Consider the following 99,003-nt stretch of genomic DNA (forward strand, 5'->3'; position numbering starts at 1 on the left):
CGCCTTTGACAATATACCGTTCACTGAACCCCCACAGATTGATAAAGCAACTGAAGATGCCGTAAGGCACCATAAAATATCCATAAACAAAAAGGACTTCACTCTCACTCCAGCCGCCCAAATTATCCGTGTGACGGAAAACTACAAAGATAAAGATTAGATTGGTTGCCTGGAACAGCAAATCCGAAAGAATCTCGACCCAAAAGTCGGCGCGGTACGTGAGACGTGTTTTCATGTAATTTTTTAAATATTCCCAGATCAGACCCATATAGTACACTTGGTTACCCTCCTTGCACGAACAGACGCTTGCGCGCCTGACGCCAGATCAGCATCATCGGAATGAGCAGTATGACAAACCAGAACACCTGAATGCCGAGTACGCTCCAGATGCCTGTGCCTTCCACTCTTCCGGTGAAAACCGAGCCGGGCAGATACGTAATGGCCTGAAAAGGCAATACTTTCATCACCGCGGACATCCAGCCCGGATAGAGGCTAATTGGAATGATCAGACCGGAGAACAGGTCAACCACAACGCGTTTCATGCGCATCATGCCTTCATTGTTTTCCACAAAGAATGCAGCCAGTCCCGTAATGACATTAATCTGGGAGTTAATGAGGAAACTGAAGAACAGCATAACAAGAAAGCCAATCCACGCGGACGGCGCCGTAGGCAGTTCAACCGGGAATAACAGAATGGCAATGAGCATTCCAGGAATCATGAGCAGCAGGAAACGGAAAATACCTTCGCCCAGACCCTGCATCATTTTGACCATGACATAGTTGATCGGTCTTATGAATTGAATGGCAATGGATCCATCCCGAATATCCGCGGCTATTTCCCGGTCCAGATTGTTAAAATAAAACGCACGCGCCATCCACGATACCGCCACATAGGTCGTCATCTGAGCTGCCGTAAAACCGCCCAGTTCACCACTGCTTCCGTAAATGGCTTGCCAGGTAAAGTAATACACGCCGATATTCAGCGTATATATCAAAATGCCGGAATAATAATTCACCCGGTATGCAAGCATCGTCAGGAACCGGATGCGCATAAAATCAAAAAATGCACTATTCATCTTAGGATACACCCACCGCTTCGTTCTTTGCTCCCACAATCTCGGGACGCTCGGCGGAACCGGATTGGTAAATACTGCGTACGATCTCATCCGTGTTAATCTCAATAATCTGAATATCGGTAATATCTGCCTGTCCAACGACGCGTCCCAGCACATCCGACACATTGAGTTCAAGTGGAATCCAGACCGATGCGGACAGTTCATTCTCCACCGTCCAGCGAACAGGGAGCTCAGCAGTCCATTCCAGCATTTGTTCCATGGGGTGAGCCGTGCCAAACTTGAACCGGATTTCCCGTTCCTTGCCCCACTGAGACTTCAGATGATCCAACCCGCCATCATAGATGATATTGCCCGCATCGAGCATAATAACTCTTGAGCATAAAGCTTCGATGTCCTGCAGATCGTGGGTGGTCAGCAAAATGGTTGTTCCGTGTTCCTTATTCATATCTTTCAGGAAATCACGAATTTCCGACTTCACGACAATATCCAGACCAATGGTTGGCTCATCCAGAAAAACGATATCCGGGTTGTGCAGCAGCGCAGCGACCAGTTCACAGCGCATACGCTGTCCAAGACTGAGCTTACGAACCGGACGGTTCAGCAGATCCTGAAGCTGTAGCCGCTCAACCAGTTCATCCAGTCGTTTGCGAAAATCGACCTCACCTACTCGATACACCTTGCGCAGCAGATGGAAAGACTCAATGACACCGATATCCCACCATAGTTGACTGCGTTGACCAAATACGACACCAATATTCTGTACAAACTTCTCACGTTCCTGATACGGAACATATCCACCAACCGATATCTGCCCTGAAGTAGGCACCAAAATGCCGGTCAACATCTTAATCGTTGTTGATTTACCGGCACCGTTCTCCCCAATATATCCGCATATTTCGCCCTGCGGAATCTGAAATGAAATATCATTTACAGCCAATACCTCCTGGTATTGACGTGCAAACAGGTCTTGGAATGCGCCCTTGAGCCCTCCTCGGCTTTTCTGGACGCTAAACGACTTGCGCAAATCTTTGACATCAATCGCCAGCATGATTATACCTCACTTGGATTTTGTTGAAATTGCTTGTAGCCCAAAAAGAAATTATAATAGTATCAGTCAAAATTCAGCAAGCTTTAAAAAATAGTCTGAGGCGGCGTCCTCTGTTGCATCTCACAGATATGTCGTGTGCGGAAAGCCCGGGCTAGATCAAATTGGACTCATCTTCATTTATTTTGAATACAAAGGAGAGCTAGCATGACCAGAAAGACGAAGAGAACCATTTGGATTTCTCTTGCCGCCTTCGTGCTGATTATTGGAGGCGCTGCGGCATTTTATTTCGGTTCTATTCTCAATCAGTTGAATGGCTTGCAAAAGGAAGGCGACGAATCGCCGTTTGCCGGTATCGAAAATGTTGAAAAAGTAAGTACACCGGATCCTCCGAAATGGGAGGGCACCGAAACGGTAAATATTCTCGTTATGGGTGTTGATGCCCGCGGGCTGGAGAAGGGGGAAGTTCCTCGTTCTGACAGCATGATGGTCGTTTCCCTTGACCCACTCACCAAAAAAATCAACCTATTCTCCATTCTGCGCGACACATACGTCGATATTGAAGGTTATGGCAAAGAACGAATCAATACGGCCATCACCCATGGCCCCAACGTGGCAATGAAAGCTGCAGGAGACCTGCTGGGTATCCCTGTCCAGTATTATGTGTATACCGATTTCCAGGGATTCATCAAATTGGTGGATGCTGTTGGCGGTGTGGATTTTGACGTAGAGAAGGACATGCATTATACAAGTAAAGCGGACAAGAATGAATACGATATTGATCTAAAAAAAGGCTACCAGCATTTGGATGGCGATACGGCTCTCATGTACGTTCGTTTCCGTCATGATGCCATGTCGGATTATGCCCGCTCCGAGCGGCAGCGCGAATTCCTCAAAGCTGTTGCAGCAAAAATGCAGTCAACGACAACGATTGCCAAACTTCCTTCCATTTTGGAAGAAGTGAATCCTTATGTAGATACCAATCTAACCCTCTCCGACATGTGGAAGCTGGGCGGACTCGGATATCAGAGCAGCATGAACGGCAGCGAGCAAATCCCGCCAATGAAAATGCTCAAGGAAGAACGTACACCAGGCGGAGCTGAGGTGCTGTCGGTAACCAATGAGGACAAACTCAAGCAATATATTCAAGATATCATTCATCCTCCTGCTCAAGAAGAAGGCAGTACTCCCGGAGCCGAAGACAAAACGGCAAGTGGTGACGAACAAGACTCCAAGCAACCTGCACAGTAATGAAGTGCATACGAAGAGGGCAGCCCATATGCTGCCCTCTCGCTGTGTTTTGTTTATCTAATACGAAAGGAAGTTATTATATGAATCCATCACGTTCCCGTTCAGAGCTTTTATACGAAGAAGCACTTCAACATATTGTAGGAGGTGTGAACAGCCCCTCCCGCTCATTCAAAGCAGTGGGTGGCGGTGCACCTGTATTTATGAAAAAAGCGCAAGGTGCGCACTTCTGGGATGTCGACGACAACCGTTATATCGATTATCTCGCGGCTTACGGACCGATTGTTACCGGACATGCTCATCCCCATATAACCAAGGCCATTACAGAAGCAGCAGCAAATGGTGTCCTGTACGGTACACCAACGGAGCTTGAGATCAAGCTTGCCAAAATGCTGAAAGAGGCCATTCCTTCCATGGACAAGGTTCGTTTTGTAAACTCCGGTACAGAAGCGGTCATGACCACCATCCGGGTTGCCCGCGCCTACACCAAACGTAACAAAATCGTGAAATTCGCCGGATGTTACCATGGTCACTCCGACTTGGTCCTTGTGGCCGCAGGTTCCGGGCCTTCCACGCTTGGTATTCCCGATAGTGCAGGCATTCCAACAAGCATTGCGCACGAAGTCATCACGGTACCTTTCAACGATCTGGACAGCCTGAAAGCGGCTCTGGAGCGTTGGGGCGATGATGTCGCTGCAGTCATGGTAGAACCGATTGTCGGCAACTTCGGTATGGTTATGCCGGAACCTGGCTTCCTGGAAGGACTCTGTGCCATGACTCGAGACAACGGCTCGCTCGTGATTTACGACGAGGTAATTACAGCCTTCCGTTTCCACTATGGCTCCACACAGACGTACGCGGGACTGGACAACCATACGGAGATCGAACCGGATCTGACTGCACTTGGCAAAATCATTGGTGGCGGTCTGCCAATAGGTGCTTACGGCGGTCGTAAACAGGTTATGGAGCAGGTTGCTCCACTCGGCCCTGCCTATCAAGCCGGAACGATGGCTGGTAACCCTGCGTCTATCTCTGCGGGTATCGCTTGTCTGGAAGTTCTGCAAGGCGAAGGTGTATATGCGGAGATGGAACGTCTTGCCATCGACCTGACAGCAGGCCTTCAGGTTTCTGCGGATCGTCATGGCATTGCGTTAACCATTAACCGAATTCGCGGTGCCTTTTCCACCCACTTCTGTGACCATCCGATTACGAACTATGATCAAGCCCAGGATACCGATGGGGAACTGTTCGCTTCTTTCTTCCGTCATATGCTGAATCGTGGCATTAATCTGGCTCCTTCCAAATATGAAGCCTGGTTCCTGACCACTGCACATACGGACAAGGATGTTCAAGAAACATTGGAAGCCGCAGAAGCTTCCTTCAAAGCTATGGCTCAGGCGTAAACCGTTCGCCGAGTCCACATCGCATCTTAACAGAAATCATTAAAATTTAATTTCCTAAAAAAGGCGTCCCGCAAGCAATCATTCAGCTTGCGCGGGCGCCTTTTTTTCGAATTGATCCGCCTATAGGTATTGATTATGGTTACGAATCATTGCTGCCTAGTTTGCAGTCTCATAATCTCCTCACGGATGATCCGCAGACCTTCCTTGATACGCTGCTTCGGTACATTGGAAATATTCAGCCGCAGCATTTTATCCTGATGTATCTTTTGTGCCCCTTCCGGATAATATCGTTCTGTTGTATCGGCAATGACTCCCCGTTGATCCAAACGGGACAGCAAGACCCTGAGCGGCATATCCTTAGGCAGTGGAAGAACCGTATGCTCCCCTCCTGTACGCGGCGCATATGCAAATGGAGTGAAGTCTGGAAAAGCATTAAGCTGTTGATACAATTTGTTCATCCGGGCAGCATAGCGGCTGCGAATGACTTTACCATGGTGAGCAAACATCCCATTACGGATGTAGACCTCAAGTGCAGCCTGGGACAGTACCGCAGTGTCAATGTCGAGCATTTTTTTGTATGCACTAAACGATGAGGTAAGACTTGCAGGCAGAATAGCCACGCCAATTCGCAGTCCGGGAAACAGGATTTTGGAGTAACTTTTCAGATAAATGACTCGCCCTTCCGTATCATACGACCATAACGGGTCCTGTTTCGTGTTCTCTTCCAGATCAGCCAAGAAATCATCCTCTACCAGATAAACATCGTAACGCTGCGCTAGCCGGATCAATCTCTTCTTCTCTGCTGCCGTTAAAGAAGTGCCAATCGGGTTATGAAAACGCGGCATGACATAAAAAAATTTGATATCTCCTTCGCGGAACTGTTGTTCAAGCGCGTCCCAATCCAGGCCATCCAAAGAGCGTCTGACACCTACAATCGGTATACTCAGTCCTTTCAGAAGAGAAGGCATATTATGATAACCCGGCAGTTCCAGCATTACCTGCTTTTTCCCATTCGGAAAAGGCATTAGCGCCAGAACAGCAAGGGCCTGCTGCACCCCTGACGTAATAAAGAATTGCTCCTTCCGGGCAAATACCTGGTAATCCGCGAATTGCTTCTGCAATAAATCAATCAATGAAGGCAAGCCTCTCTCGGTTCCGTACAAAAACAAGTCCGCCTGTTTCTTCTCCATCGCCTGGTCCACACAATGGCGAAAATCCGAATAAGGAAATACCCGCGGATCAGGGGCTGCGGAAGCAAAATCTAACGGCCCCTGCCACTCTCCATCCTCCACTTCGGCTCCATTCTGCACCGCATAATACCCGGACTGAGGCACCGCGTAGACCAGATGTCGCTCTTCCAGCCACTCATATGCGCGTATGGCCGTACTCACACTACATTGATATTGCTCAGCCAGAACACGTACAGCTGGCAGTTTGATTCCTTTGTTCTGCCATTGTCTACTGTTTTGCTGCCGCAATTGATCCTGAATCCATTGCTTTAGTGATTCAGCGATAATTTCGTATTTTCTCATTGGGATTCTGCCTCTCCTCCGACCTCAGCCTTACCTTAAGTGTACCGGTACAGTAAACGTTTTTGTCTATTGTACCACTATTGGTCTGGAAGTATATTGAATAAGGCCAGACAGTGCACACAGCAACATATGCACCGCTGTAATAAAAAAGAAATTCGTATTATTGGAGGAAACCCTATGAACAACAATACCCAGACTAGAACATACGCATATGTAGCAGCTGTTTTATATGCAGCCATCATCGGCTTATCCTTTTTGTTTGTCAAAATGACAGTGAGTGTTGCACATCCGATCGATGTACTGGCACATCGCTTTGCTTTGTCATTACTCGTAGTCAGCATCCCTGTCATTTTCGGATGGATCAAGATCAAGCTAACTCTTCGTGATCTGTGGCGTATCATTCCGCTTGGGCTACTTTCTCCAGTTTTATTTTTTGCCTTTCAGGCATTCGGACTCGTCTCGTCCAACTCATCGGAAGCAGGCATCATTCAGGCCATGGCCCCTGTATTTACACTTGTGCTGGCCTCTATCTTTCTCAAGGAACGTACATCTATCATGCAAAAACTGTTCCTGCTGCTATCCGTGGCTGGTGTAGTCTTTATTTTCCTGATGAAAGGAAGCGGGATGTCGGCAGGCAATTTTAAAGGTATCGCCTTACTGCTGCTCTCCACGGTGTGTTTTGCAGGTTATGGAGTATTGGCAAGGCCCTTGGCTCAGAAATATAAACCGATGGAATTGACCTGGGTCACCCTGATGGTTGGATTTGTAGTCTTCAACGCAGCTTCTCTGATTCGTCATGTGTCGAACGGAACCATGATGGATTATGTGAAGCCACTTGGAGATGCATCTTACTTGGGAGCACTAGCTTATCTGGCCATCCTCTCCACCATGTTCTCCACACTGCTCGCGAGCTATGCCCTGACTCACCTCGAAGCTTCTAAAATGAGTGTATTCAGTAATCTGTCCACACTTATTTCGATTGCTGGCGGAGCCTGGATACTACATGAACCAGTTCATGGATACCACTTCATCGGAGCCCTGCTGATCATTGCCGGTGTACTTGGTACCAATATGAGCGGAAGAAAACGCGGGCTGGTCATTCCAGATAAAGCGTGATACAATGTGAAAAATTGTACACGGACATTATCAACAATGATGAAGAGAAGTACACAGGACAGGATACTTCAGAGAACCGGCGGTTGGTGTGAGCAGGTGTATCGGTCATGTGGAAATGGGCTTCGGAGTTCCAAGTTGAACTCGTTCTGCCACCTGTACTCAGGAGGGCGGATTGACAGTAGGCAAGGCGGCATGTTCAGCCGTTATCCATGAACAGGATATCGATAAGGCATATGTGGGCTTCCCGCATATATTTCATCCGTATCCCTCAAGTGGGCCGCAGCTAGCGGCCAATTAAGGTGGCACCGCGAAGCATAAGCTTCGTCCTTCTATTCTGTTCCCGTCTGGGAAACAGGATGAAGGACGAGGCTTTTTTTGATTTATGTACCCAAAACTGTTGCAGGCTGAAAGGGGGTGATGGTCGTGGAAGACGGCTGGTGGCGTCAGCAATTAAGGATGGAAAAATCACAAAATCAAAGGAGAATGAACTATGAACAAGGACATTATTTTAACCGGAGATCGGACAACCGGACAGCTTCATCTCGGCCATTACGTGGGCAGCCTGCGCAGTCGGGTACAATTGCAGGATGAGTACAAAACGTATATTTTACTAGCTGATGTACAGGCGCTCACGACCCACTATGATCAACCGGGGATGATTGCAGACAGCGTGCATCAAGTGACACTTGATTATCTTGCCGTAGGTATCGATCCCAATAAAGCCACTCTGTTCATCCAGTCGATGATTCCGGAAATTGCCGAGCTGACTGTCATTTTCTCCATGTTTATCACTGTGAATAGTCTTCGACATAATCCCACGATTAAAAACGAAGCGCGTGACCGTGGCTATAAGGATCTCTATTACGGATTTCTCGGTTATCCCGTCAGTCAGGCTGCGGATATTGCGTTCTGCAAAGCAACCCTTGTTCCGGCAGGCGAAGACCAGATCCCACACATCGAAACTGCGCGGAAACTGGTACGGCGGTTCAATGAATTATATGCGCCAGTTCTGCCTGAACCACGTATTCTGACTGGTGAACGGCTCGGCGGATTGGATGGCTTGGGCAAAATGAGCAAAAGTATGGGCAATGCCATCTCGTTGAATGCTCTTCCTGATGATGTACATGCCAAGCTGGCCAGGGCGAAAACCGATCCTGCTCGCATTCATCGTTCTGACCCGGGACATCCGGATATTTGTCCGGTATTTGCCTATCATCAGTTGTTTCGAAAGGAGGAGGCCGCTGAGATTCATGCAAGCTGTAGTAACGGTACCATTGGTTGCAAGGATTGCAAGAAGATTGCGGGCACTGCAATTAACGAGCTGCTCTCCCCTTTTCGAGAACGACGAAATTACTATGAACAACGTGGTTATGAAGTGAAAGAAATCCTCGTGGAAGGCACACGTCAGGCCCAACGGGCAGCCCGTGAGACGATGCTTGAGGTTCGTGAAGCAATGGGGATACGTTATTTCGACTGACAGTATGAGAAGGCTTGATCACGTTAACACTGCTGAGAACAGTCCATTGGGAAAAGAGGTCCCCTCATCATGAAACCAACACAGCCTTCTTTTTTGCAAGCCATGATGTTAATAATGTTATCTGTCGGCCTGATCAGCCACGTCCTGATCATCCCTGCCCTTTTGTCTTCAGCCAAAAGAGATGCATGGATATCCGTTCTGTTGTCTGTCGGGCCTTATCTTTTATTCACTCTAATGCTTGCGTATGTCTCTCGTTTTCTCCAGCACCAAACCCTGCATGAATGGCTGGCTTCCCATCTTGGCAAGCCTATTGGTCTGCTGTTTCGGGTGGGAAACAGCCTCTTTTTTCTGTCCATGATCTACTTCACTCTGCATGATACCACCACTTGGGCCAAAACCAATTATCTGACGGAGACGCCAATATTGGTTACAAGCATTGCCCTTATGTCTCTCTGTGCCTATGCAGCGTATAAAGGAATACGCTCTCTGGCATTTACAGCAGGATTGATCCTGCCCCTGGTTGTGCTACTTGGCTTCTATGTCGCTATCGTTAATACACAATACAAGGATTACAGTCGTCTGTTGCCTGTGCTTGAACATGGCTGGCATCCCGTACTTCATGGCACAGTCTACAGCCTTTCAGGCATGTTTGAGTTGCTGTTCATCTGGTACTTGCAGCCCCACCTCTCCAAGCGGATACGTGTATGGCAGTATCTAATGCTCGCATCAATTATTCTTGGTCTGACACTTGGCCCACTCATTGGGGCAATCGTGGAATTCGACCCTTTCGAAGCTGCCAAAATGCGATATCCCGCCTTTGAAGAATGGCGAATTGCCTCCTTGGGCAAATATATTGCCCAGACTGATTTCTTTTCCATTTACCAATGGCTCGCCGGTTCTTTCACCCGGATTAGTCTGGCCATGTATATTGTAGTAGAAATTTGGAATATTAAGAGCGCCTCCAGAAGGATCATATGTTGTGCCACTCTTGGCGTCTTTTTTATTCTTTGCATGCTGTATCCTCTGGATGATATGACATTCGAAAAGCTGCTTGTCCAATACATATTCCCGTTCAATCTCATGTATCTGAGCGGACTAGCGGTGGTTGCAACAGCCGTTGCATACATCAGTTCACGCCATCAGAGGAGGAAACATCATGGAGCACCAAACGATTGACACCACGTCCCATGAAACACTGCTTGCCTCTTTCGAAGAGCAGTTCAATCCCTGCGCAGATGTTGTTATTCAGACCTTTCCAGCCAAAGATGAAACCGATATGTCGGTGATTATGCTCTATTGCGACGGTTTGGTCGACGGCAAACAAATCAACCAGTTTATTATCCCACGGCTGGAACAGCATTCTCTACTTATAGAAGAAGCACATCCCAAAGAATTGGGATTAACATTGAATCCGGTGGAAGATCTCACAGATGTAGAGAATTTAAACCTGTTGATTTTTAGTGGACAATTACTGCTCATTTTCGGAAATGGTGATCAGTCCTGCAGTCTAGATATCGCGAGTATACCGGGAAGAAACCCTGAGGAATCGGCGATCGAGTCATCGATTAAAGGGCCTCGGGATGGGTTCACTGAAGAGCTGTCCGTGAACATCGCCCTCGTTCGCAAAAGAATGAAAACCTCTTCCATGTGTTATGAGAAATATGTTAAAGGCGGTCGCACCCAGACCGCTATCGGTCTGTTATACGTCAAAGACATTATTAACCCGGATATTCTGGAAGAAGCACGCCAAAATCTCGACAAAATTGAAATCGATGGCATTCTCGGTACCTCCATTATGGAACGTGCTATTATGGGGGGAATTCGCAGCATCTTCCCGCTCACGGATAATACGGAGCGACCCGATTATGTCGTGGACTCCCTCTTAAATGGGCGATTTGTTGTTCTAATTGAAGGGTCACCGGTAGCCATTATCGCTCCTACCACTCTATTCAATCAGCTGAAATCACCGGAAGACGAGAGTACCCCTTTTTTCATAGTTACTTTTGAACGCATTTTGCGCATTTCCGGATTGCTGATCGCCTGTTTCTTCCCCGCATTTTATATCGGCCTGACCAGTTTCAATGTGGAACAGATTCCATTACCCTTTCTGGCAACGATTTCTGGTACACGGATGGGTCTGCCTATGCCAGTGACGCTGGAGGCATTTTTGATGATTTTTATGTTTGAGTTGTTTAATGAAGCAGGCCGGAGACTGCCTCGGGCATTGGGACAGACCGTCAGCGTAGTAGGTGGGCTTATTATCGGAGATGCAGCTATTCGAGCAGGAATTACTTCCCCTACGATCATTGTCACGGTGGCTATCTCGGTGATCTCCAGCTATATTCTGGTGAATACCGTGCTCAGTGGGGCTACTGCTCAAGTTAGACTTGGGATGCTTGTCCTTTCTTCCACCCTTGGATTATTCGGTTTCATGCTTGGACTATTTGGTCTACTGGTACACCTCGTATCCTTGGAGTGTTATGGTGTCTCATATCTATCACCCGTCTCACCATATATACCCGGTGACTTCACCCAAGCCGTATCTATGCCTCCTTCCATGAAACGGACCAAGCGCCCAGCCGTACTCCATACCCAGGATTCCACACGACAGAGGAAACGCTCGTGACAAGATGGATGGCTAAGGTTAGCTTAATTATAAGCTGCTTCATCCTGCTGACCGGGTGCTGGGATTCCAAAGAGGTTCAGAGCATTAACTTTATCACGGCTGTAGGGATAGACTATGCGGACAACCAATACATTGTTTACGCTCAACTCATTGATTTCTCCAGTATTGCCAAGCAGGAAGGACCAACTTCAAGGGAAGCAAGTGATATCTGGATTGGACGGGGTGAAGGTTCTACACTGAGTATGGCTATAGATGACCTATATCAAACTTCCCAGCAACAAACGCTGTGGACCCATGTAAAAGCGATTGTTTTATCCAAAAATGTGTTAAATGGACGGCTGGAGGATGTGTTCAATACATTGTTGCATTCAGGCCAGTTGAGATATACTCCTTGGCTCTACGGTACAGAGCATAATATTACAGAGGTGCTCTCTCCCTCTACCCTGCTGAACCAATCCGCCCAGTCCATCGAGCTGTTCGAACCGATGAAACTGTATAAGCAACATTCCGGTTATGAACCTATCCGACTACACCAGCTCCTTGACGGGTTTCGGGAGCCTGCTTCAGTTATTCTTTTGCCTTCCATCACCAATAAGAACAAGACCTGGTATAACGGGGATAAAACACCCCCGCTTATTAGAATGGATGGATTTTATGTCATTTCAAACGGTAAAAGTCAAGGCAGGGTTACGGGCAAGGACGCTGATGGCACACGATTCGTGAATTATGACCGCGTCTTTCAATTTCCTTTGTACGTATACAGCAACGGGAGCACAACTCCGGGTCTGACGCTTAGACTTAATAACCCAAAGACCACGATTAAGGCGAGGAAAGAAGGAAATGGTGTTACATTTGACCTGGTGACTTCGGTTAAAAGCGCCATCATTGAGGATCATGACTCTCACCGGTCTCCCCATGTCATGGAAAAGGACGCGGAGAAACAGATTGAGTCCGAAATCCGCAATACGTTTGAGAAAACCAAATCACGCAAGATTGATTCCTACGGCTTTGTGGAACATCTCTATCGCCATGACCTCCCCCTATGGAGACAGGAGGTATATAAACGTGCTAATCCACTTGAGCGGTTTAAACTCGGAAAGGTGGAGGTTCATGTGAAAATCCTCAATGCCAGTACGTATAAATACAATGAGTAGCGCAAAAAGACGATCAGCAGCCTGCAGTTCATGCAAGGTTACTGGTCGTCTTTGCTTTTCATGAATTCACATGTTATCCCAATGGAAACGCCATAACACTCATGAGTGCCAGTTCAGGCTGAGTTGTATCCAGACGACTGTACTGTACGATAACAGGAACATCGCTGGAGACGGTAATTGCATAGGGTACTCCCGGAGTGATAAGTTGTTCACCCGATTTCAGCGACGCTGTCCGGATATGCTTTGTTCTCCGCGCAGGTACCTCGGCCACGATGTCTTCGAGTGGTTCCCTGTCTTCGAAGTAAATCGTTATTTGCAACTGTGCATCCACTGTGCCTGTATTTAATACACAGATGCTCTCATGACTCTCCAGTGAGCCGGAGCTGTCCGGTGGAATGTAACCATCGGGAATTACCCAGTAGGTATGACCTTTTGCAGTGGAAGATGTTTTATGTGCTGAAGTGTTCGTCTGATCCTGTGCCATTAAATGTCCTCCTTTGCTAATGCAATAATTAGTTAAACACGCGGAAGGCTCGCGGTGCGGACGCTTCGGCGGGCGGATCGGGCTGTGGACCGCTGTTGGCTCGGGATTTCTTTTCATCCCCCCTCAGCAGGGGAAATCCCGCTCCAAAGGCGGACGCTTCGCTCCCTCTGCTCCGATTCCGCCCTCCTTCGCTGCAACGCTCGCCATGCTTTTTAAAGGCTTATTGCCTTCGCTATGCTCGCTGGGCAACTTTTCGGGATGCTCGTTACTTCGTTAACTCGCTGAACAAACAGGGTTCCTCGCGGTGCGGACGCTTCCGTGGGCAGATCGGGCTGTGGGCCGCTATTGGCTCGCTTACCTCAAATACATTTGCAGCGGCTGCAATCTCAGCTCGCGGATGGCTTCCGCCACCTCCATGGCGAGGCGATGCGCACCGCGCTCCTGAAAATGCGTGTTATCCTCCACGCCTGCTGGGAAGTTCAAATACTCACCCGGAAGCACCCACATGAAATCCTCCTTGCTGCCTTCAATACCGGCTCGCTCGAACAGGATGCGGCTTCGCTCAGCCAGATCAATCAGCGGTACCCCTTCCTCTTCCGCCAGCTCACGCACAGCGACGATATAATCGCCATGGGTGTCGGTCAATGTGCCGTCATCGGCGAAGTAGCGCCGATGCACTGGTGTCACCAGCACCGGGCGAGCCTTGGCTCCGTGGGCTGCATCAATATACTTTTTCAAATATTTCTTATATGTTGTGAAAGGTTCCGTCCCCCGGTCAGGGCCCGGCTTCTCATCGTTATGTCCAAATTGAATAAACAGAAAATCCTCCGGCTTCATCTTCTCCAGAATGGCATCCAGTCTGCCTTCATTGATGAAGCTGCGGGAGCTACGGCCAGACTGGGCGTGATTATCTACAGCAACATCATGTTTGAACTGAGCAGGTAACAGCTGGCCCCAGCCACAGTATGGATATCCACTTTCCGGTTGATCCGTCACGGTAGAATCACCAGCGAGAAATACAGTCATCGTCTGATTCGCAAGCGTGATTTCCAATGCATTGATCCGTGGCGCGGGACCCGAGAAGGATAGTCGGAGCTTCCCGCCACGGACCACAACGGAGAATCGAACCTCTGCACATTGTCCAGGAAGAGTACGAATCGTTGGCAGCATCAGTCTGCCCTCTCCGGCTTTGACACGGGTGATTGTCTCCGCCAATTCATCCCCTGCAATTAACAAGACTTGATAGGTTCCATCGGGTACATCAACGATGAAAGATGCCTTGAGTGGAATACAAAAGCTTGAACGCAATCGGGCAGACACATTGGCCTGCCCTTGATTGTTATTGTTTGCCCTACTGATATCCGATACTTCGTCTTCACTTATCCGTTGTTTCTCATACACAAGGGAGCCGGATTCAAAACCGTATTCTCCCTGTTCTACATATGCGGTGCTGGCAGACACTTTCAAATAACCTTCAATCTCACCTGCACTGCCAGAGTCCGGTCCGAAATTGAACTTCCAGTGGGTTACAGCCTCTTTGCCGCCCTCTGCCGCTGCCTCCATGGCAATGGCCCGACTCCCCTGGTCCTTATTCAATAAGAACAACCTCCTTGTTCAACATGCTGATTCAGATTTTGATCCAGTGAATATCATTTATCCTTTCAATCCGCTAGTGCTCATGCCTTGTACAATTTGTTTCTGGAAAATAAAGAACACCGCTACAACTGGAATCAGACTGACGATGGACATAGCGAACATCGCTCCCCAGTTCGAAGCAGATTCGCTATCCAGGAACATTTTCAGTGCCATGGAGACCGTATATTTATCCGGCGAGTTCAGATACAGTACTGGACCGAGCAGATCCTCCCATCTCCAGTAGAAGGAGAAGATGGCTGCGGTCGCCAGTGAAGATTTGATGAGCGGCATAATAATCTGCACATACAGCCTGAACTTGTTACACCCGTCAATGGTAGCAGCCTCATCCAGCTCTTTCGGAATCGTACGAATGAACTGAACCATCAGGAAGATGAAAAACGGCATCCCGAAAAACGTCGGTACAACAATCGGCAGAATGGTATTCAACCAGCCAAGCTTCGTGAAGATAATATATTGGGGTACAAGTACAACATCATGCGGTAACATCAGGGTCAACATCATCAGAGAGAACCAAAAGTTACGTCCTTTAAAGTTGAGTCTGGCAAAACCAAAGGCGATCAGCGACGAGGATAACACGGCGCCAATTGTGGAGATGACCACAATAACAAGTGAATTGGAAATGTAGTCCATAAACGGTCTCCCGCCCGCACTTTTCCAACCATCCGCGTAGTTACTCCAGATCCATTCCGTAGGAAACAGGGACTCGGCAGTCACGAAGATGGTACGGCTTTCCTTGAAGGAGCTGAACAGCATCCATAGCACGGGATAGAGCATCAGGAGGGCCAAAGCTGCAACGAACAGGTGATAAATGGGCCATTTCACATTTCTCCAAACCATCGTTACTTCCCTCCTTCGGATTCATAAAACACCCAGAACTTGGATGTCAGGAACACTGCGATTGTGAGTATACCGATCATAATAAGCATGATCCAGGCCATGGCCGAAGCATAACCCATGTTGTTAAACATAAAGGCCTGACGGAACAGATACAGCGAGTAAAGCATGGTACCGTCCATTGGACCGCCTTCGCCTTTAGAGATGATATATGCAGGTACAAAGGTCATAAATGCACCGATGGTTTGCATAATCAGGTTAAACAGAATGATTGGACTGAGCAGCGGTAAGGTAATACCAAAAAATTTACGTACCGGGTTGGCACCATCCACACCTGCTGCTTCGTACATCTCGGGAGAGATATTTTTCAAACCAGCGAGGAAAATCAGCATGGAAGATCCAAACTGCCAAACAGATAGCGATATCAGCATGACCAGGGACGCATTCGGATCACCAAACCAGCTTATAGGTCCAATTCCGATTGCTGTTAATGCACTGTTGATGACACCTTCGTTACTAAAAAGGTTACGCCACATGATGGACACGGCCACACTACCACCGATAATGGATGGCAGGTAGTATACGGTGCGGTACGTTCCCACCATACGGGAGCCCGTATTCAGGATCATGGCCACGAAAAGTGCAAAAACCAGCCTGAGTGGGACACCAATGAATACGTACAGGAACGTTACCTTAACTGAGTTCCAGTACTTCGGATCATCAAAGAACATCTTGGTGTAGTTGTCCATCCCAATCCACCTTGGGGAAGTGAACAGGTTATAACTCGTAAACGACATGTATAGGGATACAAACATCGGAATGAGCGTAAAGCCCAGAAAGCCGATGATAAAAGGACTAATAAATGCATACCCGGTTAGGTTTCTGCGCAACGACGAATATTGCCTCAACGGAACGAACCTCCTTTATTGATCTGCTTGCTTCCCACAGCCTTTACTTCGAACTACTGGACGGGGAAAGGCCCTCGCGGTATGCGAGTAGCCCTATTCCCGTCCATCCCGGTAGTGGGATGAGCAAGCAATCATTCAACTGTTATTTATTGTTGGCAAGAACAGCTTCGGCGTTTTTGCGGAATGTTGCTGCCGCTTGTTCCGGTGTAATCTTTCCAAAATTCAATTCCTCTACAACATCCGCCAGAGAAGCGATGACTTCCGGCGAACCTACCGGCGGCGGCGGGCTCATTGGCGAGGCTTTAGGCTCCATGGCCGCTACGAAGTCAAATACCTGTTTCGTTGCATCACTCAGCTCAGGAGCGATAGCTTCCTTGATTTTGCCTGAGATCGGCACACCCCGTTCGCCCTTGATCAGTTTGTTTGCTTCCACGTCGTTCACCCAGAAATCGATGAATTTGGCCGCTTCTTCCTTCACTTTTGAGTTCGATGTTACAGCCCAGTACATACTTGGCTGCATATAGAGGCCTTTTTCCATATCCGGTCCTGGCATTGGAGCAAATTCTAATGGACGGTTAGCCACTTGTTGTACAGCTACGAACTGGTTGGACCATTGCCAAATACCGATTCCCTTTTCCTTAACGAGATCTGATTCCTCGATAATACCTTTGGTTTGGTTCGCCAGATCTGGCGAAGGAGCTGCTCCCTGCTCGATCATTCGGCGCATAAGTCCGAAGAATTCAACGAACAGTTTGTCGTCATCATAGCCAAGACCCGTTCCTTCTGCATTGTAGAGGGACAACCCTTTGGTCCGGAGGAAATAGTGGAAGAAGATATCCGGCGCTACGCCCCCGTCCAGAAAGAGTCCTTTGGCAGCTGCTTGCTTGCCAAGCTCTTCGTACGATTCCCAGGTCATATTTTCAGGTATGGCATCCACGCCCGCTTTTTTGAGCAGAGCCGGATCATACTGGAAGCCAAGCACGTTAACACCAGCAGGTACGCCATATTGTTTTTCATTGATAATGCCTGTACTGATTACGTTCTCGGATACATCGTCCACTTTGATCTGATTTCCGAGATACGGGGACAGATCTTCGAGCTGTCCGTTCTGTGCATATTGGCTGATGTAGGAAATATCCATCTGAACAATGTCCGGCAGTTGATTCGCTGCAGCTTGTGGAGCTAGCTTTTTCCAGTAGTCATCGAACGAAGCATATTCCACGTCAATTTTGACATTCGGGTTTTTCTCTTTGTACAAGTCAATGACCTTCTGTGTATACTCGTGACGTGCATCCGATCCCCACCACGCGATACGAAGTGTTACCGAACCATCCGCAGATGTTTCACCCGATCCTCCGCTGCTGCTGCATGCCGTTGTTAGTACCAGCAATGCCGCCATCATCAGGAATATCGCCTTTTTCACCATGCCAATCTCCCCTTTTATGTTGAAATGGTTGTGTGAACGAGTTACCTTTCATTTTCTGATAACGCTTTCACGAACTTTATATTGTCATTTTCGCAAATGTGGGACCATAGTTGAATACACAAAACCGTCTTGTTGGTTCAAAAAACAGAGGAGGACAACTGCACCCTCCCGGTACGGTTCGTCCCCCTCATACATTGATAACATGATCGTTAGTCAATTGTTATAAGCCAATTCTGCGGAACTCGGTAGGTGTCATGCCGGTCCACTTTTTGAATACTTGACTGAAATATTGCGAGTTCCCTCCGAAGCCAAACAGTTCGGCGAGCTCAAATACCTTCACATCCCCACCTCTGCGAATATGGTCGCAGGCACGCTCAATGCGCAAACGATTCACATAATTGGAGAAATTCTCGCCCGTCACTTTTTTGAAAATTTTGCCGAGATAATCGGGATTCATATATAACATCTGATGGGCGACCCCGTTAAGCGATAGATCAGCTTCCCCATAATGACGGTCCACAATATCCATCATCTTCTCCACGGCAGAAGACTGACGGCTAATATGGTTTTTGTAATAACCCGAGGTTAACCGGGCTGCGCTACTAGCGACAAAGGATTTTAAGCCAGACAAGGTATCGATATGGGGCAGCTCTGCCATGCGCTGAGTGAATTCCGTTGCCTCCTCAGGTGGACAGACATGAATCATTGCGGAGTACAACTGCACCACATACGAACGGGTAATCCCAATTTCAAGCTGCTGACCGGACAAAAGATCGAAGAGGCGATCCACTTCAGTTGCAGCTTCTTCGATCTTACCTGACTTAATTAACTGGCATAGCTGCTCGGCATCTTGTTCAACATGTACTCCATCACATTCCCCAGCCAGGGCCAGATCATTCTTGGTAATCAGCTTGCCTTCGCCGATAAAAAAGCGGTGGTTCAGGCATTGCAGCGCTTCACGGAATAAACGTCTGGACTGAATCATTCGATCTGCCTCACTGAGGGCAGCCGTAACTTCGAGTTTATACAGTCTGGTAAACGCAGTCCGCACTTCCTCGATGCTCTCCTTCAGACCGGCAGGATCGGAAGAGCCCCCCAGCAGAATTAACAGTTTGCCTTCAATGGTCGTGCTTAACAGAACATGGGGCAGAAGATCGCTGGCAATATTTTTGATCGCAAATAAATGACTATAATCATGTTCATCTGCAATACGGAACAGCAGTAGCCGAACTTCGTTATCTTCCAGCTCCAGATCAAACAGCTCCTGATAGTACTCCAAATCGACCGGGCCATAGGTTTGGTTCGTCATAAACTCCAGCAGGAACTGCTCCTTCACATGTGGAAGCACCCGTTGCAGCCGCTGTTTCATCTCTCCGGCCACATGTTCCTTCACCTGTGCATCCTGGTGTTCCTGAAGCAACTCGGACAAGGCATCGTGAATCTGGTTTTCGTTACACGGCTTAAGCAGATAATGCTTCACTCCATATTGCATGGCCCGGCGAGCATATTCGAACTCTTTGTAGCCAGACAACATGATAAAGCGGAGTCCAGGGTATGCTTCGGATGCTTTTTCAATTAGCCCAAGACCATCCAGGCCCGGCATGGAGATATCCGTAATGATAATATCTGGTCTGGAATGACCGATTTTATCCAGCGCTTCAATCCCGTTTCTCGCCGTATCCACCAGTTCCGTTCCCGCTGCAGCCCAATCCACGACTTGCGAAATCCCCTCCAAAATGACACGTTCATCATCTACGAGCATCACTTTGTACATCGTCATCGTCCTCTCTGATCCAAGGTATTCTGATCGATACTACGGTCCCAGATCCGGGATTGCTGCTCATGATCATTTCGCCTTCGTCGCCAAAGGTCAGCCTGATCCGTTCCTTGATGTTCGACAGTCCGATTCCCTGTCCCCTCGTCTGAATGCGTCCCTCCTGCAATTGCTCCAGAAATTCGGGAGTCATGCCCGGGCCATCGTCTTCCACCTCAATCACAACGTTGTCTCCATCCGCTCTCGCCCTAATCCGAATACGGCAAGGTTCTATGCTTGGCTCCAAAGCATAATGAATGGCGTTCTCCACCAATGGCTGCAAGGTTAGCTTCGGAATGCGTGCAGTTCCCACTTCGGGCGCAATGTCCATGTCAAAATCAAGTCTTTCCTCGAATCGCGTGTGCTGGATTGTCACATAACTGCGGACAATGTCCAGTTCTCTTTCCAAAGTAATCCACTTCTCGGACATGTTCACTGAGCTTCGCAGCAGAAATCCGAGGGCCTCAACCATTTCGGAGATTTGATGCTGCTTCTGCACTTTGGCAAGCCAGTTGATTGATTCCAGTGTGTTATAGAGAAAATGTGGATTAATCTGCGCCTGAAGCGCTTTCAATTCGGTCTCTCGTATCACGAGTTGCTTCGCATAATTCTCATCAATGAGTTCGCGTATACGCTGTACCATCATCTTGAACGTGCGATGCAGCAACCCAACCTCATTTTGTGAAGATACTGGGACGTTGCCTAGCGCTGCTTCCTCCAGCTTATCCAGATCCCCTTTTTCGATATTGCGCATTTTCTTGATCAACTGGGCGATCGGCTGTGTAATGCTGCGGGAAAACTTGGCTCCGAATACAAGCGCCGCCAGAAATATCATGATAAAGATGACGGTCACCAGCTGTTTAACAAACTGGATCTGCTTAAACATTTGGTCAAAGGGCGTCATATACAGATACACCCAATCCGTATAGGAAGAATGTGCACGGGCGACAAAATTTCTACCCTGCTCAAACATCGCGATCCCATAAGGCTGAGTGCGCTTCAGTTCAGACTCAATTTCAGATTTGCTGACAGTCGACTCAGTCGGATAGATCACTTCCCGGCCGTCTGTAATTAATAGCTGTGAATCCTCTGCCGGATGCTGCATCTGGTCCTGAACAATCCGATCCAGCCGTACACGAATAACGAGAGTGCCCAGCTTCTCCAGCGTGAATGCTCCACCGGTAAAAGACTTTACCTGTCTAACCGACAGTAATCTGGCTTGTTGGTCCCCTCCCGTGTACCAGGCATTGGAGCCCGAATATTGCTGCGCCAGTGCAACCAATTCCCTCTGCTTCGACTCCGAGATCCCCTCCCGGTTCCCAGCCGCCATAATATTATTATCATTATCGATAAAGATCATGGAATAGACGTATTTCTCTGAACCAGCATAAGCCACCAGTCTGTTGGTGATTTTTTTGCGCAGGCCATTTTGCTCATATCCTGATTCAGCCTTGTCCAACTGAAGAAGATATTGCTGAAGAGGCTCGTCGGACATGACCTTGAAGGATAGGTTGGAAATCTCACGCAGTTGGTTTTCGATGCCGACCGAAGACATATTAAGCACCTGTGAGGATTTCTCATAGATTTGTCGGTCATAAATGCCGAACACATATCCCAGGACAGATACATAGAACGCGAAGCTGATCATCATCAGTAATCCGATGAGAAGAAGGGTTTTATGATGAATCGGTAATTTTGTGAAAGCGTTTTTAATTCTACTCATCCAAAGCGCTCCTTTGGCTCGCGAAGGGTGCTGTCATTCGAAATGGTTTTCGATCAACTGTAAGTTATTTTCATATTTACACATCCATGGTCAGATGACAAGTCATATTTATGCAACATTTCAGGTCATTTCCGAAGGTGTGGTTCCTTGGTCTGGAATGAGTACAGACGCAAAAACAGCCAGATTCCCTGAAAAGATCAAGGGAAATCTGGCTTCTCGATATTATGCGCCTAGTGTATAAGAGTACTACTTATTTCGTTACGGATTCACAAAAACGGTTTTTAACTTGGCTACATACTGCACATCAAAGCCAAGACCCTCAGCTACCATAGCCAGAGGCACATACGTTTTGGACTCGTTGCCCACCTTGTTCAGGAATGCAGGTGTGTCCACGGAAAGGGATGCACCATTTACCTGAACGGCCGTTGCACCAATCTTCACGGCAACCTTCCGGTCTCCGTATGTAATCGTTGCCGTTGAAGTTTTGTTATCCCAGACGGTTGTTGCCCCGACTGCATTCACGATATCCTGGATCGCCACAAAGTTTTTACCATTGCGAATGATCGGTTTGTACGGTGTATTCAGCGTTTTGCCACTAACGATGATGTTCATCGGTTCACCACTCGCAGGAGCTGTCAGCTTGGTGTAGTCACCCCAGATCGTTTCTGCGAATACTTTGGCAATCGCTTCATATCCGAATTGGTTCGGGTGAAAATCGCGGTCCTTAATCATGTGAGTCATCGTGCCTTCACCACCAATAAACTCCTTGGCGACATGAGCCACTTTTACATCAATCCCTTTAGCGGAGAAGTCAGCAGCAATTCCATCAATGGTCTTAGTAAACCCTTGGGAAGCTTCCATCAGTTTCGCATAGAGTGCTTTTCCAGCTACTTCAGGCATGGGTTGGTACTGGTCTGCGATTACGATCTTGGCATTAGGATTAATCTCATGAATATCATTGATAACCGCGCTAACATTGGCTGTATAGGATGATAGCAATTCCTTCACTTTTGCTTCCAGTTCCGCATCACTCAGCTTATCTGCTGTACCGAGCAACTCGGATACATCGTTCCCTCCGATCGTGATGGCAACGAGATTGGCCCCGGTTACACTCTCCTTGATGGCAGCAATATTGGCTCCAACTTGTGCCGCTCTTGGATCAGGGAGACTTGGTTGAATGGCTTCGGAAGTGAGCGCTTTCCCTTCCTTAATTGCATCTGCAAAGTTTTTCAGACCACTGCTCTTCAATCCGGCAATACCATAGTTGTCCACCTGAGTACGTCCGTGAAGCAGGCCTTGTTCCTGTAATCGTTCCACATAACCATACGGCAGTTCTTTCAGGTTCGGCTCGTAACCCACGGTAATGGAATCCCCCAATGTAACGATGCGGAATTCCTTGGTTACTGCTATGGCATCCTTGTTCGCAGGCAAAGATGCTGTTGTAGTTCCAGCAGGTAACGTATTGCTATCCGCAGCAAGAGCGGACTGTGCGGATGATGCCAAAATCAGCATCCCTGCCAGCATACTTGCCGTTAATCCTGCGGCGGTACTTCTCCATATGCGTTTACGCTTCATTCTTAGAGCAACTCCTTTTTCTCGTATCTATAAAATAAAATATAATTACATATTACACTGTTCACTCTGATGACAGAAGTTCGTGTAACTCTATTCTAACATTATTAAAGGGGGCTGTCGTCTGTACTCCATTCCGCACGAATAACAGACTCCCCGAATTAGGTAAGTCTGTTATCCGTTGAGTATAAGCAAGATGTCCACTCGTTAAGACTTTGATTTATTCGTGTCTCCAGAATCAGAACCATCCGTGTCGGTATCCGTTTTGTTCCCGGCAGAACGCTCTATATAACGATCATAGCGATCGTCCACTTCACGTGCCATATCCCGGTACTTCAACGTTTCTTCCACAATCGGGTCCCGTTCTGTCTGAATGCGCACCTCATACTTGGGAGGAATCAGCTGGCGTTCACGCTTGTCAGCATCGCCGGACTCCTCCATGTCCCCTTCAGTCAGCATATCACTCAAACGTCGTTCCAGTTCTTTGGATTCATCCATTGTTGTTCGCTCCTTAAATAAATTTTACTCTAAGCCAGTTGCTTTTGCTTCCTTCAGCACACCCGTCAATGCATCATGAATCCTGCCATTGCTGGCAACCACATGACTCACCGACAGTTGGTAAGGCGTCCCCATGGTATCGGTAACCTTGCCGCCGGATTCTTCCACCAGTAATGCCCCTGCGGCGATATCCCATGGCTTCAGACCAACTTCGGTATAAGCGCTGAGGCGCCCCGCTGCAACATACGCCAAATGAAGGGCAGCAGAACCGCCTGCACGCAGGCTGCGTACTTGCGGTGCAAGTGCCTGGACAGCGGCCATATTGATCGGCAACGCGTAGGTCGTATCCGCCGGGAAGCCAACCGCAATCAGGCTCTGAGCCAGTTCCTGTTCACCAGATACAAGCATCCGGTTTCCGTGGACGTAGGCGCCTTTTCCTTTTTCCGCAACAAACAATTCGTCACGGGAAGGATCGTAGATTACTCCCACAATCACCTCACCGTTATGAGCCAAAGCGATGGATACCGAGTAAAACGGAAAACCATGTACGAAATTCGTCGTTCCGTCCACTGGGTCCACAATCCAGAGAAACTCTTCATCCTCAGCTTCTTTCAGTGCTTTCGCAGAAGCTTCCGGTCCCGGTTCAACGCCTTCTTCACCCAGAATGGCATGATGGGGAAAATGCGTCAGTATCAGGCGACGGATCATCTGTTCCGCACCTTTATCAACTTCAGTAACGAGATCCTGCGGTGAATACTTGGTTCCGGGCTCCCCCACAGTTCCGAGACGGCTTTTGATCCACTCTCCAGCTTTAGAAGCTGCATTAATGGCGACGGCAGTATAGCTTTTGCTTGTCACGACATAAGGTGTTTTTTCCTTCTCATTCAAAGCGTTCACTCTACTTTCTATATCAATCTACGAAAAATTAAAATACTTGTTAAAAGTATACGCCCCGAGGGTCGTAAAGTTTCTCGTTGCCCAGGCCCCTTTTGGCGCTACGGATGAATGATAACCGTCGACTCGTCCACCCACTCCACACCCTCTTCGTGATAGAATGCTAGTTTCTGCATCAACTGCACCAGAGCTTCATCCTTACGCTTTGCCTCAATCATCACATCAAGGGCGGGAGTATGTGCTGCGATATGGCGCAGAAAGCCAAGCAACGGCTCCACTTCAACACCGTCTGCATGTCCACGCAGGTCCTTCTCACTCTTGGGACTGGATACGTGAATTTTGGGCGGCAACGGCTTGTCTGTCGGGGAATCCGCTTGGGCCAGCGGGGATTCCCATGTCTTCAATATATCCGGCCACAGATCCCATGGCTGTTCGCCTTCATTGTTCACCCATTGATGATGGATATCCAGCACCATGGGCAAACCCATACGTTGACATACCGAAAGCGTCTCGGGTGCATTGAAGGTCTTGTCATCGTTTTCGAGCGTCAACCGCTCCTGAATATCCCGATCCAGCTTCAGAAAATTCTCCTCAAAACGCAGCGCTGCACTAGGCTTGTCCCCGTATGCACCACCAATATGTATATTGTTCTTGGCAGTGGCATTCAGCCCCATAGCATCCAACATACGTACATGATGACGAAGGTCGCGCATGGAGTTGCGCAGCACTTCCTCCCGAGGCGTGCTGAGTACCGTAAAATGATCCGGGTGGAAAGACACACGCATCTTGTTCTCTTTCACAAAATCGCCAATCACTGCAAAATCATGCTTAAGCGCGGGAAACGGGTCCCAATCACTCAGATCCTCATGAGTTGCCAGCGGAATTAATTTGGAGGAGAAACGATATACATGAATATGGCTGCCTTTATTGTGTCTGAGCAAACGTAATGTATTATGCAAATTCTCGGCTGCAATCCGTTCCAGCTTGCGAATTGCCGCTTCCCTATCATCAATTTTCTTAAAGCTGGACATCGTCATCGTCCGGGAAGGTGAAGCATTCTCCACAAGCACGGACATCGCCACATAGCCAAAACGTACAAGCATGAATTTCTTCCTCTCTATTAGGGCGGGGATTCCTTCCCGACATACGAAAGCCGGCAGTCTTCCCTTCACTGTATATAACCAAGTTTTACCCTAAAAGAGTGACCATAATCGTAATTTCGACAAATCCGTCCATTCGCTCTAATCCACGTGTAACAAACTACCCCTGTGCCTGTTCACCAAAGAACATCTCGTCCGCAAGAGCGGTCTGAATGCGAGATTCTTCCTCGTTCAGTTTACGGATCAATTGCATCTCCACTTCGGTCACTTCCTGACCCTGGAAGTTAATCTCCGCAATGGAGACTACGATTTTTACGATGGCTACAGCTACGTTATCCGGTGTGTAAGCAATGACTTTCTGTCCGGTAGGAAATACACGAAAGCCTTGTTTGACCATTTTGCCACGGCCGTATTCAAGCAATTCGAACAACTCTTGTTCATTCTTGAATTTACATACGGAATTGAATTCGGTCTGAAATCCCATTCATACCCCTCCTTATATTGTCGTCCTCAGGCTACGCCTGTACGCCGTTCTCGTAGTTCAGCGCCTGCTTGCGGTTGTAGCGTTCCAAAGCCAGCTCAATCATGTGATCCAGCAGTTCGGCATACGATACGCCCGTCTCACGCCACAAGAGCGGATACATGCTGTACGGGGTGAAACCAGGCATGGTGTTTACTTCATTAATAAGCAATGCCCCATCCGATTTGCGAATGAAGAAGTCTGCACGGGAGATACCATTGCCTTCGATCGCACGGAATGCCTGCAATGCGGCCTCGCGGATGCGATCTGCGGCTTCCGGGTCTAGCGGAGCAGGGATCAGCATCTGAGACTGTCCATCGATGTATTTGGCTGCATAGTCATAATATTCACCAGAAGATACGATTTCCCCTGGTACGGAAGCCATCGGCTCGTCATTACCGAGCACACTGACTTCGACTTCACGTGCCTCCACAAATTCCTCAATGACAACCTTCGTATCATAACGGAGAGCGAACTCCACTGCCGTCTTCAGTTCATCCCGGTTACGCGCCTTTGAGATACCTACGCTGGAACCGAGATTGGCCGGCTTAATGAAACAGGGATAGCCCAGCTGATCCTCCACTTGTAAGATCATTTCATGTTCGGTTTGCTTCCACTGCGTAGCGTTAAAATACGTAAAGGCACATTGGTCGATTCCGGCCTGTGCGAACAGTTTCTTCATGACTACTTTGTCCATACCGCCTGCCGAAGCCAGTACACCTGCGCCAACATAAGGCATATCTGCCATCTCGAACATCCCTTGAATCGTACCATCCTCACCAAACGTACCGTGCAGCAGCGGGAACATGACGTCCATCGCCTCTTCTCCGCCATATAAACGGCCAAACAGCGCGTTCAGCGCTTCCTGGGTTCCGCCCGCCGACTGCTCCAGCTTCAAATCTTCAATCTGCGCAAAAGGCGCGTGCATAACAGATCCTTTTTTCCACGTACCCTGCTTGGAGATATAAAAAGGAACCAGTTCATACTTTTCATAATTAAATGCGTTCGTTACAGCAAACGCCGTTTGCAGCGACACCTCATGCTCGCCTGACTTTCCGCCGTAAACGACGCCTACTGTTAATTTATCCATACTCATGTGTAACCTCCGATTATCTGTGCAATGATGCTGTCATGTCTGCAAGCTCAGCATCACTTTTATTCTGTTATCTAGACTTATTTTACACGGAACCGGATGTCCACGTCACCGAATCCCGTAAAATCTTTGAGCATCAAAACTCATCTGCAATGTGAAAAAGCCGGTACACCGTCCGCTCGTTCCAAGCGTAAGAATCCCGGTAATCCCAAAAACGGTGGCGGCTGCTGACCGTATGTGCGTTCACAAGCGGCATGCCCCCCGCATCAAAGGCAGTCACAACGGTACTGTGCTGAAACCTGCCATCCCCGTCCCAGTCATAGAGAATGACATCTCCAAGCATCAGCTGCTCGGGACGCTCGACTTCTGTTGCGGACAGCCCCCAGCTGCTACCGGATAAATAGCGCTCCAGGCTATTGGAAACGGCCCAACTGTAACTCCACATTTCGGCACCATTCACATAGCCTTTGTACCACCATCCTGCTTCTCTTTTACCAGTATAGTGGATGGGTGCTCCCCCTGCAAAGAGACATTGGGACACATAGTTGGTGCAGTCCACATCGAATTCCTCAAATGCCGGATTACCCGCATTCCACCACCGATCCGCGTAGGCGACCACCAAATCCCTGCGATACAATTGCTGCCTCGATCTTCTCCCCTGTCCCAGCACTTCCCGGTTAAGCAGCGGCCGGTTCATCGCCTGTACAAAATCAGCTTGTTGAAAAGGACGACCCTCTCCTACCGGGCGACGCTCCGGCACCTCACGTTCCACACGTGCAATGGTCCAAGCCCCACCTTGCCTAAGAAAGGTCAGACGTTCCCGCTCAATCCGGTCTTCCCGATGGGTCAAACCGTTCTTCTCATAGAACAGCCTGCTGTACAATTGCACGTCCACCACCGATTCATCTACCCCATCCATAAGTGTCCGCACAAGCTTGGCGCTGGTCTCACTGCGAATAGGCACGGCCCGTCGCTTGCGGTACCATTGGTCCAGTCTGGCCATCCGCTCTCCCCGTTCCAGCACAAATTCCGGATCGGTGACAATCCGTTCGCTTGTCTGTGGACGGTAGTCGATCTCACAGCGATTATACTGGTTCACGTAGGTATATAAGGCACTCTTCCATTCGCGTTCCAAGCCTGTGTCCCCCTTTGGCATGAGTTCTGTCCGGAATGATCCATTGCATGAAAACTCTTTTTTATTTATATGAGAGAATTTCGGTTGTATGTGTCTGGTTCTGTTTTGAAGCCTTAATAACGGGGATAATGCGTATGGAAGAGATCGCGTCCATTCCCTTCACTTGAGAACGCATTCAATGTACCAATGACTTGACTGGACGGGCAAAAAGCCCTTTACGTACGGAGTTGAAAACGGTATACTTAAAACTAAAGTTACAATTATGAAATTACGTTTCACCTAATGAAACCAACGAACAAGGACACGGAACGATGAAGGCCTGTTCTTCACCTAAATGAACGTTTTCTTCATCTCACCGACACATTTAAGGAGGTACATGTATGTCAGCCAAGAATCATTTCTCCGCGGCCCGCAGTCTTGAGGTCGGAGGCAAGTCTTATCGCTACTACAGTTTAGATGCTCTTCAGGAAGGCGGCTACGGCGACCTTTCCAAGCTTCCTTTCTCCATTAAAGTGCTGCTCGAAGCAGCTATTCGTCAATTCGACGGACGTGCGATTACCGAAGAACATGTTAAACAACTGACCGGCTGGGCAGACGGCCGTGACAATAACAAGGAAATTCCATTTATCCCTGCACGTATCGTTCTGCAGGATTTCACCGGTGTACCGGTTGTCGTTGACCTGGCAGCGATGCGCGATACCGTAAAAAAAGCAGGCGGCGATCCAAAACAAATCAATCCACTCGTACCCGTCGATCTCGTTATCGACCACTCCGTTATGGTTGATGCGTTCGGAACGAACGATGCACTCGACTACAACATCAAGGTTGAGTTCGAGCGTAACGAAGAGCGTTACCGCTTCTTGCGCTGGGCGCAAACAGCATTCAACAACTTCCGTGCAGTTCCACCATCCACAGGGATCGTTCACCAGGTTAACCTGGAGTATCTGGCTTCCGTGGCTGCAACCAAAACAATTGACGGCGAAACCGTTGTATTTCCGGATTCCCTCGTAGGAACAGACTCCCATACCACCATGATCAACGGACTCGGCGTTGTTGGTTGGGGTGTTGGCGGGATCGAGGCTGAAGCAGGTATGCTGGGCCAACCGCTTTATTTTGTTACACCGGACGTTATCGGTTTCAAATTGACAGGCAGCCTGAGCGAAGGTTCAACCGCAACGGATCTGGCACTCACAGTTACCCAAATGCTGCGTAAAAAAGGCGTTGTCGGCAAATTTGTTGAGTTCTACGGACCAGGTCTTTCCAATATCAGCTTGGCTGACCGTGCGACTGTAGCCAACATGGCACCAGAATACGGTGCAACGATCGGTTTCTTCCCTGTAGATAGCGAAACGTTAAACTATATGCGTAATACCGGCCGTACCGACGAACAGGTGGATCTGGTTGAAGCTTATTACAAAGCTCAGAACATGTTCCGTACTGCCGATACCGTTGACCCTGCGTTTACAGACGTGATCGAACTTGACTTGGCATCTGTTGTACCAAGTCTCGCGGGACCTAAACGTCCACAGGATCGCATCGAGCTGACTCAAATGAAAGAAGGCTTCAATAGCATTATCCGCACGCCGATCGACAAAGGCGGATACGGACTGAGCGACGAGAAAATCGCTGAGAAAGTGCCTGTGAAACACACTGACGGTTCCACTAGCGAACTGACTGCTGGTGCTGTCGTTATCGCGGCAATCACAAGCTGCACCAACACATCGAACCCTAGCGTTATGGTCGGAGCGGGTCTGCTTGCTAAAAAAGCCGTTGAACGTGGTCTGACTAAGCCTGGCTACGTGAAAACCAGCTTGACTCCAGGTTCCCTCGTTGTTACCGAGTATCTGGAAAAAGCAGGTCTGATCGAATATCTCGACAAACTCGGATTCAACGTTGCCGGCTATGGTTGCGCAACTTGCATCGGTAACTCTGGCCCACTGCCAGACGAAGTAAGTGAAGCAATCTCTGAGAACGATTTGACGGTAGCGGCTGTATTGTCCGGTAACCGTAACTTTGAAGGCCGTGTGCACGCACAGGTCAAAGCCAACTATCTGGCTTCTCCGCCACTCGTTGTGGCGTATGCTCTGGCGGGTACCGTTAATATTGATTTTGCAACCGATCCAATCGGTTATGATACCAACAACGAGCCTGTATTCCTGAAAGACCTCTGGCCTAGCTCCGAGGAAATCAAGGATACCATCGCTAGCTCGCTGAACGCCCAGATGTTCCGCAACAAATACGAGAACGTATTTACAGCTAACGAACGCTGGAATACGATCCCTGTACCGGAAGGCGAATTGTATGAGTGGGATCCAAACTCCACGTACATTCAGAATCCACCATTCTTCCAGGAGCTTGGCGACAAGTTGACTGATATCGCAGATATTCATTCCGCACGAGTTATGGCGCTGCTGGCTGACTCCGTAACAACGGATCACATCTCACCAGCGGGTAATATCGCACCATCCAGTCCGGCTGGACTGTACCTGAAAGAACATGGCGTAGAACGCAAAGACTTCAACTCTTACGGCTCCCGTCGTGGTAACCATGAAGTCATGATGCGTGGTACGTTTGCAAACATTCGTATTCGTAACCAAGTGGCTCCAGGTACTGAGGGTGGTATTACAAAATACCTGCCAACGGACGAAGAAATGTCCATCTACGATGCTTCCATGAAGTATCAGGATGAAGGACAGAACCTGATCGTTATCGCAGGTAAAGAGTATGGTACAGGAAGCTCGCGTGACTGGGCGGCAAAAGGAACATTCCTGCTCGGCGTCAAAGCCGTTATCGCAGAAAGCTTCGAGCGTATTCACCGCAGTAACTTGGTGGGCATGGGCGTAATGCCATTGCAATTCCAGGAAGGTCATGGCTGGTCCAGCCTCGGTCTGAACGGTCGTGAAACGTATGACATCACAGGTCTGAGCAATGATGTTAAACCAGGTCAAGAGCTGACGGTTACCGTAACCCGTGAGGACGGCACCAAGTTCGACTTCCCTGTCATCGCTCGTCTGGACAGCATGGTAGACGTGGACTACTACCATAACGGTGGTATCCTGCAAACCGTATTGCGTCAAATGATGAAAAAATAATCTTTATCACATTAACGATTAATGTGATAGCTCTTTATAAGAGAAGCTCCCCATCCGTGCACTCAGCACGCGATGGGGAGCTTTTTTTGATTAATATGATACAGGCTGAGTAACGAATCTACACTTCCTCTAATGTCCAATGCAATGTGAGGCTAACGATAAACACGACTTCTGTGCCAATCATTAAAGCAGCCAAGAAAATCAAATGCCCCCCTTCTTACACGCGACTCTGATTGGAATTATATTCTTTTCTCGCAGTCCGAGCCGTTCCCCCCACAATCATTCGCTTCATGCCGATAAGCATCGAATACAGAACATAACCAATCACCCCACCAAAGGTGTTCAGCATAAGATCATCCACGTCGAATATGCCCATGCCCGTTAATAGCTGTGTTACTTCAAAAGCAAAACTTAGAAGCAAGGAAAGTACGAGTACCTTTGCCCCTGACAACAGCTTGTTTCCCATAAGTACAGGAATGAAGATGCCCAGGGGGATAAAGGCCATAACATTTCCGAGCAGGTGAATTGCGGTTCCGGGACGATGTAACGATAGGCTATGCCAGTCTCTTGAAATTTCCTGAAATGGCGTCAGGTTAACAGTTCGCGTATGAATCAGATCCGGCTGTTGCGCAATCGTTATGAGTTGCACTCTAACAACGTCCCAATCCATCGTATGTCCCTTGAACAGGATCAGCTTGGTCAGCAGATACAGATAGATGATGAATGCCGCCACCCAAACGATCTTCATATTGAACTCTTTAGGTTTCATAATGAGCCTCCGTGTATTTCTTGTTGTTTATTCCTCCACCGTCACGACAACTCCGTTCATGTTGTCTCCAGATATCTCATATTGACCGTGCTCAGGTACGTTAATGCTCTGCTCTTTGGATGTATCGTAATAGCGCACATAATAGAGATTGTCCCCGACTTCAGCGGAAATGCTCTTTTTCTGTTGCAACAGCTCCAAATACTGCTCCAGCACAAGGTGATTATGATACATGATGGCACTGTGCGGCAGTCCCACATACCTAAAATGCCAAGGTTCGTATTGAATGCCGGTGATGTCCACTTTATCCTTCGGGTATCGTAAAATGAATCCGTATTTCCATGCATTCTTCTCCAGCCAAGCTCCTTCTGGTGCTTCACTCATCGCAGCCAGGGTAGAGCCTATATCCATGGACAAACCCAGATTATGTTCACTGTGACCCGCAGGAAGTGCATAGTCCGAGCCCTTTTCCTCATAAAGCTGCTCCTGTTTCGTAAAGTCCCGATAACCACTGCTGATGATGAAGTAACGCACGTCATCTTTCGCAGCAGCTTCAATCATCTTCTGGAACGCTTGCGCTACGTACTTTGACAACAAGATATTCTGATCCAGCAAGCCGTATCCACGAACCAGATCTTGTTGTTCAGCCAGATTGACAATGTCCGTTCTAATACCCTCCGCATGAACGGGATACTCCGAATTGACGAGCAGTAAATTCCCTTTATGTACTTGAATCTTCATATCCATATTAATGGTTTTGGTATATCCCGCCCGACTTTCAGCTGTATCCTGAATCTGCAGATTCGCTTCTTCCTTCTGCTCAAACAATGCAGGTGACTTGGAAAAAATATATCCCAGTACAATGATACATATCAAAAATCCCCACTTCTTCATCCCTTGTTCCTCCTTTACCTCGTATAATCAAGGATAGAGAAAACTAGTTAAAAAAAAGCAGGGCAATTCTAAAGTTTTTCTTAAATTGAGCATATAACTTCATTCCAGCGCAGGCAACCGGACTTCAAATACGGTCCGTACTACATCACTTTGGGCCGAAATGGACCCATCATGCTGCTCCACAATATTTTTGGCAATGAACAGGCCCAGGCCTGTTCCACCTTCCTGAGGTGTCCGCGCTCGATCCCCGGTATAGTACATATCGAAAATATGAGGCAGATCATCTGGATAAATATGTCCCCCATAGTTCATGATCTGAATGATAACCTGTCCTGCATCACGATGCCCATGAATATCCACATAAAGACCATCTGTACCGTGACGAGCTGCATTAATTAAAAGGTTCTCAAACACGCGTGCAAGCAGCTCACCATCGCCGGAAATGGTTAGTTCGGAATCGATATGCAGTCGGGTGACCAGGCGGTTCTTTTCAAAAACAGGGTACAGCTCTTCGTTCATCTGCCTCAGCAGTTCACTAAGATCCAGTTTCTTTTTCTCAATCGGCAACATGCCATAGTTCATTCTTGTAATCTCAAACAAATCGTCGATCAGTTTCTCAAGACGCTGAGATTTGCTAAAAGCAATCGATGTAAAGTGCCTGACCTGCTCCTCTGTCAGCTGCTCATCCTTCATCAACAGATCCAGATAACCCAACACCGAGGTTAGAGGGGTACGCAAATCATGCGCCAGGTTCACCACCAGCTGGTCCTTGCTGCTCTCTGCAAAATCCCCCCGTTCTACCGCTTCCCTCAGCTTCAGACTCGCCAGATTGATATCCTCTGCAATCGCGCCTAGCTCGTCCTTCGTCGAAATCTGCACACGGTGCTGGAAATCACCACTCGCGAGTTGCCTAATACCTGTAGAGATATTTTTGAAATAGGTAACATATGGCTTCGTAAACCAGAAGAAAAACAGTATAGCAAGCGGAATGAACAGGATAAGGAAAAAGTAAATATCGCCTATGCTTCTCATAAAGTGACGATATTCTGCTAACTGATCTTCCGCACGCACTCCAGTGTAATAGTATTGCATCAGTTTATATACGCCAAAGGTAATCGCGCCAGATGCCAGCATGCTTAAACCAAGCAACAGAATCATGGTTGTTCGAAAACTTCTGCGTTTATTCATTGAATGTGTACCCCACACCCCAGATCGTTTTGATAAACTTGTTCTTGTCTACATCTTCCCCCAGCTTCTTGCGCAGGGTCCGAATGTGAACCATCACGGTATTGCCGCTCTCATAATAAGCCTCTCCCCACACCTGTTCAAAGATGCTCTCCGCACTGAACACCTGTTTGGGATGACTTGCGAGCAGATACAGGATGTCAAACTCCTTCGGTGTTAATTCTATGGGCTTGCCATAAAGGGTGACGCTATGCTGATCTGGCGAGATAATGAGGCCGCCTTTCTCCAGAATGGAGCGCTGGATTGGTACAGACTGGCTGAATTGAAGTGAACGGCGCAGCTGGGAATTGACCCGGGCGACCAGTTCCATCGGATTAAATGGTTTAGTCATGTAATCGTCTGCGCCCATCACGAGCCCGGTGATTTTATCCATATCTGAGGTTTTGGCACTCAGAAAAATGATAGGCAGGTGATACTGCTCCCGAATTTTGCGGGTCACCTCATATCCATCCATACCAGGCATCATAATATCCAAAATAGCCAAATCTATCGTTTGTGTCTGAACGGCTTGAACCGCCGCTTTCCCATCAAATGCCTTGATGATGTGATATCCTTCTTTTTGCAAGTGCAATGCAACCAGATCAGCGATCTCAACTTCATCATCTGCGATCAAAATCGTAATACGCTTCATTGCTTATTCCACTCCTATGTGTGATGCTCAACAATATAACATATCTGAATCCAACTTATAAATGATTGAAGGGAATCCAATATATGAAACTGGATCGTTTATTAGCCATCGTTGTGCTGCTGATCAATCGTGGCCGGGTGCAGGCCAAGGATTTGGCGGATACGTTTGAGGTATCCATCCGCACGATCTACCGGGATATAGACACGCTGGGTCAGGCGGGTATCCCTGTCGTCACCTATCAGGGTGCAAGCGGAGGTATTGGCCTTGCAGAGGGCTACCGGCTTGACCGAAATGTGCTGACCGACAAAGATCTGGCCTCCATTGTCACTGCACTGCGCAGTGTCTCCACCTCCCATACGAATGTGGCACGGGACCTGTTGATGGAGAAACTCAGCAGTATCGTGCCTGAAGCCAAAAATGAGGATTTCCAGGCCAATACCAGCCGCTTTATTGTGGATTATTCAATGTGGACGCATCCCGAAGCGCTGCAAATCAAGCTTCAGCTCATTGAACAGGGCATGGATCAACTCCAGCCCATCTCATTTACCTATTGCAGTGCCGAAGGCACCCAGACCCATAGAACGACCGATCCGCATACCCTTGTGCTCAAAAAGCATTCCTGGTACCTCTATGCGTTCTGTCACGAACGCAACGAGTTCCGTATGTTCAAGCTGGTCCGCATGAGAGACGTTACCCTCGCCCAAGGGAGCTTCGAACGCAAACCGATCAACCTGCAGGACAGACCCTGGCAGCAGGATTGGGCAACCCCGGATAATAAGGTGCCTCTGACCCTGAGGTTCCATGAGCGTATTCGTCACATCGCAGTGGAATGGTTTGGCATAGAGAGCGTCATACCGGATGATGAGGGCTATTTTATCAGCCAGGTCGCATTTCCGGAGGACAACTGGCTGTATGGGTTCATTCTTGGATTTGGCGCAGATGTCGAAGTACTGGAGCCTCTGCATATTCGAGAGGAGATTCGTAGAATTGCCGAACAAATTGTGCAAAATTACAAAGCTCCGCCCCTAACCTGACAGACAGGTGTCCAGTTCCTCCCGTTATACTTCTATTATATTCAAGCTGTACATAACGAGGAGGAATTAATTATGAACGTCACCGTATGCCAGAGCTGCGGAATGCCACTCACTGCCCCTGCCCAATTCGGAACAGAAACGGATGGTAATACAACCCGCGAATACTGTATCTATTGTTATAAAGAAGGCCAGTTCGAGCAGCCCGATATTACGCTGGAAGGTATGATTGAAATGTGCACCGCCATCCTGAATCAGGAAGGTATGGACGAGGAATCAGCAAGAGCAATGCTGCGCAACCAACTTCCTTTTTTGAAAAGATGGAATGCTTCCGGCTCTGAACGGAACGTGGCATTTTCAGCAGAAAATTCGGATGAGTCCGTTGACCTTAATCAAGTAACTTCCGACAATACGCTCTCCGCAGAGCCCATTCGGTATGTCACACTGCCAGGAAAACGCCTTGCGGGTGTGTCGGCCAGAACAACCAATGCCATTGAAATTAGTGGCAAAGGCTGCATTCAGGGACTCTGGAACAGCTACTTCGCCTCAGATCATCAGCCTTCCCCTGAAGCGGCCCGATATGGCTGTTACGCTGACTATACGGATGGCATAAATGGAGAATACACTATACTGGTGGGTCATGAGGTCGGTCCGGATGAATCGTTACCTGAGGGAGTGAATTCCGTTGAGCTACCGCCTGCGACATATGCCGTATTCACCTCCAGAAAGGGCGCGATGGGCGAAGTCGTGAGTGAAGCTTGGGGTGCGGTGTGGGCCTGGAACAATCAGGGTGAACGCACGTTTACCGGAGATTTCGAATGGTATGATGAGCGAAGTCTCGATCCTGAGAACGTACAAGTGGACCTGTATATCGCTGTTCGCCGAGAAAAATAAAAAGAAGAAAAGTGATTGTGATTATTTCTTAATCCGAATTGGACTGTTCATATCTGTATCTTACCGATTGAATTTAATCCCGGATTTATGCAAATTGCTGTTAGGCTGCCAGGTTTTCCTGGCGGCTTTTTGGCATTCCCCCTTTGTCTACCGTCGAAAATTGCCCTAATATGCACCCGACAACCGACCATGGTACCAAGTTAGCTAGCTTGCGTCGTACCTATACAACCAGACAATATGTCTTAATTTCGACACAATTGGCACTCCCAAAACTGGGTCTATTCACTTAACAACCGCTTCTATCCTCCCATATGAAACCTCACATATGCGGTCCTTTCCTCCTGAATTTACTTAAAAACGTTTACATCTCCTGAATACGGGGTAAAATCACTACAATCCAATTGGAATTACACCTTAAGTTGCCTATTTCGTCTAACAAGTCACATATACCTATTTGCGTAACAGAGACGATAACCCGTCGGAATACATAACCTATTAATAATCACATATGCATATTCGAAAATGCATTAAAGGAGGAACCAAGATGATCCGCATGCCTATTCAGCAAATGATCCCGTACCACCACCAATATCCGCGCAACACGGCGACCGTTGCTCCCAAAAAGGAGAATGAGAACACTCAAGGTCTATCCTTTCATGAAATTTTGCAGCAAAAAATGGCTAAAAAGAATGCTGCCCCTTCTATGCGATAAATGAAAATGACGAGCGAATTGAGAATCGCTTGCGTGGTTTGCACCGTTCCTCTGCGAAGTTGTGGATGAACGGTTATTCGCGTTTTCGCTTTAATTTGTTGTGAGATCAGCATTTTACATATGTACAGCCTATTGTCACATCCCTATAATGGGTTAAATATCTGCGGCACTTTATTGAGACAACATCCATTTCAGGGGGCAAGTATGATGATGACCATTGGCTGTTTTCACGCTCACTATTCCAACATTGCACTGATTGAAGAAGCACTCGCTCTATATGAGGTTGAACTTGTACATTATGTCGATCCGGGTCTGGATCGCCTCAAACATGATGCTGATTTCACCGAGGCAGTTACGCATGAGAAAGTCTCACAAACGCTGCAATGGATCGCACACTGTCATGCAGATGCCATCCTCGTTACCTGTGCCCTGTTTGCTGCTGTACTTGAGCAGGAGGCACAGCATGTTCCCGTCCCAGTGGTTGGTATTGATGATCCATTACTTCAGGAAATGCAACGAGTACCGGGGAGATACATATTGGCGTTTACCAACCCCGCAACGATTGAAGGAACAATGGCGCGAGTAACTCAGGCTTTGCAGCAAGATGATGAGGATGAGCAGCAAAACGAAATCGAAGCGGTAGAGACTGAATCAGTATTGATCCCGGGGACATTCGAGTTAATTATGCGAGGTGATAAGGAAGGTTATCTTGCAGCAGTGACTGCTGGATTGCAGCAAATTTCTGAGCAGTCCCCGGGAAGCACGGTAGTAGCCGCTCAACTGTCTATGGCTCCCGCAGCAGCACGGGTCACAGCAGACACAGGCAAGTCTATATACAGCCCTTTGGCTTCGCTAGCGGCTTATTTGGAGGAGAATTTGAACTTGGCCCAGCGTTAAGTGTTGAGCTTCGCGTTGAAATTGGAGATTAAATTCCGAGATTGCTTAAACTTGTGAAGCCAAAGATCATTCAGTGATGCGAAGAACTGAAGAGATTGTCCCAGAGACGATCACTTTCTATTTCGAATCCAAAGCGCTAACGAACCAAGTGCGTCCTATAAGAAGAATTATGTGAAATGCTAAGTTTGACGAATCTCAGCCACGTTATTTGGATCCAGACGTACGATTTCAATACAGCAGGACGTGCATTTCAAGAAATAACCTCTCTATGATTCGTTAAATCGCAGACCTTTGCAAATTACAGCGAATAGCGTGTGCTCGGTTCGTTAGGAACTGAACTTCTCTTTCAACGACGTAAGCGTGTTCGCAATGTTAATTATTGCGCTCCAGACATACATCGACCGTAAAAAAAGAAGTGACCCGCCACAGGTTGACAGGCCTGACGGGTCACTTCGTCTGAACTATGCTGCACTTGGAGGAATATCCACCGCAAATACTGTGCAGGAGTAGCCCTTGGCTTGGCTACTCTTATTTGTTTTTTTACTTATATTCATTTTATTAAATCAGCTGTGTGACAACAAACTATAACTTATAAAAATATGTTGTGTCGTACTTCTTGTCCTTTAAGATTAATTGTGCACCCCCCATACCAAGTTAATGCCGCTCTTCTCCACGATCACGGAGAGGAACGGCTTTTCACTATGTCAGGCCGCCCAGATTGCGCTGTAACGACGCCTAAGAGCGTGTCCGGTATTCCTCAGCCTTTTCCTCCATGCCCGCTGCCACGGCCTCATTCTCGGACAAGCCTTTGTCTGCCGCAAAGGCACGAATATCCTGCGTAATGCGCATGCTGCAAAATTTCGGTCCGCACATGGAGCAGAAATGGGCTTCCTTAGCCCCTTCGGCTGGCAACGTCTCATCATGGTAGGATAGCGCACGTTCCGGGTCCAGAGACAGGTTGAACTGATCCCGCCAGCGGAACTCAAACCGCGCTTTAGACAATGCATCGTCCCGCCGCTGGGCACGTGGGTGACCTTTCGCCAGATCAGCGGCATGAGCAGCGATCTTGTAGGCGATAACCCCTTCCCGCACATCCTCCTTATTAGGCAGGCCCAGATGTTCTTTTGGCGTAACATAACAGAGCATCGACGTACCGAACCAGCCGATCATCGCTGCTCCAATTGCCGAGGTAATATGGTCATATCCTGGTGCAATATCGGTCGTCAGCGGTCCCAGCGTATAGAAGGGTGCCTCCTTGCAAATCTCCATTTGCAGATCGACATTCTCCTTGATCTTGTGCATCGGCACATGCCCCGGACCTTCAATCATCACCTGCACATCATGCTTCCAGGCGATTTGCGTTAGTTCACCAAGCGTAGCCAATTCAGCCATCTGAGCTTCATCATTGGCATCATAGATGCTTCCTGGGCGCAGTCCGTCTCCGAGAGAGAATGCCACGTCATACCTTTTCATAATCTCGCAGATTTCTTCAAAATGGGTATACAAAAAATTCTCCTGATGATGTGCAAGGCACCATGCTGCCATGATGGACCCACCCCGTGACACAATCCCCGTCATACGTTTGGCGGTCATCGGAATATAACGCAGCAGCACGCCTGCATGAATCGTAAAGTAGTCCACACCCTGCTCTGCCTGCTCTATGAGCGTGTCACGATACAACTCCCAGGTCAGCGCTTCAGCTTCCCCATTGACCTTCTCCAGCGCCTGATAGAGCGGCACCGTCCCAATCGGCACAGGTGAATTGCGGATAATCCATTCCCGGGTCGTATGAATGTCCTTACCTGTAGAAAGATCCATCACCGTATCCGAACCCCAACGTACCGCCCAGGTCATCTTCTCCACCTCTTCCTCGATGGAGGAGGATACCGCCGAGTTTCCGATGTTAGCATTAATCTTCACATGAAAATGACGCCCGATCAGCATCGGCTCACTCTCCGGGTGATTGATGTTCGACGGCAGGATGGCCCTGCCACTCGCCAGCTCCTGCCGTACAAACTCCGGCTCCACACCCTCACGGATGGCGGCGAACTCCATCTCCGGTGTGATGATTCCCTGCCGTGCATAATACATCTGGGTCACGCTGCGCCCTGCCTGTCCCCGTAATGGTTTACCACGCAAGCCCGGATACTCCTCGGCTCCAGCTCGCTTTCCTCCAGGTTTCAATCCGTTATCCTCCGGTTTTACCGTTCGTCCCTGGTAGGCTTCGACATCTTCACGCTCCGTAATCCATCGCGTACGCAGCGCTGGCAGTCCTGCCCGGATATCGGCATGGAAGCCGGGATCGGTCATCGGCCCGCTCGTATCGTAGACACGCAGCGGTTCGTTATGCTCCACCCCTTGGGGAGTATTCGTGTCATGAAGGGCAATTTCACGCTCCGGTACGGCAATGTCCGGTCGTGAGCCCTGAATGTACACTTTACGGCTGCCCGGGAAGGGCTGAACCCGTACTGTCGCACCTTTTTCCTTTGTCAACTGCTGATCCTGCTTGTCCTGTCCCATCGTTCGGTTTCCTGTGCTCATCGCTCTTGTCTCCTCCTCATTGGTGATCGCCTGGATTGAAATGCTTGCGCACGGATCCCAAATCATCCACAACATAGAAAAAGAAAGAGCGACTTTACGACAAAAAATAAGGACATCACATTTCAAGTAATACGCAGGCAGTCAAAGCAAATGAATTCCATCCCAGACGCTCGCCAACCGCTCCCGGCACTTTGTCCAAAAGCAGCTCTGACAGCGTCTTCTGCCTGTTTACTGTATAAAAAAAGCCGGTTCCCAAGGGAACCGGCTTATGTCCATCACCAATAACGTACCTTATACAGACTCCTTAACGGAGTCTATCCATAGGTCACATCATATGGTGTTCGTGGTCGTATCGCCGATTACTTCCCTACGCTGGTATGATCCAGATCAGGTGCAAAGGGTCCGGAATCTCATGCGATTCCGTCTCAGTCCGAACAATTCGGACTCCCCCAGTAACGTTAACAAGTTGCAGCAGCTAAGCCGCAAATGCATATTCAGTTATGCTGACCCCGTTGGGCCGTCCATTACAGAGTAGCGCAACCGAATCATAAAAACAACCTTTATATTCCAGAAAATAAAATCAGGATAACATGAGTCCCATCTGTGTAGCAGCTTCCTTCAGCACAGGTGCGTATTCATGCAACGTCTCCTGGGAAAGGCGACTAACAGGCCCGGATACGGACAGGGCAGCAGCGATGTTGCCTCTTCGATCCATGATGGGTACAGATACTGCCGCAGCTCCCGGTTCACGCTCCTCATAGCTTGTTGCATAGCCATACTCCAGAATGTCTTTCATCTGTGCCAAATAGACTTTGGGATCGATAAATACCGGCCACTCCGGTCCATTCATCAGATCTTCACGGTCCTCTTCAGTGGCAAAAGCCATCAGCACTTTGCTGGACGCTCCCACGGATAGCGGAAGTCTGACGCCCACCGGAGCCACCCGACGAATCGCCTGATCACTCTGCACAGCTTGAATCCGAATCCGCTCACTGCCATCACGCAGATATAAGCTTACGGTTTCGCCCAGACGATCCCTCAGCCGCTCCATCGCTGGAAGGAGCAGAATGGCCGGATCATCGCTGCGAGACATATGGGCAGACAGTTCCCAGATGCGTATGCCGAGTCGATACTTCTCGGTTGCTGCATCCCGGATCACGAACCCCTTGTCCTCCAAAGTAGCCATCAGACGATGGACTGTACTTTTGTGCAGACCGATCTGGCTGGCAATTTCCGTGAGTCCCAGATCACTGCGGGTTGTAAAACATAATAATATATCCAGCGCCCGTTCTACAGCCCGGACGGTTAACTTTCGGTCTTCCATGGCATGTTGCCCTCCTCATGTTTCATCACATGAAACTTGGTTACATAAATTATATGAGAAACGGTCTCATCTGTAAACCAAAAAGCGCCAATTGGAATAGGGATAATTGTAAATATTTTCTTTTTATAAATCAAAATCCCCTGCATTTTGCACCCTAGGGAAATGTTAACCATATATCTTCAGAACTATATAACAATTGCGTAACAAATGGCTCCAATCAATTGACTTTGACTATATTGGAACATACGATAAAGATATATTAAATTAAGATTTTGCTTCATAAGTAGTCAGAAAAATCATTTATCCGCTCTGTTCGTCTCGTTGTTATCTTCATTTGATTTTTTAAAGGAGGGGCAATCATGTATCCGACATCCCAGAGCGAAGCCCCGCTGCAAACGAAAGTGTCAGATCTGCCTTCTTCGTTATCACCGAGGCTGATCCGGTTCAAACATATTGTCGTGGCGTTGTTGCTCTCCGTTGTATTTTTTCTGCTCTTTTGTTTCATTGCACTACATGGTTATATTGCTTGGGTATTATCCAATCCAACTGTAGCGCCTGTCTTCTCCAATCCCATGCAGGCCAAGAACATGAAGTATCAAGACATCACGTTTCCGGCAGCAGACGGCAGTCGAACGATGCAGGGATGGTATATTCCGGCTGACGATAATGCAAACAAAACCATCATATTCAGCCATGGATATGGTGCGAATCGTGAAGAGACCTGGGTACCGATGTATGACCTGGCCCATTATGCTCACCAACTTGGCTTCAATGTGGTGATGTTCGATTACGGTTTCGCTTCACAGGTGAACAAAGCTGTCGCCACAGGCGGCAAAGCCGAGTCCCAGCAGCTGCTTGGTGCTATCCAGTTTGCGAAGCAGCGTGGAGCTCAGGAGCTTGTTGTATGGGGCTTCTCCATGGGTGCAGGTACAGCCCTCCAAACTGGACTGATTACCAAAGATGTGGATGCGATGATTCTGGACAGTACGTTCCTGCTTGAGCCGGATACACTGTACCATAACATCCATAATCAGATTGATCTGCCCCGTCAGCCTACATTGGAGATTATGAACCTGCTGTTCCCGATTCTGAACGGGACCGGATTGCAGCAGATTCCGTATCAGGACGTGAAGAAGGAAGATTATCCGTTCCCGATTTTCTTCATCCATGGTACCGAAGATGAGAAAGCTCCTTACCCGATTGCGGAGCTGCTTGCCGCCAACCAGACCAATCCGTATTCCGATGAATGGATTGTGGATGGTGCGCATCATGAGCTGATCTTCCGGGAGCATCCGAAGGAATACCTGCGTCGTGTCTCCACATTTCTGAGTCATGTGACAAAGACGAGCAGCGATGATGTGGAAAATACCAATGCCGGAGAATCATGAAGATCCGGTATTTCAAGAGCCCCTATATGGGGCTCTTTTTTTTGTGTATACATAGGACAACATCCCTGGAGAATATACTTTTGGGACGTAATTAAAGATAGCTCTAGCTTGTACATTACAAAATTGAGCGAATCGGGCGATCCAATTTTATTTCTGCTGCTGGATCTGAATTTGAATTCATTTGAACGGAGGTCTACCGCTTATGAATTGGTATGGATATGGGCATCTGCTGCCTCTGCGGATACTTGAAGAAGTCCGTTTCTGGAAAGAGCAAGAGAAGGAACATACGATTGTCATCCGTGCACTGGTTCCTGATCTTGAACCCTCATATGTCAAATGGCTTGCGGAATGGGAAGCAATCTTTGAGAATAGCGAACGGGTCGCGAATCAGCTGTTGAAACAAATACTGCCGGGAACCCAGCCTCCTGCTCCCTACATCATCCGCTGTATTGAACAGCTCGTGGCTGCGGCCTGCGCACAATCGCGTGAGTTCATTAGACAGCTGTACGTCCTGCTGGAGCAAAGTACTGCTGTTCAGCAAGTGCCGATTGCCAAAGTGGTTATTCTGCACTTCATTCGTGAATCCGAGTATTTCCTGGGTGTACTTGAAACGCTGAAACAACCTGGAGCTATGAGAGATTCGGTGTCTGATTCATCTTTTTCACTGGAACATATTCTTCAAACCTCGGGACAACCGACTGATCCCAACGTACAAACTGCTTCAACGTCCGTGTCTGAACAGCACTATCGTGAATCTGTAGAGGAATCGTCTGCTGCTGAGGGGAAAGTTAACAATTCCACTCCATCGGTACAGCCACAGTCTACATCGACTGTTCAGTCTCCCAATGCAAATGCAGAGGGCGCAGCCAACTCTACCGCAGCGGCGGTCAAGGAGAAACCTGTGCCGATTGGCGGACACACACTGCCTCCCCTGCCTTATGCCTACAATGCGCTTGAGCCGCATATTGACGAGATGACGATGCGTATACATCATGACAAGCACCATCAATCCTACGTCGACGGACTGAACACTGCGGAGAAAAAGCTTGCAGAATCGCGGAAAAAGAACAATTTTGAACTCGTCAAACATTGGGAACGTGAACTTGCGTTTAATGGTGCAGGCCATTACCTGCATACGATCTTCTGGACGATCATGAACCCCAAAGGTGGAGGTAAGCCTTCCGGTATGCTCGCAGAACAGATCAAGCGGGATTTCGGCAGCTATGAGGCGTTCAAAAATCAATTCACCGAGGCTGCCAACAAGGTGGAGGGCAGCGGCTGGGCCATGCTGGTCTGGAGCCCACGGGCGCACAGATTGGAAATTTTGCAGGCGGAGAAACACCAGAACTTATCTCAGTCCGACATCGTGCCTCTCCTGCCGCTAGATGTATGGGAGCACGCCTACTATCTGAAACACCAGAATGAACGCAAAAAATATATCGAGGACTGGTGGAAGGTTGTGTACTGGCCAGCTGTGGCCGAACGTTACGAAACGGCACGCAAGCTGTTATGGCCACCTTATTGAGATTAGGATTGAAGTTATGCGAAAAGAGATATCTCCAGCTTGAAGACTGAAAGATATCTCTTAGATCGCAAAAAAAAGCAAGCCTCTTGATTCAAGAAGACTTGCTTGTATTAGGATAATCTATGGACCTCACGCTATTAAGAGGCGCAACCCTCACAGGCAACATAGTTGTCGCCAACCTGTTTGCTAATCGCGATCAGATCGCCCAGCTTGATATCTTCTTCACCTGTAAATTCAAGATCAGCGATACGTGCAACGATCAGAGCAGCCGCTTCTTCCTTGCTTGTTGCCATTTGGCTGAATTCAGACTTTTCGCCTGTGGAAATGACCTCATATAAATACGTATATCTTAAAGTTTCCATGTAGACACTCTCCTTCCGAAATCACATCATATCATCTCTATTACCCAATTCCAAGTCCAAGCTTCTGAACCTAATCGTAACGCAGTTTCATCTGCTCAGCCGTCCGTCTGACAGCTTCCCGATCCACAGTCAACACTCGGCTCGTCTCCGCCAGAGGAAAGCGCTGACGCAGTGTACGTACCAGCGAGGCTGTATAAGCCGCAGTAGAAGGGACACCTGCCAATTCCTGCAAACTTGCCATCGTACCGGGCCGAACATCCGGATAACCCTCGCTAGCACCGTCTGCTGCGTCCTGATAGAACTTACGCACATCTGCTGCCAGTTGGTCTCCACGTCCCTCCACGATGATAAAGGCAGTAATAATATAAGCCTTGGCCTGTCTGCGCTGGGCAATACCACAGAATTTCAGTCCACCCACACTGACATCATAATCGCCTGGACAGAAGGCGCCTTCGATCTCCCCCGTACGTGCCTGTCTCGACCATGGTGCTAGCGATTCAGCGATCAGTGAGGCCATCTCCCGGAAATCATCGTGAATATTAATGGCACGCCCCGGGTTGGGCAGAATCAAAGACACGTTAACTACCCCTGGATTCAGGGGAACTGCTGCGCCACCGGATGGACGAACACAGACCGCTGTTCCTTGGCTTCTAATGCGTTCCATGGCTTCTACTGCCTGTGGCAGCCTCCTGTCCCGCAGTCCCGCTACAAAGGCATCTGGATGCCGCCAAATGTGAGCAACGGGCAACTGACCTTCTCCCACTTGGCGGCACATAACTTCTTCCCAGGCAAATGCTTCAAGCACACTGCTTCCGTGCCGCAGCAGCGGTGTCTCCCAAATCTGTAGACGCAATGAATGATCCAGCTGCAACTGCTTCTCTGCTACCGGCGATCCGGGTTGATCTGAATTGGACGATACACTCATATAAGATAGCCTCCGACTAAACTAATCTAGATGAATTGAAGTGTTGCGTAATCCTTATGTATCACCTTGTGTGAATGCAAAAGTAATATATAAATAAGCCGGTTCCCCAAGGAACACGGCTTATTTATGAAAGCTTCCTTTGGCACAAGCATCTATTCTGCCATTTGAGATCCAGCAAATTGCCGAACGGAAACAACATGATGGTGCCAAAAGAATTCAATGCTTCTGGCTTGTCCAACGAGTGGAATGAGCCCATTCTTAATCTTTCACCAGCGAAAGGAACTCGGCACGCTGTGCCGGATTTTCACGGAAAGAACCACGTACAGCAGACGTTACCGTCTTGCTGCCCGGCTTCTTCACGCCGCGGGAACACATGCACAAGTGCTCGCCTTCCACGACGACCATGACACCGTTCGGCTCTACCGCTTCAGTCAGAATATCGGCGATCTGTGAGGTAATGCGCTCCTGAACCTGCAGGCGGCGGGTAACCGCCTCCACCAGACGGGCCATTTTGCTCAGTCCCACAATCTTGCCGCTCGGTACATATCCAATGTGCACCTTGCCGAAGAAAGGCGCCATGTGGTGTTCACACTGGCTGTAATAGACAATGTCCTTCACAATAACCAGTTCTTCATGATTCTCGTTAAACGTAACACCAAGTACATCGCGCGGGTCCACTTCATACCCGCCAAAAATCTCTTCATACATCCGGGTTACGCGTGCAGGCGTTTCAATCAGCCCTTCCCGCGTACTATCCTCACCGATCAAATTCAGGATCTGCTCAATGTGATACTCGATCTTCTCCCGATTGTCGGATACTTTCGAATTCAAATAATCTTTAACGCCAGCCACTGCCGAACGCCTCCTTTCGAACCACATGCTGTAAGCAGCTATTCACTTCAGCATTATGCATAATTCGATTCTAACCGCTCCCGGGTATAATATATAGACGAATAAAACCATTTCGATCTATACATTGATGATTGGAAGTCGCTCTTTTGATTTATGCAAAATGCTCGCTCACTGCTATTATTTTCGGCGGCCCGAGTTTTTACGCGCAGGATGTTGCCCCGGCTGAGGCATCTTCGCGCCAGGCTGCTGGTTCTTCATCATCTGCTGGGCGCGCTGCATTTGCTTGCCATTCAGGTTATAACCCATTTGCTTCGCCATCTTCTGGAGCATGTCGGGATCACTTTGCATTTTCTCAAGCTGTTTCCGCAAGTAGTATACTCCAATGAAAAATCCTCCGACCAGACCAACAACCAATGTAATAATCGGTATTGCTATTTCCATCTCTTAGACACCTCTGTATGCAATCTAAAAAGCCTGATGATCCGTGTCAGCACATGATGTTAAGCGCTCACGATGCAAACATGACACGAACCGGATTTCCTGAAAGCTATCATAGCATTTCCGCACGCCTTGAGCAAACGGATTTTCCAGCTAACTGCTGAATTTAACATCCAGGAAACAGATAGAAAACATTCAGTAAATATCTCAGTAACATCCGTTTAAGTTACATCAGTACCGCCTCTATGAAAACGGTTGTATGCTGAGCCAAATCCACTTCAATCACATCCAGATCATAACGTGTACTGCCACGTGCAACCCGGATGACCGGCCTGCCAGGCAATCCCCGGTGCTGACGCACAATGACTCCTGTCTCTCTGGTAGACAATCGAACTGCTGTTCCATTCGGATAAACGGATACACTCCGATTGAATTCGATCAGAATATCACGGTCCAGCTTCGTGCCAGACATCGCCATCATTTCTTCGCAGGCCTCATGTGGCAGCATACTTCGACCCGAAAGGCCATTGATCAGATTATCATACGTGTTAGCTGCACTGACGATTCTGGCGAACAGATGAATGTCTTTCCCCTTGACACCTCTCGGCAGTCCCGAGCCATCCACATGCTCATGATGCTGCAGAGCCGTATGTGCCACAAGCAGATTGAACTCCCGTTTCGACTTGATCAATTCGAACCCTTTCCACGTGTGATGCAGGGAAGAATTCGCTGCGGAACCGCTGCCTGGCGGCTCACCCACTTTGCCGATGTCATGCAATAGGGCTCCAACGGCCAGATCCTTGAGCTGCGCATAGTTAAGCCCCAGATTCAGACCAATGACAGAAGACAGCAAACATACATTCATGGCGTGAACATACTGTGCGTTATCTTTGGTCCGAATATCTGTGAGCTGGACAAGCAGTTCACGCCCGTTCAGAACATCGTTCAACAATTTATCTATGCTGATGGCGACCTTCTTTGGGCTCCAATCCTTCCCGGAACGGATAGATTCAAGCGTGACACTCATTTCATTAATTACTGCCTTTTTCGTGGCTTCATCCAGAATGTCTTCTGTATCCACATCTTTATACGCTTCATCCTGGATGTACAGCATGGTCACGCCAATACGCTTCAGCGTATTAACCATAAATACGGTGAGCTGGACTCCGGCAGACAGCAATACCGTGCCGTTGCCGGAATATATTGTTTTGCCCAGAAGCTCCCCCGCCTCCACACTCTCCACGTCAACATACTTCATGAACGTCCCCCGCTCTTACGATTGCTGCTCCAATGTGAGCAATTGCTCTTTGGTTTGCAGACCGCCTACATAACCCACCAGGGTTCCATCTTTACCGCTGATGCGGTGACAGGGAATAATAATCGGAATCGGATTTTTGCTAATCGCATCCAGAACTGCTCGAACAGCTTTGGGCCTGCCGATGATTTCCGCAACCTGTTGGTGTGTTGAGGCCTCTCCATAAGATATATCGGACAGGACTTGCCATACTTGTAGCTGGAATGGTGTTCCCAACAAATCGAGCTTCAGTTCAAACGCTTTTCGTTCTCCTGCAAAATACTGCTTCAACTGCTGTGCAGCTTCATTCAGCTTCTCTTCATTTTTCTCATATCGATATTCGCCAATCCAGGTACGGGCCCATTGTTGCAGATGCGCCTCGCGCACATGGAAAGCACCAAAATCAATATGACACAGGCCCTTTTCCGTAGCACAGAGCGTAAGTGTTCCGATCGGTGTTAGCACCTCATCGTAATATACGGGCGTACCATGCAGGCCTGTAACGGCTGAAGGTTTCCATGCTGCAGCTTCCGGTTTGACAGGCTCTGTCGTCTGCCCGTTTTCCTGTTCGGATGTCTCATTCTGTTCCTTCTGACCCTCAGGCTTATTGTTGCTCGTTTGCTCTGCCTGAGGCTTATCGGGTAAGGTCTCGGACGAACTCAGTCGTTCCTTGGCCTTCTGCAGCATGCTTAGCACGTTCCCATCTTGTTCGTTAGCGGCAGCTTCCCCAATGGCTCTCATTGCGTCTTCTCCTCCAATTCTGCTCAGCGCCCAAGCTGCAGTTCCCCGCAGCTCGGGACGCGGATCACGCTTCAGTACCTCCGTTAGTTTCGGTACAGCGGTTTTGTCTTTGAAATTGCCCAGGGCAATCACGGCGTTGCGCTGGATTGGCTTCTTACCCCGCCAAGCGGCGGAGCTTTGGCCGAAGCGCTCTTTGAATTCACGGTTACCGATGTCAAGCAGCGGTATCAGCAAAGGTTTTACAATCTCCGGATCGGGATGAAACTCGGGATGGTGGTCCCAGTTTTTACCCCGATTCTTCGGACAGACAATCTGACAGGTATCACAACCGTACAGACGATTGCCAATTTTCAGCATAAATTCTTCATCCACGAACCCTTTCGTCTGGGTCACAAACGAAATGCAACGCTGTGCATTCAGCTGTCCCGGTCCCACCAATGCTCCTGTTGGACAGGCATCAATACACTTCGTACATTCACCACAGTCCTCGGTCACCGGGTTATCTGGCTGAAACGGAATATTGGTTACCAGTTCGCCTAGAAAGATCCATGAACCGAATTTGGGCGATATAATGGCACAGTTCTTGGCACTGAATCCAATCCCCGCACGCTGGGAAACAGCTCGGTCCACCAATGCCCCCGTGTCTACCATACTTTCGATCATGGCTTCAGGTACGCGCTCACGTATAAAATGAACCAGCTTGTCCATCGCAGCACGCAGAACTTGGTGATAATCCTGACCCCAAGCGGAACGTGCCATAATACCACGGTATGCGCCCGGCTCCGACTTCGGCGGATTGATCATCTTCGAAGGATAAGCCACGGCAATCGCAATGAGCGAAGCAGACTCGCCGTCCTTCAACTCTGGACGCACCCTTTTTTCAATATCAGGCTCCTCAAATCCGGATTCAAATCCTTTAGCTCGATGTTGCTCCAATATGGATTTCAATGTCACGAAAGGCTCTGCCGAAGCAAACCCAATATCATCAATGCCCATCTCAGGAGCAGCTGCCTTAATCTCTTGTTTTAACTTCTCCCATACAGCTGCTGCCTTGGCTGCTCCGGTCTGTACGCTCGTCATATCTATTCCCTCTCTTCTTCCAACGCTAATTCCGCAAATAGTGAACGCCCGCCTCAATGGGGAGGACAGGCGCTGATTTCGATATACAAGTCGGACATACCGGAGCTAAAATAAAACCGTCTATATCGTTTAACGCAAAATGCAGCGTGAAGTTGTTGTCCTTGCCCTGCTAACATTTTACAGTTTTCTGATTTCCGAGAACGGCCAAAAAATAAACTCCGCCCTGCCTACAATTTCACTGGATGTAATGCTTCCAAACACACGGCTATCCTTGCTCTTGCCTTCATGACGGTTATCTCCCATCACAAAGTAATGATCCGCTTCAAGCGTAATCGGTCCAAAATCAGGGTCCTGGACCTCCGTATCCGTGTACGTTTCCGCTTGCTGCTCCCCATTCACAAATAGATGGTGATCCCGTACTTCAACCGTATCTCCGGGAAGTCCGACAATCCGTTTGACCAGAAAATCTTTTTTCTCCACATCTTCGCTTGGATCACGAAGCACAATGACATCCGATCGGGACGGTGTCCCAAAATCATATACAATTTTATTCACAAACAGACGGTCCCGCTCCACCAGCGTTGGCTGCATGGATTGACCTTTGACCATCGAAAGATTAAATACAAACAGGTTCAGCAGCATCATGATCACAAAAGCAATCACAATGGTTTTCACCCAGTCCCAAAGCTCTGCACCCCAGGATTTTCCCGGTTGATCAGGCACTCCTGGCCCGTTTCGTTCCTTGGAAGCCACATGCTCCGTTGAAAGGTTATTGGAGTTCAAAGAGACACCTCGTTTATCAATTTTGTTAGAAAAACGTCTATCGATGTACTTTCAAGGGAGAAAGACCACATATAGTGAAAGTTTCTCTTAAAAATATCAGGAAGCTGGCGCTCCATGTTTATATGTTCTGATATTACCAAAATCGAGTGATCGTAATCCTTTTAATTCTACTTCATTTGCAAGGGTGAAACAATTGGTTATGAGCACCAATACACCTGGAAAGGTGGATAACACTGCGAATAAAGCTTTTAAAACAGGGAACCAAGTTAGAAAGTGATGGGGTTCAGAAGATGCAGGAACAGGGGAATAATCAGTGGATAGCACCCATATAAATAGAAAGGCATATCCCTGGCGTCGTTACACGCTGAAGAGATACGCCTAATATGAAATGAAGATCTGTTATATTTCTTTATTAACCATACAAACTAAGCTTTTGACAAAATACTGAGTTTCTGGAAAGCGCTCATAATCTGATTGGCACCGTAACCCATTGCTTCATACAGAGGCATGGCTACTTTGTTGTGCTCATCACCCGCCACCCATATTTGACTGACTTTACGCTGCTGGAACCTTTGTTCCATGGCCTCGACAAGTTTTTTGCCGACTCCGCGGCGACGATAGTCTGGATGGACCGCAATACGATAGATGCATCCCTGGTTGTGATCAATCGTGCCGATCAAAGCGCCGACGAGGTCTCCCTCTTCTTCCGCAACCATGATCAGGTCAGAATCCCATGACAATTGACGGGCAAACGGGCCCATCGTGTTCTCATAACACTCTTCCGATAGTGCAACCTGGAGAAGCTCCGTCATCTGGCTTGCATCACTCAACTGAAAGGAACGAACGTGCATGTCTTAAATCTCCCTTTTCGTTAGCTTAGATGAGGTTTTACAAAAAGGGGTTCCCCTTTTTACCAAAAACCCAATGTTCATATAATGACAAAAAACGAGAAAATACCGCTTCTCCGTCAATTAAACCATACTTTACGCCATAAAACACGCATTTTCTTTTGAAAGCGCTTAATTGTAACCGTTTACATCCGAATATTAAACTTTTCCTCTATTCAAACCTCCAAAATCACATAAATAGTTTCATAATGGGTAAAATATGTTTGTTATCTCTGATCCATGAATGGATTAACGTCTGGGGGGACTTAATAAACAAAAATGTTGCTTAATTAGCCCGGATGCGGTTTAATATTAGTGACAAGGGTATTATTACATAGGTACCTGGGCAATTTGCATAAATCCTCTGAGCGACTTTCACTCAGCAAGATATAGATCGAAGTGAACCTATTCGTCTAGAACTTGTCCCGGAAGCGATTCGAATTGAATTATGCAAAATGCTGACCTTAACAAAAATTCAAAAATCTCAGGAGGTATTTCACTATGACTTTTCAATTACCAGCACTTCCTTACGCTAACGACGCACTGGAACCACATATTGATGCGCAAACAATGGAAATCCACCACGATCGCCATCACAATACTTACGTAACGAACTTGAACGCAGCTCTGGAAAGCGCTCCTGAACTGCAAGGTAAAAGCTTGGAAGATCTGATTGCTAACTTGGACAGCGTACCTGAAGGCATCCGCACAGCGGTTCGCAACAATGGTGGCGGACATGCTAACCACAGCCTGTTCTGGGAAATCATTGGACCTAACGGCGGCGGCGCTCCTACTGGCGACATCGCAGCAGCAATCGATAGCGAACTGGGTGGCTTTGACAAATTCAAAGAAGATTTTGCAAAAGCAGCTACAACTCGTTTCGGTTCCGGCTGGGCTTGGCTCGTAGTTGGCAAAGATGGCAAATTGTCCATCACTAGCACACCTAACCAAGACAGCCCTCTCTTCGAAGGTCTGACTCCGGTTCTGGGTCTGGATGTATGGGAGCACGCTTACTACCTGAAATATCAAAACAAACGTCCTGACTACATCGGCGCTTTCTGGAATGTAATCAACTGGGACGAAGTAAACAAACGTTACGCTGCAGCGAAATAAGACTGCTGGCATAATAGAAGAGCCTGACTCGGTCAACGCGACCGGATCAGGCTCTTTTTAGTTATTTAGGATGCTTAAATGCAAACATACATATATCCTTACCTTCATCACTCTATCCCACTAACCCTCTATATCCCTCGTAAGGACGGGGTTACACCACTTCGCACTTGAACGATCTAACGAACCGCGGAAGCCCTATTAGCTATAAATTCCACAGACTGGAGATGTAACGAACTATAGAGACGCTATTTCATAAGGATGTGCACTATTATACTGTTTCCACCGTTTTATACTTGAATAACGTCGGTCAGGTTCGTTAAAACTTCAAACCCTACGTTATCTGCGTTATAGAGTCTGTAGGATTCGTTAGCGCTGTGAGTTAGGTGCCCTTTCCAATTAACCGTCTTTTTGGCGTTCATGGGAGAGACAGCTTCTTTCAGGCGCAGGCACAAGCTCTGCTTCATCAGGCTGGTTTTGCACTCATTTATTAAGATGCATATATCAGGTTTAATTCAGTTCTTCACTCTGTTGCTCGTATGAGCCGGCAAAATAACTGGTGATCAGCTTCAGGAAGATGTTCGGAAATGCCATCTTGTCCATATCTTCCGGACCGATCCAGCGATAGGTCAGACCATCTCCCTTGCCTGTCGCTACATCATGCGCCGAGCTACTTGCGGCAAATACTGACAACGGCTCGCCCTGCTCATCAAGCGAGCCTAAGATGTTGGCTGCATCGGTGATACCTGGCTCCGATGCTTGGGCTGGCGCAGTGATTTCCTTGGCAGACGCCTGTGCGTCGTAGGCGGCTCTGGCTTCCGCGGCGATCAGCGGAAGCTCGTTACTCTGGTCCTGCTCGGTGCACTTGTACACCTGCAGGCTCCAGACAATATGGCTGAACACATGCTCCGCATGGGTAGCCAGCCCTTCCGGGCGGGCAGCGAAGCCTTCCGCCCACAGACTGCCGGCCAGCAAAGCCATGGCTGGCTCATCGGCCAGCGGCCCCGCCGCCTTGCCGGCTGCGGCGGGCGCCGCCAGCACATGCGGCAGCTCCCACATGCGGGCCAATAGGCCCGTCGCTGGGCGCTGGCGCACAAGCACTCGGCCGCGATGAGCACCGCGGCCCTCCACAATGGCGACCAGCCGCTGTTCAGGGCGCGGCGGCTTCGCCTTGGTCTTGACCGGCAGCGTGAGCTCACGTCCGGCGATGCGGCCGGAACAGTGCTCCATCACCGGGCAAGTCAGGCAGTGCGGCGCTTTGGGCGTGCACACCAGCGCGCCAAGTTCCATCAGCGCCTGATTGAAATCACGCGCCCTCCCTTCCGGAATGAGCTCTCCCGCGAGCTCTTCCATCAATACCCGGGTGCTGCCCTTCATAATGTCCTCATCAATGAGGAAGTATCGGGACAGGACCCGCATCACATTGCCATCCACCGCTGGCTGCGACTGGTTGAAGGCAATGCTGAGAATGGCCCCGGCTGTATACGGGCCCACGCCTTTTAACGCAAAGACCGCCTGCTTGTCCTGCGGCATCTCCCCGCCGTGCAGTTCCATGACTTGTCTGGCAGCCGCCTGAAGATTGCGGGCACGCGAATAATATCCGAGTCCCTCCCAATTTTTCAAAACTTCTTCTTCCGGTGCTTCAGCCAGAGCCTGTACGGTCGGAAAATTCCCGATAAAACGGTTGAAATACGGGATCACCGTATCCACCCGAGTCTGTTGCAGCATAATTTCCGATACCCACGTAAAATATGGATTATTGTGGCGACGCCACGGCAAATCCCGTCTGTTGACCATATACCAATCCAGCAAATTCACGCTGAAATGTCGTTTCTGTTCCAATAAACCCATATTCCCGTCCTCTCCTGTTACCGCGCTTACATGCTTATGTCCTTCACACGTTGCCCACATTGTTACTGTTAAGATCCAGGTAACGTCTTCCCCATCTGCTCTACAATAGCAAAGGCCGCAGCCAGCTCTGTCTGGTGCGTAATGCTCAAATGAATGTCATACTGTTTGCCGTATGGCAGTTGCAGGCGTTCCCATGCTGCAGCAGATAGTGTGGCAACGGGACGCCCTTTCGCATCAGGCAGCACTTCAATGTCGGTAAAACTCATCATGCTTCCAATGCCACAGCCAAACGCCTTGGACACCGCTTCCTTCGCTGCGAAACGGCCGGATACAAATTCGACCATCCGCTTTCCCCGATGATCCGCAATCTCCCGCTCTGCATGCGTTAAAATTCGCTTCATAAACGCTTCCGCATGACGACTGGACAACAGCTTGCGCATGCGTCCAATCTCCAACACGTCGTTGCCAATGCCATATATCATCAACGCTTCACCCGCTTAACCTTTTATGCTGTAAACGATCTCCATTCGGTCATCTGATCCGTAACTTATCCGAACACGTATTCTATTGTAGCAGGAGGCGCGTGCGGATGCGAGTACCTTCGTCCACATTACCATTTATGTTAAAATATGAATCAGGAATAGATGAAACTATAGGAGGAATAAGATATGTCCACAGCATTTGAACTGCCTGCTGGCGGAGATGCCGTCATTCGCGGAAATATATTCACTGCACGGCAACCCGCTCAAGGAATCATTATCCTGGCTCACGGTTACAAAGGCTTCAAAGACTGGGGCATGTTCCCCTACGCTGCATCGCAGCTAAGCGAGAAGCATCACGTCCTGACCTTCAATTTCTCTCACAATGGTGTTGGAGAAGATCTGGAGCAATTTTCTGAACTTGAAAAGTTTGCAGTCAATACGTACAACCGGGAGCTTGCCGACTTGGCAACGCTGTTTGACTATGTGTCCACACAGCCAGAGCTTAACGGACTGCCGGTATTTCTACTTGGACATAGTCGTGGTGCAGGCGTAAGCCTCGTGTACGCACTGGATCATCCCGAGCAAATTGCAGGTGTAGTGTCCTGGAATGGCGTAACCAACCTGGATCTCTTTACCCCGGAGCAAAAAGAAGAAATGCGCACACATGGCCGCAGCCATGTCACTAACGGCCGAACAGGCCAGCAGATGCCTCTGGACGTATCCATCCTGGAAGACCTGGACAAGCATAAGGACCGTTACGCCATTATTAATCGCTTGGCTTCCTCACCTCTACGCGTAGCACTTATTCAAGGAACAGAGGATGGCAAACGGCTGCGTGACGGCTCGGCCGCACTGGTTCAGGCTCGTCCAGATATCCCGTGGCACCAGATCCCTGGAGGAAACCATACGTTTAATACTGTGCATCCATTCATAGAATCGACACCGCAGCTTGAGCAGGCGATCACCGAAACGCTTCGCCAGATCGAAATTTGGAGTAACTAGTCCTGTCTACTTCTCGTCTAGCTCTCGTGTTCTTTATGCAAATAAAATAATCAGCATAACAAAAAGAGTCGCTGCCTTATGCAGTGACTCTTTGCTGTTCAGATGCTTTGCATTCTCCATCGAATGGCGTGCCTGCAATCCATATTAGATGCCAGGAATGGCATTACGCTTGTGATGTGTACGCGTGTAAAATGCTTCAAGACGCTCCTGTGCAGCCGGATCGATCTGTTTGCCCTCCAGATAGTCACTGTTCGCTTCATACGAAATGCCCAGTTCATCTTCATCGGTTTGGCCTTCCCAAAGTCCTGCTGATGGAGCCTTGTCCAAAATGGCCTGTGGCACGTTCAAATACGCAGCCAGCTGACGTACCTGACGTTTGTTCAGAGTGCTCAGTGGTGTAATATCTACGGCGCCGTCACCCCATTTGGTGTAGAAACCCGTGATGGCTTCAGAAGCATGGTCTGTTCCGACAACCAACAGATTCTCCTCAAAGGAGAGAGCATATTGCATCACCATACGGGTTCTCGCCTTCACGTTCCCTTTGCCTTGGTGAGTCATATGACGCGGGCTACCCATGGATTTGAAACCTTGCTCCACTTCGAGTGCGATCTCGTTAACTGCATCTTCGATGTTTGTTTCCACGACATGTTTCAGATCATAAGCTTTTGCCACAGCATAGCTATGGTCAATGTCTGATTGCTCACCGTAAGGCTGGAATACACCCAGCGTTTTGTATTCCTTATTGTTCTCGGCAGTAAGCTCGTCCGTCGCTTTTTTGCAAAGCGCCGTAGCTACAGCACTATCAATCCCGCCACTGATTGCAATTAGCAATCCTTTGGAATTGGCATTTTTCACATACGTCTTGAGAAAGTCAACGCGCTTGCGTACTTCCTCTTCTTCATTAATGCTTGGTTTAACCTTCAATTCAGCGATGATCTGTTGTTGCAAACTCATCGTTCACACACCCCGTTTCTAAATTAATGAAATTTGATGTCCATTTTGAAAGGTCCGAATGGTTCAATAACCTCATTCGCTCAAAATGAAACGCCCCGGCATCGGTCATCCGAAAGGCGGGGCGTTGCTTGAGCTAATTAACGGCAGTAACGGTCAAACACACTTGTGAGCTCAGCCGCAATTTCCTCTGCAGAACGATCTTCCACTTGATGACGCTCAATAAAGTGAACGAGTTCTCCGTCCTTCATCAGAGCGATGGAAGGTGAAGATGGAGGATACGGTGCAAAGTATTCACGTGCCTTCGCTGTAGCTTCCTTGTCCTGACCAGCAAATACCGTGTACAGATGGTCTGGTGTAATATCGTGCTGAAGTGCCTGGGATACGCCTGGACGGCATTGACCTGCGGCACATCCGCAAACCGAGTTAATAACAACCAGAGCGGTTCCTTTGGCATCCGGCAAACTTGCTTCAACTTCTTCTGGTGTACGCAACTCCTGAATTCCCAAACGAGTCAAATCATCCCGCATCGGTTGAACCATATCTTTCATGTATTGATCAAATGACATAGACATTCGGTTTCACTCCTTAAACGTGTGAGTTCTATTATTTTAAAAAATTAAATGCTTTTGTGCTATTCCTATTATACATCCCTAATCAATGAAAGCAAGGTTCAAAGACCGCCTGCGGAAAGGCTTCTCCTTCAATATTATGTCTCATTCCTTGGCAAAACATGCTTGAAGTTCAGCGTTGAAATGCAACCTTGAAAGTTGTACCCTGACCTTCCTCTGACTCCACGGTAATGGTTCCGTTATGCCGTTCAACAATGCTAAGACACATGGATAATCCGAGTCCGGTTCCTTTGGCCTTGGTCGTAAAAAAAGGTTCGAACAGCTTCTCCTGTTTCCCTCTAGGTATACCCGGGCCTGTATCTCGTACACACAGCTCCACAGTGTCACCCACCAACCGGGTCTCCAATGTAAGTACTCCTTTTTCATTCATGGCTTCCATCCCGTTGCGAGCCAGATTAAGTACCACTTGTTTGATTTCCTTTGAATTCAGATGCAGCTTGGGCACATTGTGCGCCAGAATAAATTCAATACTCTGACCTCGCAAATTGGCATCCGCCCATAACAAAGGACTTAGTTCATGGATGATATCATGCAGCTGGGATTCTTCTTTCTCTGCAATTCGATTCTGCGCCAATGATAGAAAATCATTAATAATGCTGTTTGCCCGATCAAGCTCTTCCAGAACGATCCGGTAATAGTGATCCAGGGACTCCGGACTCTTTTCCTGCATTAATTGAAGAAAACCACGCACAACCGCCATCGGATTTCTTACCTCATGGGTAATACTTGCAGCCATTTGTCCGACAAGACTGAGGCGATCCACATTATCGAGCTCGCTTCGCAGCATTTCAAGCTCAGTGATATCCTGAATGATCAACATTGCTCCTATAGCTTCTCTTGGCAGTTCTGCTGATAACGCGTAGATGGGAACCGTCCGGGACTGGAACACGTTTGAACCGTAACGCACCGTCAGCCCACTCACTTCACCATGAACAATGGCTTTGCGAATACTGCTCTCCATCTTGTCTGCCTGAGCTTGTTCGACAAACTGGCTCGCAGGTTGCCCAATCAAATCCGGTGTTGTTGTGCAGGGCAGTTGATCCCGCGCTGTTTGCTCCATGGTATCATTGACGAACTGCACGGTCCCCTCCTTATCTACAGTCGCTATGGATAAAGGAACGGCATTCAGAATTTGGTTAAGCTTTTCCGTTTCGGCTATGTATCTGTGATGAACTTCGGACAAATGCTGCTCAAGCCCCCGGTGATGCTGCATCTGTTCAATCCAGAGCATACTAAGACTTCCGGCAAGGATTGCACCGATCGTGTATCCCAGAGCTGGCAATACCCAATGTACTATTGAGAATGTTGAATGACTTTCCATGGATGGGATATATAGTACACTGGCCACAACCAGCTCTGCCGTTATCAAGGCGATAACTGTTCCCATTTTGCGTGAACGTGTATAATGCTTGAATCGTTTGGCTGACAACCATACAATAGGATAGAGAAGAATGCCCGTTTGAAGTAGAAATCCGTACAGATTATAGGGATGCGCAAAGAGAAAATAGAAGAGTATCTGGAGAAGAGACAGCGTTAGGCCTACGCCAGGCCTGCAATACAATATGACGAGCGTCAGGGGCACAATGCCCAAGGAGATGGGAACTGATACTGAGCTCCCATAGTGAGCAAATAGCAGACACAGTAACATGCTCACCACACTGGTCGCGGCAAAACTGGTCAGTATCATCCTGTGATATCCTGCCTTGGCGACCGCTTGCCTGGAGAGCCCCAAGTGCAATAATGGAATCAGGAATACCGCAGCTCCTGCAAGCAGTATTTGTAAAAGAATGTCCTTCAACGCAACCACAATGCCATCTCCCTCCTCTGCCTGCACATTCCCTTATGTATTTCTGATTAAAACATAGGCGACAGTATATTACAATATATCCCTTAAGACAGCATAATAGAACTGCTAATACATTTGTATTGTTTCATAAACAGGCAGGAGTAGACAGCGTTTTCGGAAAACAGACAAAATCAATGAAAAAAGAGGGTAATAACGCATGTATGATGTCATTGTAATTGGTGGTGGATCTGCGGGCCTTATGGCCTGTGTTGCTGCTGCCGAGCATGGAGCCTCCGTGCTTCTGCTGGATAAAGGAGATCAACTCGGCCGCAAACTCGGGATCTCTGGTGGCGGTCGCTGCAATGTGACCAATGCCAAGGAGACGGATGAACTGATCCGGCATATTCCGGGCAATGGACGCTTTTTATATAGTTCATTTCAGAATCTGGACAATCAGGGAATTATGCGTTTTTTTGAAAATCTCGGTATTGCCCTGAAAGAGGAGGACAACGGGAGAATGTTCCCGGTAACCGATAAAGCCAAAACGGTGGTCGATGCGTTGGTAGGCAAAATCATTTCCCTTGGGGTAGAGATTCGCACCAAACAGCCGGTTAAGGAATTGATTCAGAACGGTCAACACGTGCAGGGGGTGAAGTTGGCTTCTGGCACAACGGTACTTGCACGCTCTGTTATTATCGCTACCGGAGGCAAATCAGTCCCCCAAACCGGCTCAACCGGGGATGGCTATCCTTGGGCTGAAGCGGCTGGACATACGATTACGGAGCTATATCCAACGGAAGTGCCGATTGTGTCTGGTGAAAGCTGGATTCAATCCAAAGAATTGCAAGGCTTGTCCTTGCGGAATGTGGGGTTATCTGTTCTGGATGCCAAAGGCAAATCGGTTATCTCCCATCGCGGAGATATGATCTTCACCCATTTTGGCGTATCCGGGCCGATTGCCCTTCGTTGCAGTCAGTTTATTCGCAAGGTACAGATGAAATCTGGACAGCCACAGGTCACGATGAGTATTGATCTGTTCCCGGATCTGTCCGCCGGTGCTCTGGAAGCCCAGGTTCAGCAGGTGCTGGAGCAGGAATCCCGAAAGGCCGTCAAAAACATACTCAAGACATGGGTTCCTGAACGCATGATTCCATTGATGATGAAGCGTGCCGAGATCAGCGAAGATCTCACGTTCCACCATTTCCCCAAAGGGATGTTAACTACGTTAGTGGGGCTGATGAAGGCTTTTACCTTCCGCGCAGACGGGACACGTTCTCTCAAAGAGGCCTTTGTTACTGGCGGGGGAATCCACTTAAAGGAGATATACCCAAAAACAATGGAATCCAAGCTGCTGCCGGGACTATTCTTTTGCGGTGAAGTTTTGGATATTCATGGCTACACGGGTGGCTATAATATTACTGCTGCCTTCTCTACGGGGTACACGGCTGGCATGCATGCTGCAGAGTATAAAAACGCTCGCTCATGACTTGAAAATAGGATGTTCATGGACAGGTTTAGGGGCCACATCTCATAAATAAGAGCATGAAAAAACCTCGAAATCCCGCTATCGGTGGGGATTCCGAGGTTTTTTTGAAATCTATGCCGATTCAGAATCACTGTAATCAACAAGGCAAGCAGCATCGTTGCCCATGTTGTAATTACGCCTTCACACTGCCCGAAAATCCATCGACTGAATCATCGAATGTCGGATCATCATCCCGGTTATGCATCCCCTGTTCGGGATTGCTCCCTTGGCTTCCACTCGCATAACCTTCATACCAATCTTCATTCACGAGATGAGCCGGAATGGATATATTCTGAAACTGATCCAATCCATCTGTTTCGGAAAGAAATACGGCACTACCTCCGTGTGACTGTACGATTTCCACAGCGGACTGCGTATCCTGACGATCTGTAGGAATGTACAATTCGAGCGGTCCTGACTGATATGGTTTATACCCCAGTTCCTCCAAAGTTGCCAGCGCAGCGAGCAACGCTGCATGATCTGCGAAGTGCACCTGAAGTTCGCTATCATCCATCATAATTTTTTCCTCCTTGCGAGAGCTGATCCCTTACCTTCAAAATGATAAGATCCGTCTCCTATAGCATGGTCAGTTACTTCATCTGATATGCTACTGCACAAGGAAGAATATCATTTAAGCAGATCGGATGTAACGAACCCAGCCTGTTATAGACAGGACGAACAGTCCAAATGCCACCACAGCCGCAGCTGTAACGATACCTTCGAGCCAGCCCAGCCAGGCTGCCCCCAGTGAAAACCCCATTAGACTTCCGATCGGAACGAATAACATTCGGACCATGGCCGTCGCAGCATGATTCAAAGCCTCGGTATCGTAGGATACGAGTTGAACGTATTCGGAGGTTGCAAATACATCCCATGAACGATAAAAGAGCACACTCAGCATGATAATTAACAAGCCACACACAATCACATTGACCGGAAAAGGCGGCAGAGCTACAGCAGCGATAGATAGGCCACCAAGCTGCAAGTACAATTTCATGGTCGATGAATTACGAAAGAATGCCTTGAATGCCGTCTCTGCTGTGCGATTAGAGATGGAACGATGACGCAGCAGCTTGCGCGGTTTGCGAAAGATCATCGTCCGTGTACGCGGAGCTTTCGGCTTGGTGATGGATCTACTTAGTAAAAGTGCTGTAAACTTCAACCTTTCCCGTAAGTCCTCTCTCACATCGCCCTCAAAGGTTCCCTTCATCTCCAGTCTCATTCGACCAACCATAATTAGAAGAAGGATTGCGGCCACGATGCCTGCAAGCAGTGTCCACATCTGTCCATGCATCCAAAACGTTGCCCCAATCGTGATGATGCCCATTGCAATTGCAAAAGGAATCATGCGAAGCCAGCGTCTCCACCCGGTATAACGCACTTTGGTCATATGGAGCACAATGGCCTGTAATGAAGCTACTGCGCCAAACCAAATCGCTATTAGCGCGATATGGATAAATGACATGTCATACACACGGGACCATAGTGGGGCGGTCAACGTGGTAATTGCAATCATTTTGCCCAGATGCTGCAAACAAGCCCGGTAGATCCCCTGTCTCATCAAGGTACGCATCCACAGCGACCTCGACTTCAGGAATAACACATCCGCTTCCTCCACAAATATAAGAATTCCACCTGTAAGCATAACGATATCTATTAGCCCTGTCAGTGTAGGCAGCGTTAATCCGGTCGCCCATGAGGGCAGCGGTTTGGACCATAAGCTCACATACCATCCGCTAAGATACAACAGACCCGGAACAAGCAGGTATACCCATACCGTCCAATCTACTACCAGTTTCAGGTTTTTCAACTGTTCATTGAAGTGCTCTTTGCGCCTGCGTCTATATAAACCAAGTGGTGTGTATGCTTGAAAGGCCTCCATCTCTTCTCCCCTTCCCGGTTAGGATGTCAGTGTATCAAAACAATCGAATAACGAGGCGTCCGGCAAATCTGCGGCTGCACGGATTTCATCCAGCGTTCCTTCGGCAGCGGATCGCCCGGCGTGGATGAGAATAAAACGATCACAGATTCGCTCCGCGGTATCCAGTACATGCGTTGACATAAGTACACCTGCACCACGGCGGCGCTCATCGTCCAGCAATTTCAGAAAATCCTTGGTTGCTCGCGGATCCAGTCCGATGAAAGGCTCGTCCACAATATATACATCCGGCGAGGACAGGAAGCCGATCATCAACATCATTTTCTGCCGCATGCCCTTGGAGAAACTGGCCGGGAGATCATTACGAACGTGGTCCATACCGAAACGAACCAATAGCTCCTCCGCCCTGGCGACAAAGACATCTTCCTCCATCTCATAGGCGGCCGCGGCCAGGTCGAGATGCTCCCACAGGGTCATATATTCGTAAAAAACAGGTTGTTCCGGGATATAGGCATAGCGTCCGTCTCCCCCAATGGTTACTTCATACTTTGCATGCTCAAGCAGACCAAGCAATGTTTTGATGGTCGTACTTTTGCCAGCCCCATTGGGTCCGATAATACCCACCAGTTCCCCTGGCGCCACGTGTATTCGGATGTTCCGTATCGTGGATTGCCCCGCCTCATATCCTGCTTCCGTAATATGTACGTCCAATATGGACTCCTGTGCGGGTGTATCTTTGTTTTCGTTTTCCATACCATTCACTCCCTGCCTGTCAGGTGCTTGTTCGTTTCTTTATTGTTATTGTAATCGAGTTCGTGAGGATTTGTTTGATCATTTTGAGCTTTTGTATAATGATTTTACATTTGCAATTCATGTTATAATGTTATAACGTACTAACATTTATACTTACTTACGTATTCATTTCTTAAGTTGGATCATACTATAGGAGGAACATACTATGAATGGTGGGGCCCAAATGAAAGAGGACAATTTTAAGAAGAAAATTTTATCTCGTAAGATAGGTAAAATGGGGAATAGCTTAGGCGTCAGCCTGCCAAAGGTTTTGATTGATAAGCTCGATGTGTCACAAGGTGATGAGATTGAATTTATTGAGAACAGTCAAGGTGAGATTATACTCAAAAAAGTTAGACAGGTGAAAATACCTGAAAATGTAAGACCTGAAGTACTGGAAGCTTTTTTTGATGTTTTCGAAGAGGATGAGGGTATTCTCAAAGATTTAAGGGATCGTTAATCATGATCATATTCCTTTCAATAGAAGAAGTGGTAGCCGCTCATTATTTTATAATGAAGAGGATGAATGATACAGCACAAGCTGGAGTGAAGAACTATCCTTTGTTAGACTCTGCCGTAAATAGACCCCAACAAACTTTGTTTGGAGAAGATGCCTATCCTTCTTTATTCGATAAAGCTAGTGCTTTATTAGAGTCCTTAGTTAAAAATCACTGCTTTCATAATGGGAACAAACGGACAGCTTATCTCGTAACCAAATCGTTTTTGATGTTGAATGGTTACCATCTCCAAATGGAACGTCAATATGCAGTGGAGTTCATGGTCAATGTTGCAGAAGGCAAGCACTCATTTGAAAGCATCGCAAATATATTAAAGAACCATTCAGTAGTGCGGTAGCTCATAATTTTATAAAAACGTAAAAAAGCAGGGGGTCCGGGGCCCCTGCTTCTTAATATTAAAGTGAAAATCTCATATTACCGAGTTGACTCCACCACAGTTGAAGTTTCGCTTTCTGCATCTGCACTTACGTTCAGACCCAGCGCTCTGCATGTTCCTCATTTAAACGTGAAGACGTTTACTCAAACGTTTTTCATTCAAAAAGTTTAAATTTTAAATGAAAATCCAGCCAAGTAGTCTCCCATTTCCCACCTCTGAAATGAGATCATTTGCAAAGTCATTTCACTCACCTGTAATCACGGATTTTGCTGCAAGACTCCCGTCCATATCGTTCTTTTTTTGCCTGCGAATCACTACATAAATCACGCCCAGCAACGTCAGCAAAATGCCTGAACAGACAAAAGCCGGAATAACTCCGAATGAGGTGACCAGAAATCCACCTACCACTGGACCCATGATGTTACTGGCCGTCATGATACTTCCAACCGTGCCAAACACACGACCCGTCATGGATTCAGGTGTTTGCTCCTGAAGTAGAATTTGGAACGGAACAATGGCAAACCCAACACCCACACCTGCCAAGGCAAATAACGATATCAGCAGCAAATTAGCGCCAAGCCCGGCATGCGGCCATACTCCTACGATCATTCCTACTGCACCAATAACAAGACCCATCAATGATGTTCCAAGCCCCATCTTGATTACATGCCCCGCCTTTTTCCACTTCTGAACACTCATCGCTGCAATTAACGTTCCAACACCGCTAGCCGCGACGCACCATCCGAGCAGATCACTTGAAATACCGGGAAGCTGTCTGAACAGGACTACTGTCTGGGAATCCGCAAATTGCAGAAACAAAAGAGCTGAAGCAAGCAGGATTAGAGAAGTACCCACATGAGGAAGAGATGCAAGCATGCGGATGCCCTCCATTGTATCTTTCAAAAACGTAGCTTTTTTACCTGCTTGAGCAGCACCTGTCGTCTCTTCCCTTACTTGTTCTACGTTCTGATTCGCAGATTGGATCACCCGTGCTCCAGGAATCCATAGCAAAATAATGCCGGAGATCAGAAAGGACACGGAATCCAATGCGAAACACCAGGTGATCCCAAAAGCAGCAACCAACAGCCCGCCAAGTGCCGGACCGATAATTTTGGACATCTGTTCGATCACCGAGCTGATGGATACTGCCTGACCCAACTGCTCCTGCGGTACAATCTCCTTAAGCTTGCCGTTCTTGGCCGGGGAGAATACCACATCGAACAACGATTTGAGAATAAGCAATACATACACATGCCACATTTGATCGGCAAAAATGAGCCCGCCAACGATCACAATTCGCGCACCATCGGCAACGATCATCAGCCACTTCCGATTGACCCGGTCCGCCAGCGCCCCTGCAAATGGACCCGTAAGCAAGACAGGCAATGCTGCACAAAGCGTGGTAAACGTAATCTCCCACGGCGTTGCATTCCAGCGTATGCCCACCAGTGTAAGGATCGCCAGCAGATGCAGCCAGTCTCCCAGATTGGAGATGGCCTGCGCAGCCATTAACGTTATGAATGACCGATTGTGCTTCAGGGGTCTTCGTTCCTGCATCGTTAATCCAATTGTCATCATTCTTCTCCTCCGCCCTCAACCCATTCATGATATGAATTCATTATAGAGAGCAGGATGCGCTCCCACCTCCTGCCAGAGACGGAGAAGAAACGGTGTCTTCAGGATGATTTTTCCAGAAACTATTTGAAAATGAAAATACTTATTATGGATTCTCTATATACGCGGACAAAACAAAAAAATGATTAAATTTTAATTGCTAAAAATGCAAATCTTGTGACATATCGCATGTTTTTCACACAATCAGACGCTTACAATAAAAACATGGCGACCCTCTGAATCGTCAAATGTCAGTTTATTATCAACTTCAAACTAATCTTGAAAAGGCGGGATCAGCATGCTGGAATTACAGGAAATCGGAACCGAACGTTCTCTTCATCTGTACCGCACCTTGGCCCAGACATTTAAGAGCGTGAATGAACACGCTGTATCCGGAAGCAAAGTGCATGGCTTCAACCCTACCGCTTACGGGGTGCTCGAAGTGTTATATATGAAAGGAGCACAGCCCATTCAACAAGTTGGTGCACAGCTTCTGCTGCAAAGTGGGAATGTCACTTATGTCATTGACAAGCTGGAGCAAAAAGGACTTTTACATCGAAAACACTGTCCGCAGGATAGACGCATCATTTTTGTAGAACTGACCGAGGAAGGCCAGCGTACCATGGATGATATCTACCCAGGCTATGCACACAAAATTGATCGTGCTGTCAGCGGTCTGAGCGAGGATGATAAGACATTACTGGCTGAACTGTTGGAAAGGCTTGCACTCGGCGCTGACCGTTTATCCGCAAACGGCTAAGGCCACCCTCATATCACCTGATCCAAATTAAAAATAACCGGTTCGCCTAAATAGGCGGCACCGGTTATTTTTATTCGATATTCAAAGGTACAAAATCCACATCAACACCGTGAGGGCAGCGACGACCAATCCACCTGCAATCAGCAAATCGACAACGTATCTGGACAGATCTGAGCGACTGTGCCCCTCAACCTCCCTCTGAGTCTCTTCGTACTTGCGTTTGGCTTCATCTTCATTCGACGAATTCAGATTATTGGGAAACATCATCCTCACCTCTACTCCCAATGAGATACCTATTTTTTAAAATATTATTCTGTGTTGGTTTTCTCCTGCTTACGGGCTCTATTCAATATCCATCCCAGACCGGATTGCCACAACAAAAAAAACAAAGGTTGTTATTACTACGTATTGATAAAGGCAGGATCAGAAACAGAAGAACAGCCACATTGATAAGAATGCTTATGATCAATGTATACCAGAAGGGATAGTAATATGTATGTTCAGCTCGTTCCGCCAAAGGAACATATTCCATGAGTTCGACAACCAGGGGAAGCGAAATACAGGTCAAAATGGCTGCCAGTGGCTTGATTGAAAATGGCACAATCCAGAACGATTGCAGCGATTGTTTTCTCATCTTAACTCGCCTCCCATTCTATTACTGTAAATTCAAGAAAATCCCTTCTAGAAAATAATAAACAAAAAAGCAGCCAAGAAACAGCTGCCTTGATCCAAGAATTATTCTTTTTACTTTGTTTACTTCCCTGAAGCTTGTGCTTGCGGCGGAGCATCTGCATCTTCGGGAACGATTAGCCGTTTGCGCAAGGCCAGAGTCGTCACCCACGAGATAATAGCGATGACAAACATGATGACGAACAATGAGTGCAGACTTCCTTCTAGCACGTTACGCAAAAGTGACCATTTTTCATCCGACAGAGCAGCTTCCGTATGCGGAGCAAGCAGTTGATTCAGGTCCCCATCCGAGATCCCCGCCTCCGCCAGATGCTGCTCGCTCGACAACGTTGATATTCTGTAATTTAACCAAGTGCCGAAAGCTGCTGCACCAATGGTTTGTCCGAGCGTACGCATGAAGGTATGTAGCGCCGTGGACGATCCACGCTCTTTATATCCGACCGACGACTGCGAAATTATCGTGAATATGGTAAAAGCAAATCCAAAGCCGAGCCCGTAAATAAAGGTCAATATAAACAGCACGGCTTGGGGTGATGTTCCACCGACTAGGAAAAGTCCTCCCGATCCAATGGCGATCCCGGTTAATCCAATCACCGCTGTTAAGCGTGATCCAATCTTCAATAACAGGCGGCCCGCAAGAACGCTGCCGATCAGCCAGCCGACTGACATTGGGGCAAGCAACAACCCCGATTCAGTCGCATTACCGCCCCGAACCCCCTGCACCCAAAGTGGCAAATAACTGGTTAGGCCAATCATCAGGGTACTTGTCAGTAATCCGGCGATATTCGCCACCCGGATGTCCCGAATACGGAACAGATGGAGAGGTACCATCGGGGCCTGGGCTCTTTTTTCCACCACAAAAAATAAAATAATAAACAAAATAGCCACAATGCTTAATCCCACAATAACAGGAGAACTCCAGGCGTAATACTGTCCCCCCGCCGACAATACAAAGAGCAATGCTGTGATACCGACGGTAAAGGTCAACGCACCCACATAGTCAATTTTCGCGGTACGCGGAGACATTTCTTCTTTCAAATAACGAAATACAAACCACATCGCGAGCAGTCCAAACGGCAAATTGAATCCAAAGATCCACTGCCAGCCCAGATTATCTACGAAATAACCGCCCAGCAGCGGTCCCGCCAGAGAGGATATGCCCCACACGGAGCTGATCCAGCCCTGTATTTTGCCTCGTTCTTCAAGGCGATAAATATCACCAATAATCGTAAACGTAACAGGCACAACCGCACCTGCACCAATCCCTTGGATCGCACGATAAATAATCAGCTGCTCCATGTTCTGCGAAAGGCAGCATAGGAGTGAACCCATTAAAAATAAGGCACAGCCAATCAGGAATACCGGCTTTCGTCCGTATAGATCACTGATTTTGCCAAAAATCGGCGTACTCACAGCCATCGTTAACAGATAAGCAGTGAAAATCCAGCTCAACAGCTGTACACTTCCCAGCTCACTGACAATGGTTGGCCCTGCCGGACCAATGACAGTACCTTCAATCGCCGACAAAAAAGTCGCCAACAACAACCCCGCCAAGATGAAGCTGCGGTTCAAACCTCCGGTTGTATTCACACAAACCCTTCTCTCTTCAATTCTCTATATAATTGGAACATTGATTTACACAGCCCACTTCGGGCCAGAACAACCTTTTATTTATCTCTCTTACGCAAAAACTCATCGTACAACAAGGAATACATCACCATATCCTTATATCCGGTAGACGTATGCTGCACCTGACGCAGCAGACCTTCCCGCGTGAAGCCGCGGTTCGTCAGAAACTCTCCCGACGCGAGATTACGCGGATCAACCAGTGCTTCAATCCGATTGAGCCCCATTGTCTCATACCCAAACGGCAGCATAACCGAGAATACTTCCGTCATATAACCGTGACGCCAGTAATCGCGCCCCAGTTCATAACCGATCTCACCCCGGAATGCGCCTTCAAGCTGCCATGTGTTGTATCCACAACTTCCGATGAGCTGGCCCGTTTCCTTCAGTTCGATGCCCCAGCGAATCGCCTCCTCTTCTCCTGCCATATGGTTCAGCAGTCCAATCATATCCGCGGCCTCGCTTGTCCCAATCATGGGCGCCAGATTCATATAACGGGTCACCTCCCGGTCTGACCAGCAAGCGAACATCTGGGCAGCATCCCGGCGTCGCATTTTGCGCAGACGCAGCCGTCCTGTCTCTAGTTCGGGAATTCTCCCTTTGCATTTATACATGAAAAGACACTCCGATCCGATCCATCTCCACAGACCATAAGATTCAATAGCCATCTAACCATAACCTGCACGGAATGGCAACTGTTCAGTCATCGTAATCACGTCAAAAAACCGGGCGCTTTCGCTCCCGGTCTTGCTGTACGTATGGATTAACTCAAGTTTGCATAAAATTTCGGGAGACTTTGTCCGAATGTAGATTCAGGCTGTAGACGTCTTCTTGCCCGTCGCCAGCAATTCCTCACTAACCCGGCCGAGTACGCCTGTGATTTCCTTAAACTCCTCAATGCCAGTCCCGGTAAGACTCCATTGATCTCCATGGGCGGTCAGGAAGTTCTCTTGCGTCAGGTGCTCAAGCTCCTGCTTGATCTCCCGCTCTCCAACGCGATATCCCCGTTCTTCCAATAGAGGCAATGCGTCGCTAACGGTTAAATCCTGATTTTGGGCCAAATATAGAAGATGAATTCGTACAAAAAGATTCTGTACCTCTGCATGCATAAGCCAAGCTCCTTCCCGGGTTGTAGCCCGCCGTGGTTGCTAAGTAATTACCCCACGCAGGAAGATGAGAAACAGGAGGAATATTCAAGCATGACCTGCCCTTTCCGAAATCCTCCGCTTGACTAACCGCATGCTCTGCACTATCTTGAAAATAAGTACCATTTTTGCTCGGGAGGGTGATTCATCATGTTTCAAGCTGTTTCTTATGAAGGAACACGAAGCGAGCAGCAAACCGCCGTCCTGGGACAGTTAAGCGCTCTGATCCGCGATGAACCTAGCGCCATTGCCAATCTGGCAAACGCTGCGGCGTTGCTCAATGTATTTATGACCGATACCAATTGGGTCGGATTCTATCTGTATGATGGAAAAGAACTTGTACTCGGTCCATTCCAGGGACTTCCTGCCTGCATCCGTATTCCACTGGGACGCGGTGTATGCGGCACTTCTGCTTCGGAACGACGTACAATGGTCGTTGAAGATGTCCATGCCTTCCCAGGCCATATCGCCTGTGATGCCGCATCGAACAGTGAAATCGTTGTACCGATTATTAAAAACGGCGAATTGTACGGGGTGCTCGACATCGATAGCCCGCTCAAGAACCGTTTTGACGATGAAGACCGCGTCTTCCTGGAAAAGGCCGTAAGCCTGATTACAGAGCAGCTGGAATTATCCTAACTGCCTGAAGTACGATCATTAAGCCGATGGAGCGTTCATCGGCCTTACGATGATATGCAATAACAAAGAGCGCAATCCTCCCTAGAGGATCTGCGCTCTTTGTTATGATTATTTCTTCACACCCATGTTCTGCTCGCCCATGATACTTTATGCATCTAGGATAAATCCTGTTCCGCCTTAATCATCATCCCGTCTCGTAAAAACTCGGCCAACTTGGGGTGGTAACCATCATACATCTGGCGAAAATTTTTGTGCTCGACGTACAGATTGCCCAGATCACGGTAAATCTCTGCCGTTGGAGTGTAATAATCCTTGATCCATTCGAGATGTCTGCCAATAATCTGCTGTACCTCCGAGCTGCCGGGTGCTAACCCATCCTCAATAGCGCCCTGCAAGTCCAAGTGAATTCGGTCGATCTTCGCCTGCGAATCGAGAAAATCTTCCTTCGACTTCATCTCTTGGCCCTCAGGCATGGTGGATTGCTCCAAGGAATTGACGTCGTGCTTCTGACCGTTCTTTGTCTGCTTCTGTTCGTAATAATCATTCTTTGCCACATGGTCAGAGGTCGATTCATTCAAAAGCGGGTGACGCCCCTGATTCGAAAAACCAGCGTACAGTTCAACCTCATCCAGTTCCTGCTCTCCTCTTAAATAGGAGATGGTTTTATCCAGTGTCTGTATCATTCCGTGCAAATGAAGTGCCTTCTCCAGCATCTCGATCCGATGCTGCTGCATGATACGGATCATGTCCCGGGGAGTATCCCTGAGCATGGGGCCGATCTCATCCTCCTCCATGCCTACTTCTTTACAGAATAGAATCTGCTGTAATCTCAGCAACTCCGGCTTCTCATAGTAGATATCCTCATCTTGACCCACGAAGGCTGGATTCAGCAGACCTGTCTCTGCGTACTGTCCCAATTCACTCAGACTTACACCGGACATCCCGGATACATCAACCATGGAATATGCCATTTGAATACACCTCCTGTCTGGCCTGTAACTCCTAGCTCAGGCTTGTTCATACTGCATTTTATTTAAATTTAAGTAAGATATTATAAGACTTCCAACAATTCTGTACCCAGCAATCCGTTCATTTCTCTGGATGGATACACAACGCTTCGGTGATATGAACGGCATGTAATTGGTAGATTTGCGGTATGATAAGTATTTATACCCTTCTCATCAGATGTGAACCCGGGGTCATTAAAGAAAAGCTATGTATTTTTTACGGAAAGGGCTGGATGTAGAAAAGCAAAAAATCCTGCACCCGCTAACTTGGGCACAGGGTCATCTTGTTCTATTTCATCTCGAATATCCGCTCGTCTTATAGTTGGATCTTTAATTCTTGTTAAACATGACAAACTTCAATTCGGTCATTTCCTCTACAGCATATTTAACACCTTCACGTCCCATCCCGCTCTGCTTCACACCACCATAAGGCATATGATCCACACGGAAAGTGGGAATGTCGTTAATCATCACGCCGCCAGCTTCAATGTGGTCCGCTGCATGCAATGCAGTATGAATATCATTAGTGAACACACCCGCCTGAAGCCCATAGATGGAATCATTCACATGTTCAATGCCTTCTTCAACCGAATCTACCGTATTAATGACAACGATCGGGGCAAAGACCTCCTGACAAGACACCTTGGCATCCCGCGGAACGTTAACAAGCACGGTTGGACGTAATACGCCTCCCTCGGCTTCGCCGCCTGTTGCTACCTCAGCGCCTGCCTGCTTCGCTTCATCAATCCAATCCAGCGTGCGCTGTACATCTTTGGATGTGATGAGTGCAGAAACCACGGTATCCGGGTTCAGAGGGTCTCCTACCACGACTTGTTTCGCTGCTTCAGCAAAACGACGGATGAACTCATCCGCGATCGAGCTGTGCACATAAATCCGCTGCAACGAAATACATACCTGACCTTGGTAAGTAAACGCTCCGGTCACACATCTCGGTACCACCTTGTCCAAATTGGCATCCCGGTCTATAATGACTGCTGCATTTGACCCTAGCTCCAGTGTCACCCGCTTCAGTCCGGCTTTGCTGCGAATGCTTGTACCTACAGCGGGACTGCCTGTAAATGTAATATGAGCCACATCAGGATGCTCTACAAGCACATCTCCAATCGTTTTGCCGTCACCACTCACCACATTCAATGCCCCATCGGGTAATCCGGCTTCCTGAAGCAGATTGGCAATATAATAGGAAGACAGCGGCGTCTGCTCCGCAGGCTTCAACACAATGGTATTGCCTGCTGCCAGTGCCGGACCTACTTTGTGGGCCACCAGGTTCATTGGGAAATTAAATGGCGTAATTGCTCCGACAACGCCCAAGGGCTGCCGCATCGTGTATCCTATGCGCCCTTCTCCTCCTTTGGCTGCGTCCATGGGAACCGTCTCCCCAGTGAGGCGCTTGGCTTCCTCCGCGGCGAAACGATACGTTTCCACCGTACGATCTACTTCGGCGAGCGCCGCAGTAATCGGCTTCGCTGCCTCCAGCGCAATAATACGTGCTGCTTCTTCCTTCCGTTCTTCCAGCAGGGCTGACAGCTTGTAAAGAATATCTGCACGCTGATGGGCAGGCATTCTGCGCATCTCTTTGCCCGCCTGAACTGCGGCGGCAATCGCTACTTCGACTTCCTCAGCTGACGCCGAGGATACTTCTGCCAGTGTTTCTCCAGAGTATGGTGCCTGAAGTGTTATATAGTTTACTGATTCGGTGGGCTTGCCCCCGATGAACAGATGTTGTTTTCTCATTGCTGCATCCTCCATTCATGTTTTCCGCAGAGTTTTCCCATACCTATTTATACACCACTTCAGCATCATCAACACAAGTCATACCTCTATTTGACAGTGATCACCGGACATCCTGCATGTTTCAAGACGCCATGGCTGACACTGCCCACCACGATTTCAGCGAGCATGCTTTTCCCCGCCGTTCCCATCACAATGAGATCACAGCTTCTATCCTTCGCTACACGGCAGATCTCATTCACGGGATCACCTGCAATCAGCAATGTTTCATAATGAACAGAACGAGCGGCTAACAATTCATTAACGGGTTGTATGATATGCTGTCCTTCTTCTGCGATCCGTGCTTCCAGATCCACACCCAGTGCGGGCTCATTTAGCGAGATCGAAGGATTAACATGTACGATAATCAAAGAAGCCGGTTGTTTCAGACTTTCTGCCAGAACAACAGCTTGCTCCAAAGCCTTGTGGGCATGATCCGACCCATCGACAGCAATTAATATTCGTTTCAGCATTTTCCATTCCTCCTGTTCATTAATGCGTAATGGCAGCATCGATATCACGCAGATGTCTGCGGCGTACCAGAAGCACAACGACCCCGATCAGAACCATCAATGCGCCAAAATAAAACGGTGTCTCCGGCAGGAACCACTCGGATAATTTACCAGCAAGCCATGGTGCCAACGCACCGCCAAGGAACCGGACAAAGCTGTAGGCAGCCGATGCCACAGAACGTTCCACTGGCGCAGCTTCCATGACTGCCGTGGTCATTAAAGTATTGTTGATCCCAAGGAAAATCCCGGCAACGATAACAGCTACGATAACGGTTGTGGATGATCCCATCACCGTACCTACCGCCATCACAACCAAATCAATGGCGAACAGGGTCAGCATAACGCTCATGGAAGGAACCGATCCGAATCGACGTTGCAATCTTGGTGCGACAAAGACAGACGTAATTGCCAGCATCAAACCCCAACCGAAGAATACATAACCAAGTCCGTGCTCATCCAGATTCATGACATAAGGTGAATAAGCCATCAAGGTAAAGAAACCAAAGTTATACAGGAAGGCCGTAATCGCCAATGTTTTCAGTGAAGGATAACCCAGAGCCTTGAACGGATCGGACAAGGAGCTGCGCGTTTTGGGTTTGGCCATCTTAGGCAGCATAAACGTAATACTGATAAAAGCAATCGCCATCAGAACAGCTACACCATAGAACGGGCCGCGCCATGAGATGGAACCCAGTTCACCACCGAGCAATGGACCGACGGCAATCCCCAGACCAAGCGCTGCTTCGTATAAAATAATCGCTTTGGCTGTCCCCGAAGTGGATAGTCCTACAATAGCGGATAATGCAGTTGCGATGAACAGGGCATTCCCCAGTCCCCAACCACCACGGTAACCGACGAGTGCACCTACAGTGTCAGAGGTCCCGCCGAGGAAAGAGAAAACAATGATCAGCAAAATCCCGCTGAGCAGTGTCCACTTCACACCAATCCGGCTGGATACAACACCTGTAATCAGCATGGCTACCCCGGTAACTGCGTTATAACTTGTAAACAATAAAGATACCTGGCTTTTGGAAGCATGCAGCTGATCTGCAATCGCAGGCAAAATTGGATCGACCAATCCTAGTCCCATAAAGGAGATGATACAGGCGAAGGCTACTGCCCATACCGCTCTAGGCTGGGATAATAGACCTCCACGGGATGACGGCAATTCGTCAGGTAATGAGGCTTCTCTTTTCATACGTAATTCCTCCTGGTTCATGATTTATGTTGTGAAACAAATTGTGAAAAAAGAATGAAAATATCATCATTATTTTCAGAAATATAGGAAAGAAAACGGCACAAATGACACCGGATCTCCCGGTGCTTATCGTGGAATACTAATTTACATTCTCGTGCCCTTCTAATCGTCGAATGCCGTTCTGAACCCGTTCACGCAATTCCTCAAGTTCCTTCTGCACGGCATGAATACTCTGAAGTTTCTGCTCAATCAGCTCCAGCTGATCGTCCAGCGTCGTTTCCATCTTGGTGAGCTTCTCGATCCGTTCTCTCACTTCAGTGGTCTGCTGGTAGTCAAAACGCTGTTCGTTCAGCGCATCCGCCGTTGCCACATAGGTATGTAGCTCCTGAAGCGAGAATCCCAGCACTTCCTTCGCCCGGACCACCTTTTTGAGATAATCTATATCTTCTCGGGTGTATAATCGTGTGCCACCGTCCGTCCGCTGAGGTGAAGGCATAACTCCAATCTCTTCGTAATACCGAATGGTACGCTTGGTCAACCCGCATTCCTTGGCTACGTCATCGATTTTAAATAAACTCATTTCCTTCACCTCACTTTAATATGTCTATAATGTTATGTACATAATTATATATATTATTAACGTTAACGTCAACGTTAGATTTTGGGCTTGAATATGTAGTATGTCTCAAACATGAACAGATTATCTCAGTGTAAATTTTACAATACGTTGTTAAAAGTAGTTTCTGGTTGTCCTCCGCCTCTATAAGATGCAAAAAGATCCGCTCTCGCGGATCTTCGTTCAGGTGCGATTTCACATCGTACCTTTATGCGCCCTGCTTCTTCTGTCCCTGTTGCTGGACACGCTGCATTTCCTTCAAGCGGCCTTCAACCTTGGTAAATAGTCGAATCGTATAGAACACGACAGCGAAGAGACTCAGGACCAATGCCTGTACATCCGTAAACCAGAAACCGAGAATACCAAACACCGTGATAATCACACCAAACTGCATCATCAGATTGGCGCTATATCGTTGTGCTTCTTCCCACAATTCCGGGTTACTCATCGCGCGCGGGGTGCGGTAACCATATATGCCATTAATTTTTTTCGGTGGTTTTTTGTAAACCATTAACCCCAATACGAAATAACACACGCCGCATATCAAACCAACAATTGCTCCTGCCACAATGTTCTCCCCTAACTCCATTAAAAATACACCACAGATATTAAAACAAAAAAACGGCTCTACGTATATACGAAGAGCCGCCCGGATCGTTTCGTAAATCTTAGATGTCCTTCACCCGCAGTACACGCATGGCGTTCAGGACAGCCAGTACGGTCACCCCTACATCAGAGAATACCGCTTCCCACATGGTGGCAATTCCGAACACACCCAGCAGCAGGAAGATCGCTTTGACACCCAACGCAAAACCGATATTTTGCCAGACAATGGTTCGTGTCCGTTTCGCAATCCGGATCGCACTTGCCAGTCTGGATGGTTCATCCGTCATAATGACAACGTCTGCCGCTTCGATGGCGGCATCCGAACCGAGTCCACCCATCGCTACACCTACATCGGCACGTGCCAGCACCGGTGTATCGTTAATGCCATCACCGACAAACACCATTTTCTCTTTCGGTGATTTGGCAGCTTCGAGGCGTTCCAGCTGTTCAACTTTATGGTGTGGCAACAGCTCAGCGTAAACTTCATCGACACCCAGCTCGCGCCCTACAGCTTCACCAACAGCCTTGGCATCCCCTGTCAGCATGACCGTTTTGCGGATGCCGAGCTTCTTGAGTGCCTGAATGGCTGCCGCCGCATCGTCCTTCACCTCATCGGCAATGATCAGGTGACCGACATACGAACCCGATTCGGCAACGTGCACCACCGTACCCACGGTTTGTGGAGTCGTGTAGGAGATGCCTGCCTGCTCCATCAATTTAGCGTTACCAGCAAGCACTTCACGTCCATCCACACTGACCTTGATACCATGTCCAGCAACCTCATCGTAATCGTCCACACCCTGGGTCCGGATATCCTTTGCCCAAGCTGCGCGAATGGATTCAGCAATCGGATGATTGGAATGGGCTTCGGCAATGGCAGCAAGCTCCATCAATTCATCTTCCGTACGTCCAGCTTCAGGGCGGATAGCTGTTACTTTGAAAACACCTTTGGTTAGTGTACCCGTTTTATCAAAAACAACGACTTTGACATCATTCAATGCTTCAAGGTAGTTACTTCCTTTGATGAGTATACCGTTACGCGAGGCAGCTCCGATGCCACCGAAAAAACCAAGCGGAATGGAAACGACCAGCGCACACGGACAAGAGATCACGAGGAAGACCAGTGCACGATAGATCCAATCGGCGAATGTCGCACCACTGAGCACCAGTGGCGGAACAAGCGCAATCAAAGCGGCAAGAATGACAACAACCGGCGTATAATAACGGGCAAATTTGCTAATAAAATGTTCCGTTTTGGCTTTGCGGCTGCTCGCATTCTGCACCAGGTCCAGAATTTTGGATACTGTGGATTCACCAAAGGTTTTCGTTACTTCAATGGTCAACATCCCGTTTTTGTTCACGAACCCACTCAGTACATCACTGCCGGGCTCCAGTTCCCGAGGAACCGACTCACCCGTCAGAGCAGATGTGTCCACCATCGAACGACCTGCCTTGACGATCCCGTCCAGAGGTACTCGCTCACCCGCTTTAACCAAGATGCGATCTCCAATGCGCACTTCTTCCGGAGAAACCCGCTTGGTCTCTTCTCCCGTACCGATCAGCATATTGGCATAGTCCGGGCGAATATCCATAAGCGACTGGATGGACTTCCTTGAGCGATTAACCGCCATCCCCTGAAACAGCTCACCAAGCTGATAGAAAAGCATGACCGCAACACCTTCGGGGTATTGACCAATGGCAAAAGCACCAATGGTGGCGACGGACATGAGGAAGTATTCATCGAACACCTGACCGCGAATAATATTTTTGAATGCTTGAAGGACGATATCTCCCCCTGCAATCAGATAAGCGATAACATAGAGTGCAAGCTGCGCCCATCCTTCCAGCGGAGACCAGATCGCAGCTGCTACCAAAATAGAACCAGCCGCAAGGCGTGCCAACAGCACTTTTGTCTGCCCAGCGCCATGTTCATGCGAGTGTCCGGCGTGCGCGTCATGGTCCTGACTGTCTGCATGATCGTGATCGTGCCCGGTATGACTTCCATGATCATGCGCGTGACCTTGGACGCCGTGTTGATGGGCGTGGTCGTGTGCATGATCATGGTCATGGGAATGACCAGCATGATCGTGACCGCTTGAAGCCTGTTCATGCGTGTGGGCTCCGCTGCCTGCATGTGCGTGCACATTGCCGTTGGCATGGTTTATTGAATCGGCAGCAGCACGGCTGCCTTGTGATGATTTACCTTTTTCCGAAATACGAATATGCGGCTCCAACCGAAGCACTTTGCGCTTCGCTTCTTCCACCACCTGCTCATCTATATCGGATGTGGTGTGCATGGATAAGGTTTTGGTTACAAAATTGACCGAGCATTCGGAAATACCTTTAATTTTTTTGACTCCATTCTCAATCTTCAATGCGCAGTTCGCGCAATCCAATCCATCCAGCAGCAGTTCCCTTTTCACCTGTTCCTGTCCGGTTCCCATGTGAACTCTCCCCTTTGCAGTACGTAAAGCAAAATTATCCGTAATTTTTTTGATCTTACAATCAATATATGAGCAATCATTCATATGTTTTGTTACCCCTATTATATGCACGCTTAAACACGAGTGTCAACAATTCCAGTTGATTTTTCATACAGAATATGCTAATAGTAATCATTTCGCTTTAGACGTTTTTTGGATATAATAGGCTTATCGAAGAATATTTGATCAAATCAAAGGTTGAGTTAATATAGGTGGTGATAGGAAATGGAACAACCGGTTAAAGCTCCAGCCGAATGCGACGCGGCCTGCTCTGGAACAGAGGCTGACGTGCAGACCATCCGTGCTTCTCTGATGGATCGCGAGACCTCTTCCGAGATGGCCGATTGGTTCAAGGCTTTCAGCGACCCGACTCGGCTTCGTATTATTGATGCGCTGTTGCAGAAGGAATTATGTGTGCACGATCTGACGGTGCTGCTCGATATGGGACAGTCGGCCATTTCGCACCAGCTGCGGTCACTCCGCAACATGCGGATCGTCAAGCGGCGCAAAGAAGGCAAGACCGTGTATTATTCACTGGATGATGCACACATTGAGCAGATCTTCCTGCAAACGCTCCAGCATATTAAACATGGCTAGGCATTAGCCTACCTGTTCACACAACAGAACCCCCGCCTCTCGGCTGTTAGCCGATGGACGGGGGTTCTGTTGTGTAAGGGCACCGTTTTGCTAAAAAGAAGTTTATTACGGGTTCAGCTAAGGTCTTACCCACTCCGGTTACAATAGATTGTTATTCTTCGGATCATACAGTCCGGATCGTTCCTTGAACCAGTTGAAGATATGTGACACACATACTTTCAGCACCGCGTATCCCGGAACGGCCAGCAGAATGCCCACCACACCGAACAGATTACCTGAAGTCAGGATGACAAAGATAATGGTAATGGGGTGAATTTTAAGCGTTTTGCCCATAATCTGAGGTGAGATGAATTTACCCTCAATTAATTGCACGACCGTCCACACCGCTACCATCTTCAGCAGCATGAGCGGAGAAGTGACCAGAGCCACGATCAACGCAGGCGTTATCGCGATTGCAGGTCCCAGGTACGGTACAACACTCGTGAAGGATGCGATAATCGCAAGAATCAGCGCATAGTCCAGACCAATAATCATATAACCAATGTAGAGCAGAATACCAATGCAGAAGCTGACGATAATCTGTCCACGAATGAACGAACTAATCTGGTGATTGATATCTTCCAGCACATGCATTGCACCTGTACGACTCTTGATTGGCAGGAAAGACAAAATTTTGGATGGAAGCTTCTTGCCATCTTTCAGCAGATAGAACAGGATAAACGGAACCGTTACAATGGATAACACCGTCTCGGTGAACGCTCCGAGGAATCCGCCCAATTTAGTCCAGGTCGAGTTCAGAATTTCAGTGGCTTTCTGGGAAATTGTACCCCACCAGTCCTGTGAATTCAGATTCACCGTTTCCTGGAACTGACTGAACAGCTGACTGCCCGTAAGTTCTTCAAACTGATGCTTCACCGTCTCACTATACGTTGGGAAATTCTCGATCAGCCCCGTAATTTGGTTACGCACGACCGGAATGACCGCCAGCACGACGACTGTCAGGATGCCGCCGATGGCGAGATATAAAATCAGAATGGACCAGCCTCGCTTGAACTTCCACTTTTCCATGACATCCACAATCGGATTCAGCAGGTAATAGAGAATACCCGATAGAATAATCGGCAGCACGATCGTCTTGATCAGCACCGCGAGCGGGTGCAAAACAAAGGATACTTTGGTAAGAACCATCACGTTCAGTCCTACCAACAGCAGAATTAACAGAAAAAGGACGAACTTGTTATTCAGAAAAAATCGCTTAAACCGATCCGGCCAAATGCGGGGTTGCTCAGGTTGCTCCATAGGCGTGTCTTCCTCTCTTATGTATCCTTTATCAAAGCATAAGCTGTAAACCTACATGTTTCTTGACTGCGCATAAAGTTGCTTGTACAAGCCAACATATGTGTAACACATTGAGTTTATACGTACAGGCTGTTTAACCGTTTCAAATTAGACCGGTAAGTTCATTTTACCCTAAAAAGATCCTTCTGCCCCATACGAACTCCTTTGAAAAATATCCCTACCAAAAAACGGCTCATCTCCAAAGAGACAAACCGTTATTATGTCAGCAGAGCCTGATGCCTTTGCTGCTTGTCTATACTTTTGTTAAAACTTTTACTTATGCTTTACCAGCCAGCTGAGCGATCAGCTCATATGAGTGCAGACGTGCCTGATGATCATAGATCATCGACGTAATAATCAGCTCATCCGCTTGCGTCTGAGCAATGAATGATTCCAGCTGACCGCGCACGGTCTCGGGAGAACCGTTCACAGCTGCTTTCAGCGTCTGCTCTACGCCAGCTTTCTCACGATCCGTCCATTTGCCTTCCATATCGGCTGGTGGCTGCACCAACCCGGTTGTCCCACGAATAATGTTCAGGAACTGCTGCTGCATCGTCGTACCCAACCATGCAGCTTCTTCATCGGTATCCGCAACGACTGCATTTACACCCACAATAACGTGAGGCTCCTTCAAGTGATCGGATGGCTGGAAGCTGCTCCGATACGTTTCAAGTGCAATCCGGGTGTAATCCGGTGAGAAGTGGCTGGCAAAAGCAAACGGCAATCCCAGCTGGCCTGCGAGACGAGCACTGAAATCACTGGACCCAAGCAGGTAAATCGGGATATTTAACCCTTCACCGGGTACAGCTCGAACAGGCGCATGATACGATGTGGCAGAAGCATCAAAGTATGCTCTAAGCTCTGCAAGCAATTCCGGGAAATCTTCACCGCTGTTCAGATCTTTGCGTAGTGCAAGTGATGTCCGGCGGTCACTACCTGGCGCACGGCCAAGTCCAAGATCTATACGGCCTGGATACAGGGATTCCAATGTGCCAAACTGCTCGGCAATTACAAGCGGCGCATGGTTAGGCAGCATGATTCCGCCTGAACCGAGACGAATGGTCTTCGTTCCACCTGCAAGGTAACCGATGACAACCGAGGTCGCGGAAGAAGCGATGCCAGGCATGTTGTGATGCTCCGCTACCCAGTAACGGTGATATCCCCAACGCTCCGCATTCTGGGCGAGATCCAGACTGTTGCGAAGCGCATCCGCAGGCGTGGCACCCACAACGACAGGAGCCAGATCCAGAATGGACAATTTAACGTCGTTAATATGTTTTTTATGGGATGAAGCTGTGTTTTCGGTAGACATGATAGAAAATTCTCCTCTGTAGTCATATTTTTATTTTTGTATATCCAGATATATAGATTTAAAATCGCAAAAAAATGATGTGACAGAGTTGCTTCTCAAGCCGTTTACATCCGGACGGAATACCTGCTTGCACCTGCATTCTTGCTTCCGTCTCGGCGTCCGGCTTATAGCTCGTGCTGTACGTACTCGGCAAATTGACGAATGGTTTCTTCGTTGCGGCGATAATACGTCCACTGTCCCCTGCGCTCGGAGATCAGCAACCCGGCTTTGAGCATCGTCAGCAGATAGCTGGATATGACGGATTGAGCCAGTCCGGCTTTCACCTGAATCGTTCCAACACATATGCCGTTCTTTCCTGCATCCGGATGCTGGGATAACTCCAGCGGTGGAAAGTGCTGCTCCGGGTTTTTGAGCCACAACAGAATCTGTCGACGTGTCTCGTTGGATAATGCTTTGAATATGAGTATAGGTTCCATGGGTAGATTATACCGCCTTTCTTTCATTTTGCAAACCAAACAGACCGATTCGATGAACGAACCGGCCTGCCAAAATAGTGGATAGTTCTTTTCATATACGTAGACATCTATGTATATTCAAGCGTTTTTATAGAGAGCAAGCCCTGGACCTTCCATAGAGGAACAACCGGGGCTCGTTAGGATTTATATGATTTATATATAAACAACAGTTTCGTTAGTCTTTAATCAATCCACTGAGTGATTTTCTCCAAAGGCTGACGGGATTTCTCTCGTGGCGGATCTTCCGCGCGATAACCAAAGGCTGCCATAACGGAAACATCCCAGAGTCCATCCTCCAGCAGTCCTTCTTCTTCCAGAATGCGATGTACGCCCTCATAGTTAAACCCTTCAATTGGGCAGGAATCGATACCAATCAGCGCTGCCGCAGTCATCATATTGCCGAGAGCAATGTAGGTTTGTTTGGACGCCCAGTCCAATAAAGTACGGGGATTCTCCAGCATTCGTTGGTTCTTTTGAAATTTGCCATAAGCTTCACGGGTCAGCTCAAATACGTCATCCGGCATGCCCTTGATTTCTTTCAGCATATATTCTGCGTAAGGTGAATTATAACTAGCATCGGATCGCGCCAAAATAACAATAAAATGGCTTGCCGCCGCCAATTGTTTTTGAGCCCCGGAAGAGACTTCGGACAGACGCTTGCGCAAGTCCGGGTTCTGCACAATCAGAAATTTCCATGGTTCCAATCCGATAGAGCTTGGTGACAATCGTCCCGTTTCCAGAATATACTCGAAATCTTCTGCTGAAATGATACGTGAAGCATTAAACTGTTTGGTTGCATGCCGAAAATAGTAAGCGTTCAAGACGTTTTCTTTCGTAATGGCTTTTGCCGAGGATTCCATATGATTCGCACATCCTTTTCTTGTTTATGTTCATGTTTATGGTCTGAACTTGAATGCCTGAGTATTATTTTAGAGTTTATAATCAAAATATAAAAGTACGCACAATAATGTTTCTTGGTATATAAAAGTAACTATTGTTTCTAATAAGTTTTTTTAAATAATCAAGTGCATGCCCTGTTGTAACAAAAAAACAAGTCGCCATGGATCTGCTGCTCCCCAAGGCGACTTACCTGTAATTCGTATCAGAGGTTATTGTGATCACGACAATTACAACTGTTCCATGAACTCATTTTCCGAGATGACCGTAAATCCCTCTTGCCGCAGCAAAGCAGAAGTAACCCCTTCGCCCACGACTTTGTGGTTGGCAAAGTTGCCATCGTAGATCATCTGTGTACCGCAGGAAGGACTGAATTCTTTGAGCACCACACAGCTGACATCCAGTTTTTGCGCCCATTCAAGTGTCTGATAGGCTCCTTTAATGTACAGATCCGTGACGTCCTTGCCACTCTTCTCAATTACCTTGGCTGTACCTGCCAGCACATCCTTGCCCGTACCGCCGATAATTTCAGCTGGCTCCCGCGGGGTGGAAAATCCTCCAAGCAGCTCCGGGCAGACCATCTTCGCCTGTTCCTGCTCCACAAGCTCCTGAATCTTTGCATCCAGACTCGCTGTTCCGTTGTAACGGCAGGCTACGCCAGCAAGACATGAACTCACCAAATATTTCATCGTTATGCTCCTTATACTCCATCCAACTATTAAATTGATTGTACCATATGGAATCAAGTCTTAGAGAGTATCCCGCTTGATCATTGTGATACGAGCATCTTCATTGTACTCAATCTGAAAGACATCCGTGGTAGATTCAAGTTCAAATGAAACGATTCCGAGCGTTTCCGGCATACGACGGAGTTTATATGCTTGAAGATCAACTTTGAATATTTTCTTGATTATAGGTGCTGCCTTTTCCCTAAGGATGGATTCTTTCATTTCAAGCAGTTCCTTATGATAAGCCTCCATTTCTTCCATAGTATTCAATTCTTTTCTATTATACTTCGCATTCATAACGGAATAACTTAAACCAGACTTTCCTTCAGTTGTTTGTACAATATAACGATCTCCAAAATTAAAAGTAAATGTATCCTTACCATTCTCATCATCTTTGGTCCGGTGTATGCTCGTCAGATCGGGAGCAGTTTTGCCAGAAAACGCCTCAATGGAATCCTCTGCATACGTCAAAGCAGTTTGGGAAACTTGATCAGGTTGGACATCACCTGAAACGGAGATCGCTGCATCCTGCAACCAAATGATCTCTCCATAGCTTTCTTCATTCTCTAACGATAGATTAGTATACGATTTCGGCTCCAATTCGCCCTGCTTCATTCCCACATATCGCTTGGCTGAGAGTGGTTTAAGTGCAGGGTCGCCACCAATACCTTGAAGCAAGGACGGAACTTGACGCAAATAACGATGCTCAAGCTCATTAGCCGACATCTCCCGTCTCATCTGTACCTCACGTAGATTGCCTGTTGCCGCATCAAGCCAGATCAACGCATATTCTGCATCGCCCTCTTTTCCAGCCTCGACGGAGACTCTTCCGGAGACAGGCAGGTCCTGCACTTTGGATATGAGTAATTGTTTGCCAAGATAGTCTCGCATCGTGACGGCTACATTCTTTTTCATCTTGTCTGTCAGCAAGTTCATACCGGCATCATCCGTAAATCGCAGCGCTGCTGTAGGATATACTTTTTCAATTACAGGCTCCACAATTTGTCCGTTCCAGAGAACGAGTACCGCTGCCAAGGCCACAACTGTCGTGCACGCCATAATGGCCTTGCGGGAGCGAAGACGGCGTCTACTTTGATTCGATCGAACGTGTTGCTCGCTAGACTTATCGGGAGCATCACTCATTTTCTGTCCAGATCCCGATTTCAGCCAGGCTACCTGGCGAAGTACGTTCTGTTTATGCTCTTCGGTAAAAGGAGACGCCGCAAACGGCTCCTGCCGGACTACTTTTTCCCATTCGTCATCGATATGTTTCATTCGCTTCGCTCCTCCCACTGTTTCCGTACTTTGGCCTTCGCTCTGGATAGTCGCGATTTGACCGTTCCCGCGCTGATGCCCAGCATGTCCGCAATTTCCCCTGTCGTAAGCTCATACTTCAAATGCAGCAAAAGCAATTCCCGGAATTTGTCCGGCAGAGCCATGATGATGTCCCAGATTTCATGAACGTGCTCCCTGCTGATTGCCTCCGCTTCGGCAGAGGGGTGAACATATTTTTCTGGCTTCATCTCACCCCGGCTCGTATTAACCTGTTCCGTGTGGATTGGCAGTGTCTCTCCCCATAAACTACTGCGAAAAAATCTGGATTTCCGGTATGTAAAAGTCGTGTTCCTAGTAATAGTCAGCAGCCATGTCTTCAATGAACATTCCCCACGAAAATGGGCGATCCCGGAATATGCCCGGATAAACACTTCCTGTGACAATTCATCCGCCTGCTCGGTACTTTTGGTCAGAAAGTACGCGTAGTTCCATACGTCATTCCCGTAGTCATCCATCAAGCTGCTAAGTGTATAATTGTCGATCGTCTGAGCATGTGCCAGATATTGATAGTCCAACTGATGTTCACCTCACTTAATAAGACTTCGTCCATTCGGGTTTGGTTCCCAAACGGTTTATTTCTTTCCCCTCTCCTGCAAAATAAAATAAACCAGCACGGTCCACATGTGCTGAACGCGCTGGTCTATCTATGATAATACTAATAAACTTCATTCCGATGCCGTAGCTGATCACGCCTTAACCGCAGCAATCATGAGAAACATCGGTCGACGACTCTCGTCTCGCATACCAGGAATTTGTTCCATCATCTCCGGGGATGGTTTGGACTCGGCTACCTGTTGAATGACAAACCCGGCCTGAATCAATTCATTTAGATGCGTCGCCAGCGTCCGGTGGTATTTCACCACGTCCTGATTCAGAAAGTTCGCTACCCGCTGCCCTTCCTCATGATAATGATCCACAGGCCAGTGCAGTATCTCACCCCCAGGCCCATAATGCCAGTCCTGCTCCGCCCGCGCCGTGAAGATGGGATGTTCCGCAGACAAGACAAACGTGCCTCCCTGAACGAGACATGCATTGATTTTGGCGTATACCTGATCCAGACGCTCGATATAATGCAAGGCCAGTGAGCTGATCACCACATCAAATTGTCCAGGTGCAAAATCAATATCCTCAATCGCCATCCGCTGGTACTCGATATGAGGGTCATCCGTCATCTCGCGTGCACGTTGCAACATATTTTCAGACAAATCTAAGCCAAACACTGAACGTGCCTGTTGCTCACGTGCATATCGACAGTGCCAGCCAAAGCCGCACCCCAGATCCAATACGTTCTTGCCCTTTAATTCAGGCAGCATCGTTTGCAGTTCATGCCACTCGCCAGCTGCCTTCAGTCCTTGGGTGGATCTAGCCATCTGACAGTAATTGCCGAAAAATTCGGCTTCATCATATTTGTTTTGTTTCATAAACAGATCCCTCCCGTGTCATAAAAGATGATCCATTAACTCTATCATATAAACGATAATCTTTTGGAAAAGTTGCCAACCAAATTCACACCATGTTATTATACAGAACGAACGTTCAGTATAATATAATACAGAATGAACATTCAGTATACTAACGGAGGTCACCATGAACACAAATTGGACGCATCCACTGGAAAGGCAATCTGTAGGTAAGGCTTTTGTAAGCTACCTCGTGCCTTCCGTTCTGGGTATGCTGGTTATCGCTTTTAATTTTATTATCGACGGCATTATGGTTGGGCACAAACTGGGTTCTACAGCGCTGGCCGGAATCGGGATTGCTTCTCCTGTCTACACGCTTTTTGTAGCCATGTCGCTATGGATTGGAATGGGCGGAGCTACCTTGTATTCAACCTATATGGGCAAGAAGGACCCCACGACAGCGAAGCAGATTTTCACCAAATCCATTACGATCATTTTGCTGATTACGATGGTCATCGGATATACGGCCTATACATTCAAAGATAAGCTGGTCTACGCCCTTGGAGCCAATACCGAAACTTTCCCGTTTGCTGAGGACTATATGAATATTATTTTGTTGTTCGGTTTCGTCTTCACCATTGAGAACGCACTCACTATTTTTGTTCGGAACGATGGTAATCCCAATACATCCATGTATGCTCAGATTACGTTTGCGGTAGCCAATATTGTGCTCAATTATATAACGTTGTACGTGCTGGAATGGGGTGTCCGTGGCGTTGCGATTGGTACAATTGTATCGGCATCTCTGGCGCTTCTCGTCTTGCTGACTCATTTTTTCAAAAAAACGAATAATCTTAAATTGACCCGTTTCAAATGGAATGCCAAACTGCTGGCTTCCATTGTACTCATTGGTTTCCCCAGCTTTCTGGCTGAACTGGGCATGTCCGTCTTCTCCATCTCTCACAACATCTCACTGGACCGGATTGCGGGCACGGATGGAGTGGCGTCTTTTACAGTCTTGAACTATATTCATGGTGTTGTACTGCTGGCATTTCTCGGTCTGGCGTCCGCTGCCCAACCTCTGGTCAGTTATTATCATGGGGCCAAACAGATGGAACGGGAAAAACAGACCATTCGCTTAGCCTCCAGAACAGCTCTGGCATGTGGGGTCTTGCTGTTAATCGTTGTACAATTGGGCGCGCCCTATTTTGTGCAAATCTTCGGGAACTTCAGTGACAGCGTGACGGATAACGCCGTGTACGGTTTGCGAATATTTACTTTTGCATACTTGTTCATGGGTATTAACTTTGTCATGAGCACGTACTTCCAATCTGTCGGGAATGCCAAAATGGCCATCTGGATTACAGCTGCACGCGAGATGATTATTATGGTTGCCTTGATTGTTATCCTCCCTTCCTTCTTGGGTGTCACTGGTGTATGGCTTGCCGTTCCGTTATCTGAAATGGTGGTTCTGGTGACTATTGGGATGTACTATAAAAAACGATCCATCTCTGAACGGATAAACGGTTTAACGATTGAATAAAGCATATAGACAACCAAAGACCTGCTTGATCTATAGAGATCAGGCAGGTCTTTGGTTAAGCTAATCAGCTCTAACTTACCAATTTGCTCGTTCGTTTAATATATTTTTTATAAGTTTTATATTCCCTCTTATACCCGAATATCAAATCGGCCATTGCTGTCCGTTGTTGCATTTGCAACTTCTTGCGGGGATGCTGCTTGCATGCCATTGGTTGGTGGTTTGGCCGGCGGCGCTTCTTTGGTTCCGGTTGTACCGCTGCTCTGGGAGCTTTGCTGCGAGATTTGAGCTTCGATTTGCTTAATTTGCTGCTGCAGCTGCTTCGTTTTGGTCTCCTTGGTTTTCTCATCGTCCTTGCTGGATTGTACTTTCTCCAATTCGGCCTCAAGCTTAGTCTTTTGTTTCTCCAACTCACTTGTACTGTTCGAACTGGATGAAGACGTGGATATGTAGGATGTCGTGGAACTTGCTACTGAAGAAATATTCATTGTTGATCTCCTCCTCTTTCTTGGTTCCACTATATCCCATCCAGATGGAAGGAACGTTAAATTCAACTGAAAGGTTGCTGAAATTGTGGCTCTAAGTCCAGAGTGCTCCAAGCACAGCGCAAAAAAGACGAGCCATCGGCCCGCCTTCATGCTTCTTTTCACATTACTTGTGATTGAAAGATTCCTAACTTCTCAACCTTATTTGGACAATCCATGGGCTTCTCGGATGAGTGAGAAATATTCATCCGCCTTCACAACCTGGAATTCTGCTCCAAGAGATTCCGTGATCGCCAACACATCTGATGGTGTCATGCTCCACGCGTTGATCCCAATCGAAACAAACTTTGAAGATTTGCCATCCCAGTCTTTCTTTACATCAGTCAATACATCTTTACCATCCTGAACCGTTGAGATGCCTCGCATAATAGATACCGGAAGGCTCCCATTCATGATTGTAATATCGTCTTTATCTTCCCCTGCCAAGAAAAGACCTTTGAGTTTATAATTTTTCTCATACGCAGCTGCCGTCGACTCGCTGAGCGGAATGTCTTTTCCAAGTTCCCGATTCAGCACATAAGGGTACGACATGTCGGTTTTCTTAAGATACGAATAAGATTGTTTCAGGTATTCCGGAAATGTCTCCTTCGGCCAGACATGCGGATTGAAGTAGCTCGCTCCAGATGGTCCTGCGATAAGCAGGTCATTTTTCGTTGCAGTTGAACGGTAATAATTTAGAACGGCAGGAGCTGCATCATACAGCAGCGGACTTGAGGTCCAGTTAATAGGTACTTTGCCCCGAGCGGGGTCATCCCATAAGTTACGCATATGATTCAGGTCGTATTGCAAATTGTCGCCTTCGCCAAAGGTATAGGTCACGTAAATTTTATTCTCGAGCTTAGTATCAACTCGTTTAGGTGTCGGTTCTTGTTTTACTTTTGTTCCTGAAAATACGGTCATGTTATGAAACCAGTCAGAAGGTATAACATAGACACTATGACGAGACGTTAGTTCGAGGCCAGCGACCTCCCCTTCGAAATCATTGTCGAACCATCCCATATAAGGTGTCCCCGGCTTTACGTCGGACAGAATCTTCTCGAAAAGCGCCTTTTCCTCAGGTACACTTGTTGACAGCCAGAAGACCATTGCTTTGTTTGCTACGGCATAATCACGTAGAAAACCATAAGGTTCCTTCTCTTCAGATGAGAGTGGTTTAATATTGCCCGCAGATACTTTGTATTGGTTCCACATTTCAATCGATACTGTTAATTGTTTCGTATTGGCTGCAGGGGTAAATTCGTATACAAAGTAATTGCCGTGATCTACGAAGCGGTGATCGCTTCCAGGTAAAAATTTGGAGTTATGTCGGTCATAGAGAAACATTTCTTCCTCGGAGGTACCCGTTTTAAAATCTGAGATGACCTGTCCATCTGCCTTCACAGTCACTTGATGAACGGCTGGCCCCCAGCCATCCTGAGGAAAAGCATCTTCGAAGCGGAGATAGACAGCCTCTTTTCCCAAATAGGACGACAAATCATATTCAAATGTTTTCCGATTACTTCCATCACGTACTTGTTCCTTCTCGACAGCAATCGTTTGGAACGAATCAAAATTTCCTGGCGGGATCGGGATGGATGTGTCCGGACTCAATCCGACCAACATTCTTTTCGTCGTTTGGCTCCAAAGATTCTCATATTGCCAATTGTATGCATCCATACGATTCTTGAATTTTCCTTGTAAGTCTTCAAGTACCGACAGGTTATACGGTGCAGCAGTTAATTGTTGTGCAAGTTCGGGACTCGCGACAACGGCATCTTTTAGTCCAGCAAGTGTAGTTGCCACATTAATGGAGTCCGGCAACTGCGGATCATATACAATAATGCCTTTAATCTCTTTTGCATATTTCTTGAAAACATCCATAGCGTTGTCATATTGCTTATATGGAACCTTTAAGTCCTTCAGCCATGGGTCAACTTTATTCTGTAGCACATAAATTCGTGGCTTTTCCCGATTCACAACTCCTGAAAGAGTTGTCAAAAGCAATTTGATATCCCCCTGTGCCTCATATACATTGGCAACATCCAGGTGTTCGACTTTACCGAAGTTTGGAAGCGCTTGATTTTTAGGCCATTTCAAAGAATCCACATGCTTTGAATCATTAGAAGCAGCAAATGCGCTAACCGAGAACACTGTTGTGCAAACAAGGGTAATACACAAAACCGCTAACTTACGAATCATAATTTTCATTTCTCCTTTTAATGTGATGTGAAATGTGAAGTCATGTGGTGCATGTGCAGTAATGGAACAAACAGCGTCCTCTTCTTATACACTCCCTCCTCGGCGAATAAGTCATTTCATTTATATATTAAATATATAATATATAACTTTCAATACCTTTGACAAATGTTCCTTAAATTCGACATTTAACAACAAATTAATTAACTCCCTCAATTGTATGATGTCGTATTATTTACATTTTATAGCTTAAACACGTCCTTTTTGAATCGGTTCATTTATATCCTGAATAAGTATATTAAATATATATTATGAGGCGATATAGTTATAAACAAATAAAGAATGACCGGACCTTTTAAAGACCAGTCATTCTTATCATAAAAATTGAAATATAGTCCCTATCCTAGCGCTCGCCGCACCAACCTCACCTGTCCATTCATCCCTGAAGGAAGTGCTGATTTTCCATATAAATTCTCCAGTGTGTTTGCTGCATGAATGTTAATTTTATTATTTCCTTCTTGTACATATGGCGTTATGTTCCATTGGTAAGGCGGCCATAAACGGATGCCTGCTTCAATATCATTCACATACAAACATGCCGTCTCCCTTATATCTTCAGCTACCAACCATAATTCATCATTTGCAGTTAAGCTGACATCAGTCAGGTCCACATGTTGTGAGTAAAATCCTGTGCCCGAATAATAAGGATAGCCAGCAGAACCCCAACCTCCAGCCACATGTTCCACATCGGAAGTTAACGTAGTATGATCTTCTATTGCGAATGGACCAATCAGAAATGCTGGGAATGAAATAGCCGGCATCGGTTCCAGTAAAGAAACCGTCAGAATCTCCAGCTCATTCTCGCCAACCAACAAATGCGGTGTGATATCTACACTGTCGTAATAAGCGTCCTGCCAAGAAGATGGTTTCAATGCTTCCTGGCGTATACCATTGACGAAGATTTCAAGATTCCTTCTACGTGACAGAAAGCCGATATGAGATGGAATCTTCTGCTCTACATCGTCTAGAATCAACTCAATCTTGGCCGATTGTTCTTTTCCTGACTCATCGGCATGACCCGAATCGCTCTGTGATTGTACAATCTCGATCAATTCTTGCGTCATCATAAACCTAGTGCGATACGTATTCACTTGTCCAGGCATCGTGGCGTTCATCCTGGACTGTCGGTCATTCAACGTCACATGCCATTGATCTAGCAGAAGAACGTTGGGGTCGGCAGTTTTGAACTGCCACTTCTCATCAAGAACTACCACATCCGTAGAAGTTCGCTCTCCATTGTTCATTTGTTCTTGCGGAAAGGACGGACGCTCATGAGGTCTTACCGATAGTACTCGCAGCTCTCCCGGCACAAATGAAAGAACCGCTTCACAGTCTAACCGACGTACTCCCCCGCTCTCCAAGTCCCATTCTTCCAAGTAATCCTTATTTTCTCTTGGATCAAGCTTAATGGTCACTGGCTGATCCGACCAATTCACAAACCACACATACACATGATCCCCGATCTTGCGTTCCACCCTAATCAGATCTTCAGACTGCCCTTTTATCAGTTTATAGGGAATAGCTCGTGGTTCTCTTAACAAATCACATAATAGAGCACAAAATGCTTCCAATCGATCCCCAGCCTGATCGCCTTCATGAGCAGAGTCGTTCATGGAATAGAACATGCTGTGTCCCTTGCCAACAGCATGTAATTTCCCATGCCGACGATCGGAACTGAATAACTCACTCATATACTTCAGCAACTCTGGATCTTGCCGAAGGGCCTCACTATGCTGTGGAGTCGTTCCTACTGCAATTAGAGTGCCTCCTTGCTTCACAAAGGAAACGAGTTGTGCAGCGATGTCCTTAGACATGACCTCAATCTCTGGCATAATCAAAATCGAATATACATTCTCATTCCCGCCAAATCGATACCCTTCTCCATCCACGAGGGTGGCATCGCGAAGCTGACATTCATCTACATAGTCATAGTCGACGGACCCGCGCAGCATGCGATCCGACAGGAGCGAGAACAGTACATCTGAAGAAGGATGCATATTCGATTCACCGGATGCGAACATATTTTGGTACACCGTATGAATAGGCGATAACAGGAGTACCTCTGGCGTTCGTATACCGCTTGCACCTAGCAGACTCAATCGACCAATATAATCGGCAAAAGCTCTATAATGCGGCCAATGCGGTGCATGTTTGAATTCCGTCGGAGGGAAATCGGTCTTACGATACCCGGCAAACGAATAATAAAACGCATGCGGAATAAACAGATTCACACCTAAGAATGCCATGAAATTGGCATCGAGTCGTCTCTGACGCATGGAATAGCCGTGACCGCTTGCGCCAAAAGATTCACATATCACTCGTTTCTTCCTATCCAGCTGCGCTACAGAAGCCGCTGTCTTAACGGACACGATGCGATGCGGATTCTCCTTTGTACCGATTCCAGGAGTCAGATAATCCACCCCTGCGTAGTGGAACTGCTGCAATACCCGGGTCTGATTGCCTTGAGACCTAGCCTGTCCCCAGACCGGCTCCTCCAGCGTATGACCGATATACAGCAGTCCATGCCGCTCACACCAAGTACGAATCGCAGCATGATAGCCCTCAACATACCAGCGCGTAATCGTATCATAATATTGCTGTTTCGTTGACCGGCTGCCATCTGCCATGTTATATAACAATGCGCCCAACCGCGGGATAAGATCATACCCATTCTCATGTTGATACCGCTTTGCCATCCCATGTGTCCATGCGAAGACCATGCCCGGCAATGTAGCACCCACATCATCAACAACCGTTCGGATCGCTTCCACCCCGGAGAAACCATCATGAATCATGAGCCCTGGCTCGTCGGTAAATACCCCTTGAATTGTGGAACCGAAATATTTCTGCAATGGCAGAAACGGTTCATAAGACATTTGAATGAAGGTCTGAACGGCTTCCGGATTCAACGTATCGAGATAGTACCCTTTGGCAAACGTGATTCCTTCAGCGATTTCACAGGACCAACAGGCCAGCACGATATAAGTATCCTCCGTATCCGACTTCCAATCCTGCCCCCATAAATGTGTGATATCTTCCGGTTCATCATAGAGCAGCCACTCCCCATCATGGTGGACGGAACGATAAGCCAGAATGGCGATAAGCTCATTGTGATCATAAGAGGCAAAGTCCAGCTTCAATCCTTCCTGCTTAGGACCTCGCGAATATCTTTTTTCCTCAATTCTTAAGTAACGCATGCGATATTCCGGATGCTCACGTGTTAGCTTACCGCCTAGAGTTCCGCTCGGCCAATTATCCTCATCGTACAGCCAGACGACCATATTGCGTTTCTCGCACTCTGTTGTACAGAACTCCAACACTTCCATAAATTCTGGCGACAGGTATGGGGTTTGCATACCATGACGCGCATGCAGCACAACCCCACCGACTCCCGCTTCAAACATCGATTGAATCTGACTCTCGAGTTCCGGCTTCTCAAGCTCATGATTCAGAAACCAAAAAGGCTGTGGGCGATACGTTGCATCCGGGTTTTCGAATTGCTGCTTTAGCTGTATTAGGTCCGTACAAACTTCCTCGATAATGTTATTCACATTCATCACCTGCCTTCACACGAATTTGCCTGTAGAATCTTGCATGAGTAATTGAATGAAGAAGCCACCGACAACAGAACGATTCTGGAAATTCATCTGCTTTGTGGTGATGGTGTCATACCAATCCGTTACCGGAACACGAGCCGAGGTTTCATTCATGAAATCCCATAGAGGTGAGATCAATGACTCAAACTGTGCTTGTGTTGAACTCATGGAGGCACACCATACCAGCCAATCCGATTTGGTATACGTTTCACGGCTATCCAGCGGCAGGCCATAGCGATTTTGTTTATGCATGTAGTATTCAAGCTCTTTAACAGCGACTTCTTTTGGGAACAGGTGTAAGTCAAGCAGATGGTCCCACACCAGATTGTATTTCATGCTCCATGAATCGGCTGGACTGTCAAAAGTCAGCTTATAGTGATCCCCGGCATCTGCCATGGTCATCCATTCATGCGCCATTTTCCGAGCGGCTTCAAGGTAAGCGGCTCCTTCCTGCAAACCGAGCTTGTCACACATGTACGAATAAGCAGCAATGCCTAATATAGCCTTAATAGATAGATTTGTATTGTGTGCCAAATGTCCGGCGAAGTCATCGGTGCACAGCTGGTTTTCAGGGTCGAGTCCATTCTGAAGCAGATACCCCGCCCATTTCGTAAGAGGTCCCCAGTGTTCACGGGCAAAATCGATATCCCCCTCATACTTGCTCACCGCAGCAGCCATCAAGAGCATATTTCCGCATTCCTCAATCGGCATCTGGTCTTCCAACTTGTTTTCACCATATACCTGACCGTTGGCTTTCGGATAAGTTCCTACGTCGTGAGGCGCAAAATCAAATGTCCAATCACGGCTCATGGCATACTTATAAATCGGACGCATCATGCCCTTGATCAGTTCCGGGTTATATCTCAGGAACAATGGAATCGACGGGTAACTGACATCCACTGTAGCGATACATCCATTACTGAAGTTCTCTTTGGAGAAAAATAAAACATCTCCCGCTTCATCGGCAACCAATTTATGCGCGGCAATCGCCTGTCTGTACGTAAGCGCCAGAATATCCCGGTACTTCTCACCGCCTGCGGCTTGGCTCTCTGCCAAGAGCTCACGATTAAAGCTGTCGCATCGTTGCTGGATCTCTTCATATTGATCAGCTGCCATCAGCAGCATTTCATGAAACGTCAATCCATTTCTTTTCCAATAAGCATTCAGAGGTTTATGAAAGTATTCAATCGCACGAACATCGTCATACGCAAGCATCAGGTACTGCGATAACGGTTCTTCCTGTATTACACCCAGATTGATCTCTGTTGCCATGACCGTCATGTTATCGGAAACAGCTCTCGGCTGGTGCTGATCATCCTCTGTCGGCAATTGACTGGTTCGTACATACAACTCTCGACTTGTCACGGAATGTATAACCGTCTGGATACGAGGGGTCTGAGGAACAGCCAGAACCATATATCCCCAATCAATTCGTGTATCATCACCAGCAAGCTGCAATACGGGCTGTTCGACTGTACCCATGGACATTGCATTGAGTTGTCCCTTGATCACGTGGCGTTCCCAGGTCACTTGCTGATCCGTTGTATGTACACACCATTCGCCGGTGACATCGAAGTAAATCTTGACTTGATGGGATTTCCCATCGATAGATTTTGCTTGAAAAGTCACATACGTCACAGGTCGGGATAACAGATCCAGATCATCCAACAATAAAGGCGTGTTGAACTGGACCTGAAGTTCAATCCCTCCCCCCTGAAAGGTGTATCGAGTCGTTACCGGCTCCACCGTCAGATCGGTTTGAACGAGTGCTTCCGGCTCCTGAAATTCAGATTGATCCCGCAATGCCACTTTCCCCATAAATCGTCTGGCCTTACCATCAATGATCGCAAGCCCAACCATGCCATTCGTTTTGTTCGTCCAATGTCGGGTATGATCTTCATACAGATGGTCTGCAGCGGACCATACACTAAAATAAGGATCTACGGTTACAAGAGGTACAGATGGAGGTCTGAAATTTGTCGTCATATGAATACAACTCCTTAAAGTAAAGTCAATATCAAGAATAACGAATTCCACGGATGTATTTTTCATAAAGAGTGGACACCCTCACGCTCAAGCAAAACAACGAAAGGCTTCGCTCCCTCGTTTACCAAGGTGCTGCGAAGCCTTTCGTGTTACCGGGCTCCCTTAATTATGGAAGTCATCAGTTCGGCATCTGAACGGTCACCACGTCTTTACCTTTCAGATTTTCGTTCGTGAACTGCATGGCTTGATCATATCCGGTCTTTCGGAGCTGCTCGCGAAGGTCATTGATAATGCCCATCGCCGCTTCATCTGATTTCGCAAAGATTGCTTCCTTCCAGGCATCATTGATCCGGTCCATCGAAGGTTTCAGCATTTCCCATTCGGGCGCTTTGGTAATCACATCGCCCGGGTTATAGGCTGTAATCACCTGAATGCCGTTAGGTCGCAGGATTTTGCGGGCTTGCTCCATGGCATCGAGACGTTCCTGATCGGCCCAGATATCTCCGCCAGCAGCGGAATTGATGCGATCAAGCCCCGTAATCGATTCCAGGCCGATGCTAATGCCTTCGTTCTTGCGAACTTTTCCCGATTGATCTGCCGTAAACTTATCAAACCACTCTTGATTAGCGACAGGTTTACCATCTTTCATATCCCAATGAACGCCTTGAACTCCGTATCTCGCCAGCATGAAGCCTTCATCGGAAGCCATATAATCCAGGAACTTTAGCGCCGCATCTACACATGCGCCCTTGC

At 47.8% G+C, this 99,003-nt stretch carries 87 protein-coding genes, 2 pseudogenes, 1 riboswitch and 1 other annotated feature; of the genes and pseudogenes, 23 read left to right on the forward strand and 66 right to left on the reverse strand.

Going from position 1 to position 99,003, the window contains the following annotated elements:
- The 3 genes from AMS66_RS33455 to AMS66_RS04235 form a co-directional block, all read right to left on the reverse strand.
- The coding region (locus AMS66_RS33455) for an ABC-2 family transporter protein (RefSeq protein WP_236703175.1) at positions 1–277 on the reverse strand (277 nt) is incomplete at its 3' end.
- Positions 278–281: 4 nt separating this feature from the next.
- Entirely contained in the window at positions 282–1,076 is a 795-nt protein-coding gene (locus AMS66_RS04230; RefSeq protein WP_053779604.1) for an ABC transporter permease, read from the reverse strand.
- A gap of 1 nt (position 1,077) precedes the next feature.
- Positions 1,078–2,124 carry an ABC transporter ATP-binding protein gene (locus tag AMS66_RS04235; protein WP_053779605.1) on the reverse strand — a complete coding sequence of 349 codons (1,047 nt, stop codon included), beginning with the start codon at positions 2,122–2,124 and terminating at the stop codon, positions 1,078–1,080.
- A 204-nt stretch (positions 2,125–2,328) separates the two neighbouring features.
- Here AMS66_RS04235 and AMS66_RS04240 point away from each other — a divergent pair, with 204 nt between their 5' ends.
- Together AMS66_RS04240 and AMS66_RS04245 are read left to right on the forward strand one after the other, a co-directional pair.
- Positions 2,329–3,372, forward strand: coding sequence for an LCP family protein (locus AMS66_RS04240; RefSeq protein ID WP_053779606.1), 1,044 nt, complete (start codon positions 2,329–2,331; stop codon positions 3,370–3,372).
- An 80-nt stretch (positions 3,373–3,452) separates the two neighbouring features.
- On the forward strand, positions 3,453–4,772 hold the full coding sequence (locus AMS66_RS04245) for a glutamate-1-semialdehyde 2,1-aminomutase (protein ID WP_053779607.1): 1,320 nt from the start codon (positions 3,453–3,455) through the stop codon (positions 4,770–4,772).
- Positions 4,773–4,918: 146 nt separating this feature from the next.
- Here AMS66_RS04245 and AMS66_RS04250 read toward each other — a convergent pair whose 3' ends face one another.
- Entirely contained in the window at positions 4,919–6,304 is a 1,386-nt protein-coding gene (locus AMS66_RS04250; protein WP_053779608.1) for an aminotransferase-like domain-containing protein, read from the reverse strand.
- 177 nt (positions 6,305–6,481) lie between these two features.
- Between AMS66_RS04250 and AMS66_RS04255 the strand changes: the two genes are divergently transcribed.
- From AMS66_RS04255 to AMS66_RS04275, 5 genes are all read left to right on the forward strand, one after another.
- Entirely contained in the window at positions 6,482–7,420 is a 939-nt protein-coding gene (locus AMS66_RS04255; protein ID WP_053779609.1) for a DMT family transporter, read from the forward strand.
- Between the two features lie 27 nt (positions 7,421–7,447).
- Positions 7,448–7,752 (forward strand) — a binding site (T-box leader).
- 158 nt (positions 7,753–7,910) lie between these two features.
- On the forward strand, positions 7,911–8,897 hold the full coding sequence (gene trpS, locus AMS66_RS04260; protein ID WP_053779610.1) for a tryptophan--tRNA ligase: 987 nt from the start codon (positions 7,911–7,913) through the stop codon (positions 8,895–8,897).
- A gap of 69 nt (positions 8,898–8,966) precedes the next feature.
- Entirely contained in the window at positions 8,967–10,073 is a 1,107-nt protein-coding gene (locus tag AMS66_RS04265) for a GerAB/ArcD/ProY family transporter (RefSeq protein ID WP_053779611.1), read from the forward strand.
- Positions 10,054–11,523, forward strand: coding sequence for a spore germination protein (locus AMS66_RS04270; protein WP_053779612.1), 1,470 nt, complete (start codon positions 10,054–10,056; stop codon positions 11,521–11,523). The genes AMS66_RS04265 and AMS66_RS04270 overlap by 20 nt, the downstream gene beginning before the upstream one ends.
- Before the next feature lie 8 nt (positions 11,524–11,531).
- Positions 11,532–12,677: a Ger(x)C family spore germination protein gene (locus tag AMS66_RS04275; RefSeq protein WP_201782144.1), complete on the forward strand. Its 1,146-nt coding sequence runs from the start codon at positions 11,532–11,534 to the stop codon at positions 12,675–12,677.
- Between the two features lie 73 nt (positions 12,678–12,750).
- Here AMS66_RS04275 and AMS66_RS04280 read toward each other — a convergent pair whose 3' ends face one another.
- The 14 genes from AMS66_RS04280 to AMS66_RS04345 form a co-directional block, all read right to left on the reverse strand.
- Positions 12,751–13,161, reverse strand: coding sequence for a sensory rhodopsin transducer (locus AMS66_RS04280; protein ID WP_053779614.1), 411 nt, complete (start codon positions 13,159–13,161; stop codon positions 12,751–12,753).
- Between the two features lie 354 nt (positions 13,162–13,515).
- Positions 13,516–14,724, reverse strand: coding sequence for a rhamnogalacturonan acetylesterase (locus AMS66_RS04285; RefSeq protein ID WP_053779843.1), 1,209 nt, complete (start codon positions 14,722–14,724; stop codon positions 13,516–13,518).
- A gap of 90 nt (positions 14,725–14,814) precedes the next feature.
- Positions 14,815–15,654 (reverse strand): carbohydrate ABC transporter permease, encoded by an 840-nt coding sequence (locus AMS66_RS04290; RefSeq protein ID WP_053779615.1) that lies wholly within the window; start codon positions 15,652–15,654, stop codon positions 14,815–14,817.
- A 2-nt stretch (positions 15,655–15,656) separates the two neighbouring features.
- Positions 15,657–16,559, reverse strand: coding sequence for a carbohydrate ABC transporter permease (locus AMS66_RS04295; RefSeq protein WP_053779616.1), 903 nt, complete (start codon positions 16,557–16,559; stop codon positions 15,657–15,659).
- Between the two features lie 142 nt (positions 16,560–16,701).
- The gene (locus AMS66_RS04300) at positions 16,702–17,985 is read right to left on the reverse strand and encodes an ABC transporter substrate-binding protein (protein ID WP_053779617.1); all 1,284 of its coding nucleotides are present in this window, start codon (positions 17,983–17,985) and stop codon (positions 16,702–16,704) included.
- Positions 17,986–18,205: 220 nt separating this feature from the next.
- Positions 18,206–19,759, reverse strand: coding sequence for a response regulator transcription factor (locus AMS66_RS04305; RefSeq protein ID WP_053779618.1), 1,554 nt, complete (start codon positions 19,757–19,759; stop codon positions 18,206–18,208).
- Positions 19,734–21,521, reverse strand: a complete 1,788-nt coding sequence (locus AMS66_RS04310) for a cache domain-containing sensor histidine kinase (protein WP_053779619.1) — start codon at positions 21,519–21,521, stop codon at positions 19,734–19,736. Before AMS66_RS04310 ends, AMS66_RS04305 begins: the two co-directional genes overlap by 26 nt.
- 258 nt (positions 21,522–21,779) lie before the next feature.
- On the reverse strand, positions 21,780–23,096 hold the full coding sequence (locus AMS66_RS04315; protein WP_053779620.1) for a stalk domain-containing protein: 1,317 nt from the start codon (positions 23,094–23,096) through the stop codon (positions 21,780–21,782).
- Positions 23,097–23,300: 204 nt separating this feature from the next.
- Entirely contained in the window at positions 23,301–23,591 is a 291-nt protein-coding gene (locus tag AMS66_RS04320; RefSeq protein ID WP_053779621.1) for a hypothetical protein, read from the reverse strand.
- Positions 23,592–23,615: 24 nt separating this feature from the next.
- Complete coding sequence (locus AMS66_RS04325; protein ID WP_407944521.1) at positions 23,616–24,479, reverse strand: inositol monophosphatase family protein; 864 nt, start codon at positions 24,477–24,479, stop codon at positions 23,616–23,618.
- 107 nt (positions 24,480–24,586) lie between these two features.
- Positions 24,587–25,588: a UV DNA damage repair endonuclease UvsE gene (gene uvsE, locus AMS66_RS04330; RefSeq protein WP_053779623.1), complete on the reverse strand. Its 1,002-nt coding sequence runs from the start codon at positions 25,586–25,588 to the stop codon at positions 24,587–24,589.
- Between the two features lie 157 nt (positions 25,589–25,745).
- Positions 25,746–26,069, reverse strand: a complete 324-nt coding sequence (locus AMS66_RS04335; RefSeq protein WP_053779624.1) for a hypothetical protein — start codon at positions 26,067–26,069, stop codon at positions 25,746–25,748.
- A gap of 31 nt (positions 26,070–26,100) precedes the next feature.
- Entirely contained in the window at positions 26,101–27,201 is a 1,101-nt protein-coding gene (locus AMS66_RS04340) for a D-alanine--D-alanine ligase (protein WP_053779625.1), read from the reverse strand.
- Positions 27,202–27,334: 133 nt separating this feature from the next.
- Positions 27,335–28,333, reverse strand: a complete 999-nt coding sequence (locus tag AMS66_RS04345; RefSeq protein WP_407944522.1) for an amidase domain-containing protein — start codon at positions 28,331–28,333, stop codon at positions 27,335–27,337.
- 380 nt (positions 28,334–28,713) lie between these two features.
- On the opposite strand from AMS66_RS04345, the gene acnA reads away from it, so the two are divergent.
- Positions 28,714–31,425 (forward strand): aconitate hydratase AcnA, encoded by a 2,712-nt coding sequence (gene acnA, locus AMS66_RS04350; RefSeq protein ID WP_053779627.1) that lies wholly within the window; start codon positions 28,714–28,716, stop codon positions 31,423–31,425.
- 217 nt (positions 31,426–31,642) lie between these two features.
- Here acnA and AMS66_RS04355 read toward each other — a convergent pair whose 3' ends face one another.
- The 4 genes and pseudogenes from AMS66_RS04355 to AMS66_RS04370 form a co-directional block, all read right to left on the reverse strand.
- Entirely contained in the window at positions 31,643–32,194 is a 552-nt protein-coding gene (locus AMS66_RS04355; RefSeq protein ID WP_053779628.1) for a VanZ family protein, read from the reverse strand.
- Between the two features lie 230 nt (positions 32,195–32,424).
- A pseudogene (locus AMS66_RS04360) lies at positions 32,425–33,085 on the reverse strand (M15 family metallopeptidase); the annotation flags it as partial.
- A gap of 99 nt (positions 33,086–33,184) precedes the next feature.
- Positions 33,185–34,273, reverse strand: coding sequence for a HAMP domain-containing sensor histidine kinase (locus AMS66_RS04365; protein WP_053779630.1), 1,089 nt, complete (start codon positions 34,271–34,273; stop codon positions 33,185–33,187).
- Entirely contained in the window at positions 34,266–34,961 is a 696-nt protein-coding gene (locus tag AMS66_RS04370) for a response regulator transcription factor (RefSeq protein WP_053779631.1), read from the reverse strand. Before AMS66_RS04370 ends, AMS66_RS04365 begins: the two co-directional genes overlap by 8 nt.
- An 83-nt stretch (positions 34,962–35,044) precedes the next feature.
- Between AMS66_RS04370 and AMS66_RS04375 the strand changes: the two genes are divergently transcribed.
- The 4 genes from AMS66_RS04375 to AMS66_RS04385 all read left to right on the forward strand — a co-directional run bounded on the left by AMS66_RS04375 (position 35,045) and on the right by AMS66_RS04385 (position 38,495).
- Positions 35,045–35,995, forward strand: coding sequence for a helix-turn-helix transcriptional regulator (locus AMS66_RS04375; protein ID WP_053779632.1), 951 nt, complete (start codon positions 35,045–35,047; stop codon positions 35,993–35,995).
- 72 nt (positions 35,996–36,067) lie between these two features.
- Positions 36,068–36,886, forward strand: coding sequence for a zinc ribbon domain-containing protein (locus AMS66_RS04380; protein WP_053779633.1), 819 nt, complete (start codon positions 36,068–36,070; stop codon positions 36,884–36,886).
- Positions 36,887–37,430: 544 nt separating this feature from the next.
- Entirely contained in the window at positions 37,431–37,598 is a 168-nt protein-coding gene (locus AMS66_RS32655; protein WP_160319663.1) for a hypothetical protein, read from the forward strand.
- A gap of 204 nt (positions 37,599–37,802) precedes the next feature.
- Positions 37,803–38,495 (forward strand): aspartate/glutamate racemase family protein, encoded by a 693-nt coding sequence (locus tag AMS66_RS04385; RefSeq protein ID WP_144424407.1) that lies wholly within the window; start codon positions 37,803–37,805, stop codon positions 38,493–38,495.
- Positions 38,496–39,230: 735 nt separating this feature from the next.
- Here the strand turns inward: AMS66_RS04385 and thiC are convergent.
- Together thiC and AMS66_RS04395 are read right to left on the reverse strand one after the other, a co-directional pair.
- Positions 39,231–41,015 carry a phosphomethylpyrimidine synthase ThiC gene (gene thiC / locus AMS66_RS04390; RefSeq protein ID WP_236703204.1) on the reverse strand — a complete coding sequence of 595 codons (1,785 nt, stop codon included), beginning with the start codon at positions 41,013–41,015 and terminating at the stop codon, positions 39,231–39,233.
- A 368-nt stretch (positions 41,016–41,383) separates the two neighbouring features.
- A riboswitch (TPP riboswitch) is annotated at positions 41,384–41,497 on the reverse strand.
- Between the two features lie 119 nt (positions 41,498–41,616).
- Positions 41,617–42,360, reverse strand: a complete 744-nt coding sequence (locus AMS66_RS04395; protein WP_053779636.1) for an IclR family transcriptional regulator — start codon at positions 42,358–42,360, stop codon at positions 41,617–41,619.
- A 359-nt stretch (positions 42,361–42,719) separates the two neighbouring features.
- Between AMS66_RS04395 and AMS66_RS04400 the strand changes: the two genes are divergently transcribed.
- Positions 42,720–43,748 carry an alpha/beta hydrolase gene (locus AMS66_RS04400; RefSeq protein WP_053779637.1) on the forward strand — a complete coding sequence of 343 codons (1,029 nt, stop codon included), beginning with the start codon at positions 42,720–42,722 and terminating at the stop codon, positions 43,746–43,748.
- 202 nt (positions 43,749–43,950) lie between these two features.
- Positions 43,951–45,273 carry a Fe-Mn family superoxide dismutase gene (locus AMS66_RS04405; RefSeq protein ID WP_053779638.1) on the forward strand — a complete coding sequence of 441 codons (1,323 nt, stop codon included), beginning with the start codon at positions 43,951–43,953 and terminating at the stop codon, positions 45,271–45,273.
- A 137-nt stretch (positions 45,274–45,410) separates the two neighbouring features.
- Here the strand turns inward: AMS66_RS04405 and AMS66_RS04410 are convergent, their stop codons facing one another.
- The 8 genes from AMS66_RS04410 to AMS66_RS04445 form a co-directional block, all read right to left on the reverse strand.
- Positions 45,411–45,635: a hypothetical protein gene (locus AMS66_RS04410; protein WP_053779639.1), complete on the reverse strand. Its 225-nt coding sequence runs from the start codon at positions 45,633–45,635 to the stop codon at positions 45,411–45,413.
- 70 nt (positions 45,636–45,705) lie between these two features.
- Positions 45,706–46,560, reverse strand: a complete 855-nt coding sequence (locus tag AMS66_RS04415; protein WP_082350563.1) for a lipoate--protein ligase family protein — start codon at positions 46,558–46,560, stop codon at positions 45,706–45,708.
- Between the two features lie 258 nt (positions 46,561–46,818).
- On the reverse strand, positions 46,819–47,412 hold the full coding sequence (gene folE / locus AMS66_RS04420; protein WP_053779640.1) for a GTP cyclohydrolase I FolE: 594 nt from the start codon (positions 47,410–47,412) through the stop codon (positions 46,819–46,821).
- Between the two features lie 177 nt (positions 47,413–47,589).
- Positions 47,590–47,853, reverse strand: coding sequence for a YneF family protein (locus AMS66_RS04425; RefSeq protein WP_053779641.1), 264 nt, complete (start codon positions 47,851–47,853; stop codon positions 47,590–47,592).
- A 223-nt stretch (positions 47,854–48,076) separates the two neighbouring features.
- Positions 48,077–49,108 carry an HD-GYP domain-containing protein gene (locus AMS66_RS04430; protein ID WP_053779642.1) on the reverse strand — a complete coding sequence of 344 codons (1,032 nt, stop codon included), beginning with the start codon at positions 49,106–49,108 and terminating at the stop codon, positions 48,077–48,079.
- 15 nt (positions 49,109–49,123) lie between these two features.
- Positions 49,124–50,965 (reverse strand): tRNA epoxyqueuosine(34) reductase QueG, encoded by a 1,842-nt coding sequence (gene queG, locus AMS66_RS04435; protein ID WP_053779643.1) that lies wholly within the window; start codon positions 50,963–50,965, stop codon positions 49,124–49,126.
- A gap of 177 nt (positions 50,966–51,142) precedes the next feature.
- Positions 51,143–51,748: a signal peptidase I gene (gene lepB / locus AMS66_RS04440; protein WP_082350564.1), complete on the reverse strand. Its 606-nt coding sequence runs from the start codon at positions 51,746–51,748 to the stop codon at positions 51,143–51,145.
- A gap of 425 nt (positions 51,749–52,173) precedes the next feature.
- Positions 52,174–52,599 carry a GNAT family N-acetyltransferase gene (locus AMS66_RS04445; RefSeq protein ID WP_024632996.1) on the reverse strand — a complete coding sequence of 142 codons (426 nt, stop codon included), beginning with the start codon at positions 52,597–52,599 and terminating at the stop codon, positions 52,174–52,176.
- 537 nt (positions 52,600–53,136) lie between these two features.
- On the opposite strand from AMS66_RS04445, the gene AMS66_RS04450 reads away from it, so the two are divergent.
- The gene (locus AMS66_RS04450; RefSeq protein WP_024632995.1) at positions 53,137–53,748 is read left to right on the forward strand and encodes a superoxide dismutase; all 612 of its coding nucleotides are present in this window, start codon (positions 53,137–53,139) and stop codon (positions 53,746–53,748) included.
- A 507-nt stretch (positions 53,749–54,255) separates the two neighbouring features.
- On the opposite strand, the gene mutY is transcribed toward AMS66_RS04450, so the two are convergent.
- Entirely contained in the window at positions 54,256–55,596 is a 1,341-nt protein-coding gene (gene mutY, locus AMS66_RS04455) for an A/G-specific adenine glycosylase (protein WP_053779644.1), read from the reverse strand.
- A 68-nt stretch (positions 55,597–55,664) separates the two neighbouring features.
- A complete protein-coding gene (acpS, locus tag AMS66_RS04460; protein ID WP_053779645.1) occupies positions 55,665–56,078 on the reverse strand; it encodes a holo-ACP synthase in 414 nt (137 codons plus the stop codon).
- A 186-nt stretch (positions 56,079–56,264) separates the two neighbouring features.
- Between acpS and AMS66_RS04465 the strand changes: the two genes are divergently transcribed.
- Positions 56,265–57,080: an alpha/beta hydrolase family protein gene (locus tag AMS66_RS04465; RefSeq protein WP_053779646.1), complete on the forward strand. Its 816-nt coding sequence runs from the start codon at positions 56,265–56,267 to the stop codon at positions 57,078–57,080.
- A 144-nt stretch (positions 57,081–57,224) separates the two neighbouring features.
- On the opposite strand, the gene nadE is transcribed toward AMS66_RS04465, so the two are convergent.
- From nadE to AMS66_RS04480, 3 genes are all read right to left on the reverse strand, one after another.
- Entirely contained in the window at positions 57,225–58,034 is an 810-nt protein-coding gene (nadE, locus tag AMS66_RS04470; protein WP_053779647.1) for an ammonia-dependent NAD(+) synthetase, read from the reverse strand.
- Positions 58,035–58,171: 137 nt separating this feature from the next.
- On the reverse strand, positions 58,172–58,606 hold the full coding sequence (locus AMS66_RS04475; protein WP_053779648.1) for a BrxA/BrxB family bacilliredoxin: 435 nt from the start codon (positions 58,604–58,606) through the stop codon (positions 58,172–58,174).
- Between the two features lie 169 nt (positions 58,607–58,775).
- Positions 58,776–60,470, reverse strand: a complete 1,695-nt coding sequence (locus AMS66_RS04480) for a two-component system sensor histidine kinase NtrB (protein ID WP_082350565.1) — start codon at positions 60,468–60,470, stop codon at positions 58,776–58,778.
- Between the two features lie 196 nt (positions 60,471–60,666).
- Here AMS66_RS04480 and AMS66_RS04485 point away from each other — a divergent pair, with 196 nt between their 5' ends.
- Positions 60,667–61,935, forward strand: coding sequence for a BaiN/RdsA family NAD(P)/FAD-dependent oxidoreductase (locus AMS66_RS04485; protein ID WP_053779649.1), 1,269 nt, complete (start codon positions 60,667–60,669; stop codon positions 61,933–61,935).
- Positions 61,936–62,107: 172 nt separating this feature from the next.
- Here the strand turns inward: AMS66_RS04485 and AMS66_RS04490 are convergent, their stop codons facing one another.
- From AMS66_RS04490 to AMS66_RS04500, 3 genes are all read right to left on the reverse strand, one after another.
- Positions 62,108–62,491 carry a hypothetical protein gene (locus AMS66_RS04490; RefSeq protein WP_053779650.1) on the reverse strand — a complete coding sequence of 128 codons (384 nt, stop codon included), beginning with the start codon at positions 62,489–62,491 and terminating at the stop codon, positions 62,108–62,110.
- A gap of 114 nt (positions 62,492–62,605) precedes the next feature.
- On the reverse strand, positions 62,606–63,856 hold the full coding sequence (locus AMS66_RS04495; RefSeq protein WP_053779651.1) for an ABC transporter permease: 1,251 nt from the start codon (positions 63,854–63,856) through the stop codon (positions 62,606–62,608).
- Between the two features lie 18 nt (positions 63,857–63,874).
- Positions 63,875–64,606 (reverse strand): ABC transporter ATP-binding protein, encoded by a 732-nt coding sequence (locus AMS66_RS04500; protein ID WP_053779652.1) that lies wholly within the window; start codon positions 64,604–64,606, stop codon positions 63,875–63,877.
- A gap of 205 nt (positions 64,607–64,811) precedes the next feature.
- Between AMS66_RS04500 and AMS66_RS04505 the strand changes: the two genes are divergently transcribed.
- Together AMS66_RS04505 and AMS66_RS04510 are read left to right on the forward strand one after the other, a co-directional pair.
- On the forward strand, positions 64,812–65,105 hold the full coding sequence (locus AMS66_RS04505) for an AbrB/MazE/SpoVT family DNA-binding domain-containing protein (RefSeq protein WP_053779653.1): 294 nt from the start codon (positions 64,812–64,814) through the stop codon (positions 65,103–65,105).
- 2 nt (positions 65,106–65,107) lie between these two features.
- Entirely contained in the window at positions 65,108–65,500 is a 393-nt protein-coding gene (locus tag AMS66_RS04510; RefSeq protein ID WP_053779654.1) for a type II toxin-antitoxin system death-on-curing family toxin, read from the forward strand.
- A gap of 282 nt (positions 65,501–65,782) precedes the next feature.
- Here the strand turns inward: AMS66_RS04510 and AMS66_RS04515 are convergent, their stop codons facing one another.
- Entirely contained in the window at positions 65,783–67,117 is a 1,335-nt protein-coding gene (locus AMS66_RS04515) for an MFS transporter (protein ID WP_236703183.1), read from the reverse strand.
- Positions 67,118–67,451: 334 nt separating this feature from the next.
- Between AMS66_RS04515 and AMS66_RS04520 the strand changes: the two genes are divergently transcribed.
- Positions 67,452–67,913: a MarR family winged helix-turn-helix transcriptional regulator gene (locus AMS66_RS04520; RefSeq protein ID WP_053779656.1), complete on the forward strand. Its 462-nt coding sequence runs from the start codon at positions 67,452–67,454 to the stop codon at positions 67,911–67,913.
- A gap of 81 nt (positions 67,914–67,994) precedes the next feature.
- Here the strand turns inward: AMS66_RS04520 and AMS66_RS04525 are convergent, their stop codons facing one another.
- The 5 genes from AMS66_RS04525 to AMS66_RS04545 form a co-directional block, all read right to left on the reverse strand.
- Positions 67,995–68,180, reverse strand: a complete 186-nt coding sequence (locus AMS66_RS04525) for a hypothetical protein (RefSeq protein ID WP_053779657.1) — start codon at positions 68,178–68,180, stop codon at positions 67,995–67,997.
- Between the two features lie 79 nt (positions 68,181–68,259).
- Positions 68,260–68,547 carry a hypothetical protein gene (locus tag AMS66_RS04530; protein ID WP_053779658.1) on the reverse strand — a complete coding sequence of 96 codons (288 nt, stop codon included), beginning with the start codon at positions 68,545–68,547 and terminating at the stop codon, positions 68,260–68,262.
- A 119-nt stretch (positions 68,548–68,666) separates the two neighbouring features.
- Positions 68,667–70,175: an MDR family MFS transporter gene (locus AMS66_RS04535; RefSeq protein ID WP_082350577.1), complete on the reverse strand. Its 1,509-nt coding sequence runs from the start codon at positions 70,173–70,175 to the stop codon at positions 68,667–68,669.
- A gap of 95 nt (positions 70,176–70,270) precedes the next feature.
- Positions 70,271–70,843, reverse strand: a complete 573-nt coding sequence (locus AMS66_RS04540; protein WP_053779660.1) for a GNAT family N-acetyltransferase — start codon at positions 70,841–70,843, stop codon at positions 70,271–70,273.
- Between the two features lie 198 nt (positions 70,844–71,041).
- A complete protein-coding gene (locus tag AMS66_RS04545; RefSeq protein WP_053779661.1) occupies positions 71,042–71,338 on the reverse strand; it encodes a hypothetical protein in 297 nt (98 codons plus the stop codon).
- 186 nt (positions 71,339–71,524) lie between these two features.
- Between AMS66_RS04545 and AMS66_RS04550 the strand changes: the two genes are divergently transcribed.
- Positions 71,525–72,013, forward strand: coding sequence for a GAF domain-containing protein (locus tag AMS66_RS04550; protein WP_053779662.1), 489 nt, complete (start codon positions 71,525–71,527; stop codon positions 72,011–72,013).
- A 155-nt stretch (positions 72,014–72,168) separates the two neighbouring features.
- Here the strand turns inward: AMS66_RS04550 and AMS66_RS04555 are convergent, their stop codons facing one another.
- From AMS66_RS04555 to AMS66_RS04585, 7 genes are all read right to left on the reverse strand, one after another.
- The gene (locus AMS66_RS04555; RefSeq protein ID WP_053779663.1) at positions 72,169–72,984 is read right to left on the reverse strand and encodes a MerR family transcriptional regulator; all 816 of its coding nucleotides are present in this window, start codon (positions 72,982–72,984) and stop codon (positions 72,169–72,171) included.
- Between the two features lie 366 nt (positions 72,985–73,350).
- Positions 73,351–74,775 carry an aldehyde dehydrogenase family protein gene (locus AMS66_RS04560; RefSeq protein ID WP_144424408.1) on the reverse strand — a complete coding sequence of 475 codons (1,425 nt, stop codon included), beginning with the start codon at positions 74,773–74,775 and terminating at the stop codon, positions 73,351–73,353.
- An 86-nt stretch (positions 74,776–74,861) separates the two neighbouring features.
- Positions 74,862–75,284, reverse strand: coding sequence for a universal stress protein (locus tag AMS66_RS04565; RefSeq protein WP_053779665.1), 423 nt, complete (start codon positions 75,282–75,284; stop codon positions 74,862–74,864).
- A gap of 19 nt (positions 75,285–75,303) precedes the next feature.
- Complete coding sequence (locus AMS66_RS04570; protein WP_053779666.1) at positions 75,304–76,521, reverse strand: MFS transporter; 1,218 nt, start codon at positions 76,519–76,521, stop codon at positions 75,304–75,306.
- A 139-nt stretch (positions 76,522–76,660) separates the two neighbouring features.
- Positions 76,661–77,101: a helix-turn-helix domain-containing protein gene (locus AMS66_RS04575; protein WP_053779667.1), complete on the reverse strand. Its 441-nt coding sequence runs from the start codon at positions 77,099–77,101 to the stop codon at positions 76,661–76,663.
- Positions 77,102–77,345: 244 nt separating this feature from the next.
- Positions 77,346–77,705, reverse strand: a complete 360-nt coding sequence (locus tag AMS66_RS04580; RefSeq protein ID WP_160319664.1) for an SdpI family protein — start codon at positions 77,703–77,705, stop codon at positions 77,346–77,348.
- Positions 77,706–77,805: 100 nt separating this feature from the next.
- Entirely contained in the window at positions 77,806–80,187 is a 2,382-nt protein-coding gene (locus AMS66_RS04585; RefSeq protein WP_053779669.1) for a heavy metal translocating P-type ATPase, read from the reverse strand.
- 264 nt (positions 80,188–80,451) lie between these two features.
- Between AMS66_RS04585 and AMS66_RS04590 the strand changes: the two genes are divergently transcribed.
- A complete protein-coding gene (locus tag AMS66_RS04590) occupies positions 80,452–80,823 on the forward strand; it encodes an ArsR/SmtB family transcription factor (protein ID WP_053779670.1) in 372 nt (123 codons plus the stop codon).
- A gap of 138 nt (positions 80,824–80,961) precedes the next feature.
- Here the strand turns inward: AMS66_RS04590 and AMS66_RS04595 are convergent, their stop codons facing one another.
- The 8 genes from AMS66_RS04595 to AMS66_RS04630 all read right to left on the reverse strand — a co-directional run bounded on the left by AMS66_RS04595 (position 80,962) and on the right by AMS66_RS04630 (position 88,369).
- Positions 80,962–82,122: an AI-2E family transporter gene (locus AMS66_RS04595; protein ID WP_053779671.1), complete on the reverse strand. Its 1,161-nt coding sequence runs from the start codon at positions 82,120–82,122 to the stop codon at positions 80,962–80,964.
- 316 nt (positions 82,123–82,438) lie between these two features.
- Positions 82,439–83,473: an LLM class flavin-dependent oxidoreductase gene (locus AMS66_RS04600; RefSeq protein WP_053779672.1), complete on the reverse strand. Its 1,035-nt coding sequence runs from the start codon at positions 83,471–83,473 to the stop codon at positions 82,439–82,441.
- 164 nt (positions 83,474–83,637) lie between these two features.
- A complete protein-coding gene (locus AMS66_RS04605) occupies positions 83,638–83,949 on the reverse strand; it encodes an ArsR/SmtB family transcription factor (RefSeq protein WP_053779673.1) in 312 nt (103 codons plus the stop codon).
- Positions 83,950–84,170: 221 nt separating this feature from the next.
- On the reverse strand, positions 84,171–84,848 hold the full coding sequence (locus AMS66_RS04610; RefSeq protein ID WP_053779674.1) for an NAD(P)H-dependent oxidoreductase: 678 nt from the start codon (positions 84,846–84,848) through the stop codon (positions 84,171–84,173).
- Between the two features lie 267 nt (positions 84,849–85,115).
- Positions 85,116–85,574 carry a DUF523 domain-containing protein gene (locus AMS66_RS04615; protein WP_053779675.1) on the reverse strand — a complete coding sequence of 153 codons (459 nt, stop codon included), beginning with the start codon at positions 85,572–85,574 and terminating at the stop codon, positions 85,116–85,118.
- A gap of 60 nt (positions 85,575–85,634) precedes the next feature.
- Positions 85,635–86,888, reverse strand: a complete 1,254-nt coding sequence (locus AMS66_RS04620; RefSeq protein WP_053779676.1) for a hypothetical protein — start codon at positions 86,886–86,888, stop codon at positions 85,635–85,637.
- Complete coding sequence (locus AMS66_RS04625) at positions 86,885–87,463, reverse strand: RNA polymerase sigma factor (RefSeq protein WP_053779677.1); 579 nt, start codon at positions 87,461–87,463, stop codon at positions 86,885–86,887. Before AMS66_RS04625 ends, AMS66_RS04620 begins: the two co-directional genes overlap by 4 nt.
- Before the next feature lie 171 nt (positions 87,464–87,634).
- A complete protein-coding gene (locus AMS66_RS04630) occupies positions 87,635–88,369 on the reverse strand; it encodes a class I SAM-dependent methyltransferase (protein ID WP_053779678.1) in 735 nt (244 codons plus the stop codon).
- A 166-nt stretch (positions 88,370–88,535) separates the two neighbouring features.
- Here AMS66_RS04630 and AMS66_RS04635 point away from each other — a divergent pair, with 166 nt between their 5' ends.
- Positions 88,536–89,891: an MATE family efflux transporter gene (locus AMS66_RS04635; RefSeq protein WP_053779679.1), complete on the forward strand. Its 1,356-nt coding sequence runs from the start codon at positions 88,536–88,538 to the stop codon at positions 89,889–89,891.
- A gap of 128 nt (positions 89,892–90,019) precedes the next feature.
- On the opposite strand, the gene AMS66_RS04640 is transcribed toward AMS66_RS04635, so the two are convergent.
- The 5 genes and pseudogenes from AMS66_RS04640 to AMS66_RS33460 form a co-directional block, all read right to left on the reverse strand.
- Positions 90,020–90,376 (reverse strand): FlxA-like family protein, encoded by a 357-nt coding sequence (locus tag AMS66_RS04640; RefSeq protein ID WP_053779680.1) that lies wholly within the window; start codon positions 90,374–90,376, stop codon positions 90,020–90,022.
- A 198-nt stretch (positions 90,377–90,574) separates the two neighbouring features.
- Positions 90,575–92,611, reverse strand: coding sequence for a GxGYxYP domain-containing protein (locus AMS66_RS04645; RefSeq protein WP_053779681.1), 2,037 nt, complete (start codon positions 92,609–92,611; stop codon positions 90,575–90,577).
- 395 nt (positions 92,612–93,006) lie between these two features.
- On the reverse strand, positions 93,007–96,225 hold the full coding sequence (locus AMS66_RS04650) for a glycosyl hydrolase (protein ID WP_053779682.1): 3,219 nt from the start codon (positions 96,223–96,225) through the stop codon (positions 93,007–93,009).
- A 9-nt stretch (positions 96,226–96,234) separates the two neighbouring features.
- Complete coding sequence (locus AMS66_RS04655) at positions 96,235–98,250, reverse strand: glutaminase family protein (RefSeq protein ID WP_053779683.1); 2,016 nt, start codon at positions 98,248–98,250, stop codon at positions 96,235–96,237.
- Positions 98,251–98,428: 178 nt separating this feature from the next.
- Positions 98,429–99,003 (reverse strand): annotated as a pseudogene (locus tag AMS66_RS33460) (extracellular solute-binding protein); the annotation flags it as partial.

Origin of the sequence: Paenibacillus xylanivorans (assembly GCF_001280595.1) — a bacterium.
Classification (GTDB): domain Bacteria; phylum Bacillota; class Bacilli; order Paenibacillales; family Paenibacillaceae; genus Paenibacillus; species Paenibacillus xylanivorans.

Excerpts from the sequence above, each read along its gene's own strand:
- AMS66_RS04230 (WP_053779604.1), bottom strand. The coding sequence starts at position 1,076 with ATGAATAGTGCATTTTTTGATTTTATGCGCATCCGGTTCCTGACGATG.
- AMS66_RS04235 (WP_053779605.1), bottom strand. The coding sequence starts at position 2,124 with ATGCTGGCGATTGATGTCAAAGATTTGCGCAAGTCGTTTAGCGTCCAG.
- AMS66_RS04240 (WP_053779606.1), top strand. The coding sequence starts at position 2,329 with ATGACCAGAAAGACGAAGAGAACCATTTGGATTTCTCTTGCCGCCTTC.
- AMS66_RS04245 (WP_053779607.1), top strand. The coding sequence starts at position 3,453 with ATGAATCCATCACGTTCCCGTTCAGAGCTTTTATACGAAGAAGCACTT.
- AMS66_RS04250 (WP_053779608.1), bottom strand. The coding sequence starts at position 6,304 with ATGAGAAAATACGAAATTATCGCTGAATCACTAAAGCAATGGATTCAG.
- AMS66_RS04255 (WP_053779609.1), top strand. The coding sequence starts at position 6,482 with ATGAACAACAATACCCAGACTAGAACATACGCATATGTAGCAGCTGTT.
- trpS (WP_053779610.1), top strand. The coding sequence starts at position 7,911 with ATGAACAAGGACATTATTTTAACCGGAGATCGGACAACCGGACAGCTT.
- AMS66_RS04265 (WP_053779611.1), top strand. The coding sequence starts at position 8,967 with ATGAAACCAACACAGCCTTCTTTTTTGCAAGCCATGATGTTAATAATG.
- AMS66_RS04270 (WP_053779612.1), top strand. The coding sequence starts at position 10,054 with ATGGAGCACCAAACGATTGACACCACGTCCCATGAAACACTGCTTGCC.
- AMS66_RS04275 (WP_201782144.1), top strand. The coding sequence starts at position 11,532 with ATGGCTAAGGTTAGCTTAATTATAAGCTGCTTCATCCTGCTGACCGGG.
- AMS66_RS04280 (WP_053779614.1), bottom strand. The coding sequence starts at position 13,161 with ATGGCACAGGATCAGACGAACACTTCAGCACATAAAACATCTTCCACT.
- AMS66_RS04285 (WP_053779843.1), bottom strand. The coding sequence starts at position 14,724 with ATGGAGGCAGCGGCAGAGGGCGGCAAAGAGGCTGTAACCCACTGGAAG.
- AMS66_RS04290 (WP_053779615.1), bottom strand. The coding sequence starts at position 15,654 with ATGGTTTGGAGAAATGTGAAATGGCCCATTTATCACCTGTTCGTTGCA.
- AMS66_RS04300 (WP_053779617.1), bottom strand. The coding sequence starts at position 17,985 with ATGGTGAAAAAGGCGATATTCCTGATGATGGCGGCATTGCTGGTACTA.
- AMS66_RS04305 (WP_053779618.1), bottom strand. The coding sequence starts at position 19,759 with ATGTACAAAGTGATGCTCGTAGATGATGAACGTGTCATTTTGGAGGGG.
- AMS66_RS04310 (WP_053779619.1), bottom strand. The coding sequence starts at position 21,521 with ATGAGTAGAATTAAAAACGCTTTCACAAAATTACCGATTCATCATAAA.
- AMS66_RS04315 (WP_053779620.1), bottom strand. The coding sequence starts at position 23,096 with ATGAAGCGTAAACGCATATGGAGAAGTACCGCCGCAGGATTAACGGCA.
- AMS66_RS04320 (WP_053779621.1), bottom strand. The coding sequence starts at position 23,591 with ATGGATGAATCCAAAGAACTGGAACGACGTTTGAGTGATATGCTGACT.
- uvsE (WP_053779623.1), bottom strand. The coding sequence starts at position 25,588 with ATGCTTGTACGTTTTGGCTATGTGGCGATGTCCGTGCTTGTGGAGAAT.
- AMS66_RS04335 (WP_053779624.1), bottom strand. The coding sequence starts at position 26,069 with ATGGGATTTCAGACCGAATTCAATTCCGTATGTAAATTCAAGAATGAA.
- AMS66_RS04340 (WP_053779625.1), bottom strand. The coding sequence starts at position 27,201 with ATGAGTATGGATAAATTAACAGTAGGCGTCGTTTACGGCGGAAAGTCA.
- acnA (WP_053779627.1), top strand. The coding sequence starts at position 28,714 with ATGTCAGCCAAGAATCATTTCTCCGCGGCCCGCAGTCTTGAGGTCGGA.
- AMS66_RS04355 (WP_053779628.1), bottom strand. The coding sequence starts at position 32,194 with ATGAAACCTAAAGAGTTCAATATGAAGATCGTTTGGGTGGCGGCATTC.
- AMS66_RS04365 (WP_053779630.1), bottom strand. The coding sequence starts at position 34,273 with ATGAATAAACGCAGAAGTTTTCGAACAACCATGATTCTGTTGCTTGGT.
- AMS66_RS04370 (WP_053779631.1), bottom strand. The coding sequence starts at position 34,961 with ATGAAGCGTATTACGATTTTGATCGCAGATGATGAAGTTGAGATCGCT.
- AMS66_RS04375 (WP_053779632.1), top strand. The coding sequence starts at position 35,045 with ATGAAACTGGATCGTTTATTAGCCATCGTTGTGCTGCTGATCAATCGT.
- AMS66_RS04380 (WP_053779633.1), top strand. The coding sequence starts at position 36,068 with ATGAACGTCACCGTATGCCAGAGCTGCGGAATGCCACTCACTGCCCCT.
- AMS66_RS32655 (WP_160319663.1), top strand. The coding sequence starts at position 37,431 with ATGATCCGCATGCCTATTCAGCAAATGATCCCGTACCACCACCAATAT.
- AMS66_RS04385 (WP_144424407.1), top strand. The coding sequence starts at position 37,803 with ATGATGATGACCATTGGCTGTTTTCACGCTCACTATTCCAACATTGCA.
- thiC (WP_236703204.1), bottom strand. The coding sequence starts at position 41,015 with ATGGGACAGGACAAGCAGGATCAGCAGTTGACAAAGGAAAAAGGTGCG.
- AMS66_RS04395 (WP_053779636.1), bottom strand. The coding sequence starts at position 42,360 with ATGGAAGACCGAAAGTTAACCGTCCGGGCTGTAGAACGGGCGCTGGAT.
- AMS66_RS04400 (WP_053779637.1), top strand. The coding sequence starts at position 42,720 with ATGTATCCGACATCCCAGAGCGAAGCCCCGCTGCAAACGAAAGTGTCA.
- AMS66_RS04405 (WP_053779638.1), top strand. The coding sequence starts at position 43,951 with ATGAATTGGTATGGATATGGGCATCTGCTGCCTCTGCGGATACTTGAA.
- AMS66_RS04410 (WP_053779639.1), bottom strand. The coding sequence starts at position 45,635 with ATGGAAACTTTAAGATATACGTATTTATATGAGGTCATTTCCACAGGC.
- AMS66_RS04415 (WP_082350563.1), bottom strand. The coding sequence starts at position 46,560 with ATGAGTGTATCGTCCAATTCAGATCAACCCGGATCGCCGGTAGCAGAG.
- AMS66_RS04425 (WP_053779641.1), bottom strand. The coding sequence starts at position 47,853 with ATGGAAATAGCAATACCGATTATTACATTGGTTGTTGGTCTGGTCGGA.
- AMS66_RS04430 (WP_053779642.1), bottom strand. The coding sequence starts at position 49,108 with ATGAAGTATGTTGACGTGGAGAGTGTGGAGGCGGGGGAGCTTCTGGGC.
- queG (WP_053779643.1), bottom strand. The coding sequence starts at position 50,965 with ATGACGAGCGTACAGACCGGAGCAGCCAAGGCAGCAGCTGTATGGGAG.
- AMS66_RS04445 (WP_024632996.1), bottom strand. The coding sequence starts at position 52,599 with ATGCACGTTCGTTCCTTTCAGTTGAGTGATGCAAGCCAGATGACGGAG.
- AMS66_RS04450 (WP_024632995.1), top strand. The coding sequence starts at position 53,137 with ATGACTTTTCAATTACCAGCACTTCCTTACGCTAACGACGCACTGGAA.
- mutY (WP_053779644.1), bottom strand. The coding sequence starts at position 55,596 with ATGGGTTTATTGGAACAGAAACGACATTTCAGCGTGAATTTGCTGGAT.
- acpS (WP_053779645.1), bottom strand. The coding sequence starts at position 56,078 with ATGATATATGGCATTGGCAACGACGTGTTGGAGATTGGACGCATGCGC.
- AMS66_RS04465 (WP_053779646.1), top strand. The coding sequence starts at position 56,265 with ATGTCCACAGCATTTGAACTGCCTGCTGGCGGAGATGCCGTCATTCGC.
- nadE (WP_053779647.1), bottom strand. The coding sequence starts at position 58,034 with ATGAGTTTGCAACAACAGATCATCGCTGAATTGAAGGTTAAACCAAGC.
- AMS66_RS04475 (WP_053779648.1), bottom strand. The coding sequence starts at position 58,606 with ATGTCTATGTCATTTGATCAATACATGAAAGATATGGTTCAACCGATG.
- AMS66_RS04485 (WP_053779649.1), top strand. The coding sequence starts at position 60,667 with ATGTATGATGTCATTGTAATTGGTGGTGGATCTGCGGGCCTTATGGCC.
- AMS66_RS04490 (WP_053779650.1), bottom strand. The coding sequence starts at position 62,491 with ATGATGGATGATAGCGAACTTCAGGTGCACTTCGCAGATCATGCAGCG.
- AMS66_RS04495 (WP_053779651.1), bottom strand. The coding sequence starts at position 63,856 with ATGGAGGCCTTTCAAGCATACACACCACTTGGTTTATATAGACGCAGG.
- AMS66_RS04500 (WP_053779652.1), bottom strand. The coding sequence starts at position 64,606 with ATGGAAAACGAAAACAAAGATACACCCGCACAGGAGTCCATATTGGAC.
- AMS66_RS04505 (WP_053779653.1), top strand. The coding sequence starts at position 64,812 with ATGAATGGTGGGGCCCAAATGAAAGAGGACAATTTTAAGAAGAAAATT.
- AMS66_RS04510 (WP_053779654.1), top strand. The coding sequence starts at position 65,108 with ATGATCATATTCCTTTCAATAGAAGAAGTGGTAGCCGCTCATTATTTT.
- AMS66_RS04515 (WP_236703183.1), bottom strand. The coding sequence starts at position 67,117 with ATGATGACAATTGGATTAACGATGCAGGAACGAAGACCCCTGAAGCAC.
- AMS66_RS04520 (WP_053779656.1), top strand. The coding sequence starts at position 67,452 with ATGCTGGAATTACAGGAAATCGGAACCGAACGTTCTCTTCATCTGTAC.
- AMS66_RS04525 (WP_053779657.1), bottom strand. The coding sequence starts at position 68,180 with ATGATGTTTCCCAATAATCTGAATTCGTCGAATGAAGATGAAGCCAAA.
- AMS66_RS04530 (WP_053779658.1), bottom strand. The coding sequence starts at position 68,547 with ATGAGAAAACAATCGCTGCAATCGTTCTGGATTGTGCCATTTTCAATC.
- AMS66_RS04540 (WP_053779660.1), bottom strand. The coding sequence starts at position 70,843 with ATGTATAAATGCAAAGGGAGAATTCCCGAACTAGAGACAGGACGGCTG.
- AMS66_RS04545 (WP_053779661.1), bottom strand. The coding sequence starts at position 71,338 with ATGCATGCAGAGGTACAGAATCTTTTTGTACGAATTCATCTTCTATAT.
- AMS66_RS04550 (WP_053779662.1), top strand. The coding sequence starts at position 71,525 with ATGTTTCAAGCTGTTTCTTATGAAGGAACACGAAGCGAGCAGCAAACC.
- AMS66_RS04555 (WP_053779663.1), bottom strand. The coding sequence starts at position 72,984 with ATGGCATATTCCATGGTTGATGTATCCGGGATGTCCGGTGTAAGTCTG.
- AMS66_RS04560 (WP_144424408.1), bottom strand. The coding sequence starts at position 74,775 with ATGAGAAAACAACATCTGTTCATCGGGGGCAAGCCCACCGAATCAGTA.
- AMS66_RS04565 (WP_053779665.1), bottom strand. The coding sequence starts at position 75,284 with ATGCTGAAACGAATATTAATTGCTGTCGATGGGTCGGATCATGCCCAC.
- AMS66_RS04570 (WP_053779666.1), bottom strand. The coding sequence starts at position 76,521 with ATGAAAAGAGAAGCCTCATTACCTGACGAATTGCCGTCATCCCGTGGA.
- AMS66_RS04575 (WP_053779667.1), bottom strand. The coding sequence starts at position 77,101 with ATGAGTTTATTTAAAATCGATGACGTAGCCAAGGAATGCGGGTTGACC.
- AMS66_RS04585 (WP_053779669.1), bottom strand. The coding sequence starts at position 80,187 with ATGGGAACCGGACAGGAACAGGTGAAAAGGGAACTGCTGCTGGATGGA.
- AMS66_RS04590 (WP_053779670.1), top strand. The coding sequence starts at position 80,452 with ATGGAACAACCGGTTAAAGCTCCAGCCGAATGCGACGCGGCCTGCTCT.
- AMS66_RS04595 (WP_053779671.1), bottom strand. The coding sequence starts at position 82,122 with ATGGAGCAACCTGAGCAACCCCGCATTTGGCCGGATCGGTTTAAGCGA.
- AMS66_RS04600 (WP_053779672.1), bottom strand. The coding sequence starts at position 83,473 with ATGTCTACCGAAAACACAGCTTCATCCCATAAAAAACATATTAACGAC.
- AMS66_RS04605 (WP_053779673.1), bottom strand. The coding sequence starts at position 83,949 with ATGGAACCTATACTCATATTCAAAGCATTATCCAACGAGACACGTCGA.
- AMS66_RS04610 (WP_053779674.1), bottom strand. The coding sequence starts at position 84,848 with ATGGAATCCTCGGCAAAAGCCATTACGAAAGAAAACGTCTTGAACGCT.
- AMS66_RS04615 (WP_053779675.1), bottom strand. The coding sequence starts at position 85,574 with ATGAAATATTTGGTGAGTTCATGTCTTGCTGGCGTAGCCTGCCGTTAC.
- AMS66_RS04620 (WP_053779676.1), bottom strand. The coding sequence starts at position 86,888 with ATGAAACATATCGATGACGAATGGGAAAAAGTAGTCCGGCAGGAGCCG.
- AMS66_RS04630 (WP_053779678.1), bottom strand. The coding sequence starts at position 88,369 with ATGAAACAAAACAAATATGATGAAGCCGAATTTTTCGGCAATTACTGT.
- AMS66_RS04635 (WP_053779679.1), top strand. The coding sequence starts at position 88,536 with ATGAACACAAATTGGACGCATCCACTGGAAAGGCAATCTGTAGGTAAG.
- AMS66_RS04640 (WP_053779680.1), bottom strand. The coding sequence starts at position 90,376 with ATGAATATTTCTTCAGTAGCAAGTTCCACGACATCCTACATATCCACG.
- AMS66_RS04645 (WP_053779681.1), bottom strand. The coding sequence starts at position 92,611 with ATGATTCGTAAGTTAGCGGTTTTGTGTATTACCCTTGTTTGCACAACA.
- AMS66_RS04650 (WP_053779682.1), bottom strand. The coding sequence starts at position 96,225 with ATGAATGTGAATAACATTATCGAGGAAGTTTGTACGGACCTAATACAG.
- AMS66_RS04655 (WP_053779683.1), bottom strand. The coding sequence starts at position 98,250 with ATGACGACAAATTTCAGACCTCCATCTGTACCTCTTGTAACCGTAGAT.